This is a genomic window from Burkholderia sp. BCC1999 (assembly GCF_905339975.1).
GTDB lineage: Bacteria > Pseudomonadota > Gammaproteobacteria > Burkholderiales > Burkholderiaceae > Burkholderia.
In genome coordinates this window covers 1-114,144 of sequence record NZ_CAJPHP010000004.1, presented here as the reverse complement: position 1 = coordinate 114,144, position 114,144 = coordinate 1, and the positions used below count along the sequence as shown (strand labels likewise).

Sequence of the window (114,144 nt, the reverse complement as noted above, 5' to 3'; positions counted from 1 at the left end):
ACGCTCGCACCGTCTCGAAATTGACGCCGCCTGACACTTCGAGCACGGCCTTGCCGGCCGCCACGCGTACGGCTTCACGCATCATGTCGAGCGTGAAGTTGTCGAGCAGCACCGACTGCGCGCGATGCGCGAGCGCCGTGTCGAGCTGCGCGAGCGTCTCGACTTCGACCTGCACGGGCACGCCCGATTCCAGCGCGAATGCCGCATCGAGCGCTTCGCCGACACCGCCTGCCGCCGCGATGTGGTTCTCCTTGATCAGGATGCCGTCGTACAGCGCGAGACGCTGGTTCTCGCCGCCGCCGACGCGCACCGCATACTTCTGCGCGAGCCGCAGGCCCGGCAGCGTCTTGCGCGTATCGAGGATCTTCGTGCGCGTGCCTTCGACGCGATCGACGTAGCGGCGCGTCGCGGTAGCAACGCCGGACAGCAGTTGCAGGAAGTTCAGCCCGTTGCGCTCGGCCGTCAGCAGCGCTCGCGCCGGCCCGTCGAGTTCGCAGACGATCGAATCGGGCGTCATGCGCTCGCCTTCGCGATAGCGCCATTGCACGGTGATCGACGGATCGATCCGGGCGATCACGGCCTCGAACCAGGGCACGCCGCACAGCACGGCTTCTTCGCGCACGATAATGCGCGCGCGGCGGCGCCCGCCGGCCGGCACGAGCCGCCCGGTCTGGTCGCCGGCGCCGACGTCTTCCTCGATCGCGTCGGCCACGTTGCGCGCGATCGCGTCGTCGAACGCCGCGCCGTATTGCTCACGAACGATGTCGAACAGCGGGGATACTGCCTCGCTCATGCGGCCCCCACGTTCGCAAACAGTTGCTGGTCGCGCTGCAGATCGCCGCTCGCCTGCACGCGCTTCTTGTGCGCGGCCGCGAATTCGAGCATCCGGTCGATCGGCAAACGCGCACGCTGGCCGATCGCGGGATCGACGAAGATCTCGTTGTGACCGCGCTCGAGCACGTCGGCGAGGTTCGCGAGGCCGTTCATCGCCATCCACGGGCAGTGCGCGCAGCTCTTGCAGGTTGCGCTGTTGCCGGCCGTCGGCGCGGCGATGAAGGTCTTGCCGGGCGCCGCGAGCTGCATCTTGTGCAGGATGCCGAGATCGGTCGCCACGATGAAGTGCTTGGCATCGAACTTGACTGCCGCATCGATCAGTTGCGTGGTCGAGCCGACGACATCGGCCTGCGCGACGACGTTTTCCGGCGATTCGGGATGGACGAGCACCTTCGCGTCCGGGTATTCGGCGCGCAGCAGGTCGAGCTCGATGCCCTTGAACTCGTCGTGGACGAGGCACGAGCCTTGCCACAGCAACATGTCCGCGCCGGTTTTCTTCTGGATATAGCTGCCGAGATGGCGATCGGGCGCCCAGATGATCTTTTCGCCGCGTGCGTGCAGGTCGGCCACGATCTCGAGGCCGATCGACGACGTGACCATCCAGTCCGCGCGCGCCTTCACGGCCGCACTGGTGTTCGCGTAGACGACGACGGTGCGGTCCGGATGGGCATCGCAGAACGCCGAGAATTCGTCGACTGGGCAGCCGAGGTCGAGCGAGCAGGTCGCGTCGAGATCGGGCATCAGGATCCGTTTGTTCGGGCTCAGGATCTTCGCGGTTTCGCCCATGAAGCGCACGCCGGCGACGACCAGCGTCTGCGCGTCGTGATCGCGGCCGAAGCGTGCCATTTCGAGCGAATCGGCAACGCAGCCGCCCGTTTCGTCGGCCAGTTCCTGCAGTTCGGCATCCACGTAGTAGTGGGCGACCAGCACGGCCTTTTCACGGACGAGCAGCGCCTTGATGCGCGCCTTCAGTGCGGCGCGCTCCTCGGCGGACGGCGTGTCGGGCACCTTGGCCCATGCCTGCCCCACGCCGCACACGGTCCCTGCTGCGACGGGCCGGTCGTACTCGACGGGTTTGATCGTCGATTGCATCTCCATATCTCCTGTCGACCCGAGTTAGCGCTTTAGCGCTTACTCTGGTCCCATGCTTCGCGGTCGACCAGAGTTAGCGCTTTAGCACTGGCTCCAGCCCCATCTCCTCTGGTCATACAAATTCCGCCCTGCCGACGTCCATCAAAAACCGGCGGCCCAAATGAAAAAACCCCGCCAACGCGGGGTTTGTGACGTCCTGAGATTCTAATCGATTTCGAATCAGGCGTAGCGGCGCAGGCGCGTCGCGAATTCCTGCAACGCCTTGATGCCGCTTTGTTCTGCGCGATGGCACCAATCCTGCAATTGCGCGAGAAGCTGTTCGCGCGATGCGGTCGAACGATCCCAGATCGCGGCCAGATCCTGGCGCAGCTGGAAGTACGTATGCAGCTTCTGGCTGTTCGCGAAGATTTCCGGCAGCAGCTTCTTCTGCGGCTCGTCGAGACCGTCAGCGTCCTTGTGGAACCACTTGCGCGCGCCGCGCATCAGCTGGTACTTCTCGCTCGAGCCGAGTTCCTTCAGGTGCGCGAGCTCCTGCGCATACGCACGCTTCACGGCCTTGCCGTAGCGCGCCATCACTTCGTAGCGGTTCGACAGCACGGCCTGCAGCGTTTCCTGGTCGAGCACCGTCTTCGGCTTGTTCAGGCGCGGGGTCGGCGCGACCTTCTTCACCTTCGCAAGACCGAACGCCGACATGATGCGGATGTACATCCAGCCGATGTCGAACTCGTACCACTTGTTCGACAGCTTCGCCGACGTCGCGAACGTATGGTGGTTGTTGTGCAGCTCTTCGCCGCCGATCACGATGCCCCACGGGAACAGGTTCGTGCTCGCGTCGGCCGAGTTGAAGTTGCGATAACCCCAGAAGTGACCGAAGCCGTTGACGACGCCAGCCGCCCAGAACGGAATCCAGACCATCTGCACGGCCCACACGGTGAGGCCGAGCACGCCGAACAGCGCGACGTCGATCACCATCATGATGCTGATGCCGAGAATCGGGTACTTCGAATAGACATTGCGCTCAACCCAGTCGCTCGGCGTGCCGTGGCCGAACTTGCGCATCGTCTCTTCGTTCTTCGCTTCCGCGCGATACAGTTCCGCGCCTTCGAGGAACACCTTCCAGATGCCGCGCGTCTGCGGGCTGTGCGGATCTTCCTCGGTCTCGCACTTCGCATGGTGCTTGCGGTGAATCGCGGCCCACTGACCCGTCAGCATGCCGGTCGTCATCCACAGCCACAGGCGGAAGAAGTGGCTCGCGATCGGATGCAGTTCCAGCGCACGGTGCGCCTGGCAGCGGTGCAGATAGACCGTCACGCCGATGATCGTGACGTGCGTGACGGCGAGCGCGAACAGCGCGACCTGCCACCACGAAAAATGCAGGAGCCCGTGGGAAAGAAAATCGAGCAGGGAATTCAACAAGGCAGGTACCTGTGATGAGAGCGACACCGGCTCGCGCCGAGCGTCAGAAAAATGAAAGCATACCGCGTATAGACTTGAATTTTACTTCAACCGTTCCAAGTCTTTGTAAAAAATGAATATTTTCTTGCCCTGGCGCAACTGGAGCAGTCCACGGGCGGACTTGGAAAGGCCCGCGATCCGGTTCCGGTCGCGGGGTCAAACCATTTGACGGCCGGTGCGCGCTACGCAGCCGGTGCGCGCCCGTCCGCCGCACCGTTCACGGCCGCCGAATCGAGCCCGGCCGTGGCACCCGCAGCGGAAAAACCGTCCGGCAATCCGACCACACGCACCTCTCGCTGCGGGAACGGAATCGAAATCCCGTGCTCGCTGAACAGCCGCCAGATGTTGCGGTTCACGGTCGAACGCACGCCCGACGTGCCTTTCGCGGAATCCTCGATCCAGAAGCCAAGCTCCAGGTCGATCCCGTCCGCGCCGAAACTCACCAGATACGGCGTCGGCGCAGGCTCCGCCAGCACGCGTGGCACGCCCTTCGCCGCGTCGGCGAGCAGCGCAAGCGCGTGCTCGACGTCGCTCGTGTACGCGACCTGCACCGCGACCTTCGCATAACCGCGCGTCAGGTACGACGACTGGTTCTGCACGACGTCGGTGATCAGCTTCTCGTTCGGGATCAGCGTCTCGTTGCCGTCGAGCCCGCGCACGACCGTATAGCGCGTGCGGATCTGCGTGACGATGCCCTGCAGCCCGCCGACGCTGATCGCGTCGCCGAGCCGCAGCGAGCGGTCGAGCAGGATGATGAAGCCCGACACGTAGTTGCTCGCGATCTTCTGCAGCCCGAAACCGAGGCCGACACCCACCGCACCGCCGAACACGCCGAGCACCGTCACGTCGATGCCGACCAGCGACAGCCCGATCAGGATCGCCGCGAACACGAGCAGCGCGCGACCGACCCGCGACAGCACGACCTTCAGGTTCGCGTCGAGCGTGCTCGCGCGGGTGAGGCGATCCTCGAGCACCGAGCCGAGCCACATCGCGACCATCAGCGTCACGCACACCCACAGCGCGCCCGAGATCAGCGACAGCAGCGTGAGGTGCGCATTGGCGACGCGGAACTGCACGCTGTCGAGCCAGCCGAGCACGTCGCGCTGGATGCCGAGCACGGTCAGCACCATCGCGGCCCACACGACGGTCGACACGATCTTCTCGACGATCGACAGCCACGCATGCGTGTGGCCGTCGCGCGCGAACACGCGCCGCGCGAAGAAGAACAGCACGTAGATCAACCCGATGCCGAATAGCGGCACGAGCGCGAGCGACAGCAGCGACGTCGACATGAACGGGTCGAACGCGAGCTGCGCGGCGCCGACGAAGACGCTGCCGAACAACGGGAACAACGCGCGCTTCAGGCTTTGCGCCCCCGCACCGGGCGCGCGACCGGCTGCCCGGCGGCGCGCATCGATGCGGCCGTGCACGAAGCGCGCAGTCACCCATGCGAAACACAGCGCGCCGACCAGGATCGCCGCCTGCCAGATCATCACCGGCTGGTGGAAGTCACGAATGACCGATGCCAGCCGGTGCGACAGCAGGCGGCTCTGCAGATTTTCCATCGTCCGTCCGGGTCGCCGTTACTGCGCGGCGCGCCGTTCGAGCACCGCGGCGAAGAAGCCGTCGGTCGCGTGACGATGCGGCCACAGCGACAGGTAGTCGCCCATCTCGAGCTCGATGCGCTGCTCAGCCAGCACCTGCTGCGCCGGCACCAGCACGAACTCGGGATGATCGGCCAGGAACTGCTCGACGATCCGCTCGTTCTCGGCATCGAGCACGCTGCAGGTCGCGTAGACGAGCCGGCCGCCCTTCTTCACGAGGCGCGCGGCGCTCGCGAGGATCGACGCCTGCTTCGGCGTCAGCTCGTCGATCGCCGTACGCGTCTGACGCCACTTCAGGTCCGGATTGCGGCGCAGCGTGCCGAGGCCGCTGCACGGCGCATCGACCAGCACACGGTCGATCTTGCCGGCGAGCCGCTTGATCTTCGCATCATGCTCGCTGTCGATCAGCACCGGGTTCACGTTCGACAGCCCACTGCGCGCGAGGCGCGGCTTCAGCTTCGCGAGGCGCTTTTCCGACACGTCGAACGCATAGAGGCGCCCGGTCGAGCGCATCATCGCGCCCAGCGCGAGCGTCTTGCCGCCCGCGCCCGCACAGAAATCGACGATCATCTCGCCGCGGCGCGGCGCGACGAGCGAGCACAGCAGCTGGCTGCCTTCGTCCTGCACCTCGATCTGGCCTTCCTCGAACAGCTTCAGGCGCGTCAGCGCCGGCTTGCCGACGACACGTACGCCGAACGGCGCGAACGGCATCGCGCCCGCATCGATGCCGTTCGCACGCAGCGCGTCGATCACCTGGTCGCGGGTTGCCTTCTGCGCGTTGGCGCGCAGGTCGAGCGGCGCCGGGTAGTTCAGCGCGGCGGCGAGCTGCGCGAGTTCCTCGGCGTCGAAACGGGCCGACAGCGCCTGATGGATCCAGTCGGGCAGGTTCGTGCGCACGCGCACCGGCAGGCTCGCCGGATCGATTTTCGACACGTGTTCGAGCCACGCGGACTCGGTGTCGGACAAAAACGGCCTCAGCGCGTTGCGGCCGGCCGTCTGCATCAGGCCGAGCAGCGTGAGACGCCGCGCGGGCGTGCCCGTGCCGCTCTCGGCCAGGTGCGAAAACTCCATCTTGCGGCGCAGCACCGCGAAGACGGCCTCGGCGATCACGCCGCGCTCGGCATGCCCGAGCTTCGGGTGCGCGCGGAAGAACCGGCTCGTCGTCGCGTCGGCGGGGCCGGCGAACTTCAGCACCTCGGCCAGCAAGGTCTCGGTCTGGCCAATCAGGAATCCGTGCAGCTTCATACGCCCTCACTCGTTTCGGTATGCGGTTGATCCGCGAAAATCCAGCGTGCTTCTTCCGGCGCCACGACGGCACGGCCGTTCTCGAGGCGCAAGCGCCCCTCGACGAACCAGCGCACCGCGCGCGGATACAGCACATGCTCGACGCTCAGCACGCGCTGCGCGAGCGCGGCCGCGTCGTCGCCCGCGCGCACGGGCACCGCGCCCTGCGCGACGATCGCGCCGCTGTCGAGCTCGGGAATGACGAAATGCACGCTCGCGCCATGCAGCGCGACGCCCGCGTCGAGCGCCTGCTGATGCGTATGGATGCCCTTGAAGCTCGGCAACAGCGACGGATGGATGTTCAGCAGCCGGCCTTCGTATCGTCTGACGAATGCGGGTGTGAGGATGCGCATGAAGCCGGCGAGGACGACGAGATCGGGGGCGAAACGGTCGATCTCGGCGGCGAGCGCCGCGTCGAAGCTGTCGCGGCCGTCGAACGACCGGTGGTCGACCACCGCCGTCGCCACCCCGTGCGACGCGGCAAAAGCCAGCCCGGCCGCATCGGGCCGGTTGGCGATCACGGCGGCAATCTCGGCCGGCCAGCGTTCCTGCGCGCACGCGCGGACGATGGCCTCCATGTTGCTGCCGCGACCGGAAATCAGGATCACGAGTTTTTTCATCCGCGAATTTTACCATTCGCCCCCGCGTTTCCCGCCTTCTCGGCCGCCGACCCGTCCGAACGTTTATAATCTTCTGCTTTGCGGCATCCCACCGCCCATTCCCCCGACGCTGCATCCGCTATCGTGAAAGTCTTCCGCGGCCTGCCCAACGCCGAGAGCCGCGCCCCGTGCGCGCTGACGATCGGCAACTTCGACGGTGTCCATCGCGGCCACCAGGCCCTGCTCGCGCGCGTGCGCGCGGCAGCGGACGCACGCGGCCTGCCCGTGTGCGTGATGACGTTCGAGCCGCACCCGCGCGAATTCTTCAACCCGGCCGGCGCACCGCCGCGCATCGCGATGCTGCGCGACAAGCTCGAGGCGCTGCGCGATCACGGTGTCGACCGCGTCGTCGTCGAGCACTTCAACCATACGTTCGCGAGCCAGTCGCCGCAGGCGTTCGTCGAGCGCACGCTGGTGAACGGGCTGCACACGCGCTGGATGATGGTCGGCGACGATTTCTGCTACGGCGCGAAGCGCGCGGGCACCTTCGACACGTTGAAGGCCGCCGGCGAACAGCACGGCTTCGAAGTCGAGCAGATGGGCACGGTGGCCGGCAGCGATGGCACACGCATCTCCAGCTCGGGCGTGCGCGCCGCGCTTGCAGCCGGCGATCTCGATGCGGCCGCGCAGGCGCTCGGCCACGGCTATGCGATCAGCGGCCACGTCGCGCACGGGCTGAAGCTCGGCCGCGACCTCGGTTTCCCGACGCTGAACCTGCCGATTGCGCACAAACGACCGGCGCTCGCGGGCATCTTCGTCGTTCAGGTGCACGGCCTCGGCCCCGAGCCGCTGCCGGGCGTCGCGAGCCTCGGCCTGCGCCCGACCGTCGACGATTCGGGCCGCGTGCTGCTCGAAGTCCACCTGCTCGACTGGCATGGCGACGCGTACGGCAAGCTCATCCGCGTCGAATTCCTGAAGAAGCTGCGCGACGAGGCGAAATTCGACGATCTCGAGGCGCTGTCGCGCGCGATCGCACTGGACGTCGCGAATGCGCGCGCGTACTTCATCGAGCGCGACCGTGCGCCGGGCAGCCGCGCCACGGGCTTCTCGACGTCGGCCACCGACCGAATTAGCTGATCCGGACGGCGGCGCCTGGCGCCGCACCCTCGCGCCGCCCACTCGCGCGCATCCCCGATTCACGACACCCGAGCGTCTCCCGATTTAGATAGCGATCCCATCATGAGCAACAAGAAAGCCGATTCGAAACCGCAGGCCAAGTATCCGGTCAACCTGCTCGACACGCCGTTCCCGATGCGCGGCGACCTGCCCAAGCGCGAGCCGCAATGGGTCAAGGAATGGGAAGAGCGCGGCCTCTACGAGAAGATCCGCGCGGCCAGCAAGGGCCGGCCGAAGTTCATCCTGCACGACGGCCCGCCGTATGCGAACGGCGACATCCACCTCGGCCACGCGGTCAACAAGATCCTGAAGGACATCGTCGTCAAGTCGCGCAACATGGCCGGCTTCGACGCGCCGTACGTGCCGGGCTGGGATTGCCACGGGATGCCGATCGAAATCCAGATCGAGAAGCAATTCGGCAAGTCGCTGCCGGCGGCCGAAGTGATGAGCAAGGCGCGCGCGTACGCGACCGAGCAGATCGAGAAGCAGAAGGTCGGCTTCAAGCGCCTCGGCGTGCTCGGCGACTGGGCCAACCCGTACAAGACGATGAACTTCGTCAACGAGGCGGAAGAGATCCGCGCGCTCGGCAAGATCATCGAGAAGGGCTACGTGTACCGCGGGCTGAAGCCGGTGAACTGGTGCTTCGACTGCGGCTCGGCGCTCGCCGAAGCGGAAGTCGAATACAAGGACCGCACCGATCCGACGATCGACGTGATGTTCGCGTTCGCGGAACCGGAAAAGACGGCGCAGGCATTCGGCCTGGCGGCGCTGCCGCGCGCCGAAGGCGGCATCGTGATCTGGACCACCACGCCGTGGACGATCCCCGCGAACCAGGCGCTGAACCTCCATCCGGAAATCGTCTACGCGCTGGTCGACACCGAGCGCGGGCTGCTGATCATCGCGGAAGAACGCGTCGAAGCCTGCATGACCGACTTCAAGCTGACGGGCCGCGTCGTCGCGACCGCGCCGGGCGTGAAGCTCGCCAACCTGCGCTTCCACCACCCGCTCGCCTCTGCCCACCCCGGCTACAAGCGTACGGCGCCCGTCTACCTCGGCGACTACGTGACGACCGACACCGGTACCGGCGTCGTGCACTCGTCGCCCGCATACGGTATCGAAGACTTCATGTCGTGCAAGGCGCACGGGATGACCGATTCGGACTTCATCAACCCGGTGATGGGCGACGGCCGCTATATCGAATCGCTGCCGCTGTTCGGCGGCCTGTCGATCTGGGATGCCAATCCGAAGATCGTCGAGGCGCTGAACGCGGCCGGCTCGCTGCTGCGCAGCGAGAAGTACACACACAGCTACATGCACTGCTGGCGCCACAAGACGCCGATCATCTACCGCGCGACGTCGCAGTGGTTCGCCGGCATGGACGTGACGCCGCGCGACGGCGGCAAGACGCTGCGCGAAACGGCGCTCGAAGGCGTCGACGCAACTGCGTTCTACCCGTCGTGGGGCAAGCAGCGCCTGTTCAGCATGATCGCGAACCGTCCCGACTGGACGCTGTCGCGCCAGCGCCAGTGGGGCGTGCCGATGGCGTTCTTCGTGCACAAGGAAACCGGCGAGCTGCACCCGCGCACGCTGGAACTGCTCGAGGAAGTCGCGAAGCGCGTCGAGCAGTCGGGCATCGAGGCATGGCAGTCGCTCGACCCGCGCGAGCTGATCGGCGACGACGCGAACCTGTACGAAAAGAACCGCGACACGCTCGACGTGTGGTTCGACTCGGGCACGACGCACTGGCACGTGCTGCGCGGCTCGCACAAGGATCAGCTGCAGTTCCCGGCCGACCTGTACCTCGAAGGCTCGGACCAGCACCGCGGCTGGTTCCACTCGTCGCTGCTGACCGCGTCGATGATCGACGGCCGCGCGCCGTACAAGGGCCTGCTCACGCACGGCTTCACGGTCGACGGCGAAGGCCGCAAGATGAGCAAGTCGCTCGGCAACGGCATCGACCCGCATGAAGTCGCGAACCGCCTCGGCGCGGAAATCATCCGCCTGTGGATCGCATCGACCGACTACTCGGGCGAACTCGCGATCTCCGAGGAAATCCTGAAGCGCGTGACCGAAGGCTATCGCCGCATCCGCAACACGCTGCGCTTCCTGCTCGCGAACCTGTCGGATTTCGACTTCGCGCAGCACGCAGTGCCGGTCGAGGAATGGCTCGAGATCGACCGCTATGCGGTTGCGTTCTCGCAGCAGCTGCAGACGGAACTGCTCGGCCACTACGAGCGGTACGAATTCCACCCGGTCGTCGCGAAGCTGCAGACGTACTGCTCGGAAGATCTCGGCGGCTTCTACCTCGACGTGCTGAAGGACCGCCTGTACACGAGCGCGGCCGATTCGCGCGCACGCCGCTCCGCGCAGACCGCGCTGTACCACCTGACGCACGGCCTGCTGCGCGTGCTCGCGCCGTTCCTGTCGTTCACGGCCGAGGAAGCGTGGAAGGTGTTCCAGCCGGCCAGCGACACGATCTTCACGGAAACTTACTACGCGTACCCGGAAGTCGCCGGCTCGGCCGCGCTGATCGAGAAGTGGGCGCTGCTGCGCGATGTGCGCGGCAACGTGACGAAGGCGCTCGAGGAAGCGCGCACCGCGAACCGCATCGGTTCGTCGCTGCAGGCCGAAGTCGCCGTGCATGCGAGCGGCGCGCGTTACAACGCGCTCACGAGCCTCGGCGATGATCTCAAGTTCGTGCTGATCACGTCGGCCGCGACGGTCGTCAAGGTCGACGACGAAGCGCAGGAAAGCGTCGACGTGGCCGCGTCGAAGTACCAGAAGTGCGAACGCTGCTGGCACTACCGCGAAGATGTCGGCGCGCACGCCGATCATCCGACGCTGTGCGGCCGCTGCTTCTCCAACCTGTTCGAAAACGGCGAAATCCGGAGCGCTGCATAAATATGGCGAAGACCCTGTCGAAACCGGCCAGCGGCGCGCTTGCGCCCTGGCTCGGCATTTCGCTGATCGTGATCCTGTTCGACCAGCTGTCGAAGATCTCGATCCTGAAGACGTTCGCGTACGGCGCGCAGCACGAGCTGACGTCGTTCTTCAACCTCGTGCTGGTGTACAACCGCGGCGCGGCGTTCGGCTTCCTGTCGACCGCCGGCGGCTGGCAGCGCTGGGCGTTCACCGCGCTCGGCATCGCCGCGACGCTCGTGATCTGCTTCCTGCTGAAGCGCCACGGCCAGCAGCGGCTGTTCAGCCTGTCGCTCGCGCTGATCCTCGGCGGCGCGCTCGGCAACGTGATCGACCGGCTCGTCTACGGTCACGTGATCGACTTCCTCGATTTCCATCTCGGCGCCTGGCACTTCCCGGCGTTCAACCTCGCCGATTCCGCGATCACGGTCGGCGCGGTGCTGCTGATCTACGACGAGCTGCGTCGCGTGCGCGGCTCGCGCTAAGCGCGCATACTCGGCGTCGACGGCCGGCTTCGCGCCGGCCGTTCCGTTTGACCCTTGGAGGCCTGAGTTGGCACACGCAGAACTCGCAGGAAAACACCTCGTTCTCGGCCTGACGGGCGGCATCGCCTGCTACAAGATCGCCGAGCTCACGCGGCTGCTCGTGAAGGCCGGTGCGACCGTGCAGGTCGCGATGACCGAAGCGGCCACCCAGTTCATCACGCCCGTCACGATGCAGGCGCTGTCGGGCCGGCCCGTCTACACGAGCCAGTGGGACGCGCGCATCGACAACAACATGGCGCACATCGACCTGTCGCGTGAAGCCGACGCGATCGTGATCGCGCCCGCGTCGACGGACTTCCTCGCGAAGCTCGCGCACGGGTTCGCGGACGATCTGCTGTCGACGCTGTGCGTCGCACGCGACTGTCCGCTGCTCGTCGTCCCCGCAATGAACCGCCAGATGTGGCAGAACCCGGCCACGCAGCGCAACGCCGCGCAACTGCGCGCGGACGGCGTGTCGGTGCTCGGCCCGGATTCGGGCGCGCAGGCATGCGGCGAAGTTGGCGACGGCCGCATGCTCGAGCCCGAGGCGATCTATGAAGCGATCGTCGCGCACTTCGCGCCGAAGGTGCTCGCGCACCGGCGCGTGCTGATCACGGCCGGGCCGACGTTCGAACCGCTCGACCCCGTGCGTGGCCTCACGAACCGCTCGAGCGGCAAAATGGGCTTCGCGCTCGCGCGCGCCGCGCAACAGGCCGGCGCCGACGTGCATCTCGTCGCCGGGCCGGTCGCGCTCGATACGCCGTGGGGTGTCTATCGCCAGGACGTGCAGACCGCGCAGCAGATGTACGACGCGGTGATGCATGCGGTCGCCGATGCCGACATCTTCATCGCGGTGGCCGCGGTGGCAGACTGGCGCGTCGATCAGCCGGCCGAGCACAAGATGAAGAAGACGGCCGACCGCAAGGTGCCGACGCTCGCGTTCGTCGAGAACCCGGACATCCTCGCGTCGGTCGCGGCGCTGCCCGATCCGCCGTTCTGCGTCGGCTTCGCGGCCGAAAGTGGCGACCTCGACGTGCACGGCGACGAGAAGCGCAAGCGCAAGAACGTGCCGCTGCTGGTCGGCAACCTCGGCCCGCTGACGTTCGGCCGCGACGACAATGAAGTCGTGCTGTTCGAAGCGGCCGGCCTCACGCGCCTGCCGCGCGCACCGAAGGACGAACTCGCGCATGCGCTCGTCGCGGAAATCGCGAAGCGACTGCCCGACAACCGCCTGATCTGATCACCCGCGCGGCGGCGCTTGCCGCCGCGCCCTTCCCGACCGATTCCACGACCGCATGAAACTCGACCTGAAGATTCTCGACGCGCGCATGCGCGACTACCTGCCCGCCTACGCGACCACCGGCAGCGCGGGCCTCGACCTGCGCGCGTGCCTCGACGCGCCGGTCACGCTGCAACCGGGCGAAACGACGCTCGTGCCGACCGGCCTCGCGATCCACCTCGCCGATCCCGGCTATGCCGCGCTGATCCTGCCGCGCTCGGGCCTCGGCCACAAGCACGGCATCGTGCTCGGCAATCTCGTCGGCCTGATCGACTCCGACTACCAGGGTCAGCTGATGGTCTCGACGTGGAACCGCGGCCAGACCGAGTTCGTGCTGAACCCGTTCGAACGGCTCGCGCAGCTCGTGATCGTGCCGGTCGTGCAGGCGCAGTTCAACATCGTCGACGATTTCGCCGAGAGCGATCGCGGCGAAGGCGGCTTCGGCAGCACCGGCCGCCACTGAGCGGCACTGCATGAAAAAGGGGCCTCGCGGCCCCTTTCTCTTTTTCAGTCTGACGTCATTCGCCAACCGGCTGCGCGATCCGCGCGGGCACCGGTTCGCGTCGCCGCGCCTGCGCGATGCTCGCGTAGATCACCAGCGCGACCAGCACACCGAGCAGTACGGCCGACGACCCGACCGTGCCGAGCGCGAGGCCGCCCTTCGCGACCGGCTTCGTCAGCAGGTCGCCGACCGTCGCGCCGAACGGACGCGTGAGCACGAACGCGGCCCAGAACAACAGCACGCCGGAGATCCGCGTGAAGTAGTGCGCGAGCACGATCACCGCCAGCAGCCCGCCGATCAGCAGCGCGCCGCCGCCGAAGCCGAGCCCCGAGCTGTCCGCGAGGAAGTCGCCGAGTGCGGTGCCGAGCGTGTTCGAGAACAGGATCGCGATCCAGTACAGCAGCTCGACCTTACGCGTGCGGATCAGGTCGACCGACAGCGATTCGCCGCTCAGGCGCCAGACCGCGAAGATCGCCAGCAGGATCGCGACGAGGATCGACGAGCCGGCTGCGTAGCCGAGGCCGAGCGTGCGGTCCATGAAGTCGGACATCGTCGTGCCGGCCGTACTCGTCGCGACGATCACGGCCCAGTAAATCGCCGGGCGGTAGCGTGTCGTCCTGAGCTGTGCGCCCAGCGTCACGAGAAAGAAACCGAACAGCAGGATCGAGCTCACCGCGTAGCCGACGTTCAGCGTCATCGACAGCAGGTCGCCGCCGGTTTCGCCAAGCGTCGTCGCACAGATCTTCATGATCCAGAACGCGAGCGTAATTTCGGGAAGTTTGTTCATTCGAACCCCATTTGCAGGAAGCGGCGAGCCGGCGCGTGCCGACCCGCCTTGCGGACAGGATCGAATGTAGTCGCCGCCGGCTTAACGGAACCTTAGCGAGCGTGAAGAACGGTGCGGAGGACTCCGGCGCGGTCAGCGTGCGTGTTCGTGCCGGTAATGCAGCGCGTATGCAAGCGTCAGCAAGACGACGAACACGACGCCGACCACCATCGTCATCCGGAATTCGCGCGTGAACGCGGTCGTAAACAGGATCGCCGCGACGAGCGCTGCGCCGAGCAGGCTGCCGAACGGGTGCCCCCACATGCGGAACGCGAGCGCCGGGCCGCGGTAACGCGACCGGAAGCGCAGATGCGTGACGAAGATCATCAGCCACGTAAACAGCGCGCCGAACATCGCGATCGCCATCATCACGGTGAACGCGGTGTCGGGCGCCAGCGCGACCAGCACGGCCGCGACCGCGACGCCGCTGGTCGAAATCCACAGCGCCGCGCGCGGCACGCCGTTCGTGCCGAGCCGACCGAACACCGCGGGCGCGAGCCGCGCGCGCGACAGGCTGAACATCATCCGCGTCGTCACGTACAGCTGGCTGTTCATCGCCGACAGCGCCGCGATCAGCAACACGAAATTGATCACGCCCGCCGCGTACGGCACGTGCGTCGCGGCCATCACCTTCACGAACGGGCTTTCGTCGGTGCCGGCCGCGGTCCACGGCACGATCGCGAGCATCAGCGACAGCGTCAGCAGGTAGAACAGCACGAGCCGGAACACGGTCGAGCGGAACGCCCGCGTGACCGCGTGCTGCGGATCGCGCGCCTCGCCGGCCGCGATCGCGACGGCTTCGATGCTCATGTAGCTGAAGATCGCGACGATCACCGCGACCCAGGTGCCCCACGGCCCCTTGGGCATGAAGCCGCCGTGCGCGGTGTAGTTCGCAAAGCCGATGCCCGACGCGGCCGGCGCGGACCAGACCAGATACGCGCCGAGCACGATGAACACGACGATCGCCGCGATCTTCAGCAGCGAGAACGCATATTCGACCGTGCCGTACAGCGTGACGCTGGCCAGGTTCACGGCGATCAGCAGCGCGGAGAAGCCGATCACCCAGTACCAGCCGGGCACGGCCGGGAACCAGTACTTCATGAACACGGCGATCGCGCTGATCTCGGTACCGATCGCGAACACGACCGCGAACCAGTACGCATAGCGCACCAGGAAGCCCGCGAGCGGGCCGACGTAGTGCTCGGCATACGCGCCGAACGAGCCGGCCGTCGGGTGCGCGACGGTCATTTCCGCGAGCGCGCCCATCAACAGCAGCGCGATCAGCGCGCCGATCGCATAAGAAACGAGCACGCTCGGGCCTGCGAGCCCGATCGCGAACCCGCTGCCGAGGAACAGCCCCGTGCCGATCGCGCCGCCGATCGCGATCATCGCCATCTGCCCCGACGTCAGCGCATGGCGCAACCCTTGTTCGCGCGCGACGATATCGTCGAACGACCGTTGTTGTTGTGTCACTGCGTTACCACTCCCCTGCACCACCATTGCGCCGCCGGCGCCGGATAAAACGAAACGGCGCGGGAAACTTCCCGCGCCGTTCGCATGAACAACGAATTATCGCTTACTCGACTTCGACCGTCTCTTCGTTCGGCTTGTGCGGCGGATTCGCCAGCTTGTCGAACGACAACAGCACCTTGTCGTTTTCGTCGACGTCGACCGTCACGTGACCGCCGTTGACGAGCTTGCCGAACAGCAGTTCGTCGGCCAGCGCGCGCCGGATCGTGTCCTGGATCAGCCGCTGCATCGGCCGCGCGCCCATCAGCGGGTCGAAGCCGTGCTTCGCGAGATGCTTGCGCAACGCGTCGGTAAAGAGCGCGTCGACCTTCTTCTCGTGCAGCTGTTCCTCGAGCTGGATCAGGAACTTGTCGACCACGCGCATGATGATTTCCTCATCGAGCGAGCGGAAGCTGATGATCGAATCCAGGCGGTTGCGGAACTCCGGCGTGAACAGGCGCTTGATGTCGGTCATCTCGTCGCCCGTCTCGCGGCGCGTCGTGAAGCCGATCGTCGCCTTCTGCATCGACTCGGCGCCCGCGTTCGTCGTCATGATGATGATCACGTTGCGGAAATCCGCCTTGCGGCCGTTGTTGTCCGTCAGCGTGCCGTGGTCCATCACCTGCAGCAGCACGTTGTAGATGTCCGGATGCGCCTTCTCGATTTCGTCGAGCAGCAGCACGCAATGCGGCTTCTTCGTGACGGCTTCGGTCAGCAGCCCGCCCTGGTCGAACCCGACGTAGCCCGGCGGCGCGCCGATCAGCCGGCTCACCGCATGACGCTCCATGTATTCCGACATGTCGAAGCGGATCAGCTCGATGCCGAGCGTGAACGCGAGCTGGCGCGCCACTTCGGTCTTGCCGACGCCCGTCGGGCCGGAGAACAGGAACGCGCCGATCGGCTTGTCCATCTTGCCGAGGCCCGCGCGCGCCATCTTGATCGAGGCCGCCAGCGCGTCGATCGCCGGATCCTGGCCGAACACGACGCTCTTCAGGTCGCGGTCGAGCGTCTGCAGCTTGCTGCGATCGTCCTGCGACACGCTCTGCGGCGGCACACGCGCGATCTTCGAGATGATTTCCTCGATCTCGCTCTTGCCGATCGTCTTCTTCTGCTTCGACTTCGGCAGGATGCGCTGAGCGGCGCCCGCCTCGTCGATCACGTCGATCGCCTTGTCCGGCAGGTGACGGTCGGTGATGAAGCGCGCCGACAGTTCGGCCGCGGCCGACAGCGCACCCGACGAATACTTGACGCCGTGATGCTCCTCGAAGCGCGACTTCAGCCCGCGCAGGATCGCGACCGTCTGCTCGACGGTCGGCTCGCTCACGTCGACCTTCTGGAAGCGCCGCGACAGCGCCGCATCCTTCTCGAAGATGCCACGGTACTCGGTGAACGTGGTCGCGCCGATGCACTTGAGCGTGCCCGACGACAGCGCCGGCTTCAGCAGGTTCGACGCATCGAGCGTGCCGCCCGACGCAGCGCCCGCGCCGATCAGCGTGTGGATTTCGTCGATGAACAGGATCGCGTGCGGGCGCTCCTTCAGCTCCTTCAGCACCGTCTTCAGACGCTGCTCGAAATCGCCGCGATACTTGGTGCCCGCGAGCAGTGCGCCCATGTCGAGCGAATAGACCTGCGCGTTCGCGAGGATGTCCGGCACTTCGCCGCGCGTGATGCGATACGCGAGCCCTTCCGCGATCGCGGTCTTGCCCACGCCAGCCTCGCCGACGAGCAGCGGGTTGTTCTTGCGGCGACGGCACAGCACCTGCACGACGCGCTCGACCTCGGGCTCGCGCCCGATCAGCGGATCGATGCGGCCGTCCTTCGCCATCTGGTTCAGGTTCTGCGTGAACTGCGCGAGCGGCGTTTCCTTCTGCGCGTTCGCGTCTTCGCTTTCCGCGTTCGCGTCGGTCGACTTCGCGGCTTCGCCGTTGTTCGTCTTCGCGATGCCGTGCGAAATGAAGTTCACCACGTCGAGGCGCGTGACGCCCTGCTGCTGCAGGTAGTACACGGCATGCGAATCCTTCTCGCCGAAGATCGCGACCAGCACGTTCGCGCCGGTGACTTCCTTCTTGCCGTTCGACGTCGACTGGACGTGCATGATCGCGCGCTGGATCACGCGCTGGAAACCGAGCGTCGGCTGGGTATCGACATCGTCGGTACCCGGGACGGTAGGTGTGTTGTCGTGGATGAAATTGCGCAGGTTCTGACGCAAGTCCTCGATGTTTGCCGCGCACGCGCGCAACACCTCGGCTGCCGTCGGATTATCCAGCAGGGCCAGCAGCAGATGCTCGACCGTAATGAACTCATGGCGCGCCTGGCGTGCTTCCATGAACGCCATGTGCAGGCTGACTTCCAATTCCTGGGCAATCATGCTTCCTCCATCACGCACTGCAGCGGATGCCCGGCCTGCCGCGCATGGGTAACGACTTGCTCAACCTTGGTCGACGCGATGTCCCGCGTATAGACCCCACAAACCCCTCGCCCTTCGCGATGGACCTTCAGCATGATCTGCGTGGCCGTCTCGCGATCCTTCTTGAAATACTCCTGGACCACCATCACGACGAATTCCATCGGCGTGAAGTCGTCGTTCAGCAGCACCACCTTGTACATCGAAGGCGGCTTGAGCTTCTGCTGCTTGCGTTCCAGGACGGTACTGTCCTGCTTGTCCGGGATAATCGCCATACACCCATTCTAAACAACTCGGACAGGCCCGCAATCCTGCCATAACCCGACCGACCGGCCGGCGCCCTCCCCGGTATCCCGGAACACGCGATCTTCTTCGTGCCATACGAAAGCCGGCTGCGGTGCCGGCTTTCACGCGTGGCGCGGAACACGAACCGTCAGGGGGCAACTGCACCGGAACGTCGTGTCCGCATCCAGTATCCCACAAGCCGGGACGACTCGAACGCGTGTCACTCGAGCCTGGTATATGAGCCGATTATGCGGCTTTTCAAGGCCCCGCGCTTGGCGGCATGCTGCAAAGCAAAGCCGGAGAAACCCTGAAAATGGGTTCTTTACAACGACCCTCTAAACGTCTAAAAATTCCACTTGACACTCCAATAAAGAGCGCCAACAATCAAGCTGGCACTTTTTTCAATTTGCCAGTTGGCGAAATGAAAGAGGCCGAGGTGAGCTTGTGAGGGGGGAACGACTGCATTTTGCAGTCGTTTAGCTTTTCGAGCGTGCTCGTGGTAAGTAGCAGCGACTGTGTGACAGGGGAAGTAGGAAAATGGCAACTGGTATCGTTAAGTGGTTCAACGACGCGAAGGGCTTCGGTTTCATCACTCCCGACGAGGGCGGTGAGGATCTGTTTGCGCACTTCTCGGCTATCACCATGAATGGCTTCAAGACGCTGAAGGAAGGCCAGAAGGTGAGCTTTGACGTCGTTCAAGGACCGAAGGGCAAGCAAGCGTCGAACATCCAGGCCGCATAAAGGCATCGGATATCGGACGAAGAAACCCGGCGCATTGCGCCGGGTTTCTTTTTTTTGAGGCCGGCCAATCGATAATCGATTGGCCGGCCTTTTCGTTCAATCCCGATAATTGAACACACATTGTCTTGTCACACATGCAGATCGGATATCGGCTCTGCGCGTGAAACATATTCACCACGTCGTTACACGACCTTCAGCGTGCCCATCATGCCGAGATCCTCGTGTTCGAGAATGTGGCAATGAAACATGCGCTCTCCGGGCATGTCTTGCGTGACGAGAATCGACACCGTTTCGCCGCTGCGCACGTTCACGGTATCGCGCCATGCGCGGAACGGTTCGGTCGTGTGCGAACCGCCCGACGCGCGCTCGATCACCTGGAACTGCGTGCCGTGCAGGTGAAACGGGTGATCCATGTCGGTGGTATTGCGAATCTCCCAGCGTTCGACGTCGCCGCGGCGGCTCGTCAACGTCGCGCGGTGCGCCGCGTAGGTTTCGCCGTTGATCATGAAACGCATGCCGGCCGGACGGCCGTGCGCCGCGCCCTTCATCATCGCGTCCATGTCCATTTCCTCGCCGAACGCGACCGTCTTGTGCGCGACCGGCTCGCCCAGCGGCGGCACCGCGCGCAACGTGGCCGGCAACGCACGCGCGGCGGCGGGCGCAAACGCGACATCGGCCAGCGCCAGCGCCGGATCGGGCGGCAGGCTGCCGTGACCGTCATCGTGCGACATCGCCATCTTGCGGCGGTCGTACTCAGCCGCCTGCAGCACCGCGCGCGACGCACGGTCGCCAGCGCGCACCAGCAGTTCCGCGCGCTCGCCCGGCGCGATCAGCAGCGACGTCACGCGGCGCGGCGCATCGAACAGCCCGCCATCGGTGCCCGCATGCTCGAACGCACGGCCGTCGTCGAACGCGACGCGCAGGTAGCGCGCGCTGCACGCGTTCCACACGCGCCAGCGCTCGTCGCCCGTGACGTCGATGCGTGGCCGGCGCGCGCCGTTGACCAGCACGAACTGGCCTTCGCGGCCGTTCATCCAGTCCATCATGTCGTTCGGCGCAATCGTGCCGTCGCGCGCAAGCTTCAGGTCCGACACGAACAGGTTGCGCTCGGGCCAGCCGGCGAGTGGATCGTCCGCGGCACGCACGATGAACGGGCCGGCCAGCCCGCGAAACACCTGCTCGGCCGTCATCATGTGCGGATGCGGGTGGTACCAGTAGGTGCCTGCGCTGCCCTTCGGCAGCGTAAAGCGATACACGCGCGTTGCGCCGGGCGCGACGGGATCGGACGGGTTGCCGTCCTGGTCGGGCGGCACGGGCAGGCCGTGCCAGTGGATCGTCGACGGCTGCGGCAGCTTGTTCACGAACTTGATCTCGACCGTGTCGCCCTCGCGCACGTCGATCAGCGGGCCGACGACGGGGCCTTGCGCGCCCGCGCCGAATTGCCAGAACGTGGTCGGCCGCGCCCCGCGCAGCATCGGGCGCGCAACGGGCTGCGCGACCAGCGTGGCCCGGAACGTACCGCGATCGCGGCTTTCGTTCGCGAGCGTGCGCAACGCCGCGAGCGGCGCGCCGGCCGGCAGCGCGTCGGCGGCCGCGAGCGGGGCCGATGCGGGCTTGCCGTGCTGCGCGTGCCCGGACATTCCTGACATACCCGACATGCCGGGCATGTCGTCCATCGAATCCATGCCGGCCATACCCGCATGACCGGCCTGCTGCGCCCACGCGGTGCGCGCAAACAGCGACGCGGCCGCGACCCCGATGGCGTGCGACAGGAAGGTTCTCCGTATCATCAATCGATCCTCGTTATCCATGCAGCGTCGCGCGACTGCCGCGACGCGTGCGCCGGCCGGCCGGACCGCCGGTGCGCGACGCGAAACCTGATGCCCGCGTCATCATAACCGCAGGCCCCTATCGAATAGCGCCGCCACCGATCGGGCGGCGATACGCCGCAGCCCGCCTTTGCACCGCCGTTCTTCGGCCATCTCGCCCCGCCCCGGCCCCCGCCCGCCGCCGCATCCGGGCGCTCGTTTGGCGCCGGCTGTTCGCCACTACGCAGGCGCGCGCCGCCCTCCTTCCGCCAAACCACCGATTTTTCACGATGTGGAACAAGTCTCTGCGTTGTAAAAATTCGTGGTGCAGGGCACAAATTCCCCGTTTCGCGATGCCAAAAAACGTTCCGCAATACAAAACGTCGAAAATAATTCCTTGTTTTTAAAAGAGAATTTTTGTTTCGAGAAGCCGTTCTACATGCACCATCCGACCGGGCCGCGGACGTAGACTTTGTCCCATGCACTGACGCTTCGCCACGACGTTCGATACGGAACCCGGCGCAAGCAGCCAGTCGGGCCACAGCCGGCCGAGCCGGCAGGCGGCACACCAGAATCGCTTGTGATCAGAAAGGGAGAACGGAAATGAAGGGATTTCGCTTTGGTTCAGCGCTCGGGTCGTTCTACATCCTGCCGGGTAACGGCGGCTGGGAAGCGACGTTCGGCAACGCCCTGCTCGGCGCATTCTCGTGCCCCGAAGTGGCGGCCGACCACATCTCCCGCGGCGACTGCGAACAACTGTCCGAACTGGACACGGCTACGCTCGAAGTGCCGCACGAAATCGCCGAATGGGAAATCGTTCACGTCTGAATGACAAGCCTGCAACGAAAAACGCCCCGGGCGACCGGGGCGTTTTTATTGGGTGTCGGACGGCGAACGGCTAACCGTGCCGTTTCGACACACGCATTGGCTCGCGCGATGGCGCAGCCCGCGTCAGGCGACTGCGTCGACGATGCCGTTCAGCGTCGCGCTCGGGCGCATCGCCTGGCTCGTCAGCTCGACGTTCGGACGGTAGTAGCCGCCGATCGCCTGCGCCTTGCCCTGCGCGGCCCCCAGTTCTTCCAGGATGCGCGCTTCGCTGTCGGACAGCGCCTTCGCCACACCTTCGAACTGCGCCTTCAGCGCGGCGTCCTCGGTCTGCTCGGCCAGCGCCTGCGCCCAGTACAGGCACAGGTAGAAGTGGCTGCCGCGGTTGTCGAGGCCACCGACCTTGCGCGCCGGCGACTTGTTCTCGTCCAGGAACTTGCCGGTCGCCTGGTCGAGCGTCTTCGCGAGCACGACCGCCTTCGGGTTCTGGTACGCGTTGCCGAGGTGTTCGAGCGAAGCCGCCAGTGCGAGGAACTCGCCGAGCGAATCCCAGCGCAGGAAGCCTTCCTCGACGAACTGCTGCACGTGCTTCGGCGCCGAGCCGCCCGCGCCCGTTTCGAACATCCCGCCGCCGGCCATCAGCGGCACGATCGACAGCATCTTCGCGCTGGTGCCGAGTTCCATGATCGGGAACAGGTCGGTCAGGTAGTCGCGCAGCACGTTGCCGGTGACCGAGATCGTGTCCTTGCCCGCGCGGATGCGCTCGAGCGAGAAACGCGTCGCTTCGACCGGCGTCATCACGCGGATATCGAGACCGTTCGTGTCGTGATCCTTCAGGTAGCGTTCGACCTTCGCGATGATCTGCGCATCGTGTGCACGCGCCGGATCGAGCCAGAACACGGCCGGTGCGCCGGTCGCGCGCGCGCGGTTCACCGCGAGCTTGACCCAGTCCTGCACCGGTGCGTCCTTCGTCTGGCACATGCGCCAGATGTCGCCCGCTTCCACTGCATGCTCGAGCAGCACGTTGCCGGCTTCGTCGGTGACGCGCACGACGCCGTCCGCCGGGATCTGGAACGTCTTGTCGTGCGAACCGTATTCTTCAGCCGCCTGCGCCATCAGGCCGACGTTCGGCACGCTGCCCATCGTGACCGGATCGAATGCGCCGTGTTGCTTGCAGTCCTCGATCACGGCCTGGTAGACGCCTGCGTAGCAACGGTCCGGAATCACGGCCTTCGCGTCGTACAGTGCGCCGTCCGGGCCCCACATGCCGCCCGAATCGCGGATCATCGCCGGCATCGACGCGTCGACGATCACGTCGCTCGGCACGTGCAGGTTCGTGATGCCCTTGTCCGAGTTGACCATCGCGAGACGCGGGCGCACCGCGTATTCGGCCTTGATGTCGGCTTCGATCGCTTCGCGCGTGTCGGCCGGCAGGTCCTTCAGGCGCGCGTACAGGTCGCCGATCCCGTTGTTCGGGTTGAAGCCGGCCTGCGCCAGCACGTCCGCGTGCTTCGCGAGCGCGTCGCGGTAGAACACCGACACGAAGTGGCCGAACAGGATCGGGTCCGAGACCTTCATCATGGTCGCCTTCAGGTGCACCGAGAACAGCACGTCCTGCGCCTTCGCGTCGGCGATCTGCGCTTCGATGAAGCTGCGCAGCGCATTGCGGCTCATCACCGAGGAATCGATGACTTCACCGGCCTTCACGGCCGTCTTTTCCTTCAGCACCTTCTTCGCGCCGTCGGCCGTCGTGAGTTCGATCTTCACGCTGCCGGCATCGGCGATCAGCGCCGACTTCTCGCTGCCGTAGAAATCGCCTTCGCTCATGTGCGCGACGTGTGCCTTCGACGTGGCCTTCCACGCGCCCATCTTGTGCGGATGCTTGCGTGCGTAGTTCTTGACCGACAGCGGCGCGCGGCGGTCGGAGTTGCCTTCGCGCAGCACCGGGTTCACCGCGCTGCCCTTGATCTTGTCGTAGCGTGCCTTGACCGCCTTCTCTTCGTCCGTCGACGGATCTTCCGGGTAGGCCGGCAGCTTGAAGCCCTGCGCCTGCAGTTCGGCGATCGCGGCCTTCAGCTGCGGCACCGATGCGCTGATGTTCGGCAGCTTGATGATGTTCGCTTCCGGCTTCAGCGTGAGCTGGCCCAGCTCCGCCAGATCGTCGGAACCCTTCTGCTCCGGCGGCAGGACGTCTGCAAATGCCGCGATGATGCGCCCGGCGAGCGAGATGTCGCGCGTTTCGACGGCGACGCCGGACGAGCGCGTGAAGGCCTTGACGATCGGCAGCAGCGAATAGGTCGCGAGCGCGGGCGCTTCGTCGGTGAGGGTGTAGATGATCTTGGGCGAAGTGGACATGGTCGATGCGTTGCTACGTGAAAATTTTGGACTGAGGAGCGCCGGCGGTAACCGGCGGGGAGCGACCGGGTCGGTCGCGAAAGGGGCACGCCGGCTCAGCCGGGCGGTGGTGTTGCGAGGGCCGTCATGTTCTACCTTGCAGGGCCTCCGGGCCGCATCGCGGCGCCGCGGCCCGCATGCCGGACCGCCCTGCCAACAAACCTGCCATCCACGAAACGCTCCGGCGCCGGCAGTCAGCGCCGGGGCGGCCGGCAACCTGCCGGCCCACCCCGGAAGGGGTCTTACATGTTCTCGATCAGCACTTCGCCGAAGCCGGAGCACGACACCTGCGTCGCGCCTTCCATCAGGCGCGCGAAGTCGTACGTGACGCGCTTCTGCAGGATCGACTTCTCCATCGAGGCGATGATCGTGTCGGCCGCTTCCGTCCAGCCGAGGTGGCGCAGCATCATTTCCGCCGACAGGATCTCGGAACCGGGGTTCACGTAATCCTTGCCTGCGTACTTCGGTGCCGTGCCGTGCGTCGCCTCGAACATCGCGACCGAATCCGACAGGTTCGCGCCCGGCGCGATCCCGATGCCGCCGACCTGCGCGGCCAGTGCGTCGGAGATGTAGTCGCCGTTCAGGTTCAGCGTCGCGATCACGTCGTATTCGGCCGGGCGCAGCAGGATCTGCTGCAGGAATGCGTCGGCGATCGAATCCTTGATCACGATCTCGTTGCCCGTCTTCGGGTTCTTCACGCGCATCCACGGGCCGCCGTCGATCAGCTCGCCGCCGAATTCCTTCTGCGCGAGCGCGTAGCCGGCGTCACGGAACAGGCCTTCCGTGAACTTCATGATGTTGCCCTTGTGCACCAGCGTGACCGACTTGCGATCGTTGTCGATCGCGTACTGGATCGCCTTGCGCACGAGACGCTCGGTGCCTTCGGTCGACACGGGCTTGACGCCGATCCCCGAGGTTTCCGGGAAACGGATCTTCTTCACGCCCATCTCGTCCTGCAGGAACTTGATGACCTTCTTCGCCTGCTCGGAACCCGCGGCCCATTCGATGCCCGCGTAGATGTCTTCCGAGTTCTCGCGGAAGATCACCATGTCGATCTTCTGCGGCTCGCGCACCGGCGACGGCACGCCCTTGAAGTACTGGACCGGACGCAGGCACACGTACAGGTCGAGCTCCTGGCGCAGCGCGACGTTCAGCGAACGGATGCCGCCGCCGACCGGGGTCGTGAGCGGCCCCTTGATCGACACCACGTATTCCTTCAGCACCTGCAGCGTTTCTTCCGGGAGCCACACGTCCGGACCGTACACCTTCGTCGCCTTCTCGCCCGCGAAGATCTCCATCCAGTGGATCTTGCGCTTGCCCTTGTAGGCATGCGCGACCGCCGCGTCGACGACCTTGATCATGACCGGCGTGATATCGAAGCCCGTACCGTCGCCTTCGATATAGGGAATGATCGGCTGATCGGAAACGTTGAGCGAGAAGTCCTTGTTGACGGTGATCTTGTCACCGCCTTCCGGAACCTTGATGTGCTGATACGGCATGATCGACTCCAGTGACGTGGCTGAGCAGGTGATGCTGGTCGAAACTGCGCGCGCGGCGGGGGCGCGGCATGGCCACCCCGTGACGGCAACAGCGAGCCGCTATTCTAGCGCCCCAACCGGGCACTTCGGCATGAACCGCGGCACTGCGTATCAAGACCTCACTTATGTCTTATATAAGACAGAGGACTTGCCGTTCCGTATTATGCATTAAGATTCCGCCATTTGCCATAGACCGCCCGCCCCCGCCTCCCGCGGCAGGCCGGGCGGGCGCCCCGCCATGAACCTGATCGCCCTCAACAAGCCGTTCGGCACGATTTGCCAGTTTTCCGCGCACGAGACGCGCCCGTCGCTCGGCGACTGGGTAAAAACGCCCGGCGTCTATGCGGCCGGCCGGCTGGACGCGGACAGCGAAGGCTTGCTGCTGCTCACCGACGACGGCGCGCTGCAGGCGCGCATCGCGGAGCCGCGCCACAAGCTCGTGAAGCGCTACTGGGCGCAGGTCGAGGGCGCGCCCGGCCCGGCCGACCTGAAGGCGCTCGCGCGCGGCGTCGACCTGGGCGACTACGTGACGCGACCGTGCCGCGCCGAGTTCATCGAGCCGCCCGACACGCTGTGGCCGCGCAATCCGCCGATCCGCTACCGCGCCGCGATCCCGACCACGTGGATCGAACTCGCGATCACCGAAGGCAAGAATCGGCAGGTGCGCCGGATGACGGCCGCCGTCGGCTTCCCGACGTTGCGCCTGGTGCGCGTCGGCGTCGGTGCGCTGGATATATTTGCACTCGGCATTGCGCCGGGCGAAACAATCGCACTGCCGCCCCGCGCGCCATGGGACGGGTTCGCGCCCGCCGGATGACGAATTCGGGATACGCGAATTTTTCATCATCTTTTTCGTCAACCGGCTGCGAAGATCGCGCGTTAAACCACGCAGATGCCAACCTTAGCTATCCGGCATTGGCAGCCGAGCCCGTATTTGCGTCAAGAAAGCGACGTTTTTCTCGAATACGATTCGGCGCCCGCAGCGCAATGAGAAATTTCTCGAAGCGTCTGTCAACCGAAAGGTGGATGGCACCGTTAGACGACATGACTCCTATTGCCGGGTCATTTGGTTAATTAACTAAAGCTGAGGAACACAACATGAACAAACTGATCGCCGCTCTGGTCGCTGGCCTCTTCGCAACGGCTGCTTTCGCACAAGCTTCGGCTCCGGAAGCTGCTCCGGCAGCAGCAGAAGCTGCTTCGGCACCGGCTAAGCACGCTGCCAAGAAGCACCACGCTGCCAAGAAGCACCACAAGGCATCGAAGAAGGCTGCAGCAAGCGACGCAGCAGCACCGGCAGCTGCTTCGAACTAAGTAAGCAAGCTGTAATAACGCAGTCAAGAACACGCAGTCTTGCCGTTCTTACGGCGTTGAAAGGCAGATCACCGCAAGGCGATCTGCCTTTTTCTTTTTTGTGCCCGCCGGCGCGCATCGCGTACCATGCGGGTCTCGTTTTCCAGACAGGAGCCATGCTGTGCAATTCTCCCTGCGCTCGTCGCTCGGCCGCCTAGCGCGCGCCGCCGTCTTTCCCGCCGCGCTCGCCGTCCTCGCGTTCGGCATGCAGGCCGCCAGCGCGCAGATGCCGCCCGGCGCCAAGCAGCCGAGCGAGTTCCCGCGCGTGAAGCTGCGTGCCGGCATGTACGTGATCGACGCCGCCGTCGCCGCGAACGACGCCGACCGCGAACAGGGGCTGATGTACCGCTCGCAGCTTGCGCCGAACGAAGGCATGCTGTTCGTCTTCAACGAAAACGCCGTGCACTGCTTCTGGATGAAGAACACGCTGATCCCGCTGTCGATCGCGTTCATCCGCGCCGACGGCACGATCACCGACATCGACGAGATGCGGGCGGAGACGACCGACAACCACTGCCCGCGCAACAACGGCGTCTACGCGCTCGAAATGAGCAAGGGCTGGTTCGCGGCCAAGGGCATCAAGCCCGGCATGAAGCTCGACGGCCTGCCGAAGGCCCAGTAACGGCCCTTTCCGCGGCGTCGCGCCGCGCATCGACCGAAGCCGGCCGCCCGTTGCGCGCCGGCTTTTTTTTCGCCTGCCGGCGGCGCTGCCCGCCTTGATTCCGCCGGCGCTGGCCGCATCTGCAAAAGCCACGCGCAAGCGCTATGCTTTAAGTCTCGCTTGTTCCAGCCCGGGCCGGCCCAGCCGGCTCGCTTACGATCCGAACCTAAGGAGGTTCACGTGCCCCGCAAAACCCCCATCGAGCGCTATCGCAATATCGGGATCAGCGCTCACATCGATGCCGGCAAGACCACGACGACCGAGCGCATCCTGTTTTACACCGGCGTGAGCCACAAGATCGGTGAAGTGCACGACGGCGCGGCCACGATGGACTGGATGGAGCAGGAGCAGGAACGCGGCATCACGATCACGTCGGCGGCGACCACGGCCTTCTGGAAAGGCATGGCCGGCAACTATCCGGAACACCGCATCAACATCATCGACACGCCCGGGCACGTCGACTTCACGATCGAAGTCGAGCGCTCGATGCGCGTGCTCGACGGCGCGTGCATGGTCTACGACTCGGTCGGCGGCGTGCAGCCGCAGTCCGAAACCGTGTGGCGCCAGGCGAACAAGTACAAGGTGCCGCGCATCGCGTTCGTCAACAAGATGGACCGCATCGGCGCCGACTTCTTCCGCGTGCAGAAGCAGATCGGCGAGCGCCTGAAGGGCGTCGCCGTGCCGATCCAGATTCCGATCGGCGCGGAAGATCATTTCCAGGGCGTCGTCGATCTCGTGAAGATGAAGGCGATCGTGTGGGACGACGAAAGCCAGGGCGTGAAATTCACGTACGAGGAGATCCCCGCGAACCTCGTCGAGCTCGCGCGCGAATGGCGCGAGAAGATGGTCGAGGCTGCGGCCGAAGCGAGCGAGGAACTGCTCGAGAAGTACCTGCACGACCATGAATCGCTGACCGAGGACGAGATCAAGGCCGCGTTGCGCCAACGTACGGTCGCGAACGAGATCGTGCCGATGCTGTGCGGCAGCGCGTTCAAGAACAAGGGCGTGCAGGCGATGCTCGACGCGGTGATCGACTACCTGCCGTCGCCCGTCGACGTGCCCGCGATTCTCGGCCACGACTTCCACGACCCGGAAAAGCCGGCGGAACGTCATCCGAGCGACGACGAGCCGTTCTCGTCGCTCGCGTTCAAGATCATGACCGACCCGTTCGTCGGCCAGCTGATCTTCTTCCGCGTGTATTCGGGTGTCGTCGAATCGGGCGACACGGTGCTCAACGCGACGAAGGACAAGAAGGAACGGCTCGGCCGGATCCTGCAGATGCACGCGAACGAGCGCAAGGAAATCAAGGAAGTGCGCGCGGGCGACATCGCGGCGGCCGTCGGCCTGAAGGAAGCGACCACCGGCGACACGCTGTGCGATCCGGCGAAGCCGATCATCCTCGAGAAGATGGAATTCCCGGAGCCGGTGATCTCGCAGGCCGTCGAGCCGAAGACGAAGGCCGACCAGGAAAAGATGGGCCTCGCGCTGAACCGCCTCGCGCAGGAAGACCCGTCGTTCCGCGTGCAGACCGACGAAGAGTCCGGCCAGACGATCATTTCGGGGATGGGCGAGCTTCACCTCGAAATCCTGGTCGACCGGATGAAGCGCGAATTCGGCGTCGAAGCGACGGTCGGCAAGCCGCAGGTCGCGTATCGCGAGACGGTGCGCACGACGGCGGCCGACGTCGATGGCAAGTTCGTCAAGCAGTCGGGCGGCCGCGGCCAGTACGGCCATGCGGTGATCACGCTGGAGCCGAACCCGGGCAAGGGCTACGAGTTCCTCGACGAGATCAAGGGCGGCGTGATTCCGCGCGAATTCATCCCGGCCGTCGACAAGGGCATCACCGAAACGCTGAAGAGCGGCGTGCTCGCGGGCTACCCGGTCGTCGACGTGAAGGTGCACCTGACGTTCGGCTCGTACCACGACGTCGACTCGAACGAAAACGCGTTCCGGATGGCCGGCTCGATGGCCTTCAAGGAAGCGATGCGCCGTGCGAAGCCCGTGCTGCTCGAACCGATGATGGCCGTCGAGGTCGAGACGCCCGAGGAATTCATGGGCAACGTGATGGGCGACCTGTCGAGCCGTCGCGGCATCGTGCAGGGGATGGAAGACATCGCCGGCGGTGGCGGCAAGCTCGTGCGCGCCGAAGTGCCGCTCGCGGAGATGTTCGGCTATTCGACGTCGCTGCGTTCGGCGACGCAGGGCCGCGCGACCTACACCATGGAGTTCAAGCAGTACGCGGAAACGCCGGCCAACGTGTCGGAAGGCGTGATCAGCGCGAAGACGAAGTAAGCGCCGGGCGTTCACGCCCCGTCGCCTGCACGCAAGCCCGTCCGGTTCCGGACGGGCTTTTTTTCATCCGGCGCGCGCTGCGTTCGCGGTTTTTTGATCGGCACGCCAGGCATTTTTTTCGCATGCCACAATGGATCGCGATTCGTCAGATGGAACCCGCCCGATGCCACCCACCCCTGCCCTGCGCCGCCTGCTGATGCTCTACGCCGGCCTGATCGCCGCGAACGTCGCCGTGTGGCTGTGGGCGCTCGCGGTGCTGCGCGACCATCCGCTGCTGCTCGGCACCGCGGCGATCGCGTACGGGCTCGGGCTGCGTCACGCGGTCGACGCCGATCACATCGCCGCGATCGACGTCGCGACGCGCAAGCTGATGCAGGACGGCCAGCGTCCGGTGAGCGTCGGCCTGTTCTTCTCGCTCGGCCATTCGACGATCGTGATCGCGGCGACGCTCGGCATCGCGCTGACGGCGTTCGCACTGCGCGACCGGTTCGATGCGTTCCGCGAGATCGGCGGCACCATCGGCACGGCGGTATCGGCCACTTTCCTGCTCGTGCTCGCGTGCGTGAACCTGATGATCCTGCGCGACGTGTGGCGGCGTTATCGCCGCGCCCCCGGGCACGCACACGCGCATGACGACGCGCACGTGCATCGCCCGGCCGGGCTCGTTTCACGACTGCTGCGCCCGCTGTTCCGGTTCGTATCGAAGAGCTGGCACATGTATCCGGTCGGCGTGCTGTTCGGGCTAGGTTTCGATACTGCAACCGAAATCGGCCTGCTCGCGATCGCCGCCGCGCAAGCGAGCCAGGGATTGCCGGTCTATACGGTCATGCTGTTTCCCGCGCTGTTCACCGCCGGCATGACGCTGATCGACTCGACCGACAATGTGCTGATGATTCATGCATACGGCTGGGCGATGGACGACCCGCAGCGCAAGCTGCTCTACAACGCGAGCATCACGTTCGTGTCGGCGGCCGTTGCACTGGCGATCGGCGGGATCGAGGCGGCCGGCCTGCTGGCCGACAAGCTGTCGCTGACAGGCCCCGTGCGCGACGCGCTCGATGCGCTCGGCGAACGCTTCGGCTCGATCGGCTACGGCATCGTCGCACTGTTCCTCGTCTGCTGGATCGCGTCGATCCTGTTCCACCGCTGGCAACGCGCGGCCGATGCGCCGGCGCGCTGAGCCACGCGCGAACACTCAGACGTTTCATTCCGGAAACAATATTCCCCCCAAGACGTTGCATGCGCCCGTCGCGCACCCGCGCGCGCGTTGCGCGACGGGCACAAGCGGCCGATGGCACGAATCTCGCAGATAGGGATTCGCACGGCGGGCCCGCGTGCCGATCCGCGTTCGCGGCTGGCGTCATGCGCCGGCCCGAAGGCAATCGGCCGCCGACAGGACAACGAATCTTTACTGGCCCCCTGCATCACACGTAGATAGCCGCGCGGCAACGAGGCATCGCGCGCATGGGGAGGCCATGATGCATAAGACGAAACAACCGTCCCGCCCTGCGGGACGGCGCCCTCGTGCAACCTTGCTGGCCGCAGCCGCGTTTGCGTGCTGCTGCTCGTATGCCGTCGCACAAACCACCACGCCTGACTCCGGGCCCGACGCGAACACCAGCGCGGACACCATCATGATGGTGGTCGCAGACGCTTCGTCATGCGCAGCCAATCCGGCTGCGTGCGCGGTGCACGTCTATGCCGGTCGGGGTATCGGCGGGAACGGTGCCGGCCCGAGCGGCAGTGGCGGCGGTAGTCCCGGACCGGGTAACGGTAGTGGTAGCGGCAACGGTAGCGGTGGAAATAACGGCAACGGTGCCGTCGGACCTGCCGGTACCGGTGGCACGACAGGTGGAACATCCAGCGGGACGAGCGGAACGGGCCGCGGAGGCAATTCGTCCGGCAACGGTGGTAACGGTGGTTCAAGTGGTGGTACTTCGGGTGGTGGTACTTCGGGTGGCGGCACTTCGGGTGGCGGTACTTCGGGTGGCGGCACTTCAGGTGGCGGCACTTCAGGTGGCGGTACTTCGGGCGGCGGCACTTCAGGTGGCGGTACTTCGGGTGGCGGTACTTCGGGTGGCGGTACTTCGGGCGGCGGCACTTCAGGTGGCGGTACTTCGGGTGGCGGCACTTCGGGCGGCGGCACTTCGGGTGGTGGTACTTCAGGTGGTGGTACTTCAGGTGGCGGCACTTCAGGTGGCGGCACTTCAGGTGGCGGCACTTCAGGTGGCGGCACTTCAGGTGGCGGCACCTCAGGTGGCGGCACCTCAGGTGGTGGCACTTCGGGTAGCGGAGGCCATGGCGGACACGGAGGTGGCGGCGACGGTGACGGCGGTGGCCACGGCCACGGCGGCGGCCATGGCGATGGTGACGGCGGTGGTCACGGCAACGGCGGTGGCCATGGCAGCGGCGGTCACGGCAATGGTGACGGCGGCGGTCACGGCAATGGTGGTGGCCATGGCGATGGTGACGGCGGTGGTCACGGCAACGGCGGCGGCCATGGCAATGGTGACGGCGGTGGTCACGGCAACGGCGGTGGCCATGGCGATGGTGACGGCGGTGGTCACGGCAACGGCGGCGGCCATGGCAATGGTGACGGCGGTGGTCACGGCAACGGCGGTGGCCATGGCGATGGTGGCGGCCATGGCAACGGTGACGGCGGTGGTCACGGCAACGGCGGCGGCCATGGCAACGGTGGTCACGGCAATGGCGGTGGCAACGGCAATGGCAACGGCAGTGGTGGCGCTGGCAATGGTGGTGCCAATGGCGTTGGCAACGGCCGTGGTAATGGCAACGGCGGCTCAGGCAACGGTGGTGGCAACGGCAATGGCGCCGGCGGCAACGGCGGCCATGGTAACGGCAACGGCAATGGCGCCGGCGGCAACGGCGGCCATGGTAACGGCAACGGCGGCTCGGGCAACGCTGGCGGTAATGGCAATGGTGCCGGCGGCAACGGTGGCCAAGGCAACGGCAACGGTGGCCACGGCAACGGCGGCGGCAACGGCAATGGCAACGGCAGTGGTGGCGACGGCAATGGCGGCGCCAACGGTGTCGGCAATGGCCACGGTACCGGCAACGGCAATGGCGGCGGTCACGGCAACGGCGGATCGTCCGGCGGCAACCACTGACCGGAAGCGTTGCCCGGCCGGTTGCCGTCAGAGCATCTCGAGCGCGCGCTTGCTGCGTGGCGGACGGAAATACGCGTCAAGCTGCGCGCGCTCGTCATCGCTCAATTCGAAATCGAGCGCGGCGCGATTGTCGCGCACGTGCTCGATCCTCGATGCCTTCGGGATCGCGAATACGCCCGGCTGCGCGAGCACCCATGCCAGCGCGACGCGCATCACCGACACGCCGCGCAGCCGTGCGATCTCGTCGAGCGGCGAACGCTTCGGCAACCGCCCGTGATCGACGGGGCTGTACGCCATTGCCGGCATCCGGTGATCGGCGAGCCATGGCAGCAGGTCGAACTCCGGTCCGCGCCGCGCGATGTTGTAGAGGATCTGGTTGGTCGCGCAGGCACCGCCGCCCGCCTCGTCGACGAGCTCTTCCATATCGGCCGTATCGAAGTTGCTCACACCCCAGCGACGGATCTTGCCCGCGCGCCGCAGCGCCTCGAAACCTTCGACCGTCTCCTCGAGCGGCACCGAGCCGCGCCAGTGCAGCAGGTACAGGTCGAGGCGATCGGTGCGCAAGCGCTTGAGGCTCGCGTCGCACGCGGCGACGACGCCGCGCCGGCTCGCATGATGCGGATAGACCTTGCTGACGAGGAACACGTCGTCGCGCAGGCCCGCGAGTGCTTCGCCGACCAGTTCCTCGGTCGCGCCGTCGCCGTACATCTCGGCCGTATCGACCAGCGTCATCCCGAGTTCGATGCCTTCGCGCAGCGCGGCGATCTCGTCCGCCCGGCGGGCCGGCCGCTCGCCCATTTCCCAGGTGCCCTGTCCGAGCTTCGGAATCGTCTCGCCGTCCGGCAGGACGACCGTGGCGATCGTGTCTGTCATGCGTTCCTCGTTGCGGATTCGTGGCCGCGCGCCGCGGCCGATGCATGGAATACGACGCGTCAGTGTAGTCAATCGGCGCGCCGACGGCCTATTGCACGGCAAAAACCGGCTATAACGGCGCCGCATGATGACTTAGAATGGCCGCAACCTGATCGATACCCATTCCATGAAGTCACCCACGGACGACCGGTGGCAGGACCTGCGCCCCGACCCCGACAACGACACGCCGCTGTACCTGCAGCTCACCCGCAAGCTCGGCGACGCGATCCACGACAACCGCTGGACGGCCGGCGAGGCGCTGCCTTCGGAGCGCGTGCTGTCCGAAGCGCTCGGCGTATCGCGTATCACCGCGCGCAAGGCGATCGCGCTGCTCGTCGAGCAGGGCTTGATCCGCCGCACGCAGGGCGCGGGCAATTTCATCCAGCCGCGCTACGAGGATCCGCTGTCACGCCTGTCGAGCTTCAGCGAAATGCTCGAGCGCCGCGGCTTCAAGCCGAGTTCGCAATGGCTCGCGCGCGAAATTCAGCCGGCGAACCGCGACGAAGTGATCCAGCTCGGGCTATCTCCGGCCGCATCCGTTACACGCCTGAAACGCCTGCGTCTCGCCGACGGCATCGTGATGGCTGTCGAGAATTCGACGTTCCCCGCGACGCTGATTCCCGATCCGCAAGCAATCGGCGGGTCGCTGTACAGCTATCTCGAAGCGCGCGGCACGCCGATCGTGCGCGCGCTGCAGCATTTCCGCGCGGTCAACGCGACCGACGAGATCGCCGAACAGATGGGCATCGCGCCGCATGACGCGCTGCTGCTGATCACGCGGATCGGCTATACGTCGGACCAGCGCGCGATCGAGCTGACCGATACCTACTGCCGCAACGACTACTACGACTTCGTCGTCGAGCTGCGCAAGTAACGCCGGCCGCGCGGCCGGCGCTTACAGCCAGTACGCGTCGTCGGTGCCGGGCGGCACGGGCGGCCGCGCGAACGCCGGCGGCGTAGCCGACAACCGCTCGGCCGGCCGCACGGTATCGAGCATGCCGAACGGCGACGCGATGCGATCGATCCGGTCGCGCACGTCGTCGGCCACGAGATCGGGCACACCCAGGCCGCCCGGCACGTTGCCGAACGACTGCAGCCAGCGCCCCGTCTGTGCAAGCGACATCCGCACGTGCCAGCTTCCCCCTTCGCGCGCCCGCCGCGCGAGCGCGATCATCGCGCCGAATGCCGCGAGATACCCCGTCGCATGATCGAGCGCCTGGCACGGCAGATGGCGCGGCGCGTCCGCGTGCGCGGCGTGCTGCTCCTGCCATGCGATCCCGCTCGCCGACTGCACGAGACTGTCGAAGCCACGCCGCTTCGCCCACGGCCCCGCCTGTCCATACGCCGAGATCGACACGCACACGATGCCGGGTCGCCGCTCCGCCAGCGCCTGCGGCGCGAAACCGCGGGCCGCGAGCGCGCCGGGCCGGTACGCCTGCAGGAACACGTCCGCGTCGCGCACGAGCGCGTGCAGCGTGTCGACGCCCGCCCTATCGCGCAGGTCGATCCACGTCGAGCGCTTGCCGCGCCCGTTGTCGATCACGAGCGGTGCGATGTTCGGCAGGTGCGGCCCGTTGACGAGCAGCGTCTGCGCACCGTGCGACGCCAGCGTGCGGCCCGCGACCGGCCCCGCGATGATGCGCGTGAGATCGAGCACGCGCACGCCCGCGAGCGGCTGCCCGGATTCGCCGCGGCCGATCGGCTCGACCGGCGCGTCGCCGATCCGCTCGATCTCGAACAGCGGCAGCGCTGCGATCGCGTACGCCTGCTCGTGCGCCGCCCATTCGTCAGGGGTTCTGATCAATGCCGCGCACAGACCGGCCTCGGCCAGCGCGGTATCGAGCGCCGTGCCGTCCCATGTGCGGATCGCGGCAGCGACGTCGGCGCGCTGCGCACCGCAACCGAGCACGTCGAGGATCCCGCGCAGGTGATGCGGGAAGTTCGCATGCAGCTGGATCCAGCGTGCGTCACCCGTCTCGAAGAAGCCCGTCACCGGATGACGCAACTCCGGCGGCGGGCCGTCGTCCACACGCAGGTAGCGTTCGCTGCGGAACGCGACCAGCGCATCGCGCACCGACACGTCGACGGATTGCGCTGCGCCCGTGCGAAGCCGGTGGCATTCGGCCGCCGCAAGCCCGGCAGCCGCGATCGTCGCTGCCGCGAGCGTGCCGACATGAAACGTCGACGGCAGCGTCGGGTCCTGCCCCGTCACGGTCGCGCGGGCCAGCGCGCCGCGATCGCCGCGCGCGAGTTGCCACAGATGCGTCAATGCGAGTTCAGGCGTCATGGTGAACGGGGCGCGATGGAGGACACGAAATCGAGTCTAGAATTCGCGCCCGCCGCAATCAATCCGGATCGCGAGAATCCATGCGCGGGCGCGCTTCATGCGGCACGACCGGTGCGATCGGCACGACCTTCGCGGGCATCCGCCCTGTTCGGGCAAGCGCCCTCGTGCGCACATGCGCCCCGCGCACACTACGTCGGCAGCGACGCGGCCGCATGGCGCCGGCTATCGCGCCACGCGACGAGCGGCCGCCACCACGCGTGCGCAACACGCACCGCCGGCGCCGCGTGCGGCCCGAACGCGAACGTGGCGCCGCGCGGCCCCGCGCTGACCCACACGCGCACGCCGGGCTCGAACGTCAGCGAATCGCCAGCGCCCAGCCAGTAGTCGTCGAGCCTGCCCTCGACCGTCACCCACACGTCACCGTCCGCCACCTGCAGTGCGGTGCGATCGACGATCCGCCACCGCCCGGCCGGCTCGTCGCCGTCGATCACGTAAAGTCGCAGTTCGCGCATGGCAGCCTCCTGGTCGCACGGATTCGATGGCACCAGTATTTCGGACAGTGGCGGCATGCGGACAGATACGGCTGCAGACACTTTTGGCTGAACTGTACTGGTCGGGCGACGGGGACGGCATCCGAGCGCCGGAATTCGCGTCACACCATGCGCCGAACCTGCACGGCCCATCGGCTTTCCCTACAATGTCGGCTGTCCCGCGCCACCGCCCCGCCCTCATGTTCCAGCGTCCGCCTGCCGCCGCCCCCGGCGAAAAGAATCTCACCGTGATGCTCTGGCTCGTTGCGACGGGCTTCTTCATGCAGACGCTCGATTCGACGATCGTCAACACGGCGCTGCCGTCGATGGCCGCGAGCCTCGGCGAATCGCCGCTGCGCATGCAGTCGGTCGTGATCGCTTACTCGCTGACGATGGCGGTGATGATCCCCGTGTCAGGCTGGCTCGCCGACACCTTCGGCACGCGGCGCGTGTTCTTCAGCGCGATCCTGGTGTTCTCGCTCGGCTCGCTGCTGTGCGCGAATGCGCATACGCTCACCCAGCTCGTCGCGTTCCGCGTCGTGCAGGGCGTCGGCGGCGCGATGCTGCTGCCGGTCGGGCGGCTCGCGGTGCTGCGCACCTTTCCGGCCGAACGCTACCTGTCCGCGCTGTCGTTCGTCGCGATTCCCGGCCTGATCGGCCCGCTGATCGGGCCAACGCTCGGCGGCTGGCTCGTGAAGATCGCGTCGTGGCACTGGATCTTCCTGATCAACGTGCCGGTCGGCGTCGCGGGCTGCATCGCGACCTTCTACTCGATGCCCGATTCGCGCAACCCGGCCGTCGGCCGCTTCGACCTGAAGGGCTATCTGCTGCTGACGATCGGCATGATCGCGATCTCGTTGTCGCTCGACGGGCTCGCCGATCTCGGCATGCAGCACGCGGCCGTACTCGTGCTGCTCATCCTGAGCCTCGCGTGCTTCGTCGCATACGGGCTGTACGCGGTGCGCGCGCCGCAGCCGATCTTCTCGCTCGAACTGTTCAGGATCCACACCTTCAGCGTCGGGCTGCTCGGCAACCTGTTCGCGCGGATCGGCAGCGGCGCGATGCCGTACCTGATCCCGCTGCTGCTGCAGGTGAGCCTCGGCTACTCGGCGTTCGAGGCCGGGCTGATGATGCTGCCGGTCGCGGCGGCCGGGATGTTCTCGAAGCGCATCATCACGCGGCTGATCACGCAGCACGGCTACCGCAAGGTGCTGCTCGCGAACACGATCATGGTCGGCGTGATGATGGCGAGCTTCGCGCTGATGCACGACTCGGTGCCCGTGTGGGTGAAGGTCGTGCATCTCGCGCTGTTCGGCGGCTTCAACTCGATGCAGTTCACCGCGATGAACACGCTGACGCTGAAGGATCTCGGCACGGGCGGCGCGAGCAGCGGCAACAGCCTGTTCTCGCTCGTGCAGATGCTGTCGATGAGCCTCGGCGTCACGGTCGCGGGCGCGCTGCTCGCGACGTTTACGGGCATGCTGCGCACCGTGACGCCGAGCAATACGCTGCCGGCGTTCCACGCGACCTTCATCTGCGTCGGGATCATCACGGCCGCGTCGGCGTGGATCTTCGCGCAGCTCGCGCCCGAGATCCGCAGCACCGCGCGCAAGACCGACCCGTCCGAGCGCACGTAACGCGCGGCGCGCGCCGTTTCGGGGGCCGCGCCGCCGCCGAACGCACCACTACGGTGCAGATCGCCCCGGCGACGCGCGCATCGAGGCACCCTTTCCCGGCCGCGACGGGCGGCCGCACGCGGCGCGATGCCGTGCATGCTTCTTGCTCGCCTATTCTCTAGGTAAACTGGCAGTCTTCCATCGGCCGACATCATGAGCATGATCGAAATCGATCCCCCCGGCTTTCAGCCGCCCCGCCCCGTCGCCGGCGACGACGGGAACCGGCGCACCGTGCTGTACGGCGGCTACACCGTGTTCAGCGTGTTCCAGCCCGTTTTCTCGGTGTCGCACCGCCGCGCGATCGGCTATCACGCGTCGCTGCGCGCACACGACGAGGAAAGCCGCCAGGTGGCGTCGCACGAGGTGTTCACGCAGGCGGCGCGCCGCGGCGATCTGCTCGAGCTCGGCCGGCTCGCCGAATCGTTGCATCTCGGTAACTTCCACGCGTTCGACAGTCACGACGAATGGCTCTTCCTGAGCCTGCATCCGGCCGCGCTGATGGACACCATCTACGGCGACGCGCTGCTGGCGAACCTGAAGGCGCTCGGGCTGCCGCCGCACCGCGTGGTGCTCGAGGTGCCCGAGCAGGCCGGCGGCGAGACACCGCGCTACGCGGCGATCGTCGACGGGCTGCGCAAGGCCGGCTTCCTGATCGCGCTGGTCGGGTTCGGCGCGAAGCATTCGAACATCGACCGCGTGTGGCATCTGCATCCCGACATCGTCACGCTCGACCGCGGCATCCTCGCGCAAGCGAGCGAGCACTCGCACCTCGAGCGCGTGCTGCCGGGGCTCGTGTCGCTGCTGCACGAATCCGGCCAGCTCGTGCTGATGGGCGGCCTGTCGACCGAACGCGACGCGCTGATCGCGCTCGAATGCGACGTCGATTTCGTGCAGGGCCAGTATTTCGCGGGGCCGAGCGTCGATCCCGTGCAGCCGCAGGCCGCGGCGGGTTGCATGGATACGCTGTCGGCCGCGCTGCGGCTGCGCGTCGCGCAGCGCGAACGCACGCAGGCGGAACGGCTCGCGCCGTACGTCGCGGCGCTCGAGGAAGCGAGCCAGAAGCTCGTCGCGGGCGAATCGCTCACCGACGCGGCAGCGGCCGTGCTCGGGTTGCCCGAGACCGCGCGCTGCTTCCTGCTCGATGCATCGGGGCGCCAGATCGGCGACAACGTGCTCGCGCGCGGCAGCGTGTCGCAACGCGCGAAGCGCTTCCGGCCGCTGCTGCATTCCGAAGGGGCCAGTTGGGAACGTCGCCCGTACTTCATCGACGCCATGCGCGCGCCGGGCCGCGTGCACCTGACGCCGCCCTACCTGTCGATCAACGAAGCGCACCTGTGCGTGACGGCGTCGATCGCCGCACCGGCCGCGACCGGCATGCAGGTGCTCTGCGTCGACATCAACTGGGAAGCGGCGCTCAACCAGTAAGCGCGACCGCGCGCCGCCTTCACGCGGCGCCGGCCGCCTTGCGGACGATCAACCGGTGTACACGCTTGCCGGACGAGGCGCTGACGACCTCGTGCTCGTCGATCACGTGCACGCCGGCGCCGAGCGCCGCATGCATCCGCGTCGAATCCAGTGCCGTATAGAGGCGACCGCGCTCGTCGCGCAACGTGCCGTTTCCGGCCACCCGCCAGCTCAGGTACAACGTGCCGCCCGGCATCAGCAGATCGGCCAGCCGCGCGGCGGCGGCCGCCGCATCGGCCTGTTCGAGATGCATGACGACCGTTTCGCACAGCACGTTGCGAAACACGCCGGAGGGCACGCCGGCCAGCGCCGGCAGCGCGGCGAGTTCGAAGCTCAGGTCCGGATGGTGCTGCCGCGCCTCGGCGAGCAGCGCGGCGCTCGCGTCGTAGCCACGCACGTCGAAGCCGCGCGACGCAAGCCAGGCCGTATCGCGACCCGCACCGCAACCGACGTCCGCGGTCGGCCCCGGCAAGAAATGCTGTTCGAGCAGCGCGTACATGTCGTCGGGTGCGGCCTGATCGAGCCAGTCCTGCGCGTATTGCGCGGCATGGGCGTCGTACGCATCGAGCGTCGGGCGATCCACCATGGTGAGTGCTCCGCATAGGCGTCGTATGACGCACCCCGCATCTTAGCCGTTGCACCCGGCCTGTGGTGCCGCGCACGCGGCCCGCACCGGCGATCGTCCGAAGCCGGGCTACGCGGCCCGCACGTCGCCCGCGCGTGGCGCCTGCGCGGTCAGCTCGGCCCAAAGCGCGTCGCCGCGCCATGCCGGGCGCACGGCCGCGGCCTCGGCGTCGTGGACGAGCGCGCACAGTCGCGCGTTGACAGGCGCCGGTGCGCCGAAACGCGCGGCCAGCCGCACGATCTCACCGTTGATCCACTCGACTTCCGTTGCGCGGCGCGCCGCAAGATCGTCGGACATCGACGAGCGCGCCAGCGGGTCGATCGCAAGCATCCGGCCGCCGAGCACACGGAAAGCCGCATCGGGCAGGTCGAGCACGGCAGGGATCCAGCCGGCCGGCAACGGCGTCAGCCGCGCCGGGCGAATCGCGGCCCGCGCCAGCCAGTGCAGCGCCTCCCGCTGGGCCAGCGCGACGCAGCGGCGGTACGCGCGTTGCGCGAGTTCGTCGCGCAGCGGCAAGTTCGCAAGCGCGTTGACCGCGTTGTTCAGGTTGAGCAACAGCTTCGCCCACTGCACGGCCGGCATGTCGCGATGCAGCGCGAGCGGCAGCCCGGCGCGCGCGAATGCGCCGGCGAACGGCTGCAGCGCGCGCGACGCGTCGGCCGCGAGTGCGCCGGCCGAACCCTGGTGAAACGCGCCGGGACCGCGCTCGATCACGTTGAACGGCACCATGCCGGCCAGCACGGTCGCTTGCGGCAGCGCGTCGCGCAGCACGTCGGCATTGTGCAGGCCGTTCTGGAAGCTGATCACGACCGTGCCGGGCCGCAGCACGCCGGCCAGCTGCGCGGCCGTGTCCCGCGTCGCGGCCGACTTCACTGCGACGAGCACGAGCCGTGCGTCGGCCGCGGCGGCCGGATCGGTCGCGAACGCGACATCGGCCGGCGCGAGCGTCGCGCGGTAGCCGCGCTGGTCGGTCAGCGTGAGCCCGTGCAGGTGAATCGCATCGCCGATCCGCACGCGGCCGACGAGCGTCACGTGCGCGCCGCCCGCTGCGAGCCGGCCGCCGAGATAACAGCCGACGGCGCCTGCGCCGAACACGCAGGCCGGCGCGTCAGACATGCGAGTGCGCGCCGCCGTGCACGGGGCCGGCACGCCGCTCGACTTCGCGGCGCACGTCGCCGCGCAGCCCCGCGAAGAACGCGACTTCGGCGACGACGAACAGCGGCCCGACCATCAGCCCGACCAGATCGTCGACGAACGCGGGCTTGCGCCCTTCGAACCAGTGCCCGACGAACTGCACGATCCAGCCGACGACGAACGCGCCGATGCCGGTCGCGAGCCATTGCGCCGTCGGCAGCAACGCGAGCGACTGCGCGGCCCACAGGCCGAGCGCGAACAGCACGGTCATCACGAGCCCGAACCGCAGGTCGAGGCGCAGGTAGAACACGACGAACGCGACCGCGAGCAGCAGCGCCGGCGACAGCGCGATGCCGGCCAGCATCCCGAGCGCCGGCCGCGACAGCAGCACCTCGACCGCGAACACGATCATCGGGATGCCGACCAGGTGCGTCGCGATGTTGCGCGCGTCGCGGTGGTAGGCCGCATACTGCGAAAGATGGTCTTCGAGCGTCTTCATCGCGTCTCCTGGTCGGTTATTGAGCGCTATGATGCGCGACACGCCCGAGAACCTCTGTCAGCTACCCGACATCGCGTATCCATGCCTGCTCCGCTCGCCCCGTACCTGCCGCAGATCGAAGCGAACCCATGGTTCGCCGCGCTGCCGCCCGCGTTGCGCGCGGACCTGGTCGCCGGTGCGGTGCTGCGCCGCCTGCCGGCCGGCCACGCGCTGTTCCGTCGCGGCGACCCGCCGTGCGGGCTGTATGCGGTCCTGGCCGGTTCACTCACGATAGGTGCGGTCGACCCGCAGGGCAAGGAAGCGCTGCTGACGGTGGCCGAGCCCGTCACGTGGTTCGGCGAAATCGCGCTGTTCGACGGCCAGCCGCGCACCCACGACGCCATCGCGCTCGACGACGCGCTGCTGCTGCACGTCCCGCGGGCCGCGCTGCTCGCGATCCTCGACGCAACGCCGCAATACTGGCGGCAGTTCGCGCTGCTGATGGCGCAGAAGCTGCGCCTGAGCTTCCTGACCGTCGAGTCGATGAGCGTAATGCCGGCCGCGCAACGACTCGCCGCACGCTTGCTGATGATCGCCGACGGCTATGGCGGCATCAGCGCCGGGCGCACGCGCGTGCGGCTGTCGCAGGAAACGCTCGCGTCGATGCTGTCGATCACGCGACAGACCACCAACCAGTTGCTGAAGGCGCTGCAGGCCGACGGCGTCGTGCGGCTGCACGTCGGCGAAATCGAGCTCGTCGATATCGACGCGCTGCGCCGCGCGAGCGGGCTGGGGGACGGCACGCGCTGAGCGTCGCGCACCGCGCTGTCATACGTTGCCCTGCGGCCGCCGCGTTGCGCTATCGTGGCGGTTCGTCTCTTCTCCCCTCGCCCCGCCTTGAATCCATCGACCGACGCCGCCCCGTCCCGCCATCCGTGGCCCGTCTTCGTCGCGTTCCTGCGGCTCGGCCTCACGTCGTTCGGCGGCCCGGTCGCGCACCTCGGCTACTTCCGCGCGGAATTCGTCACGCGGCGCGGCTGGCTCACCGAACGCACGTATGCGGATCTCGTCGGGCTATGCCAGTTCCTGCCGGGGCCTGCGAGCAGCCAGGTCGGGATGGCGATCGGCCTCGCGCGCGCCGGCTATGCGGGCATGTTCGCCGCGTGGCTCGGCTTCACGCTGCCGTCGGCGCTGTTGATGATGCTGTTCGCGCTCGGCGTTCACGCGACGGGCGCGCCGATCGAAGCCGGCGCGCTGCACGGGCTGCGCATCGTGTCGGTCGCGGTGATCGCGCAGGCCGTCTGGGGGATGGCGCGCACGCTGTGCCCCGATGCGCGCCACGTCACGCTGATGGCCGCGGCCGCGTGCGTCGCATTGCTCGCGCCGGCCGCGTGGACGCAGATCGCGGTGATCGTCGCGGCCGGTGCGGCCGGCCTCGCACTGCTGCCGCAACCGGCACGCGACGCACACGAACCGTTGCCGCTGCACGTGTCGCATCGCGCGGGCCTGCTGTGGCTCGCGCTGTTCGCGGCGCTGCTCGTCTCGTTGCCGTTCGCGGCCCGCGCGCTCCACTCCGATACGCTCGCCGTCGTCGATGCGTTCTTCCGCACCGGCGCGCTCGTGTTCGGCGGCGGGCACGTGGTGCTGCCGCTGCTGCAGGCGGCCGTGGTCGCGCCCGGCTGGATCGGCGATTCGACGTTCCTCGCCGGGTACGGTGTCGCGCAGGCCGTGCCGGGGCCGCTGTTCACGTTTTCGGCGTTCCTCGGCGCGTCGCTGCGCGATGCGCCGAACGGCTGGCTCGGCGGCACGATCGCACTGGTCGCGATCTTCGCGCCGTCGTTCCTGCTCATTGCCGGCACCGCACCGTTCTGGGAGCGCCTGCGCCGCAGCACGCGCATGCAGGCCGCGCTCGCGGGCGTGAACGCAGCCGTCGTCGGACTGCTGCTCGCCGCGCTCTACCACCCGGTCTGGACCGACACGATCCTCGCACCGCGCGACCTGGCCGCCGCGCTCGTCGCGTACGTCGCGCTGGTGTTCTGGCGCGTGCCGCCCTGGGCCGTCGTGATCGTGAGCGCGGCACTCGGCTGGGCGCTCGGCCCGGCCGCCTGATCCGGCAAGCGCGCCGCTTTCCCGCACGATAAAAACAAAAAAGCCCTCGTTTCGAGGGCTTTTTGCTGGGTGCCGCGCGCCATGGCGGCGCGCAGGCGCCGGACTTACGCGAAGTTCTTCGCTGCGAAGTCCCAGTTCACGATGTTCCAGAACGCTTCGACGAACTTCGGACGTGCGTTGCGGTAGTCGATGTAGTACGCGTGTTCCCACACGTCGATCGTCAGCAGTGCCTTGTCGGCGGTCGTCAGCGGCGTGGCTGCGTTGCTCGTCGACACGATGTCGAGCGAACCGTCAGCCTTCTTCACGAGCCATGCCCAGCCCGAACCGAACGTGCCGACTGCGGCCTTCGTGAACGCTTCCTTGAATGCGTCGTACGAACCCCACTTCGCGTTGATCGCGTCGCCCAGCGCGCCCGTCGGTGCGCCGCCGCCGTTCGGCGACAGGCTGTTCCAGAAGAACGTGTGGTTCCAGATCTGCGCGGCGTTGTTGAAGATGCCGCCCGACGACTTCTTCACGATCTCTTCCAGCGACAGGTTTTCGAATTCCGTGCCCGGGATCAGATTGTTCAGGTTCGTCACATAAGCCTGATGGTGCTTGCCGTAGTGGTACTGGATCGTCTCGAGCGAGATGGTCGGCGCGAGTGCGTCTTCAGCGTACGGGAGCGGCGGGAGCGTATGAGCCATGGCGATTCCTTCGTTGAGTATGTAGGGAGGCTGTGTTGGATGCTGCCGAGCGTCCGATTGTAGGCGAGACCGAATAACCCCGCAAACTCACGGGCCATTTATCCGCAGTATGCGGAAAAGCGATGTATGCGGAAAAGCGATGTTCGCGCATCGTCCTGCCGGACGAACCGGACGATGCGCAGCCTCCGTTCCCGCGCGCGATGCGTCCGTTGCGGCAACCTTCGGTCCGCTTGCAACGGTTACGTCAGATCGTATCGGTCAGTCTCGGCTGCACGTCGGCGAGCGACACGTCGGCCGAGCCTTCGGCCAGATGCACGGTCAGGCGCCGCTGCGGCTTCAGCGCGCTCGGCGCACGCACCGCGCGGCCCGTCTGCGCATCGATCAGCGCCGCATAGCCGCGCTCGAGCGTGCGCTGCGGGCTCAGCACCTCGAGCCGTGCCGCACAGGCTGACACACGCGCCGTGTCGCGTTCGTGACGGCGCTGCAACGCAACCGTGAGACGTTGCGACAGCCCCGCGAGCGCCTGGCGTGCCTGCGACGGATCGGGCCGCGCGCGCTGCCAGCGCAGTTGCACGAGCGCGAAACGCGCACGCGCATCGCGCACCGGCCGTGACGCCGCCGACGCAAGCCGCACCGCGAGCTGCTCGACGTGCGTACGCTGCCGCTGCAGCCGCTCGGCCGGGCTCACGAGCCGGCGCGAAAGCCAGTCGAGCTGCTGCGCGCGCTGTTCGAGCCGGCGCGCCATGCCGCGCGCGAGCGCACGCTGGCGGTCGTCGACCTCGCGCAGCAGCAGCGCGCGCTGGGGGCTCGCGAGCTCGGCCGCGCCGGTGGGCGTGGGCGCGCGCAGGTCGGCCGCGAAGTCCGCGATCGTGAAATCGGTTTCGTGCCCGACACCGCTGACGACCGGCAATTCGCTCGCCGCGATCGCACGCGCCAGCGCTTCGTCGTTGAACGACCACAGATCCTCGATCGAGCCGCCGCCGCGGCAGACGAGCAGCACGTCGACCTCACGGCGCGCATTCGCGGCCTCGACGGCCGCGACGAGTTTCTCGGCGGAACCGGCGCCCTGCACGGGCGCCGGATAGACGATCACCGGAATGTGCGGCGCGCGGCGTGCGAGCGTGGTCAGCACGTCGCGCAGCGCGGCGGCCTGCAGCGACGTGACGATGCCGATCGCACGCGGGTGGGCAGGCAGCGGCCGCTTGCGCTCGGGGGCGAACAGGCCCTCTCCTTCGAGCTGCGCCTTCAGCCGCAGGAACGCTTCGTACAGGCGCCCCTGCCCGGTACGCCGTACGGCCTCGACGTTGAGCTGCACTTCGCCGCGCGGCTCGTACATCGTGACGACCGCTCGCACCTCGATCCGGTCGCCTTCACGCGGCGTGAATTCCGCGTACTGCGCCCGGCCGCGGAACATCACGCAGCGCATCTGCGCCTGCTGGTCCTTGATCGAGAAATACCAGTGGCCGCTCGCGGCACGCGTGAAATTCGACACTTCGCCCGAAATCCACAACAGCGGAAACGAACGCTCGAGCATCGTCGAAATCGCGCGATTGAGCGCCGAAACGGGAATCACTTCGTCGCCGCCGCGCGTCGCGCCGGGTGCGGAAAAAGAGGAGTCGGAAAGCATGGGCGGTCGGATGAATGCTGGCGGCGACACGATAGTCCGACACGCGCTCGACGTCCAGCGCCGGCCGCATTCGCGGTGGCACGCGGAAGGTGTCCACACTTTGGCAATCTTCCGCCTAAAACGCATGAAAACCGCTGAAAAAACCAGACAATTCACGATAACACATTGATTTTTATAGATTTTTAAACCTTTCGGAATGATTCTCATCCGATTCGAAGCCCACCCGGCGGGCGTTTGAGGTGATCGAGCAGGGAGTTTTTCACAGAGTTATCCACAGGCCGTCGCGATCCGGCCCCGCAGGCTGCGTCGGCCGGTCGCGCTTGCCGCGCCGGCGTGCGGCGCGCTAGAGTGCCGCCTTCCGCAGAACTCGCGGCATGTGCCGCCCAACGGAGAATCCGCCTTGACGAATCCGTCCCACGCCGCGGCGCACGACGCGCCGCGCCCGGCCCGATGAGCGCGCCCGGCGGCCTGCTCGCGCGGCTCGAAGCGCGCCTGACACGCGAATGGCAGCGGCGCGGCGCGCTCGCCTGGGCGCTCACGCCGTTCGCCTGCGTGTTCGGCCTTTGCGCAGCGCTGCGACGTACCGCCTACACGCAGGGGTGGAAACAGCCGGTCGACGTCGGCGTACCGGTCGTCGTGGTCGGCAACGTGACCGTCGGCGGCACCGGCAAGACGCCGACGGTGATCGCGCTCGTCGACGCATTGCGCGCGGCCGGCTTCACGCCCGGCGTCGTGTCGCGCGGCTATGGCGCGAACGTGAAGGCGCCGACCGCCGTCACGCCCGCGTCGCGCGCCGGCGTCGGCGGCGACGAACCGCTGCTGATCGCCCGCCGCACCGGCGCGCCCGTGTGGGTGTGCCCCGATCGTGTCGCGGCCGCGCAGGCGCTGCGCGCCGCGCATCCGGACGTCGACGTGATCGTCAGCGACGACGGCCTGCAGCACTACCGCCTCGCGCGCACGGTCGAACTCGTCGTGTTCGACCACCGGCTTGGCGGCAACGGCTTCCTGCTGCCGGCCGGGCCGCTGCGCGAGCCGCTGTCGCGGCACCGCGACGCGACGCTCGTCAACGATCCGTACAGCGGCGCGCTGCCGCCATGGCCCGACACTTACGCGCTCGCACTGAAGCCGGGCGCCGCGTGGCACCTCGACCAGCCCGCGCTGCGCCGTCCGCTGTCGCAGTTCGCGCACGAGCGCGTGCTCGCCGCAGCCGGCATCGGCGCGCCGGAACGCTTCTTCGCGACGCTGCGCGCGGCCGGTCTCGCGCCGGCGACGCGCGCGCTGCCCGACCACTACGCGTTCGCCGACAATCCGTTCGTCGACGATGCCGTCGACGCAATCCTGATCACCGAGAAGGATGCAGTAAAATTGGGCGCTTCCTGGCGCGACGCTCGACTGTGGGTGGTCCCCGTCGAAGCCGCGCTCGACCCTCGCCTCATTGCCCTCGTTGTGGAGAAACTCCGTGGACGCTCGCCTGCTTGAAATCATTGTGTGCCCTATCTGCAAAGGCCCGCTCCACTACGACCGCGCCGCGCAGGAGCTGATCTGCAACGCGGACAAGCTCGCCTACCCGATCCGTGACGGCATCCCCGTGATGCTCGTCGACGAAGCGCGCCAGACCGTCGAAGGCACGCCGGTCGATCCGGCCGGCCGCTAAATCGCCCGACAGCGCCCCGGCCCCGGCCGGGGTACCGAGCCCTGCCGGCCGACCGGCTCCGGACGCGCCGCCCGCCCCGCTCTCCTCACCGCTCATCCCCGATGACTCACCCGCAACCCTTCATCGCCGTCATTCCCGCCCGGCTCGCGTCGACGCGCCTTCCGAACAAGCCGCTCGCCGATCTCGGCGGCAAGCCGATGGTCGTGCGCGTCGCCGAGCGCGCACGCGAAGCAGGCGCGCAGCAGGTGCTCGTCGCCTCCGACGCGCAGAGCGTGCTCGACGCGGCGCGCGACCACGGCTTCGAAGCGGTGCTCACGCGTGCCGACCATCCGTCCGGCACCGACCGGCTCGCGGAAGTCGCGGCGGCCTTCGGATGGAGCGACGACACCGTCGTCGTCAACGTGCAGGGCGACGAGCCGCTGATCGACCCCGTGCTCGTGCGCGACGTGGCGTCGCACCTCGCCGCGCATCCGGCCTGCGCGATCGCGACCGCGGCCCACCCGATCCACGACGCGGCCGACGTGTTCAACCCGAACGTCGTGAAGGTCGCGCTCGACGCGCAGAGCGTCGCCCTGTACTTCTCGCGCGCGCCGATTCCGTGGAGCCGCGACGCGTACCAGCCGCACTGGCCGGACGTCGCGACCATGCCGGCACCGGCTTTCCCGGTCTACCGGCACATCGGGCTCTATGCGTATCGCGCGCGTTTCCTGCGCACCTATCCGTCGCTCGCGCAGGCGCCGATCGAGCAGGCCGAGCAGCTCGAACAGCTGCGCGCGCTGTGGCACGGTGAGCGCATCGCAGTGCTGATCACCGAGTCCGCGCCCGAAGCCGGGATCGACACGCCGGCCGATCTCGCGCGCGTGCAGGCCCTTTTTCAGCCGGGTTCAAAATAACCCGTGGCATAATCAGGCGATTGTGCGAGCCGTCCGCGACCAGCGCGTCCTCGCTTGACCCCGCCCGCGGCCCTGCCGGCAGCCGCGCGTCGCCCAACTCGACGCGCCGCATCAGACCGGCCCGCCGCGCGCCAGGCAAGCCCCGCGCCCGCTGTCGCCGACGCCTTTGAGGCTCGCCACACGAATCTACATACTTGGAGATATCACCATGCGTTTGATCCTGTTGGGCGCGCCCGGCGCGGGAAAGGGCACCCAGGCAAACTTCATCAAGGAAAAGTTCGGCATCCCGCAAATCTCGACGGGCGACATGCTGCGCGCGGCCGTGAAGGCCGGCACGCCGCTCGGCGTCGAGGCGAAGGGCTACATGGACGCCGGCAAGCTCGTGCCGGACGCGCTGATCATCGGCCTCGTCAAGGAGCGCCTGAAGGAATCCGACTGCGCGAACGGCTATCTGTTCGACGGTTTCCCGCGCACGATCGCGCAGGCTGACGCGATGAAGGAAGCCGGCGTCGCGATCGACTACGTGCTCGAGATCGACGTCCCGTTCTCGGAAATCATCGAGCGCATGAGCGGCCGCCGCACGCACCCGGCATCGGGCCGCACGTACCACGTCAAGTTCAACCCGCCGAAGGTCGAAGGCCACGACGACGTGACGGGCGAACCGCTGATCCAGCGCGACGACGACAAGGAAGAAACCGTCAATAAGCGCCTCGAAGTGTACGAAGCGCAGACCAAGCCGCTGATCACGTACTACGGCGACTGGGCGCAGCGCGGCGAGGAAAACGGCCTGAAGGCACCGCAGTATCGCAAGATCTCGGGCCTCGGCGCTGTCGAGGAAATCCGCGAGCGCGCGTTTGACGCACTGAAGTAAGCAGCGCGTCGCGCACCCGCAAGAGCCGCCCTTTTCGGGCGGCTTTTTTTGCCCGGTCGAGATTCGCACGAGCGTGCGTTTATCGCCTCCACGTGACGACGCCCCGTACAATCGCTTGAATGCGTGCCGCGTCCACTCGCGGCGCGCTGGCCTTTCAATGAATGCGCATCGGACAGAACAACCGCTTTGCATGGGATCGCCCCAAGCGCTAAAGCGCCAAGGGCGGTCGACGCTTTGCATGGGACCTCCCTAAGCGCTAAAGCGCCAAGGGCGGTCGACAGGAGACAGACATGGAAATTCGCGGCAACGTGTTTCTGATCACGGGCGGCGCATCGGGCCTCGGCGCCGGCACCGCACGGATGCTTGCCCAGGCCGGCGGTACGGTCGTGCTCGCCGATCTGAACGAAGCGGCAGGCACTGCGCTCGCGACCGAACTGGGCGGTGTATTCGTGCGCTGCGACGTGTCGAGCGAAACCGACGCACAGACGGCCGTCGACGCGGCAACGCACGCGGGCACGCTACGCGGCCTCGTGAACTGCGCGGGCATCGCGCCGGCCGCGAAAACCGTCGGCAAGGACGGCGCGCACCCGCTCGACGTATTCGCGAAGACGATCAACGTGAACCTGGTCGGCACGTTCAACATGATCCGGCTCGCGGCCGCCGCGATGGCCGCGACCGCGCCGACCGCGGAAGGCGAGCGCGGCGTGATCGTCAGCACCGCGTCGGTCGCCGCCTTCGACGGACAGATCGGCCAGGCCGCCTATGCGGCATCGAAGGCCGGTGTCGCAGGCATGACGCTGCCGATCGCGCGCGATCTGTCGCGCAGCGGCATCCGCGTGATGACGATCGCGCCCGGCCTGTTCGAAACGCCGATGCTGCTCGGCATGCCGCAGGACGTGCAGGACGCGCTCGGCGCGATGGTGCCGTTCCCGCCGCGGCTCGGCAAACCGGCCGAATACGCGATGCTGGTGCGCCAGATCGTCGAGAATCCGATGCTCAATGGCGAAGTGATCCGCCTCGACGGCGCGATCCGGATGCAGCCGAAGTAGGCGCCCATGAAAAACGCCCGCGATGCGGGCGTTTTTTTCTTGTTCCGGAAACGGCGCGATGGCGGCTCAGTCCTCGCCGTCGCGCTGCATGCGCTGCCGCAATTCGGTGACCTGCGATTCGACGACGGTCGCGTCGTCCGCCTCGGGCCGCTCGCCGAGATACTGCTCGAGATCCTCGAGCGCGGGACGCAGGTAGTCGAGCCGTGCATACGCAAAGCCGCGGTCGCGCACCTCGTCGAGCTGCTCGGGCAACAGGATCACAAGCCGCTGCTGCACCGCGAGCAGCCGCTGCCAGCGTTCCGTCTGCAGATAGATCGTCTTCAGGTTGCGCAGCATCCGCGCGATGATCTCGCGGCTCGTCGCCGGTTGCAGCAGTGCGCGCAACGCACTGTCGACCGCACCGGCCGCGCGCGCGACGTACGGCTCGAGCATCTCGACCATCTCGGCTTCGGACAGCGAATGACCGTTGGTCGGATCGATGATCAGGTCGCCGTCCGGCAGCGTGACGCGCAGCAGGAAATGGCCGGGGAACGACACGCCGCGCGCCGGCACGCCGATCTGCTCGGCGAGCTCCAGGTACAGCACCGACAGCGAGATCGGGATCCCGCGCCGCCGTTTCAGCACGGCATTCAAGTGGCTGTTATCGGGGTCGTAGTAATCGTTGTGATTGCACGAGAAGCCGAGTTCGCGGAAGAAGAAGTCGTTCAGCGCGGCGACGCGGCCCTTCAGGTCCGCATCGTCGGCGAACCGCCGGCGCAGCCGCGCCGCCAGCATGTCGAGTTCGGCCAGCGTACCCTGCAGGTCGAGGTCCGGATACGCGTCCTGCGCCAGCGACAGCGCGGTTTCCGTGACGGGCAGACTGTCGTCGTCCGCCACGAGCGTGCTGAAGTAGTCGAGGACGCGAGTCATTGCGGTCGTCACTTGGCGCGCCTTCTGAAGTAAGCGTATTTGAAGCCCATCACCCACAACATACCGAAATATAGTGCAGCGAACAGCACGAGGCACGCCGCCATCAGCGCGATGCGGTCGAGCGGCTGCGTGCGCATCCCCGTCCAGTCGAAACTGATCGCGCACCAGTGCATCAGGCCCGCGAGCACGAGCGTCGCGCCGACGAGCTGCACGAAGAAGCGCAGCCAGCCCGGCGACGGCTGGTAAATGCCGCGCTTGCGCAGCCCGAGGAACAGCAGCAGCGAATTCAGGCACGCGCCCACGCCGATGCTCAGCGTCAGGCCCGCGTGGCCGATCAGCGGCACGAACACGTAGTTCGAGATCTGCGTGACGATCAGCACGCCGATCGCGATCTTCACGGGCGTCTTGATGTCCTGCTTCGCATAGAAGCCCGGCGCGAGGATCTTGATCAGGATGATGCCGACGAGGCCGATCCCGTAGGTCGCGAGCGCGCGCGCGACCATCGTGACGGTATGCGCGTCGAACTTGCCGTAGTTGAACAGCGTCGCGGTGAGCGGCGTCGCGAAGAAGAACAGCGCGAGCGCGCTCGGCGCCGCGAGCAGGAACGTGACGCGCAGCCCCCAGTCGAGCAGCGCCGAATACTCATGCGAATCGGCGTCGACGTGCGCCTTCGACAGGCTCGGCAGCAGGATCGTGCCGAGCGCGACGCCGAGCAGCGCCGTCGGGAATTCCATCAGGCGGTCGGCGTAGTTGATCCACGACACGGCGCCCTGCCCGAGCCGCGACGCGATGTTGGTGTTGATGATCAGCGACAGCTGCGCGACCGACACCGCGAACGTCGCGGGCACCATCTTCGCGAGCACGCGCTTCACGCCCGGGTGGCGCAGTGCGCGCAGCGGGTTCAGGCCGATCAGCGGCACCATGTCGATCTTCTTCAGCCCCGGCATCTGCACGAGGAACTGCAGTACGCCGCCGACGATGACGGCCCACGCGAGCGCGTAGACCGGCACCTTCAGGTGCGGCGCGACGAACACGGCTGCGGCAATGAACGCGACGTTGAGCAGCACCGGCGCGAACGCGGGCAGCGAGAAGCTCTTGTACGTGTTGAGCACGCCGGACGCGAGCGTCGTCAGCGAGATGAACACGATGTACGGGAACATGATCTGCGTCATCGTGACCGCGAGCGGGAACGCCTGGCCATCGGTGTGCAGGCCGGACGCGACCGCGAACACGACCCACGACGCGCCGGCGATCCCGAGGACCGACAGCACGGCAAGCGCCCACGCGAGCACGGTGGACATCGCGTCGACGAGCGCCTTCGTCGCATCGTGCCCCTGCTGGTTCTTGAACTCGGCGAGGATCGGCACGAACGCCTGCGAGAACGCGCCTTCGGCGGACAGGCGGCGCAGCAGGTTCGGAATGCGGAAAGCGACGTAGAACGCGTCGGTATATTGACTGGCACCGAACGCACGGGCGATCAGCGTCTCGCGGGCCAGTCCGGTCACGCGCGACAGCAGCGTGAAGCCGCTGACCGTCAGCAGGGCTCTGAATAGATTCATGGGGCGCTTATTATACGGACGTTGCGCGACCCGGCCAGCGGCCGATGCCGAAAAGCGCGCACGCCGCCGGCGCCCCGTCCGGCGAATGTCACTTCGAACTTGCCACACGCTTGATTTTGTTGCTATAATCTCCGGTTTCTGGGCTCGTACATGCACGGCAACTGCCGTTTTCATGTCCTAGCCTCGGTTAAAATCACCGTTTTTTTATGCGCCCCTGGGCAATCGTTCTCAGGGGACGGATCGAAAAGCAGCGCTTGGCCGTCAGGCTCCAAGCTCTGGAAACAGGACAGGATAAGGAACCGTCATGGCTAACTCCGCACAAGCACGCAAGCGCGCCCGCCAGGCCGCGAAGGCAAACTCGCACAACTCGGCGCTGCGCTCGAAATTCCGTACCGCGATCAAGTCGGTTCGCAAGGCTGTTGACGCCGGCGACCAAGCAAAGGCTGCCGAGCTGTTCAAGGCTGCCGTGAAGACGATCGACACGATCGCCGACAAGAAGATCGTTCACAAGAACAAGGCCGCTCGCAGCAAGAGCCGCCTGGCCGCAGCCGTCAAGGGCCTGCAGGCAGCAGCGTAAACCTGGTGCGCCCGCTCCCGCGGGCGTTCCTGTTTCCTGCGATCGCAAAAAAGCCCGCCTAGGCGGGCTTTTTTGTCGTCTGCCGCCTGCGCGTCATCATGCGCGGCAGCGGCAGCACTTGCCGGGGCGGGCGCTGCACGCGCCCTCGCCCGTCGGCATCACTTCTTCGTGTTGTAATCCGGCAGTTCGCACGCCTCGGTGACGACGAGGTTGTTGTCCTTCGCGAAATTCAGCACGAAATCGAAAGCCATCGGTTCGATGTCGCGCAGCCGCGAATCGAGGATCACGCATTTCAGGTCGCCGAGCATCGTCGGACGCACGTACAGCGAATACTTGAGACGCGCATTCGGCCCGCTCGCCCCCGGCCCGAAGCAGGCCATCACACCGGCCAGACGTTCCGACCAGTCGCTCGGGCGAAACTTTTTCCCGTCTTTCGTGATGCCCTGGATGAAGAATTCGGTCGGAGGGGTTTCAGCCATGTGGTTACCCAAGTGACGGCCCGGCGATGTCCAGGCAACAGCGCCTGGAAACGCGAACACAAAGCTGGAATGGACGGCGGCACAAGCATTCCGGCATCCCGAAAACGGGACGTCGATGCGCGCCGCCGGTGGACTGCACCGGATTTGTGCAGCGCACGGCTTGTGTCCGGCAGAGCGCGAAAAGCCTTGCCTGCCGGGCTGGAGAAAACTTTCGAATTATACCGCAGCGCGCCATCGCGCGTCGTCCCGACGGCCGCCTTCCCGCGCCGTCCGCTGCGTGTCGCGATCGTGCCCCGCTTCGCTCCGCGGCTCGTCAAAGCACAGAAAATCCTTTATGCTGCTTTGAGTTATCCACACCCGACGGCGGCGCCGTCCGGCCTCGCTGCCGGGTGAAACCCGCCGTATTTCGCTTCATGACCGCCAAAACCATTCGTCACTACCTGCAGTTCAAGGATTTCTCGCTGGAAGACTACGAGTACGTGCTCGAACGCACGGGTATCCTGAAGCGCAAATTCAAGAACTACGAGACCTATCACCCGCTGCACGACCGCACGCTCGCGATGATCTTCGAGAAGAGCTCGACGCGTACGCGGCTGTCGTTCGAGGCCGGGATCTTCCAGCTCGGCGGCCACGCCGTCTTCATGAGCACGCGCGACACGCAGCTCGGCCGCGGCGAACCCGTCGAGGATTCCGCGCAGGTCATCTCGCGGATGGTCGACATCATCATGATCCGCACGTTCGAGCAGGAGGTCATCACGCGCTTCGCGGAAAACTCCCGCGTGCCGGTGATCAACGGCCTGACGAACGATTACCACCCGTGCCAGGTGCTCGCCGACATCTTCACGTACTACGAGCACCGCGGCCCGATCGCCGGCAAGACCGTCGCATGGGTCGGCGACGCGAACAACATGCTCTACACGTGGATCGAAGCCGCGCAGATCCTCGGCTTCAAGCTGCGCCTGTCCACGCCGCCCGGCTATGCGCTCGACATGAAGCTCGTGTCGCCCGGCAGCGCGCCGTTCTACGAGGTGTTCGACGATCCGAACGAAGCGTGCAAGGGCGCCGACCTCGTCACCACCGACGTGTGGACGAGCATGGGCTTCGAAGCCGAGAACGAAGCGCGCAAGCAGGCGTTTGCCGACTGGTGCGTCGACGAGGAAATGATGGGCCACGCGAACCCGGATGCGCTCTTCATGCACTGCCTGCCCGCGCACCGCGGCGAGGAAGTGACGGCCGGCGTGATCGATGGCCCGCAGAGCGTCGTCTGGGACGAGGCGGAAAACCGCCTGCACGTGCAGAAGGCACTGATGGAGTTCCTGCTGCTCGGCCGCCTCAAGCACTGACGCGCCGGAACGCACACGCGTAAAAAAAGCGCCGATCGACGATCGGCGCTTTTTGTTTGGGCGCGCGGAAAGCGGCGCGGAACCCGCGTTACAGGCAGACCGGCTCAGCTTCCAGCTCGACCCCGAATTGCGCACGCACGTCGGCCTGGATCGCCTGCGCCAGCGCGAGCACGTCGGCGCCCGTCGCACCGCCGCGATTGACGAGCACGAGCGCCTGGCGGTCGTGCACGGCCGCCGCACCGAGTGCCCGGCCCTTCCAGCCGCAGCGGTCGATCAGCCAGCCGGCCGCCAGCTTCACGTGCCCGTCCGGCTGCGGATACGACACGACCTCGGGTGCGCGGGCGCGCAGCGCCTCGAACTGCGCGGCGTCGATCACCGGATTCTTGAAGAAACTGCCCGCGTTGCCGAGCACGAGCGGATCGGGCAGCTTCGCGCGGCGGATCGCGACGACCGCGTCGAACACGTCGCTTGGCGTCGTCGCATCAGTCGCGATGCCGCGCGCGTCGAGCTCGCGCGTGACGTCCGCGTAGCCGAGCCGCGGCGCCCATTGCTTCGGCAGCCGGAACGTCACCGACACGATCGCGAACCGGCCGCGCCCTTCCCGCTTGAAGAAGCTGTCGCGGTAGCCGAACGCGCAGCGCGCGGCGTCGAAGCGCTCGCTGCGCCCCGTCGCCAGCTCGACCGCGACCAGCGAGTCGAAATATGCCTTCATTTCGAGGCCGTACGCGCCGATGTTCTGGATCGGCGCGGCGCCGACGGTGCCGGGAATCAGTGCGAGGTTCTCGAGGCCCGGCATCCCGTGCTCGAGCGTCCACGCGACGAATGCGTGCCAGTTCTCGCCGCCACCTGCCTCGACGTACCACGCGTCGTCGTCCTCGCGCACGACACGGCGGCCGCTGATCTCGTCGAACAGCACGACGCCGTCGAAATCGCGCGTGAACACGACGTTGCTGCCGCCGCCGAGCACGAACTGCGGCAGGTTCGCGACGCGCGGGTCGCGGTGCAGCGCCTCGAACTGCGACGCATGCGTGATGCGCGCGGCAAGGCGCGCGGTCGCGGCGATGCCGAACGTGTTGTGCGCGGCGAGCGGATGGTCGGGGAGCAGCGACAGGGCGGAATCGTCAGGAGGCATCGGCATTCGCGGTCACGTCGGCCCGGGCGGCACATGGCCGGCCTTGGGCAAACGGAGGGGCATCGGTAAAATGGCAAACAGTCCGCAATTATAGCGAGTGCCCGCGCGCGAGCCGGGTGCCCGCATCTCAAGGGAGAAAACCATGCCATCGTTCGACGTCGTTTCCGAAGCGAACATGATCGAAGTGAAGAACGCCATCGAGCAGTCGAACAAGGAAATTTCGACGCGCTTCGACTTCAAGGGCTCCGACGCACGCGTCGAGCAGAAGGAACGCGAGCTGACGCTGTTCGCCGACGACGATTTCAAGCTCGGCCAGGTCAAGGACGTGCTGATCGGCAAGCTGGCCAAGCGCAACGTCGACGTGCGCTTCCTCGACTACGGCAAGGTCGAGAAGATCGGCGGCGACAAGGTCAAGCAGATCGTCACCGTGAAGAAGGGCGTGACCGGCGATCTCGCGAAGAAGATCGTGCGGCTCGTGAAGGACAGCAAGATCAAGGTGCAGGCGAGCATCCAGGGCGATGCGGTGCGCATCTCGGGCACCAAGCGCGACGACCTGCAGAGCACGATCGCGATGCTGCGCAAGGACGTGACCGACACGCCGCTCGACTTCAACAACTTCCGCGACTGATCGCCAGCCGATCCGTCACGTCATCCCGCCGGGCCCCGCACACGCGGCGCGCCCGGCGCGCGGCAGGCGCCGCGCTTTCTCAGGCTTTCCCGCCGTCCTGCGCGCCGCCGTCCGCGGCCGCCTTCTTCTTGTCGCCGATCCGGCTTTCCTGCCCCGCGAGCAGCTTCGAGATGTTGCCGCGGTGACGCCACACGAGCAGCACGCTCATCGCGAGCACGGCCCACGCAACCGGGTTGTGGCCGGTGCCGAACAGGAACACGTCGAACACCGGCGCGAATACGGCCGCCACCAGCGCCGCGAGCGACGAGTAGCGGAAGAAGAACGCGACGATCAGCCAGGTCAGCGCCGTCGCGAGCCCGAGCACCGGGTGCACCGCGAGCAGCACGCCGGCCGCGGTCGCGACGCCCTTGCCGCCCTGGAAGCGGAAGAACACCGGATACAGGTGGCCGAGGAACACGGCGATCGCGACCCACGCGACGGCGACGTCGGGCAGGCCCAGGCGTCGTGCGAGCCAGACGGCAACCCAGCCCTTGAACGCGTCGCCGACGAGCGTCAGGATCGCGGCCTTCTTGTTGCCGCTGCGCAGCACATTGGTCGCGCCGGGATTCTTCGACCCGTACGAACGCGGGTCGGCCAGGCCCATCGCGGAACTGACGACGACGGCGAACGACACCGAACCGATCAGGTAGGCAACGAGGGCGGCGAGCAGGATCTGCATGCGGAGGACTCTTCTTTCAACGTATCGGTAAAGGGACGGCCGTGCACGGCGAGCCGGCAGGCCGAAACGGCGCCCATTCTACCGAACGGGCGCGGGGTGCCACGAAGGTGAAACCCTCAGTCGACACTCGCGCACTGCACCGGCTGCGCGCCGAGCAATGACACGAGTACCGCCGGCGCGAGGCTGACGAGGTAGCCGCGGCGGCCGCCGTTCAGGTAGATCGTCGGCAATTCGAGGATCGTCGCCTCGACGTAGACGGGCATCGTCTTGCGCGTGCCGAACGGCGACGTGCCGCCGACGAGATAGCCCGAATGGCGGTTCGCGACCTCGGGCTTGCACGGCTCGACGCGCTTCGCGCCGATCTGCCGCGCGAGGTTCTTCGTCGACACGGTGCGGTCGCCGTGCATCAGCACGATCAGCGGCTTCGCGTGCTCGTCTTCCATTACGAGCGTCTTCACGACGCAGTGCTCGTCCGCGCCGAGCTGGCGCGCCGATTCGCCGGTGCCGCCGTGCTCGACGTAGTCGTACGGATGCTCGCCGAACGTCACGCCATGGCGGCGCAACAGCTGGGTCGCGGGGGTTTCGGACACGTGTCTGGATTTGCTCATGGCGGCATTTTAATGGCGAACGACCGGCGGGCGGGCGGCGGCGTGCGCGGGCCGGCGTTATACTCGCGACCCGTTTTCCGCCGGACGGCCGCCCGCGCCGCCGCCACGATTCCGCCCATCATCATTGCGGACATCGCGAAGTGCTATTGCCCGATTGGCCGATTGTGGTGCATGCGCCGTCGTGGCACGATCGTTCGCAAACATCGTCAAGCCGCCGCCCGGCCCCTTTTCTGGAGACGCCATGCCCTCGCCCATCCGTTCATCCGAGTCGCTCGACGTCGACGCCCTGCTCGCCGCGCTGCCGCGCCGCATCGCCGACGTGCCCGCGCGCTGGGCCGCGCAGGCGCCCGCGCATCCGGCGCTGATCGAAGATGCGCGCCGCCTGTCGTACGGCGAGCTGGCGCAGGCCGTCGATGCGGCGGCCGCGCGGCTCGCGAGCCTCGGCGTGCAAGGCGGCGACCGCGTGATGATCGTCGCGGAAAACTGCGTCGCGCAGATCGTGCTGCTGTTCGCGGTCGCTCGTCTCGACGCGTGGGCGCTCGTGTCGAACGCACGGCTGTCGGCCGGCGAACTCGATGCGATTGCCGCGCACGCGCGCCCGAAGCTGGTCGCATTCGCGACGGACGCATCGCCCGATGCGCGCGCGCATGCCGCTCGGCTCGGCGCGACGCCCGCTGGCGCACTGCCGGTCGACATCGGCGCGTGGTCGTATCGCATCGACGCGAGCGCACCCACCGAACCGGTCGCGACCGACAGCGCCGCGCAATGTGCGGCGCTGATCTACACGACCGGCACGACCGGTACGCCGAAAGGCGTGATGCTGTCGCACCGCAACCTGCTGTTCATTGCCGCAACGTCGAGCACGCTGCGCCGTGTGTCGCCCGACGATGTCGTCTACACGGTGCTGCCCGTGTCGCACGTGTACGGGCTCGCGTCGGTCTGCCTCGGCAGCCTGTACGCCGGCGCGACGCTGCGGCTCGCGCCGCGCTTCTCGCCGGAAGCCGTGCGCGTCGCGCTCGCCGACGAAGGCGTGACGATTTTCCAGGGCGTGCCCGCGATGCACGCGAAGCTGCTCGAACACCTGCACACGCACGGCCACGCATGGCATGCGCCGCGCCTGCGCTTCGCGTATTCGGGCGGCTCGCCGCTCGACGCGAACCTGAAGGCGCGCGTCGAGCGCCAGTACGGCGTGCCGCTGCACAACGGCTACGGGATGACCGAAAGCAGCCCGACGATCACGCAGACGCCGCTCGACGCGCCGCGTGCCGACAGTTCGGTCGGCGTACCGATTCCGGGCGTCGAGATGCGGATCGTCGCGCCGGACGGCACCGACGTGCCACCGGGCGAAGTCGGCGAGATTCGCGTGCGCGGGCCGAACGTGATGCTCGGCTACTACCGCAACGCGGACGCGACGCGCGCGGCCGTGTCGCCGGACGGCTGGCTGAGCACCGGCGATCTCGCGCGACAGGAGGCCGATGGCGCGGTGACGATCGCGGGCCGCAGCAAGGAGCTGATCATCCGGTCGGGCTTCAACGTGTATCCGGTCGAAGTCGAGCAGGTGCTGAACGCGCATCCGGACGTCGTGCAGGCGGCCGTGATCGGCCGCGCGGTCGAAGGCAACGAGGAAGTGCTCGCGTTCGTCGAGCTGGCGCCCGGCGCGACTGCGGACGAAGCCGCACTGCACGCGTGGTGCGCGGAACGGCTCACGCCTTACAAGCGCCCTGCGCACATCCGCGTGCTCGACGCGCTGCCGGCTGCATCGACCGGCAAGGTGCTGAAGCACAAGCTGCGCGACCTGGCCTGACACCGGCCGGCGCGCACGGCGGCACGCACCGGGCGGACTAGCCGCGCGGATGGTGCTGCGCGTGCAGCGTCTTCAGCCGCTCGCGCGCGACGTGCGTGTAGATCTGCGTGGTCGAGATGTCGCTGTGACCGAGCAGCATCTGCACGACGCGCAGGTCGGCGCCGTGGTTCAGCAGGTGCGTCGCGAACGCATGCCGCAGCGTGTGCGGCGACAGGTGCGCGCGCACGTCGGCCTGCTGCGCGTGACGCTTGATGATGTTCCAGAACTGCTGGCGCGTCATCCCGTCGCCGCGCGCGGTCACGAACAGCGCATCGGCCGCGCGCGCACCGAGCAGCGCCGGCCGCGCATCGCGCAGGTAGCGCTCGATCCAGCCGTGCGCGACTTCGCCGAACGGCACGAGCCGCTCCTTCGAACCCTTGCCCATCACGCGCACGACGCCTTCGTTCAGGCCGACCTCGACCGTCTTCAGCGTCACGAGCTCGCTCACGCGCAGCCCGCTCGCATACATCAGTTCGAGCATCGTGCGATCACGCAGGCCGAGCGGCGTGCCGACGTCGGGCGCGCCGAGCAGCGCCTCGACCTGCGCCTCGGACAACGTCGACGGAAACCGCGCCGCCTGTTTCGCGGACGTGATCCGCAGCGTCGGGTCGGCGCTCACGCGATGCTCGCGCACGGCCCAGCCGTAATAGCGACGGAACACCGACAGCCGCCGGTTCGACGACGTCGCCTTGCCGTCGCTGCGCGCGGCGATGTAGCCCGTCACCATCGCCTCGTCGGCCACATCGAGCGGCGCGTCGTGCGTCTCGGCCAGCCATTGGGAAAACAGCACCAGATCGCGCCGGTATGCGTCGAGCGTGTTGCGCGCGAGCCCGTGCTCCAGCCACAGCGCATCGCAGAACACGTCGATCGACGCGCGGCTCGCGAGCAGCGCGGGCGAGGCCGCGGCGGCATCGCCGTCGGCTTCGGGGGTCATCAATGGTTCACTCATCAGTACGGCACGCCTTCGTGCGCCAGCAGCCAGCGCTTCACTTTCTGGTAATAGCCGTTGTCGTCGTGGTTCGCGAAGCCGCCGAGGCCGCCCGCCGCAACGACGCGATGGCATGGAATCACGAGCGGGAAATAGTTCGCGCCGCATGCCTGCCCAACCGCGCGCGGCGCACTCCCGATCCGCTTCGCGACCTGGCCGTAGGTCAGCACGGTGCCGGGCGGGATATCGCTGATCACGTCCCACACGCGGTGCTGGAACGCGCTGCCGACTTCGGCGAGAGGCAGGTCGAAGCGCGCCGACGCGCGCTCGAAATAACGTTCGATCTGCTTGACCGCGCGCTTCGCGAGCGGCGAATCCGGATCGACCGACTTCACCGATTCGGGCAGATAGACGATCTCGCGCACCACCGCGGCGTCCGTGCGGACGCCGACCTTGCCGAACGGCGCGTCGATGACTGCGTTGAACATTGTCTTCTCCTGACCGATGTATGCGTGCTCACTGCCGCGCTCCGACGACACTTTACGCCGCCTTCACGCGGCACGCAGCGCCCATTCGACATGCTCGCGCACGACCGGCGACGGATCGTCGGCCCGCGCGCGCAACGCGGCGACGATCGCGTCGCGCGCCGGCGGCGCGAGCCGGTCCGAATCCGCACGCAACGCATTGCCGAGCCCGACCGCGAGATTGCGCAGCCAGCTTTCATAGCCGATGCGCCGGATCGCGCTGCCCTGCATCCGCGTATCGAACGTGTCGGCGTCCCACGCGAACAGCTCGACGAGCGTCGCGCGGTCGAGGCCATGCCGCACGTCGAAATCGGCGACGGGGGCGGCCTGCGCGAACTTGTTCCACGGGCACACGAGCTGGCAGTCGTCGCAGCCGTACACGCGATTGCCGATCATCGGGCGCAATGCTTCGGGGATGCTGCCTTTCAGTTCGATCGTGAGGTACGAGATGCAGCGGCGCGCGTCGACGCGGTACGGCTCGACGATCGCGCCGGTCGGGCACGCGTCGATGCAGCGCGTGCAACTGCCGCAGTGCGCGCCCGGCGTCTCGGGTGCGGTATCGGGCGACGTGTGCGCGTCGGTCGGCAGCGGCAGGTCGACGTAGATCTCGCCGAGGAAGAACAGCGAGCCGGCATCGCGCTGCAACAGCAGCGTGTGCTTGCCGCGCCAGCCGACACCGGCCTTCTGCGCGAGCTCGACCTCGAGCACCGGCGCCGAATCGGTAAACACGCGGTAGCCGAACGCGCCGATCTCGCGCTCGATGCGCTCGGCGAGCGTCTGCAGCCGGTTGCGCAGCACCTTGTGATAGTCGCGGCCGCGTGCATAGATCGACACGACTGCCGCCTGCGGATCGTCAAGCCGCGCCCGTTCGCGCGCGCGCCAGTCGTGCGGTGCGAGCGCGCCGGGCTCGCCGCCGGGCGCGTCGCCAGCGACCGTCTGGGCCGGCAAATAGGCGAGCCGCACGGAAATCACACGTCGCGTACCGGCCACAAGTTCGGCCGGGCGCGCGCGTTTCATCCCATGTTTCGCCATATAATCCATTTCGCCGTGGTATCCGGCTTCCAGCCAGGCGGCGAGGCCTGCTTCGGCATCCGAGAGATCGGTATCGCTGATGCCGATCGCCCCGAAACCCAATTCGCGCCCCCACGCCCTGATGCGAGCGGCGAGCGCAGTCAACGCCGCATCATCGAGCGCGCACGGCGCCGCGCCTTCGGCATGAGTCGAAGGTCTGTCGGATGCGGCGAGTTCCGGTAATCGGTTCATCGCACTATTTTACGAGAATGCCAGCCACGTCCAGCCAATCGCCTCATGCCGCCATGCTGCCCGCCCCGTCCGCGGAGCGCGTGATCGCGCTCGCCGACGAAGCGGCGACCGAGGCCTTCGGCACCCGCTTCGCGCACGCGCTCGACGCGGCGCGCATCGAACTCACCCGCGCGCATGCGTTCGACGGGCTGCAGATCCAGCTGGTCGGCGATCTCGGCGCGGGCAAGACGTCCCTCGTGCGCGCGATCCTGCGCGGCCTCGGCCACCAGGGCCGCGTGCGCAGCCCGACCTATACGCTCGTCGAGCCGTACGCGCTCGAACGCAGCGATGGGGAACTCGAGGTCTATCACTTCGATCTGTATCGATTCAACGATCCGGCCGAATGGTCCGATGCAGGCTTTCGCGAATATTTCAATTCCAGCGCGATCTGCCTCGTCGAATGGCCGCAACAGGCGGGCGCCCTGCTCGGCGTGCCCGATCTGGTTTTCTCGCTCGACGTGGATGGCGACGGCCGCGCCCTCACCGTCCGGGCGTATAGCGCTTCAGGAAAGGCATGTCTCGAAAGATGTTGATCAAACCGTTCCGCTCGATCGAATCGGCGGCCACCGCGACGCACAACTGGCGGCGCCGCCAGATCCTGTGCGCGGGTGCGTCGACGCTGGTGCTCGGTCTCGTCGCACCGCGGCTCGCACACGCGTCGTCGGTGCTCGGCGTGCGCGTGTGGCCCGCGCGCGATTACACGCGCGTCACGATCGAATCCGACCAGCCGCTGCAGAATAGCCAACAGCTGCTGCAGGGTCCCGACCGTCTCGTCGTCGACCTGACCGGCCTCGATCTCGACCAGGCGCTGCGCGACCTCGTGTCGAAGATCGCGCCGAACGACCCGCAGATCCAGTCGGTGCGCGTCGGCCAATATCAGCCGCACGTCGTGCGGATGGTGTTCGACCTGAAAGGCTCGGTGAAGCCGCAGGTGTTCACGCTGCCGCCGGTCGGCACCTACAAGTACCGGCTCGTGTTCGACCTGTATCCGGCCGTCGCGCCCGATCCGCTGTCCGACCTGATCGCGCAGACGGAACGCAAGGAGCAGGCGCTCAACGATACGGCGCGCGCGCAGCAGATGCAGCCGCCGACCACGCTGGCCGGCCCGGGCACGCCCCCGGTGCCGCCGGCCGGCGGCGACAACAGCGACGCGTTCTTCCAGCGCTTCGCGCAGAACACGCCGGCCACGCCGCACACGCCGCCGGCCGCCGGCACGCCTTCGACGCCCGCGAAGCCGGCCGTCAAGCCGCCGCCCGTCATCGCGCGCCGCGACGACAGCGACGACGACGGCGACACCTACAAGTTCACCGCGCCGAAATCCGGCAAGGGCGGCACGGTACGCCTGCTGACGGTCGCGATCGATCCGGGCCACGGCGGCGAGGATCCGGGCGCGATCGGCGGCGGCGGCACGTACGAGAAGCACATCGCGCTCGACATCGCGAAGAAGCTGCGCGCGAAGATCGACGGCGCGCCGAACATGCGCGCGATGATGACGCGCGACGCCGACTTCTTCGTGCCGCTGAACGTACGCGTGCAGAAGGCGCGCCGCGTGGGCGCGGATCTGTTCGTATCGATTCACGCGGACGCGTTCACGACGCCGTCCGCGCGCGGCTCGTCGGTGTTCGCGCTGTCGGATCATGGCGCGACGAGCGCCGCAGCGCGCTGGATGGCGAACAAGGAGAATTCGTCGGACCTGATCGGCGGCATCAACATTAAGACGGCGGACGCGGCCGTGAACCGCGCGCTGTTCGACATGTCGACGACCGCGCAGATCCGCGATTCGCTGCGCTACGGCAACTACGTACTGAAGGAAGTCGGCGGCATCAACAAGCTGCACAAGGGCTCGGTCGAGCAGGCCGGGTTCGCGGTGCTGAAGGCGCCCGACATTCCGTCGATCCTCGTCGAGACCGCGTTCATCAGCAACCCGGAAGAAGAGAGCCGGCTGAACGACGACAGCTATCGCGACCAGATGGCCGACGCGATCTTCCGTGGCATCAAGCGCTACTTCGCCGCGAATCCGCCGCTCGCGAAGAACCGGATGGCCTGACGGCCAGCCCCGCCCCGCCGCCGGCACGCACCGCGTGCCGGCGCGTCACGATGCCGCGAAGCGGCTCAGCACTTTTCCGCCGAACACGTTCACCGCGAGCCCGCCCATCACGAGCGCCGTGCCGATCAGCTGCGTTTGCGTCAGGTGTTCGTCGAGCAGCAGCGCCGACGACGCGAGCCCGACGACCGGCACCAGCAGCGAGAACTGCGCGACCTGCGCGGCCGGGTAGCGCGACAGCAGGCGGCTCCACAGCCCGTAGCCGAGCAGCGTCGCGACGAACGCGAGATAGACGACCGCGAAGATCGACGCGCCGGTCAGCCCGGCGAGCGCGGTCGCAATCCGCTGCGGCCCTTCGAACCACAGCGACAGCAGGAAGAACGGCACGGGCGGCACGAGGCTCGCCCACACGACGAGCGACACGAGGTTCGCTTTCCCGACCTTCTTCGTGACGATATTGCCGAACGCCCACATCGCGGCCGAGCAGATCGTCAGCAGGAAGCCCGCGAGCGTCATCGCGCGACCGCCCTGTGCAGCGATCACGACGAGGCCGCCCGCGGCGATCGCGAGCCCGATCAGGTTCTGCACGCGCAGCCGCTCGCCGAGGAACAGCATCGCGAACACGAGCGTGAAAAATGCCTGCGACTGCAGCACGAGCGACGCGAGGCCGGCCGGCATGCCGACGTACATCCCGGTGAACAGGAACACGAACTGGCCGAGCTGGATCGTCGCGCCGTACAGCACCAGCAGGCGCCACGGAATCTGCGGCCGGCGCACGAAGAACACCGCGGGCACGGCTGCGAGCGTGAAGCGCAGCGCGCCGAGCAGCATCGGCGGCATCCCGTGCAGGCCGACCTTGATCACGACGAAGTTCACGCCCCACGCCAGGATCACGACCAGCGCGAGCAGCAAGTCCTTCGGGGCCATCATCGGTGTCTCCTCGATTCGAATCGTTTTTGCAAAGCCCACCCACCCTGTCGCTTCGCGCCAGGCCCCGCGGGGACGTCCTGCGGGGCGGAAAACCTTGGGGCGGCCCGGCGTTTTCCTGAGAAGCGCGTCAGTCTACCGGGTTTCGCCGTGCGCCCCGATACCCGCGCGGCGCGCATGGAATCGGCGGCGGGCGGCCAGTACAATGACCGGCATCCCCCGCCGCCGCTCTGGAGCCGCCATGACCGACTCGATCAAAGCCCTGCTGAAGCCGCACGTGCGCGACATCGGCAACCTGCAGGTGCGCCGCACGCTGCCCGCACTCGCCGCGCGCCTCGTCGGCCCGTTCATCTTCTTCGATCACATGGGTCCCGCCGTGCTGCCGGCCGGCACGGGGCTCGACGTGCGCCCGCATCCGCACATCGGGCTCGCAACCGTCACCTACCTGTTCGACGGCGCGATCCTGCACCGCGACAGCCTCGGCTCGCTGCAGGCAATCGTGCCGGGCGACGTGAACTGGATGACGGCCGGCCGCGGGATCGTCCACTCCGAACGCACGCCCGACGCGCAGCGCGCCAACGGTCACACCGTGCACGGGATCCAGACCTGGGTCGCGCTGCCGCAAGCGCACGAGACGATCGAGCCGTCGTTCGAGCACCATCCGGCCGACACGCTGCCGAAGCGCGACGAAGACGGCGTATCGCTGACGGTGATCGCCGGCGACGCGTTCGGGCTGCGCTCACCCGTCACGACGTTCTCGCGCACGCTGTACGTCGCGGCCGAATTCGCGGCCGGCGGCCGGATCGAACTCGACGCATCGCACGAGGAACGCGCGGTCTACGTGGTCGACGGCGAGCTCGCGATCGACGGCACGCCGGTGCCGGCCGAACGGATGGCCGTGCTCGCGCCGGGCGCAACGGTCACGCTGACGAGCGGCAGCGGCGCGCGCGCGATGCTGCTCGGCGGTGACAAGATCGACGGCGAACGCTTCATCGAATGGAATTTCGTCGCCAGCAGCCGCGAGGCGATCGAGCGCGCGAAAGCGGCGTGGACGCGCCAGGAAATGGGCAAGGTGCCGGGCGAGACCGAGTGGATTCCGCTGCCCGAGTCGAAGCCGCGTTGAAAAAAGGGCGCGCCGCCCTCATCCTGACGATATTCGAACCGAAGAGAACGACATGGACACCACGCTTGCCACTTTCGAGAACGACGTCATCGAGGCGTCGCTGGACACGCCCGTGCTGGTCGACTTCTGGGCGCCGTGGTGCGGCCCCTGCAAGACGCTCGGCCCGTTGCTGGAAAAGCTCGAAGCCGACTACGCAGGCCGCTGGAAGCTCGTGAAGGTCAACGTCGACGAGAACCAGGAGCTGGCCGCGCACTTCCAGACGCGCAGCATCCCGCACGTGATCGCGTTCGCCGACGGCCGCCCGGTCGACCAGTTCGTCGGCGTGCTGCCCGAAGGCCAGTTGCGCGCGTTCCTCGACCGGCTGCTGCCGGCCCCCGAGGAAGCCGAGCGCCGCGCCGCGCAATACGCGATAGCCGAACAGCGCTACGACGATGCGCTTACGCACCTCGAAGCAGCGCTCGCGCTGAACCCCGGTTTCGACGACGCACGCCTCGACCTGATCGAACTGCTGCTCGCGAGCAACCAGGTCGACGCCGCGCGCGCCGAGACCGAACGCCTGTCGCCGCAGACCGTGCAGAACGGCGACCCGCGCTACCAGGCGATCAAGACCCGTTTCGACGCACTCGAAGCCACGGCCGACCTGCCGCCGACCGACGCGCTCGAAGCACGCATCGCGGCGAACCCGGCCGATCTCGACGCGCGCTTCGACCTCGCGCAGAGCCTGATCGCGCGGCGCGCGTACGAAGGCGCGGTGGAGCAGTTGCTGGAAATCGTCACGCGCGACCGCGCGTACGGCGATGATCTCGGCCGCCGCACGTTGATCTCGGTGTTCGAGCTGGCGGGCGATCGCCCCGACCTCGTCGCCGGGTGGCGACGCAAGCTGAGCATGGCGCTCAACTGACGCACGGCATGCCGGGCCGCAACGGCCCGGCCGGATCGCCGTCTCGCTCGCGGCGCACTACGCGCGCCGCGGCATCATCCCTTTGCGCCCGCGCGTCGCGGGCTCAGCCGGCAGCCTGCGCCGCGATCGCGCGCAGCGCATGCGCGGCGGCCGCGAACCCGAAGCTCGCGGTCACACACACGCTCGAACCGAATCCCGCACAGTTGAGCCCCGCGACATGCGCGGCCGCGGACGGCTCCGCACCGTCCTCGATGTCGCACGCGGCGGCTTCCGGATAGATCAGCGGCTCGTCCGAATACACGGCGCTGACCTTGAAACGCGCCTTCGGCCCGCGCGGAAAGCCGTGCTGCTTGCGCAACTGCGCGCGCACCTTCGACAGCAGCGGATCCTGGATCGTCAGCGCGAGATCGTCGATGCGGATGCGCGTGGGATCGAGCTGCCCGCCCGCGCCGCCGACGACGATCAGCGGCTGCCGCTTCGCGACGCACCACGCGATCAGCGCGACCTTCGTGCGCACGCTGTCGATCGCGTCGATCACGTAGTCGAAGCCGCCGCCGAGCAGCGCGTCGAAGTTGTCGGGCTCGACGAAATCCTCGATCCGGTTCACCCGGCATGCGGGATCGATCAGCGCGATCCGCTCGGCCATCGCATCGACCTTCGGCTTGCCGTAATTGCCGTCGAGCGCATGGATCTGGCGGTTCGTATTGCTTTCCGCGACGTTGTCGAGATCGATCAGCGTGAGCGTGCCGACCGCATTGCGCGCGAGCGCCTCGGCCACCCACGACCCGACGCCGCCGATCCCGATCACCGCGACGTGCGCACGCTCGAACGCGGCGGCGGCCGGCGCGCCGTACAGGCGCGCGACGCCGCCGAAACGCCGCGCTCGATCCACGTCAAGCTGGATTTCCGGGGTCGGGGTAAGATCAGAGGAACTGGGCGGGGCGGTGTCGGCGGCGGACATGGCAGCAAGGAAATCGTAAGTCGTGCAGCCCTCTATTTTGCCTGAACTCCCCCGCTCGCACGCGCCACTGTGCACCCACGTTTCTCACGCGTTGGCTACAATGGTTCCAGATTGAAGCGTTTGCATAACATGACGACTCTCGCCGATCTCCGCATCAACTATTCACGTGCTTCGCTCGACGAAGCCGATGTCGCTCACGACCCCCTCGCCCAGTTCGATCGCTGGTTCAAGGAGGCGCTCGCCGCCAAACTGCCCGAGCCGAACACGATGACGCTCGCGACCGTCGGCGACGACGGCCGGCCGTCGGCACGCATCGTGCTCATCAAGGGCGTCGACGAACGCGGGTTCGTCTTCTTCACCAATTACGAAAGCCGCAAGGGGCACGATCTCGCCGTGCATCCGCAAGCCGCGCTGCTGTTCTACTGGATCGAGCTCGAGCGCCAGGTGCGCATCGAAGGCCGGATCGAGAAAACCAGCGCCGAGGAAAGCGACCGCTATTTCGCGTCGCGCCCGCTCGGCTCGCGCATCGGCGCGTGGGCGTCGGACCAGAGCGCCGTGATCGACAGCCGCGCGACGCTCGAGGCGCGCGAAAAGGCCATCAGCGAACGCTACGGCGACAACCCGCCGCGCCCGCCGCACTGGGGCGGCTACCGCCTCGTGCCCGACTCGATCGAGTTCTGGCAAGGGCGCCCGTCGCGGCTGCACGACCGCCTGCTCTACACGCGCGACGCCACAGCGTCGCCGGGCTGGACGATCTCGCGCCTGTCGCCGTAAGCGCGGCGCCGGCGCACGCCGGTCGTGTCTCGTGTTGCATCCGGGCGCCCGCCTCGCAAGCGGCGGGCGCCGGTCAAGATACTTGGCTGTATTCGATTCAACGAACAAACGGAGAATCCAAATGTTCTGGGAAAAGAAGCTGGCACAGTGGGCGGACGAAGTACGGGCGAAAGCGAACATACCGGCGCGCCTCGTTCTGTGGAACGGCGATCAACTCGATTTCGGCACCTTCAGCGCACCGCAGGTCACGCTGAAGGTGAACAGCGCGTCGGCGCTGCCGCTCTTGCTCGAACCGAGCCTCGACAATCTCGGCGAGGCGTACGTGAAGGGCAAGATCGACATCGAGGGCAAGCTGTCGGACATCATCAACATCGGCTACTCGCTCGCCCGCAGCACCGTGACGAGCGCGAGCAAGCTCGCGCGCGTGAAGCGCTACTTCAATCACTCGAAGAGCACCGACAAGAAGGCGATCCAGTATCACTACGACGTCTCGAACGAGTTCTACCGGCTGTGGCTCGACGAGAACATGGTGTACTCGTGTGCGTACTTCGAGAACGGCGACGAGGATCTCGCCACCGCGCAGATCAAGAAGATCGATCACATCCTGACGAAGATCCAGCTCGAGCCCGGCCAGCGCCTGCTCGACATCGGCTGCGGCTGGGGTGCGCTCGTGCTGCGCGCCGCGCAGAAGTTCGGCGCGACGTGCCTCGGCGTGACGCTGTCGCAAAACCAGTTCGACCTCGCGACCGCGCGCGTGAAGGCCGCGGGGCTCGAGGACAGGATCGAGATCCGCCTGCAGGACTACCGCGAGATCGATGGCCAGTTCGACCGCATCACGAGCGTCGGGATGTTCGAGCACGTCGGCCGCAAGAACCTGCCGCTCTACTTCTCGCGCGTGCGTGACCTGCTCGCCGACGACGGCATCGCGATGAACCACGGAATCACGTCGACCGACGCCGAAAGCGGCGAGACGGCGCTCGGCGGCGGCGAATTCATCGACCGCTACGTGTTCCCGGACGGCGAGCTGCCGCACATCAGCCTCGCGCTCGAAGCGGCGCAGCGCGGCGGACTCGAGGCGGTTGACGTCGAAAGCCTGCGGCGGCACTATGCGCGCACGCTCGAGATCTGGACGGAAAACTTCGAGGCCAAGGCCGACCAGGCCAAAGCCCTCGTCGACGACGAAAAATTCCGCATCTGGCGCGTGTATCTTGCCGGCTGCGCGTATGCATTCGAGCACGACGACGTGTCGATCTTCCAGATCGTGTGCCGCAAGGCCGGACGCAGCGCGAAAACGCTGCCGTGGTCGCGGCGCTATATTTACGAACACGCGCTGCCGCGCTAGGCGGCGCCTCACGCTGGGCATGCATGGGTGACGGCAGGACGCGGCGCAAGGCGCCGCCGGAACGACAGCAGCGCGACGACGCGGACCCGTCGCACGCCGACGGGCAATTCGACCTGTTCGGCGTGCCGGCGGACGCTGCACGCGCGTCGCCTGCTCCGGCGGACGACGGCCGCCCCGCCAGCACCGATGAACACGTGACGCCGCACGCGCCGGATGGCGCGCCGCCGGCACTGCCCGCCCCTATCCCCTCCCGCGCTGCCGACGACGATCCGGCGCCTTCCTCGGGCCTGCTGTGGGACGAACCGTCGCCGCCTGCCACGCCGCCGAAAAAAGGCCGGCGCAAGCGCGGCGTGCTGCCTGCGCCGATTGCAGCCGACGTCGCCGACGCCGCGGCCGGCCTGCCGCCGAACGTCCGGCTCGGCACGTCGTCGTGGTATTTCCCCGGCTGGAACGGCATCGTCTACGACGGCGATTTCGCGCAGACGAAGCTGTCGCGCGAAGGGCTCGAGGCGTACGGCGCGCATCCGCTCCTGAAGAGCGTGAGCCTCGACCGGTCGTTCTACGGCCCGCTGTCGGTTGCCGACTACCTGCGCTACGCGCAGCAGGTGCCCGACGATTTCCGCTTCGTCGTGAAGGCGCCGGCCTCCGTGACCGATGCGGTGATCCGCGGCCGGCGCGGCGAGCCGTCTGGGCCGAACGCGACCTTCCTCGACGCGCAGCTCGCGACCCGCGAATTCGTGCAGCCGTGCCTCGAAGGGCTCGGCCGGAAAGCCGGCGTGCTCGTGTTCCAGTTCTCGCCGCTGCCCGACCCGTTGCTAGCCGAGCCGGCCGCGCTGATCGACCGGCTGACCGCGTTCTTCGCGGCACTGCCGCCGCTCGCGCCCGACGCCGACGGCACGCGCTACGCGATCGAGATCCGCGACGCGAGCCTGCTCACGCCGCGCTTCATCCGCGCACTCGCGGCGCTCGGAGTGCGCTACTGCGTCGGGCTGCATGCGCGAATGCCCGACCCGCTGCGCCAGGCCGCCGCGCTCGCGCTGCTCGACGGCGACGCACCGGGCCCGCTGATCGTGCGCTGGAGCCTGCACGGCGGCTTCAAGTACGAACAGGCGAAAGCGAAATACGAGCCGTTCGACAAGCTCGTCGACGAGGATCCAGCCACGCGCTCGGCGCTCGCCGAGCTGGCCGCGCGCTACGCGCTGGCCGGACAGCCGGTGATCATCACGATCAACAACAAGGCGGAAGGCTCCGCGCCGCTGTCGTGCATCGCGCTCGCGCGCGAAATCGCCGCCGCGTGCGCGCAATGGCGCAACGAGGCGGCCTGACGCCTGTTTCCGCCGGCTTGCGCCGGGCGCGCGCTTACGCGCCGCGCAGCGATTTCAGCCGGTGCGAGAACTTCTGCCGGAATTTCGCGAGCTTCGGCCCGATCACGACCGAGCAGTAGCCCTGCCCGGGGTTCCGCGCGTAATAGTTCTGGTGATAGTCCTCGGCCGGCCAGTAGTTGCCGTCGAGCGGCACGACCTGCGTGACGATCGGCTGCCCGAACACCTGCTCGCGCTCAAGCTCGCGGATCACGTCGAGCGCCGTGTCGCGCTGCGCATCCGAATGCGTGAACACGACCGACCGGTACTGCGTGCCGACGTCGTTGCCCTGCCGGTTCAACTGGGTCGGATCGTGCGTCGCGAAGAAGATCTCGAGGATCTCGCGATAACCGATGCGCGCCGGATCGAACGTCACGTTGACGACTTCCGCGTGGCCGGTGTCGCCTTCGCAAATGTCGCGGTAGCCGGGATTGCGCGTATGGCCGCCCGCATAGCCCGACTGGACGGCCGTCACGCCGTCGACGTCGAGAAACACGGCCTCCGTGCACCAGAAACACCCGCCTCCCAAAGTCGCGGTTTCAAGCATCTCGTTCCCCATGAATTCTGACCCTCGTTGATGACGGCAGCGACACTCCGGTGCCGCCTGCCATCGTTCCATCCCGCCGCTGCGCGCCCGTGGTACGGGACGCAGCGGCACTCCGGCAAGTATCTCACTCGCGCGCGAACCTGGCAGATTGCACAGGTGCCGCGTGCGACTCGCCGCGCGTTTCTCGTCTACACTTAGGCACGCGCAAGCGGCGGCAAACCCGTCGCCGTGCGCACCGCGTCCGAAGCATGCCCGACCCCGATGCAAACATCATCTGCCGGAACATCGCTATGCATGCCTTAACAGAATTCGCCCGCGTCACCTGCCCGGCCGCTGCCGCCTCGCGGCTCGCCGCTTCAGCTGCTTCATCACGTTGCCGCGCATCCGCCCCGCCCCTGGCGCGGCGATCCGGCCCATCGCCTTTACCCGCCTCCCCCGTTTTCACGATCTGATGCACGACGCCGCGCGTGGCACCGACACGTGCGTCCGCCTGCCGATCGCACCCGCCGGCACGATACGCGCCGCGCGGCCATCCCGACCCGCACGCCCGCAACGAACGGCCGTGCGTTCACGATCCAAACCCATCGAGAGGGCATCACCATGAGCATGCGGCCTGACCCGACGTTTCACGCTTCACCCGAGCTTGCGATGCAGGCGCCGGCGGAAGAGTTTGCCTATACGTTGTTGCTGAGCCCCGATTTTTCCAGACCCGACGCGCTCGCCGTGATCGACGTGAAGCCCGGTTCGCCGACCTACGGAAAAATCGTGCATACGGTGACGATGCCGAACACCGGCGACGAGTTCCACCACTTCGGCTGGAATGCGTGCTCGTCGTCGCTGTCGCCGCTGACCGGCCATGCGTTCCTCGAACGCCGCTTCCTGATCATCCCCGGCCTGCGCTCGTCGCGCATCTACGTGATCGACACGAAGCCGCACCCGACGCAGGCGCGCATCCACAAGATCATCGAACCCGACGAGATCTTCGCGAAGACCGGCTATTCGCGCCCGCACACCGTGCACTGCGGCCCCGAGGGCATCTACGTGAGCACGCTCGGCGGCGCGGGCAAGGACGGCACCGACGGCGCGCCCGGCATCTTCATCATGGATTGCGAGACGTTCGACGTGCTCGGCCGCTGGGAGATCGACCGCGGCTCGCAGGACAAGCACTACGACTTCTGGTGGAACCTGCCGCGCGACTACATGGTGTCGAGCGAATGGGCGCTGCCGCCGCAATTCGAGAACGGCATCGTCCCCGAGGACCTGCTCGCGAACAAGTACGGGCACCGGCTGCATTTCTGGGACCTGCGCGCGCGGCGCAACGTGCAGACGATCGATCTCGGTGCGCAACACCAGATGGCGCTCGAGGTGCGGCCCGCGCATGACCCGGCGCGCGAATACGGGTTCGTCGGCGTCGTGGTCGACACGACGAATCTCGAAGGCTCGATCTGGACCTGGTGGCGCGAAGACGGCAAGTTCCATGTGAAGAAGACCGCGACGATCCCGCCCGAACCGGCCGCGGCCGACGAGCTGCCGCCGCTGCTGAAAGGGTTCGGCGCGGTGCCGCCGCTCGTGACCGACATCGACCTGTCGCTCGACGACCGCTTCCTCTACGTGTCGTGCTGGGGCACCGGCGAGATGCGCCAGTACGACGTGTCGGATCCGATGAATCCGGTGCTCGCGGGGTCGGTCCGCATCGGCGGCATCGTGCGCCGTGCGCCGCACTCGAACGGCCGCGCATTCGCGGGCGGCCCGCAGATGGTCGAGATCAGCCGCGACGGCCGGCGCGTGTACTGGACCAACTCGCTGTATTCGACGTGGGACGACCAGTTCTATCCGGATGGCGTGCCGGGCGCGCAGGTGCTCGCGCATGCGGGGCCGGAAGGCGGGCTGACGCTCGCAGACGATTACTGGGTCGAGTTCCCCGACGGCTATCGCGCGCACCAGATCCGGCTCGAAGGCGGCGACTGCTCGACCGACTCGTTCTGCTATCCGTCGGTCAGGCGTTGAGCACCGGCCTGCACGCGCAGGCTGCCCTGTGGGCGGCCGTGCTCGCGAGCGGCGTCTATCACGGGCTCAATCCCGCGATGGGCTGGCCGCTCGCGGTGTCGAACGCGCTGATGACGCGCCGCGGCGCGGCGCTCGTCACGGCGCTCGGCTATCTCGCGCTCGGCCATGCGCTCGCGGTGTTCGCCGTGATGCTGCCGTTCGGGCTGCTCGCCGCGCTGCTCGCGTGGCAGTCGGCGATCCGGATCGGCGCGAGCGCACTCGTGATCGGCTTCGGCGCCGTGCTGCTGATCCGGCGCCGGCATCCACGTGCGCTCGCGCGGATCCCGCCGGCGCGGCTCGGCCTGTGGTCGTTCGCGGTCGCGATCGCGCACGGCGCGGGGCTGATGCTGGTGCCGGTCTACCTCGGGCTGTGCGGGCTCGACCGCGACGCCGGCCACCGCGCGGCGGCCATGCTCGTCGATGCGCATCTCGGGATGGCGCTCGTCGTCGCAGCCGTGCACGCGGCCGCGATGATCGCCGCCGGCGGCGGGCTCGCGTGGCTCGTGTACCGCTATCTCGGGCTGAAGTTCGTGTCGCGGAGCTGGTTCAATCTCGATGCGGTGTGGGCATCGAGCCTGATCGTGACGGGCGCGTTGTCGCTCGGGCTGGCGGCGGCGCGATAGCCGTGGAGTTTCAATAGCAAGCCAAGGACGAAGCGAGTGCTTTCATTGGCGGTCGGCAACCCTGGCAGACCAAGAATTTCCTTCGCTAGCCCCCAAAGACAACTGAATTGGCACCCCGGCCTCGACAACTGCGGGGCCAACCGTCCTAACCACCACAGTAGGACAGGTAACATCAATCTCAAAAGGCCCGAAATCGCGGCCGAACACCGTAATATTTAGTTGCGGTTGATTGAGACGCATCGCTACTGGTCGTTGATTCGCAATAATCTCGCGTAGCTCCTCAGCCGGTTCAGTTGGCACAAGGTTAATCTCAATCGTCGGGTCTTCAGCCTTGCCGATGTCAATTATCGCAAGTAACTGCGAGATATCGCCCTGGTCCCGTAGTACGTCGCCAAGGTCCGCAGGCATTGAAAGATTAAGGTCAAAGAAACCATCCAGCTTCCTGAGATTCGAAACCTCGTCCATGAAGGCACGCAATACACGGAACTGCTCGCTCCCATCAATGACACCAGAGCTGAAATCTGATTCAATTCCCTCGTAAGTGCATTGGACTTCTACAGGAACAGCCTTGCTCATCATTTCAAGAATCTGCTGCAGGCGAGAAAAATGTGGAAGCTGCCTAACTGGCTTTTTCCCCCATGCCTCAAGGTTGAAATTCAGCTTGAAATCTGGGCTCTTCATTGAATAATCGGCCGCCACAGTTAATGTCAGCATTCCCCCCATTGTTGAACCAATGAAGCGAAAGCCTTTGCCGCCATGTGTCACCTGCCCAGAGAACTCAAGGTACAACGGCATTTCGGCTGCTGCATTCAGAACCACGGTCATCATGAGCGTCCGAGGATGACTCGAAGCATGCAGACGGGTCGTAACAACATCGCCCGACAGAAAGAGCGGCGAACCTTCCATCCGCACTTCCAATCCTTCGAGGACCAAGTTGCCGCCGTAGTCCATGAACTCGCGCAGCTCGTCAAATTCTCGGCGGTGGCCGCCTGTGCGGATCACGAGCCGAGCATCGACTGGCTCCTTCGGCCGCAATTCGTACACAGGCCCAGTCGCGCCCATACTCACCGCGACATCGAAGCGTGGATCCAGCCGCTCTTGCCGCACTGCTTCCTGGCTGCAGAAAAGCGATATCGCTCGTTGGATTGCTGATGGAGTTTGCAGTGCCGGCACATGGCTGCCGGGAGGCCGACCAGCGCGTGCGCTGGCCTGCCATTCAGCATCCGCCTTGATGCGCAACAGTTCAGCAGGCTCATATGAGTCAGGGTCTCGGTCAATGAGGTCGGCACAAGTTGCGCAAGCCCAGATCCCGTTTTCGATAGCGGAGCGTTCGCCAGGTGTCTGGTTCTCGTCGTAGCGTGGACCACCACGTGCAGCAGCTTTAATGTGTGCGGCCTTGCCTAACGAAAACCTCTTGTCTGCCGTTCCCTTCTTCGGACCGAGTGTCGGAGCGTCGCATAGCGAACAATGATAATTGACTCGTTCCGCAAGTGCCTGCTTTACCTTGGGACTGAAGTCATCCCTCGTTTTTCCGGTAGTAGTCCCCATTCTATCCTGCTGTTTCCTCATAGTTATCGTCGACATTTTACCTACAGACCTTGAACACTTCCACGAACGCGTCACCGCTCTGCGAGCAGGCGAAGCGCCTCATCGCGGTTCGCGCTCCTACGGCGCGCTCATCCGATAGATAAGCCTGCGACATTTGAATACAAACCATCTACTCTCAAGTACGTTGTAACATCGTCAAACAACGACGACTACCAACAAGGAAATCATGATCGAACCGATTACGGCTCTAACCGTCGGCCGTTACGTTGCCGAAAAGGCCAGCGATAAGCTTGTCGACTCTGGAATAGAGTGGCTTGAAAAGAACGTCACTTCTCGATGGAATAAACATCGAGGGAGGAGATTTCTCGCCCAGCTGGTCGAAGAGCTGCGAAAGCAAGGAGAGGTCAGATATGAGTCAGCGACGTTAAATGAGCTGCTGGCAAAAATCATAAAAAGCGACAAAGAGACTTCCGAGCTATTCGATGCGTATCGGCGTGTAGCACTGTGTGCGAGTAAAGATATCGGCCCGATGGTAATCGCGGTATTTGTCGCCGGTCTTTGGGAGAGAAACGTCGAAGCGGGTGACGAAGAAGAGCAACTTTTTATGGCCGCCGAAGCATTGAACGACCGCGATTTCGTCGAATTCATTCGATGGTTCACGGAAAAAAGCACAGAGGCCATGGCTCCGAAACATGAGAATCTGAAGTTGCCAGATGTCCCCGGGTTGAAGGTCCTTGAGCGAGTTACAGCAAAAGCAACGAGAAATACATTTCACAATGGTGAAACGCCAATCAATCTCTTCACCGACGTAGGTGCTTTTGCCCCGAAGTTACAAAATCTGGGCGTGCTCGTACACTTCACCCGACCTGCGAGAGGCTCTGACCCGCACCGCGTAGACCACTTCGTTGGAGTTACCGGCGCCGCATTGCGGCTGTATCTCGTGGCAAATCGAGTCGCGACGGCAAAGCACGCTTCAATATGACCCAGCATTGGCAACCCTCGCCGGCGCGCAACTACAACCGCTCCACGTCGCTCCAATCTTCATTCTCTGGTGTGGAGCAAGTTGTGGACAACATGTGTACCGTACTCGATACGAGGTGCGTGCCTACGTATTCGAGTACATCGAGCCTTTTTACAATTCGCCCCATCGCAGTGTTCGCTACGCCACCCTGCCCCCGCAATGCGCCGTCCGGCCGGGCTCGACCGCCCCGATTCCGCTAAAATCGGGCCATGCGCACCCCTTCCCAATCGACCGCCTTGTCGCCTTTCGTCCGCCGTGCCCGCCTCACCCGCGTCGCGCCGCGCCTGCCCGTCTCGTTCCGGATGGTGGCCCGATGAGCCGCGCCAACCCGCCGGATTTCGACGCGGCCGCCTTCCGGCAAGCACTCGGCCAGTTCGCGACGGGCGTAACGGTGATCACGACGCGCGCGCCGTCCGGGCAGCTGATCGGCATCACCGCCAGCTCGTTCAACTCGGTTTCGCTCGACCCGCCGCTCGTGCTGTGGAGCCTCGCGCACAAATCGGCGTCGACGCCCGTGTTCCGCGGCAACAGCCACTACGTGGTGAACGTGCTCGCGGCCTCGCAGCTCGACCTGTGCAAGCGCTTCTCGACCTTCAAGGGCGACCGCTTCGAAGGGATCGCGCATGCGGCCGGCAACTCCGGGATGCCCGTACTCGACGGCGCGCTCGCGTGGTTCGAATGCCACAACCGCAGCCGCTACGATGAAGGCGACCACGTGATCTTCGTCGGCGAAGTCGAACGCTGCGGCGTGCGCGCGGTATCGGACACGGCCCCGCCGCTCGTCTTCCACGGCGGCGGCTTCCACGGCCTTACACCGCTTTGATCGCCCCCGTGCGCGCCAGCCCGACCGGCGCGCCGGCTTCATCCTTCAGCGTCTGCAGCACGATGTTCGAACGGATGTCCATCACGCCCGGCGCCTTGTAGAGCCGGTTCAGCACGAAATCCGAATAGTGCTTGAGGTTGTGCGCGAGCACGCGCAGCAGATAGTGGCTCTCGCCCGTCACGACGAACGCGCCGACCACCTCCGGCCATTCGCGCAGCGCTTCCGCGAAGCGCTCGTGCCATTGATTCTCTTCGTTGCGCATCGACACCTGCACGAATGCCTCGAGCTCGAAGCCGAGCTTCTCGCGGCTCAGGCAAGCGCGATAGTGCTCGATCACGCCTTGCTCCTCGAGCAGGCGCATGCGGCGCAGGCAGGCGGATGGCGAAAGCGAAATCCGTTCCGCCAGGTCGAGATTGCTGATTCTGCCCTCCTCCTGCAGTACCGCCAGAATCCGGCAGTCGGTGGCATCGAGCGTGATCGCGTGCATTTATGGTCCCCGTTTTCCCTCTGAGTCGAATTATCTGCCAATCCGGTGGATTGTCCATGTTTATTTCGCAAGCACTTTCTGCGAGCGTCCACCTATCATTCGAAGGATCGACTCACCGATTCGTCATGCCATGGACACACTCTGGGACATCTCGCCGCCTGTCAGCCCCGCCACCCCCGTGTGGCCGGGCGATACGCCGGTTTCCGTCGAACGCGTGTGGCGGATGGAGGCCGGCTCGCCGGTCAACGTCGCGCGCCTGACGCTGTCGCCGCACACCGGCGCGCACTGCGACGCGCCGCTGCATTACGACGCCGACGGTGCGCCGATCGGCGCCGTGCCGCTCGATACCTATCTCGGCCCGTGCCGCGTGATCCATTGCATTGGCGCATCGCCCGTCGTGCAGCCGGCCGACATCGCGGCCGCGCTCGACGGCGTGCCGCCGCGTGTGCTGCTGCGCACCTATGCGCGCGCCAGCGTCGAGCAGTGGGACAGCCATTTCTGCGCGGTCGCGCCCGAGACCGTCGACCTGCTCGCCGCCCGCGGCGTGAAGCTGATCGGCATCGATACGCCGTCGCTCGACCCGCAGGAATCGAAGACGATGGATGCGCATCACCGCGTGCGCGCGCACCGGATGGCGATCCTCGAAGGCATCGTGCTCGACGACGTGCCACCCGGCGACTACGAACTGATCGCACTGCCGCTGAAGTTCGCGACGCTCGACGCGAGCCCCGTGCGCGCGGTGCTGCGCGCGCTGCCCGCGCGTGCTTCCTGATTACCCCGACCAACGACCCCACATCATGATCAAGACCCGTGAAGACGCGCTCGCACTCGACCGCGACGACCCGCTTGCCCCGCTGCGCGACCAGTTCTCGCTGCCCGACGGCGTGATCTACCTCGACGGCAACTCGCTCGGCGCGCAGCCGAGCGCATCGGCCGCGCGCGCGCAGCAGGTGATCGGCGCCGAATGGGGCGAAGGCCTGATCCGCAGCTGGAACACGGCCGGCTGGTTCGCACTGCCGCGCCGCCTCGGCGACAAGCTCGCGACGCTGATCGGCGGCGCGCCCGGCGAAACGGTCGTCACCGATACCATCTCGATCAACCTGTTCAAGCTGCTGTCGGCGATGCTGCGCCACCAGGCCGAGCGCGCACCGGAGCGCCGCGTGATCGTGTCGGAACGCTCGAATTTCCCGACCGACCTGTATATCGCGCAAGGGCTGATCGAACAGCTCGGCGGCGACTACGAGTTGCGCCTGATCGACGATCCGGCCGACCTGCCGGCCGCGCTCGGCGCGGACACGGCCGTCGCGATGATCACGCACGTGAACTACCGCACCGGCTACATGCACGACATGCCGGCCGTCACGCAGCTCGTGCACGACTCGGGCGCGCTGATGCTGTGGGATCTCGCGCACTCGGCCGGCGCGGTGCCGGTCGACCTGAACGGCGCGCGCGCCGACGGCGCGGTCGGCTGCACGTACAAGTACCTGAACGGCGGCCCCGGCTCGCCCGCGTTCGTGTGGGTGCCGCAGCGCCATCTCGCACATTTCTCGCAGCCGCTGTCGGGCTGGTGGGGCCACCGCGCGCCGTTCGCGATGCAGCCGGCCTTCGCGCCCGATCCGGGCATCGCGCGCTTCCTGTGCGGCACGCAGCCGATCGTGTCGATGTCGATGGTCGAATGCGGGCTCGACGTGTTCCTGCAGACCGACATGCACGCGATCCGCCGCAAGTCGCTCGCGCTGACCGATGCGTTCATCGCACTCGTCGAAGCGCGCTGCGCAGGCTTGTCGCTGAAGCTCGTCACGCCGCGCGCGCATCACCAGCGCGGCTCGCAGGCGAGCTTCGAGCATCCGCACGGCTACGAAGTGATGCAGGCGCTGATCGCGCGCGGCGTGATCGGCGACTACCGTGAGCCGTACGTGCTGCGCTTCGGCTTCACGCCGCTTTATACGCGCTTCGCCGACGTGTGGGATGCCGTCGAGACGCTGCGCGACATCCTCGCCACCGACGCGTGGAAGGCGCCCGAGTTCGCCGAACGCGGCGCGGTGACCTGACCGGCCCTGCCCGGCGCGCGCCGCGGTCACGCGGATCGCGCGCCGCGCCCCGTCATTCAAATCTGGAGATAGTCGTGAATTCTGGTCATATGCAGCCACCCGGCGGCGACGCGCCGGCGGGCTGCCCGTTCTCGGGCGCACGCGCCGCACAACCGGCGCAGGCCGCGCACGAAGCGCCGCACGTGCCCGGCGATGCCGGCTGGCACAACGCGCAACTCGATTTCTCGAAGTCGATGAGCTACGGCGACTACCTGTCGCTGAATTCGATCCTCGACGCGCAGCATCCGCTGTCGCCCGATCACAACGAGATGCTGTTCATCATCCAGCATCAGACGAGCGAGCTGTGGATGAAGCTCGCGCTGTTCGAACTGCGCGGCGCACTCGAGGCGGTGCGCACCGACGCGCTGCCGCCCGCATTCAAGATGCTCGCGCGCGTGTCGCGCATCCTCGAGCAGCTGGTGCAGGCGTGGAGCGTGCTGTCGACGATGACGCCGTCCGAATACTCGGCGATGCGCCCGTATCTCGGCCAGTCGTCGGGCTTTCAGTCGTACCAGTATCGTCAGCTCGAATTCCTGCTCGGCAACAAGAACGTGCAGATGCTGCAGCCGCACGCGCACCGGCCCGACATCCTCGAACAGGTGCGCGCGACGCTCGAGGCGCCGTCGTTCTACGACGAAGTCGTGCGTCTGCTCGCGCGGCGCGGGTTCCCGATCGCGCCGGAACGGCTCGATCGCGACTGGACGCAGCCGACGCGACACGACGAGACGGTCGAAGCCGCGTGGCTCGAAGTGTATCGCCACCCGCAGCAGCACTGGGAGCTGTACGAGATGGCCGAGGAACTCGTCGACCTCGAAGACGCATTCCGCCAGTGGCGCTTCCGTCACGTGACGACCGTCGAGCGCATCATCGGCTTCAAGCAGGGCACCGGCGGCACGAGCGGTGCGCCGTACCTGCGCAAGATGCTCGACGTCGTGCTGTTCCCCGAGCTCTGGCACGTGCGCACCACGCTGTAACGCACGTCATGCGCCCGCCGTCACGACGACGTGCGGGCCAGCTCCTCTCCTTCGCGCGGCTGCGCTGCCGCACGTGAAAGCCGCGGGATATGCCGTCGCACGACGAGCAGCGCGACGCAGACAACGCCCATCGCGATCGCCAGCATCGTCAGATAGGCCGTGGCGCCGCCCGTCGTGATCACGATCGCGCCCGCGAACGCGCTGAGGATCGCGCCGAGCCGGCCGAACGCGAGCGCGCTCGCGGTGCCCGTCGCGCGCACGGCGGTCGGATAGATGTAGGCGCAGAGCGCATACATGGTTGACTGAACCGCGTTGACGAACAGCCCGTGCAGGCCGAGCCCGACGATCAGCCAGCTCGTATGGCGGCTGGCATCGACGCCCATCAGCCACACCGCACTCACCGCGCCGCCGATGCTGCACAGCGCGAGCGGCCAGCGCGACCCGGCATGCGCGATCGCCCATGCGCACAGCAGCGCGCCGATCACGCCGCCGAGGTTGTACGCGGTAAGCCCCGCCCCCGCGACCGACACGCTCAACCCGCTCGCCGCGAGCATCGTCGGCAGCCAGCTGAACGCCGCATACACGGCCAGCAGGCACATGAAGAACGCGCACCACAGCGCGATCGTGTCGCGCGCCTGACCGCGCTCGAACAGCGCGCCGAAGCCGCCGCGGCCACCTGCCGCGCGTGCATCCTTCATGTCGGTAAATGCCGTGCCCGGCGCGACGGGCCGCTCCATCCGCGCGAGCAGCGCGCCGAGTTCAGGCCAGCGCGCGGGGCGCCGCGCAAGATAGCGCGGCGATTCCGGCAGCGCGCGCACGAGCAAGAAGCCGAGCACGAGCGGCAGCGCACCGCCCGCGAAGAACAGCCCGCGCCAGCCGTAACGCGGCAGCACCTCGTGCGCGAACAGGCCGGCCAGCATCCCGCCGAGCGGCACGCAGACGATCGTCGCCGTCACCATCATCGTGCGGCGCCGCGCCGGCGTGTATTCGGCCGTCATCGTGGTGGCCGTCGGCAGCGCGCCGCCGATCCCGAGCCCCGCGAAAAAGCGCAGTATCGCGATCGCCGCGACATCGGGCGCGAAGCCGATCGCGCAGGTCGCGATACCGAACAGGAACACGCTGCCGATCACGGCCTGGCGGCGGCCGAAGCGGTCCGCGACGATTCCCGCGCACGCGCTGCCGATGCCCATGCCGATCAGCCCGGCCGCGACGGCCGGCGCAAACGCGCCGCGCGTGATGCCCCATTCGCGGATCAGCACCGGAATCGCGAAACCGATCAACTGGCCGTCGAAGCCGTCGAGCACGATCGCGAGCGCGGCGAGCAGCACCACATAGCGCTGCATCGTCGTGAACGGCCCGTCGTCGAGCGTCGTGCCGATGTCGACCGACGGCGGCGGCACTCCGTCGCGCGAGCTCATGCGGCCTCCCGTGCGCCGCGCGGCGGCGGCAACGTGCGCGAGCGGCGCGCGGCATGACAACTGCATTCGTTGGCTTTCATGGCGTCTCCAGTTGTCCGGGCTGGTGCGCAAGCGCGTGCCCGGATCGCTTGATGCGCGGCCGCCGGCGTCGATGCGCCGGTGCCCGCACGGTGTCCCCTCCGTGACGATCCGGCGCCATCGCCCGTCCGTCGTGCGCGCGTCTCGTCATGCGGCGCCAGCCGGCCGCCGGCCTGATGCTCAGTCCTTCCGCGCGTCGATCAGCCGGACGAGCGCGAGCATCGTCTCGGTATGCGGAACCGCGACGCCCGTTTCGCGCGCAGCCGCCACGACCTTGCCGCTGATCGCGTCGATTTCCGTGCGGCGGCCCGCCAGCACATCCTGCAGCATCGACGGACGATGGCCGCGATGTTCGCGGATCGCATGCTCGACGTTGCGCGCGATGCGTTCTCCATCGACCGCGATGCCCTTCGCGCGGGCGACGGCGGCCGTCTCGGCAGCAATCGCGAGCGCGAGCTGCGGCCCGTCGTGATGATTGCCGAGCTGGTCGACCGAGCAGCCGGTCGCCGCGCACAGCGTGTTGAGCGCCGCGTTGAACGCGACCTTTTCCCATATCGCGGCCCACACGTCGGCATCGAGCGTGCACGCGAGCCCCGCGTGCGACAGCGCGTCGGCCACGGCAGTCGCGAACGGGCGCGCCGCGCCGTCGGCCGTCATCATGCGGATCGTGCCCGCACCGTGCGAGCACACGTGCGCAGGCCCGGCCGCATCGGCCGGCCACGTCGTCACGCCGACCAGGATGCGCTCGAGCGGCACGAACGCATTCAGCGCCTCGACATTGCCGAGCCCGTTCTGCAGCGTCAGCACGCAGGTGTTCGGTGACAGCAGCGCACGCACACCGTCGAGCGCGGTACGCGTATGCAGCGACTTCGTGAAAACGATCAGCAGATCGAACGGTGTATCGGGCAAGGCAAGCGCATCCGCACTCGCCACTTCCGGCCGCACGGCCTGCAACGCGCGGATGCGCCGTTCGCCGCGGTCGTCGTCGATGCGCAGCCCGTCGCGGCGAATCGCGTCGAGATGCGCGTCGTTCACGTCGATCAGCGTGACGGCTTCGCCGCTTTCGGCGAGTAGCCCGCCGAACAGCGAGCCCATCGCGCCCGCTCCCAGAATCGCGATCCTCATCGTCGATGGCCTCGTCAGAACGGGTAGTGGCGCGGTGCGGTCTGCACGGTGATCCAGCGCAAGTCCGTGAACGCAGCGATGCCGGCCTTTCCGCCGAAGTGGCCGAAGCCGCTGTCCTTCACGCCGCCGAACGGCATCTGCGCCTCGTCGTGCACGGTGGGGCCATTCACGTGGCAGATGCCCGATTCGACGCGAGACGCGACGCGCAGCGCACGCGCGACGTCACGGCTGAACACGGCCGACGACAGCCCGAACGCGTTGTCGTTCGCGCAGCGGATCGCGGCTTCTTCGCCATCGACGCGTACGATGCCCTTCACCGGGCCGAACGATTCTTCCGCGTAAATGCGCATCGCCGGCGTCACATGGTCGAGCAGCGTCGCCGGAAACAGCGTGCTGTCGGCCTTGCCGCCGCACAGCAGCGTTGCGCCGTGCGCGAGTGCATCGTCGATCAACGCGTTGCAGCGCTCGACGGCTTTCATGTCGATCAGCGAACCGAGCACGACGGGCCCGTTGCGCGGGTCGCCGAGCGGCAGCGACGCGGCCTTGTCGGCGAGCTTCGCGGCGAATGCATCGGCAATCGATGCGTCGACAATGATGCGCTCGGTCGACATGCAGATCTGCCCGGAATTCGCGAACGCGCCGAACGCGGCCGCCGCGACGGCCGCGTCGAGATCGGCGTCGTCGAGCACGACGAACGGCGCCTTGCCGCCGAGCTCCAGCACCGACGGCTTCAGGTGGCGCGCGCACACTTCCGCGACGATCCGGCCGACCCGCGTCGAGCCCGTGAAATTCACCCGGCGCACGGCCGGATGCGCGATCAGTGCATCGACGACGGCGCCCGCATCCTCCGGCGCATTGGTCACGAAGTTGACGACGCCCGGCGGCAGCCCGGCCTCCTGCAGCGCCTCGACGATCAGCCCGTGCGTGACCGGGCACAGCTCCGAGCCCTTCAGCACGACCGTGTTGCCGCACGCGAGCGGCAGCGCGAGCGCGCGTGTCGCGAGGATCACCGGCGCATTCCACGGCGCGATGCCGAGCACGACGCCGGCCGGCTGCCGCACGCCCATCGCGAGCGAGCCCGGCACGTCGGACGGAATCAGTTCGCCGCCGACCTGCGTGGTCAGCGACGCGGCCTCGACGAGCCCACTCGCGGCAAGGTGCACGTTGAAGCCGGCCCATAGCGCGGATGCGCCCGTCTCGGCCGCCATCGCCGCGACGAACTGCTCGTGTTTCGCTTCGAGCGCGGCAGCCGCCTTCAGCAGCAGCGCGCGGCGCGCGCCGGGGCCGAGCGCGGCCCACTCGGGGAACGCGCGGGCGGCCGCATCGGCTGCGGCTCGCGCATCGTCGACGCTACACGCGGGCGCTTCGGACGCAATTTCGCCGTCGAGCGGGTTACGGCGCACGAAGGTCGCGCCGCTGGACGAATGGCGGCGTTCGCCGCCGATCAGCATCGATACGGTTTGCATGGATTCTCCGGAAAGACGCGCACCGCGCGTCAGGCAATCTCGACTTCGACGACGACCGGCGTCGCCGCACGCAGCGCGTCGGTCAATGTATCGCGCAGCTGCGCCGCATCGGCAACGCGTACGCCGCGACAGCCCATCCCTTGCGCGAGCGCGACGAAATCGAGGTCGGGCAGATCGGTGCCCTGCACGGGGTCGTCGGGGCCGAAGCCGAACACGGGCGCGAAATCCTGCAGCGCCGCGTAACGGCGATTGTTCAGGATCACGAACGTGATCGGCAGCTTCAACTGCGCGGCGCTCCACAGTGCCTGGATCGAATACAGGCTCGAGCCGTCGCCGATCAGCGCGATCACGCGCCGCTCAGGGTGCGCAAGCGCGACGCCGACGGTGGCCGGCATTCCGTAGCCGAGCCCGCCGCTGTCCATCGTGTAGAACGTGCCGCTGCGCGTGAACGGCAGGTGTTCCTGCATCACCGGTCGCGCGCTCGGCGCCTCCTCGACGACGATGTCGTGCGCATCGCGCACGTCGGCAAGCGTCTGCAGTGCGAATGCGACCGACATGCGCTCACCGGCGGCCGGCGCGTCGACGCGTGCACGCGGTGCGCGCGGCGCGGGCATCGGCCGCTCGGGCGGCGCCGGGCGCGCCAGCAGGTCGCGCGCGGCAAGCCTCAGGTTACCGACGACCGCGTCGCCGGACGGCGTCCACGCGGCAATGCCCGGATCGTCGACGAGCTGCACCAGCGTCGCGCCCGGCGGCACGTGCGGGCCGAAGCCTTCGATGTGATAGGTGAACGCGGGCGCACCGTACGCGAACACGAGGTCGTGCCCGTCGAGCCGCGCGACGATCTTCTCGCGGATCGCGGGCAGGAATCCCGCGAACAGCGGATGGTCTTCGGGGAAGCTGCAGCGCCCCGACATCGGCGCGACGTACACGCGCGCACGGTGCCGCTCGGCGAGCCGCACGACGTCGTCCCACGCGCCCGCGCGATCGACGGCCGCGCCGACCACGAACGCGGGACGCCGCGCGGCGTCGAGCGCGTCGCCAAGTCGCGCGAGCGCATCGGGATCGGGCCGCACGACGCTGCTGACCTCGCGCCGCGGCAACAGTTCGGCCGGCTGATCCCAGTCGTCGACCGGAATCGACACGAACACGGGGCCGCGCGGCTCCTGCATCGCGATGCGGTACGCACGCGCGATCGCGGCCGGCACGTCCTGCGCGCGCGCCGGTTCGATGCTCCATTTCACGTACGGTTTCGGCAGTTCGGCAGCCTGCGTCGCGCCGAGGAACGGATCGAACGGCAAAATCGCCCGCGCCTGCTGGCCCGCGGTGACGATCAGCGGCGTGCGGTTCTTGAATGCGGTGAAGAGATTGCCCATCGCATTGCCGACGCCCGCCGCCGAATGCAGGTTGACGACCGCCGCGTTGCCGGTGGCCTGCGCATGGCCGTCGGCCATCCCGACCACGACGGCCTCTTGCAGGCCGAGCACGTAACGAAAATCGTCCGGGAAATCGCGGAACATCGGCAGCTCGGTCGATCCGGGATTGCCGAACACGCGGTCGATGCCGAACTGGCGGAACAGGTCGATCACGGCGTCACGAACGGTGACCGGTGCGGCGGATGGGGGCGGGTGGCCGGACATGCTCGGGTGTCTCCTCGATGGCTTGGCGATTTCCACAGTATCGAAGCGCAAGCCATTCTCTGATACTGTATTTTTTGAGATAAGCCATTACATTCCGGCATGACTTTCGATCTCCGACAATTGCGCGCCTTCACGACGATCGTCGCGTGCGGCAGCCTCGGCCGCGCCGCCGACGCGCTGCATGTGACGCAGCCGGCGCTGAGCCGGATCCTGAAGCGGCTCGAGGATCAGGTCGGCGCGCCCTTGTTCGAGCGCCACTCGAAAGGCGTGCAGCTCACCGCGTTCGGCGAGGCGCTGCTGCCGCACGCGACGCTGCTGCAGCACGAGGCCGAGCACGCGCGCGAGGAACTCGACGCGATGCGCGGGTTCGCGAAGGGCACGATCAAGGTCGGCACGGTGGGCAGCATCGCGAGCCTCGTGCTGCCGGTCGCGGTCGGTCGCGTGCTCGACCGTTGGCCGAACCTGCGCGTCGAGATCATCGAAGGCGTGTGGGACCGGCTCGCGGAAGGGCTGAACAAGCACGAGATCGATCTCGCGTTGTCCGCGCACGGACCCGACACCGACGAGATCGTCGCGATTCCCGAGTGCCGCTGGGAAGATCGCAGTCATATCGTTGCGGCGCCGCAGCATCCGCTGCGCGCGCTCGGCCGCGCGCCGACGCTCGCCGATACGCTGCACGCGCGCTGGGCGATTCCGCCGCGCGGCACCGCGCCGTTCGACCACATGCGTGCGACCTTCGACGCGCACGGGCTCGCGCTGCCCGACATCGCGGTCGAGACGCGTTCGGTCACGACGCTGAAGAGCCTCGTCGCGCATGCCGGCTTCCTGAGCTGGATGGCCGAGCCGATGTACGGCGCCGAGCAGCGCGCCGGCACGATCGACACGTTGCCGGTGCGCGAAGTCGTCGCGGTGCGCACGCTCACCGCGTTCCGGCGCCGCCACGGCATCCTGCCGGGGCCGGCCGGCAAGCTGCTCGAGGAACTCGTCGCGTTGACGCGCGAGGGGCGCTGACGGCGCTACCCGGCCGGCGGCTCATCCATCCCCTCCGCCCTTCCTGCCCTTCCTGCCCTTCCTGCCCATCTAGCCCTTCCGGCCTTCCCGCCCGCCGCAGCGCACCATCGAAATGCCGTTTCCCCGCCTTGACTTTCGCTCGCCCGAATACGATCATTCGCTCACATAAAGAGCAAATGATCGTATTCGACTGGAAAGACTGGCACGAACAGGAGACACCGGATGAGCGCATCGCCCTCCGCCCGCGCGCCCGTGCTGCTGCACATCGGCGCGGGCTCGTTTCACCGCGCGCACCAGGCGTGGTATCTGCATCGCGTGAACGCGGCCGTGCCGGCCGACGAACGCTGGTCGCTGACCGTCGGCAACATCCGCGACGACATGCGCGCGACGATGGACGCGCTCGCCGCGCAGCACGGCGCCTACACGCTCGAAACCGTCACGCCGCAAGGCGAGCGCGCGTACGAGACGATCCGCGCGATCACGCGCGTGCTGCCGTGGTCGATCGACCTCGCCGCGCTGATCGACGCCGGCGCCGATCCGGCATGCCGGATCGTGTCGTTCACCGTCACCGAAGGCGGCTACTACCTCGACGAACACAACCGGCTCGACATCGCAAACGCCGATCTCGCCGCCGACCTGCAGGGCGCGCGCACGACGCTGTACGGCGCGCTCGCGGCGCTGCTCGCCGAACGCATGAAGCGCGGCGCGGGCCCGCTCACGCTGCAGAGCTGCGACAACCTGCGCAACAACGGCGCGCGCTTTCGCGCGGGGATGCGCGAATTCCTCGAACGGCGCGGTGAAACCGCCCTCCTCGCGTGGTTCGACGCGAACGTCGCGACGCCGAGCGCGATGGTCGACCGCATCACGCCACGCCCGACCGCCGACGTGCGCGAGCGCGTACTCGCGGCCACCGGTATCGACGACGCGTGCCCGGTGATGGGCGAATCGTTCATCCAGTGGGTGATCGAGGACCGCTTCGCGGCCGGCCGGCCGCGCTGGGAGCTGGCCGGCGCCGAACTCGTCGACGACGTGCATCCGTACGAGGAAGCGAAGATCCGCATTCTCAACGCGACGCACAGCTGCATCGCGTGGGCCGGCACGCTCGCGGGCCATACCTACATCCACGAAGGCACGCACGACGCGGCGATCCGGCGCTTCGCGCACGATTACGTGACGCAGGACGTGATCCCGTGCCTGACGCCGAGCCCGCTCGATCTCGCGCGCTATCGCGACGTCGTGCTCGAACGCTTCGGCAACCCGTACGTGCTCGACACGAACCAGCGCGTGGCGGCCGACGGCTTCTCGAAGATCCCCGGCTTCATCGCACCGACGCTCGTCGAATCGTTCGCGCGCGGCGCGGCGCCGGTCGCCACCGCCGTGCTGCCCGCGTTGTTCCTGCGCTTTCTCGAACGCTGGGCGCGCGGCCTGCTGCCGTATGCATACCAGGACGGCGTGATGGATGAAAGTGCCGCGCGGGCGATCGTCGACGCCGACGATCCGGTCGTCGCGCTGTGCGCGAGCCGCGCGCTGTGGGGCTCGCTCGCCGGCAACGCGGCGCTGTTCGAGGCGCTGCGCGGCGCGCTCGCGCGGGTCGACGCATGGCTGGCACAACGCTGACGCGCATCCGGGCGAACCTGCCTTGGCATGTGCGCTGTCGCGCGGCTAAAGTAGCGACTCCCCACTGACGGAACGAATCGCTCATGTATCTCGGCATCGACCTCGGCACCTCGGAAGTGAAGGTATTGCTGCTGGCCCCCGACGGCACGGTCGTCGGCACGGCCGGCACGCCGTTCACCGTGTCGCGGCCGCATCCGCGCTGGGCAGAACAGCATCCGGACGACTGGTGGCGAGGCACGCTCGCCGCGCTCGCAACGTTGCGTGAGCGGCACCCGCACGCGTTCGCGCAGGTGCGCGGCATCGGCCTGTCGGGACAGATGCACGGCGCCGTGCTGCTCGGCCGCGACGACCGCGTGCTGCGCCCCGCGATCCTGTGGAACGACATGCGCAGCGCCGACGAATGCGCGCTGCTCACCGAACGCGCGCCCGATCTCCATGCGCTGGCCGGCAATCTCGCGATGCCGGGCTTTACCGCGCCGAAACTGCTGTGGGTCGCGAAGCATGAACCCGACGTGTTCGCCGCCACCGCCTGCGTGCTGATGCCGAAGGACTACCTGCGGTTCCGGCTGACCGGCGCGAAAGTCTCCGACCCGTCGGACGCGGCTGGCACGCTGTGGCTCGACGTCGCGCGCCGCGACTGGTCCGACGCGCTGCTCGCTGCGTGCGACATGACCCGCGACCAGATGCCCCGCATCGTCGAGGGCAACGCGCCGTCCGGCACGCTGCGCGCGGACGTCGCGCGCGAGCTCGGGCTGTCGGAGGCCGTCGTGGTCGCGGGCGGCGGCGGCGACAACGCGACGAGCGCGCTCGGCATCGGCGCGATCCACGCGGGCGACGGCTTCGTGTCGCTCGGCACGTCGGGCGTGCTGAGCGTGGTCGGCGACCGCTTCATGCCGAACCCCGCATCGGCCGTGCATGCGTTCTGCCACGCCATCCCCGATCGCTGGCAACTGATGAGCGTCGTGCTGTCGGCCGCGAGCTGCCTGCGCTGGGTCTGCAAGCTGACGGGCACCGACGAGCCCGCACTGCTCGCCGAAGTCGAAGCGCTCGACGCCGACGCGCTCGCGACGGCGCCGCTGTTCCTGCCCTACCTGTCCGGCGAGCGCACGCCGCACAACGATCCGTACGCACAAGGCGTGTTCTTCGGGATGACGCACGCGACCGAGCGCGCGCATCTCGGCTACGCGGTACTCGAAGGCGTGACGCTCGGCCTCGCCGACGGCCTCGACGCGCTGCATGCGGCCGGCGTCGAAACCGACCAGTTGTCGCTGATCGGCGGCGGCGCGCGCAGCGCGTTCTGGGCGCAACTGATCGCCGACGCGCTGAACGTGCGCACGCGCCAGATCGGCGGCGGCGAGACGGGCGCGGCGCTTGGCGCGGCACGGCTCGGCTGGCTGGCCGTCGGCGGCGACCCGCACGCGGTGCTGACCAAGCCGCCGGTGCGCGCCGAATACGCGCCGGACGCCGCCCGCCATGCGCGGCTGCGCGAACGCCTCGACGCGTTCCGCTCGCTGTACCGTCACGTCCAGCCGCTGTACGAACCGTCGCGCACGCGGCTCGCGTAGGCCTGATTGCGGGGCAGCCCGCACGACATGCGTTACAGTGGACGCCGTCGTGCGGCCTGCCGGCCGGCCCGCGGGGCAGCCCCCTGATCCGAACCGAATCGCTATCGTGTCCAAGTCCTCAGAAAAACTCGATCTCGCCACGCGTGCCGCGTGGCTCTACTACGTCGCGGGCGACACGCAGAACGAAATCGCCGAGAAGCTGCAGGTCTCGCGCCCGGTCGCGCAGCGCCTCGTCGCGTTCGCGGTCGAGAAGAACCTGATCCGCGTGCGCGTCGATCACCAGCTCGCCGACTGCCTCGATCTCGGCGCGCAGCTGTCGAAACGCTACGGCCTCGCGATGTGCGAAGTCGTGCCCGTCGATGCCGATGCGCCCGACGCGATCGACCGCAAGCTCGCGGTCGCCGGCGCGCAGGTGATGGAGCGCTATCTGAACGAAACGCGGCCGATGGTGATCGCGGTCAGCAGCGGCCGGACGCTGAAGGCTGCGGTCGCGCAGATCGCGCAAATCGAGCGCCCGCAGCACCGGCTCGTGTCGATGGTCGGCGCGATCGCGGCCGACGGGTCGTCGAACCGCTACGACGTCGCGCAGTACATCTCCGAGAAAACCGGCAGCAAGCACTTCCTGCTACCCGCGCCGCTGTTCGCCGACAGCAACGCCGAGCGCGCGCAGTGGTGCAATCACCGGCTGTACCGGATCGTCGAGGCACTGTCGGGCCAGGCCGACGTCGCGTTCGTCGGGATCGGCAACATCGGCCCGCACTGCCCGCTCTACGAAGACGGCTTCATCACCGAACGGGAGCGCGACGAGATGACCGCGCTCGGCGCGGTGGCCGAACTGCTCGGCGTGCCGATCGACGCGCAAGGCAAGCTGATCGACGTGTCGACCAGCGCACGCGTGACGAGCGTGGCGCTCGCGTCGCCGCCGAAGCTGCCGACGATCGCGTTCGCCGGCGGCCCGAAGAAACACGACGCGGTGATCGCCGCGCTGCGTGGCGGCTGGCTGTCGGGGCTCGTCACCGACGAAACCTGCGCGCGTGCCGCGCTCGCCGCGAAGGCGGCCTGACACCGCCGACGGGCACGCCCGCTCAGGCCGCGCGCGGCGCGGGGAACGCATGCCGGCGCGCGCGCCACGCGCCGAGCCACGCGGCCGCCAGCAGGGCGACCAGCACCCACGGAATCGCGCCGGCGCCCGTCGCATCGAGCAGCATCCCGCCCGCGATGCCGCCACCGGCGATCGCCAGATTCCACACCGTCACGAGCATCGACTGCGCGACGTCGGCCGACTCGCCCGCCGCGTTCGCGGCAGCCGTCTGGAACAGCGTCGGCGCGCCGCCAAACGCGAGCCCCCACAGCGCAACGCCCGCGTAGACGATCGCCATCCCGGAACCGGCGCCGAGCATCAGCGCCGCGAGCGCGAACAGCGCGATGCTGGCGAGCGTCAGCCGCCGTTGCGCGGCGCCGATCCATGCGCCCGTCAGCGCGATGCCGGCCAGCGACGCGATACCGAACACGAACAGCACCACATCGACCTGCGCGCCCATCCGCACGCCTGCCAGGAACGGCGCGACATACGTGTACAGCATGTTGTGCGCGAGCACGTACGCGAACATCACGGTCAGCACCGGCCGCACGCCGGGCAGCGTCATCACGCCGAGCACCGGCTCGCGCGCGCCGGCGGACTGCCCCGCGTAATCGGGCACGCGCAGGCGGATCCAGCCGATCAGCGCGAGCGCCGCCAGCGTGATCAGCGCGAACGCGACGCGCCAGCCAAGCGCGGCACCGAGCGCGGTGCCGGCCGGAATGCCGATCGACATCGCGACCGGCGCGCCGAGCATCGCCACCGCGATCGCCCGGCCGCGCAGCGAAGCGTCGACCATCCGGCTCGCATAGCCGGCCAGCAACGCCCACAGCAGCCCGGCCGCCATGCCGGCGACGAAGCGCGCGACGAGCGTGAGCGCGTAGTACGGCGACACGGCCGTCAGCGCGTTCGACACGACGAAGCCGGCGAGCGCCGCGAGCAGCAGGCGGCGCCGGCGCATCGCCCGCGTCGCGGCGACGAGCGGAATCGCCGCGACGATCGAGCCGAGCGCATAGACGGTCACGAGCTGGCCGATCAGCGCCTCGGGCACGCGCAGGTCGGCGCTCATCAGCGGCAGCAGGCCGGCCGGCAACGCTTCGGTGAGGATCGTGATGAAGGCGGCCGTCGCGAGCGCCAGCAGGTTCGCGACCGGCAGGCGTTCGGCCGCCTGCGCCGGCTGGCCGGCAACGCGGCCGTCCATCGACGGGCAATCGCTCATGATGCGCTCCCGGCTTCGACGCGACGGGCGGTGACAGGCAGGAATGACATGGCGTGACCTCGAACAGTGAAGGAACGCCCATCGTAGGGAGCCGGCGCGAGAAGAAAAACCGGGGTAGAGTTCCGGACACTCCGGACGCCGGTGTCCGCAATCGGGATCTCGCATGGAAAATCTGGGCGGTTTCGTCGTGTTCGTTCAGGTCGCTGAAACCCGCAGCTTCGTCGCGGCCGGCCGCGCGCTCGGGCTGTCGGCTTCGGCGATCGGCAAGCGCATCGCGCGGCTCGAGGCGCGCCTGAACGTGCGGTTGTTTCACCGCAGCACGCGCAGCATCACGCTGACGGCCGAAGGCACGCGCTTTCTCGAACGATGCCGGCGCGTGATCGCCGAGATCGAGGCGGCCGAACGGGAATTGACGCACAGCACCGAAGCGCCGCGCGGCCGGCTGCGCGTGAGCCTGCCGACGATCGGCACGCTGCTGCTGCCGGTGCTCGCCGATTTCATGGCCGCGTATCCGGAGATCGAGCTCGACATCGATTTCAGCGACCGGCTCGTCGACGTCGTCGACGAAGGGTTCGACGCGGTGTTGCGCACCGGCCAGCCTTCAGATTCACGGCTGTCGTCGCGGCTGCTCGGCCATTTCCGCCAGCACCTCGTCGCGTCGCCCGCGTATCTCGACCGGCACGGCACACCACGCACGCCAGCCGATCTCGCACGGCATCGCTGCCTGCACTATCGCTTCCCGACCAGCGGCAAGCTCGAAACCTGGCCGCTGCGCGTGCCGCGCACCGGTACGCCGCCGGAGGTACCGGTCGCGATGGTCAGCAACAGCGCGGAAGCGCGCCTGTGCTTCGCGCTGCGCGGGCTCGGCATCGCGTGCCTGCCCATTTTCTTCGTGCGCGACGCGCTCGAGGACGGCACGCTGCGCGCGGTGCTCGACGAACACGTCGCGAGCTGCGCGCCGATCCACGTCCTGTGGCCGTCAGGCCGGCACCCGACGCCGAAGCTGCGCGCATTCGTCGACTACATGGCCGAACACCTGCGCATCCGAGCAGCGCAGGCGCCGGTCGTCACGCAGCCTTCGCATGCGCGCTCAGCCGGCGGAACGCCTGGCCGTGCTCGTCGAACAGATGGCAGTGCTCGGCCTGCGCATGCACGCGCAACGCCTCGCCGGTGCGGTACGTGTCGAGCGGCGGAATCCGCGCGATCAACCCGTCGGACGCCGCGGCCGACTCCGCATACAGATAAGCCGAATCGCCGAGCGACTCGACGGCCATCGTCCGTGCGGCAACCCCCGTCGCGCCCGCGTCGACCAGCAGGTGTTCGGGCCGCACGCCGACGGTCACCGCGGCGCCGCGTTGCAGCCCGGACGCGTCCACCGCGACACGCTGCGTCTCGCCGCTGTCGAAACGCACGAGCACGCCGAGCGCATCGACCGATTCGACCGTACCCTTCAGGAAGTTCATCTTCGGCGAGCCGATGAAGCCCGCGACGAACTGGTTCGCCGGCGCGTGATACAGCTCGTTCGGCGTGCCGACCTGCTGCACCGCGCCGCCCGACAGCACGACGATCTTGTCCGCGAGCGTCATCGCTTCGACCTGGTCGTGCGTCACGTAGATCATCGTCGTCTTCAGCTCGTCGTGCAGCCGCGCGAATTCCAGCCGCATCTTCACGCGCAGCGCGGCGTCGAGGTTCGACAACGGTTCGTCGAACAGGAACACCTTCGGCTTGCGCGTGATCGCGCGGCCGATCGCGACGCGCTGCCGCTGGCCGCCCGACAGCTGCTTCGGCTTGCGGTCGAGCAGGTGATCGATGTGCAGGATCTTCGCGGCCTGCTTCACGGCCTGGTCGATCTCGGGCTTCTTCGCGCCCGCGAGCTTCAGGCCGAACGCCATGTTGTCGTACAGCGTCATGTGCGGGTACAGCGCATACGACTGGAACACCATCGCGATGCCGCGCTTCGCGCTCGGCACCTCGTTGACCTTCGCTCCGTCGATCAGCAGGTCGCCGTTCGAAATATCCTCGAGGCCCGCGATCATCCGCATCAGCGTGGATTTGCCGCAGCCGCTCGGCCCGACGAACACGACGAATTCACCGTCGGCGATATCGAGGTTCACGTTGCGCAGCACGTCGGTGTCGTCGTAGCGCTTCGCGATGTTGCGCAGGAGCACGCTTGCCATGATCTGTCTCCGTTCGTTCGTGATGCGCCGCCTTCGGGCGGCGCGCAATCGTTGCTAGTTCGGCAGCACCGCGCCCGTCGCCTGCCAGCGCGCGACGTAACCGGGCAGCTCGTGCATGTCGTCGAATACATGACGCGCGCCGATCCCGCGCAGCGCGTCGATTTGCGCGGCCGACGCATGCCCGCCGCCGACGAAGCCGAGCACGGTCATGCCGGCCGCCGCCGCCGCGGTGATGCCGGTCACGCTGTCCTCGACGACGAGGCAGTGGGCAGGCGCCGCGCCGAGCGTGCGCGCGGCCGCGAGATACACGTCGGGCGCCGGCTTCGGCCGCGCGACGGCATCCGCGCAGAACAGCCGGTCGCCGAAGAAGCGCGCGAGACCCGTGCGGGCGAGCGCCGCCTCGACGTACGCACGGTAGCTGTTGCTCGCGCAGGCCGTCGTCAGTTGAATCGCGGCCAGCGCCGTGTCGATGCCTTCGACCATCGGCGCATTGACGGCCGCTGCTTCGACCGCGCGGCGGATCGCCTCGACGTCGGCGGCCGACAGCGTGCGGCCGACGGCCTCGCCGGCACCGGCCAGCACGCGCTCGATGCGCAGCCCGAGCAGCGGCATCACGGCCGGCCGCGCATCGACGCCCGGCCAGCGCGTATCGAGTTCGCACACGATCACGTCGGCGGCCACGGCCTCGCTGTCGATCAGCACGCCGTCGCAATCGCAGATCAGGACGTTCGCTGTCATTTGACGGCCCCGAACGTGAGCCCGCGCACGAGCTGCTTCTGCGACAGCCAGCCGACGATCAGGATCGGCGCGACGGCCAGCAGGGAGGCGGCGGACAGCTTCGCCCAGAACAATCCTTCGGGGCTCGAGTACGACGCGATGAACACAGTCAGCGGCGCCGCGTTCGAACTCGACAGGTTGATGCTCCAGAACGCCTCGTTCCACGACAGGATGACGAGCAGCAGCGCGGTGGACGCAAGCCCCGGCAGCGCCATCGGCATCAGCAGGTAGACGATCTCCTGCCACGTCGACGCGCCGTCGATGCGCCCCGCTTCGAGGATGTCCTTCGGAATTTCGTTGAAGTACGTGAAGGTCATCCATACCGCGATCGGCAGGTTGATCAGCGTGTAGACGATCACGAGCCCCGACACGGTATCGAGCAGCCCGGCGTTCTTCCACAGCAGATAGATCGGCACGAGCACGCCGACCGACGGCATCATCTTCGTCGACAGCATCCACAGCAGCACCTTCTGCGTGCGATGGTTCGGGAAGAACGCCATCGCGTACGCGGCCGGCACCGCGAACAGCAACGAGATCACCGTGACGCCGGCCGAGATCAGCACCGAGTTCCACGCGAACGCGAAGTAGTTGCTGCGCGCAAACACCTCGCGGAAGCTGTCGAGCGTCGGCATGAAGAACAGCGTCGACGCATACGCCTGCTGCTCGGTCTTGAACGCGGTGATCGCCATCCAGAAGATCGGGAAGAACAGCAGCAGCGCGATCAGCCACGCGAGCGTGCCGGGCAGCGCGCGCCGCACGAGGTCGAACACGGCCGGCACGCGCCGGCCTTCGAAGGTCAGGTCGCTCATTTCTCGTACTCTCCCTTCAGGTTGCGCGCGAGCATCCGCACGAGGAAGAACGACACGACGTTCGCGACCACCACGGCGATGATGCCGCCCGCGGACGCGAGGCCGACGTCGAACTGCTGCAGGCCGAGCGCGTAGATCAGGTAGGACAGGTTGGTCGTCGCGTCGCCGGGGCCGCCGCCGGTCGTCGTGTAGATCTCCGCGAAGATCGACAGCAGGAAGATCGTCTCCATCATCACGACCACGGCGATCGCGCGCTTCAGGTGCGGCAGCGTGATGTAGAAGAACATCGCGATCGGGCCGGCGCCGTCGATGCGCGCGGCTTCCTTCTGCTCCTGGTCGAGCGACTGGATCGCGGTGAACAGGATCAGGAACGCGAACGGCAGCCACTGCCACGCGACGATGATGATCACCGCGGTGAGCGGGTAATCGGCGAACCAGTCGATCGGCGTCATGCCGAGCGCGCGCATCGCGTTCGCGACCAGGCCGTATACCGGGTGCAGGATCATGTTCTTCCAGATCAGCGCGGATACCGTCGGCATCACGAAGAACGGCGCGATCGCGAGCAGGCGCGCGACGCCCTGCCCGTAGAACTTGCGGTCGAACAGCACGGCCATCAGCACGCCGCCGACCACCGTGATCGCGAGCACCGCGCCGATCAGCACGAGCGTATGCCAGATCGCGGGCAGGAACGACGGATCGGTCGCGAGGAAGCGGTAGTTGTCGAAGCCCGCGAAACCCTTCACGTCCGGGTTCAGCAGGTTGTAGCGCGAGAACGAATACCAGATCGTCATCGCGAGCGGGATCGACATCCACAGCAGCAGCACCGCGACGGACGGCGACACGAGCCAGCTCGCGCCGCCGCGCGCACGGCGCGGCGCGCCCGGCGGCGACGACGCGTCGCCGACCGGCGACGCATGGCTCAGGGGAAGACGTAAATGACGCATGATCGGAGTCCCTCCGGTTGATGCGCGGGCGAAACCGGCCTGCCCGCCTTTCAGCTTCGCCGGCCCGCACCGTGCACGACGGCGCGCGGTGCGGGCTGCACGGCGTCCTGCGCGTTACTTCTTGTAGCCGGCCTGCCGCACCGCGCGGTCGGCGGCGGCCTGCCCGGCAGCGAGCGCCTGGTCTACCGTCATCTGGCCCGCGACCGCACCGGCGATCGACTGGCCGACCACCGTGCCGAACGACTGGAATTCAGGAATCCCGACGTACTGCACGCCCGTGTACGGCACCTTCTTCAGCGACGGATCGTTCGGGTCGGCCGTCTCGATCGCCTTCAGCACGAAGTCCGAGAACGGCGCGGCGGCCTTGTACTCGGGGCGCTGATACGTCGACGTGCGCGTGCCCGGCGGCACCGACGCCCAGCCCTCGTCCTTGCCGACCATCTCGATGTACTGCTTCGACGTCGCCCACGCGATGAACTTGCGCGCGGCGTCCTGCTGCTTCGACGTCTTCGGCACGGCCAGCGCCCACGCCCACAGCCAGTGCGAACCCTTCGGCGTGGCGGCGACCGGCGCGGCCGCGAAGCCGATCTTGTCGGCCACCTGCGACTGCTGCTTGTTGTAGAGCATGCCGGCCGCGACCGTCGCGTCGATCCACATCGCGCACTTGCCCGATGCGGTGAGCGTCAGGTTCTCGTTGAAGCCGTTCGAGCTCGCTCCCGGCGGGCCGTCTTTCTTCAGCAGGTTCACGTAGAACGTGATCGCCTTCTTCCATTCCGGCGACGTGAGCTGCGCGTTCCAGTTCTCGTCGAACCAGCGCCCGCCGAACGTGTTCACGACCGTCGACACGAACGCCATGTTCTCGCCCCAGCCGGCCTTGCCGCGCAGGCAGATGCCATAGGTGCCCTTCGACTTGTCGGTGAGCTTGTCCGCGAATTCGGCGATCTGGTCGTAGGTCGGCTGGTCGGGCATCTTCAGCCCCTTCGCCGCGAACAGGTCCTTGCGGTAGAACGTCATCGAGCTTTCGACGTAAAACGGCAGCGCGTAGAGCTGGCCGTTGTACGACAGGCTGTCGCGCGCGGTCTTCACGATGTCGTTCAGGTCGTAGTCGGCCGGCAGGCCCGTCATCGGCGCGAGCCAGCCGCGCTTGCCCCACTGCGGCGTCTCGTAGGTGCCGATCGCCATCACGTCGAACTGGCCGCTGCCGGTCGTGATGTCGGTCGTCGCGCGCTGGCGCAGCACGTTTTCCTCGAGGATCACCCAGTTCAGCTTGATGTCGGGGTTCGCCTTCTCGAACGCCGGCGACAGCTTCTTCAACTCGATCATGTCGGGGTTGTTCAGCGTCGCGATCGTCAGCGTGCCGGCGGACGCGGCGCAGGCCGCCGTCGCGAGCGCGGCTCCGGCGAAGCAGCGTGCGGCGGCGTCGAGCATCTTTCGTTGCATGGCATGTCTCCTGTGTTTGTTCGAAGTGTCATCGGTATTGCGATTTACTTCGCGGCCCGTCACGCCGGCCGCTGCATTCCGCACGCGCGCGCATAGTGCGCGATCACGTCGCGTATCCGGTGGCGCACCCACGCGCGCGGCTCCCTCGCGAGCCCGCCTGCGCGGCACGCCGCGTAGACATCCGGCAGCCACTGCGCGACGAGCGTCTCCGGCACCGGCTGCCGCGCGAGGTTGTCGAACAACTGCTCGACCGCGGCCGCGACGGCCGGCTGCAGCCAGTAGTAGCGGATCCGGTCGCTGTAGCTGAACTGGCGCGCGAGCCGCTGCTCGGTCTCGTCGCCGCGGTAGTACGGCGCCCAGTGTTCGGGCTGCGCGCGCATCGCGGCATCGACCACATCGCGCAGGCGCGAACGCTGTGCGACGTCACCGATCAGCGCATCCTCGATGAACGTCAGTGCGAACAGCGCCTCGCGCAGCGCGAACGTCAGCGCCGGGCCGACCTTCAGCACCGCGAAATGGTCGCGCACGAGCGCGGCGAGCGCGCCTTCGGTCTGGTAATCCGTCGAGTGCGCCTCGAACACGAGGTGCGGTGTCTGCAGGATACTCGCGCCGAGCGACGCCGCCTTCGCACTGTCGTAGTCGAGCACGTGACGATCGTCGAAGTCGACGCCCGGCTGCGCGACGACCGCGACGACACGCGCCCAGGCGTCGCCGAGCCCGGCTGCCGCGAACGCACGACGATGTGCATCGAGCGTCGCCGCGATGCTGTCGCTGCGCGTGACCGCGATCCGCGCGATCGCCGCATCGTCCCCTTCGTTCGCGCCGCCGCTCACTTCGCCGCCCGGCGTCGGCACTTCGGTGCCGATCACGTAGACGGGCGCGATACCGGCGCGCCGGGCCGCGTCTTCCGCCGCGCGGCATAGCTCTGCCGCGCGTGCGGCGATCGTGCGGTCGTCGAGCCGCACCGGATCGTCCGCGCACGCCATACTCGCATCGAGATGGATCTTCTCGAAGCCGGCCTCGACGTACGCGGCGACCATCGCGACGGCCTCGCGCATCGCGTCGGCCGCGCGGCGGTGCCGCCACGGGTTCGGGCCGAGATGGTCGCCGCCGAGCACGAGCGCCGACGGCGCGAGCCCGCAACGCGCGGCGATCGCATCGACGTCACGGCGGAAATCGGCGGGCGTCATGCCCGTATAGCCGCCGAGATGGTTCACCTGGTTGCAGGTCGCCTCGATCAGGAGCGGCGAGCCGTCCGCGCGTGCGGCTTCGCACGCGGCTTCCAGCACGAGCCGGTGCGCGCTGCAGATCGAATAGATGCCGCGCTGTGCGTCGGCGCGGTTCGCGTCGAAGATCATCCGCAGCACCGCGTCCGCATGGGCGGTGCGCGGGCGTTCGGCGAAGGTCGTCAGGCCGGACATGCGATACCTCGTTCGGTCAGGAAGCGGTCGATCTCGGCCGCGCTGCTGTTGCCTTCCATCGGGCCACGCCGCGTGACCGCGATCGCGCCGGCCGCGTTCGCGCGGCGCAAGGCGGCATCGATCGGCACACCCGCGACCAGGCTCGCAACGAGCGTGCCGCCGAAGCAGTCGCCGGCGCCGGTCGGGTCGACTTCGTCGACCGGAAAGGCCGATGCGTCGACACGGTTCGCACGATCGAACGCGACGCTGCCTTGCGCGCCGCGCTTCAGCACGACACGCTCCAGCAGCGGATGCGTCGCGAGCAGGCCCGCGATCGCGCGCTCGGCCGGCTGCGGCCCGCAGAAGAACGGCAGGTCGGCCTCGCTCGGCATGAACAGGTGGCACGCGGCGAGCATCTCGTCGAGCGCCGCGCGCATCGGGCGAAAGCTCAGCATCTCGGGGCGCACGTTCGGATCGAACGACACCTTCGCGCCGGCGCGCGCGGCCTCGATCACGCCGCGCTGCACGGCCGCGATCGCCGATTCGCTCGTCAGCGACGAGCCCATCACGTGGAAATAGCGGCAGCCGTCGAACATCGCGGGATCGACGTCCGATGCATCGACGCACGCGGCCGCGCTGGTGGACAGCGTGAAGACGAAGCTGCGCGAACCGTCGTCGCGATACGCGACGAACGCGGTGCCGGTCGGACGTGAGACGCGGCGGATGCGCGCCACCTCGACGCCGTCGCATTCGAGCCGCGCGACGATCGCGTCGCCGAACGCGTCGCGGCCGACGCAGCCCGCATACGCGACGCGTGCACCGAGCCGGGCGGCCTGGTCGGCGAAGATCGCCGGCGCGCCGCTCGGGAACGGCCCCGCGAACAGGCCCGGCGTCTCGAAACCCTGGCCGCGCTCGGCGGCGACGAATTCGGCGAGCAGTTCGCCGGCGACGACGATCTCGGCCATCAGGCGTGCCCTCCCCGTTCGACGGCGGCCGAGTCGTCGCGGACCGGCCGGCAGGTTGCGCGTGCGAGCAGCTCCACGTCAGCTCATCCAGTTGCCGCCGTCGACATTCAGCGTCTGGGCGGTGATGTAGTCGGCGTCGGCCGACGAAAGGAACAGCGCGGCGCCCGTCAGGTCGCCCGGCACGCCCATGCGGCCGAGCGGCACGGCTTCGCCGACGAGCCGCTTCTTCTCGCCGAGCGGCCGGTTCTCGTAGCGCGCGAAGAGGGCATCGACCTGCTCCCACATCGGCGTGTCGACGACGCCCGGCGCAATCCCGTTCACGTTGATCCGGTGCGGCGCGAGCGCGAGCGCGGCCGACTGCGTATAGCTGATCACCGCGGCCTTGGTCGCGCAGTAGTGCGAAACGAGCGCTTCGCCACGACGGCCGGCCTGCGACGACATGTTGACGATCTTGCCGCCGCGCCCCTGCTCGACCATCCGCTGCGCGACGGCCTGCATCAGGAAGAACAACCCCTTCACGTTGACCGCGAACAGCCGGTCGAACACGTCCCACGATTCGTCGAGGATCGGGCGCATGTCGAACAGCGCCGCGTTGTTGAACAGGATGTCGACGCCGCCGAAGCGCTCGACCGCCGTGGCGACGATCCGCTCGATGTCGTCGCGGCGCGTGACGTCCGCGGTGACAGCCACCGCGCGGCCGGGGTTCGCCTCGATCAGCCGCGCGAGCGAGCCGCTGGCGGGCTTCAGGTCGACGAGCACGCAGCGTGCGCCCTCGTCCAGATAGCGTTGCGCGACCGCCTCGCCGATGCCGCTTGCGGCGCCCGTCAGGATCGCGACCTTGTCTTCCAGTCTCACTGGCTGTCTCCGGTTGGTTCTGCTGTACGACGGCCACGAGGTGAGCGAACGCTCGCCGACCGATCAATTGCTCTGTTAGTGATCGAATGATCGGATACGCGATTCGCGCTGTCAAGGCGACGCGACGGCTTTCTATGACGCGCTGCGGCACAACGGCGCATGACGACGGCCCGTCGCGCACGCCCGGCAAGGCGTGCGCCGTGCGGTGCGGCGCAGTGGGACGGACGGTGAAGGGGACGGAGCGAGGCGAGAAAGGGGAATTCGCGCTGCACGGCGCGACGATACGTTATATCATCGCCATACTTTGTTTCATCGCCCTGCTTCACGCCATGGCTACCTCATCGTCCATTGACGCCCGGCTGTCCCGGGCCGACGCATTCGCCGCCGAGCACGGGCTCGCGTGGACGCCGCTGCGCCGTCAGGTCTACGAACGCGTGCTGGCCGCGCAGCGCCCGATCGGCGCGTACGACCTGCTCGCCGAACTCGAACCGCAGCGCGGCCGCGTGCCGCCGACGACCGTCTATCGCGCGCTGGATTTCCTCGTCGAGCACGGCTTCATCCACCGGATCGAATCGAAGAACGCGTTCTTCGCGTGCTGCGAGATCGGCGTGCCGCACGAAGGCCAGTTCCTGATCTGCGATTCGTGCGGCGACACCGTCGAGATTCCCGGCGGCGACCTCGCGAAGCAGTTGTCCGCGAGCGAGCCCGCGCACGGCTTCGAAGTCCACCACCAGGTCGTCGAGCTGAGCGGCCTGTGCGGGCACTGCAAGCGCAAGCCCGCGCAACGCTGACGCCGAATCGCGCGGCCACGCGCCGCCCCTTCCAACGAGGAGTTCCATGTCCATTGCCCTGAAGCGCGCGCCGCGGCGTGCCCTGTCGCCTGTCCGCTGGCTCGCCGCCGCCGTTGCCGCGCTGTCGCTCGCGGCGCCCGCGTTCGCGCAGGCCGCGACCGTCAACGTCGTCGCCGCCGAGAATTTCTACGGCGACGTCGCGACGCAGATCGGCGGCAGCCACGTTGCAGTCACGAGCATTCTCAGCAACCCCGACCAGGATCCGCACCTGTTCGAAGCGAGCCCGAAGACGGCCCGCGCGCTCCAGCACGCGCAGGTCGTGATCTACAACGGCGCCGACTACGATCCGTGGATGGGCAAGCTGCTCGGCGCGTCGAAGCAGGCGAAGCGCGCGACGATCGTCGTCGCCGATCTGGTCGGCAAGAAGGCGGGCGACAACCCGCACCTGTGGTACGACCCGGCGACGATGCCGGCCGCCGCGCGCGCGATCGCGGCCGAGCTCGGCCGCGCCGACCCGGCGAACAAGGCCGAGTACGATGCGAACCTGCAGAAGTTCGTCGCATCGCTGAAGCCTGTCGACGACAAGGTCGCCGCGCTGCGCGCGAAGTACAAGGGCGTGCCGGTGACGGCCACCGAGCCCGTATTCGGCTACATGTCCGACGCGATCGGCCTCGACATGCGCAACCAGCGCTTCCAGCTCGCGACGATGAACGACACCGAAGCCAGCGCGCAGGACGTCGCCGCATTCGAGAACGACCTGCGCAAGAAGCAGGTGCGCGTGCTGATCTACAACAGCCAGGCCGAAGAACCGATGACCAAGCGCATGCTGAAGATCGCGCGCGACGGCGGCGTGCCGACCGTCAGCGTCACCGAGACGCAGCCGGCCGGCAAGACCTTCCAGCAATGGATGGCCGGCCAGCTCGACGCGCTCGGCAATGCGCTTTCAGCCGGCAAGTAATCGACAACCGTAACGACATGACCGCCACTCCCCACGCACTCGCCGTCGATCGCGTCACGCTCGAACTGGGCGGACGCACGATCCTGCGCGATGTCAGCTTCTCGATCGAACCCGGCGAATTCGTCGGCGTGCTCGGGCCGAACGGCGCGGGCAAGACGACACTGATGCGCGCGGTGCTCGGCCTCGTGCCCGTGTCGGCCGGCTCGCTGTCCGTCGGCGGCGTGCCGGTCGTGCGCGGCAACCCGTCGATCGGCTATATGCCGCAGATTCGCAGCGGCCTCGCGAACCGCCGGATGCGCGGCTACGATTTCGTCGCGATGGCCGCCGACGGCCACCGCTGGGGGCTGCCGCACACGAACGCGGCCACGCGCCGCGACGTCGAGCGCGTGCTCGATCTCGTCGGCGGCCCGACCCTCGCGCGCCGGCCGCTGTCCGAACTGTCGGGCGGCGAACGCCAGCGCCTGCTGCTCGCGCAATGCCTGCTCGGCAATCCGAAGCTGCTGCTGCTCGACGAGCCGCTGATCAGCCTCGACCCGAACCACCAGCGTGGCGTCGTCGAACTCGTGCGCAACGTGCAGCGCGAGCTCGGCATCACCGTGCTGTTCTCCGCGCACGAACTGAATCCGCTGCTGAACGCGCTCGACCGCGTGCTGTATCTCGGCAACGGCGTCGCGGCGCTCGGCACCGTCGACGAGGTGATCACGAAGCCCGTGCTGTCGCGGCTCTACGGATCGCCGATCGACGTGATGCGCGTGAACGGCAAGATCTTCGTGATGTCGGGCGACGTCGAGATCGAGAAGCACGACCACGAACACGAGGACGACGACGGCCACTCGCACGGCGGCGGCGGCGGCGGCGGCCACGGCCATCATCACCACGGACACGCTCATCCCGGGCATTCGCACGATGTTTGAATACGACTTCATGATCAACGCCTTCGCGGCGTCGGGGATCGTCGCGGTGCTCGCGGGCATCGTCGGCTACTTCCTGGTGCTGCGCGGGCAGACCTTCGCCGGCCACGCGCTGTCGCACGTCGGCTTCACCGGCGCGACGGGCGCGGTGCTGCTCGGCATCTCGCCGATCTGGGGCATGGTCGGCTTCACGCTCGCGGCCGGGATCGGGATGGGCGCGCTCGGCGAAAAGCTCGCGGGCCGCGACGTCGCGATCGGCGTGATCCTGTCGGGCGCGCTCGGCTTCGGCCTGCTGTTCCTGCATTTCTATACGTCGTTCGCGACGCAGGTCACCGCGCTGCTGTTCGGCAACGTGCTCGCGGTGAGTCACGACACGCTCGCGGTGCTCGCGGGCATCGGCGCGGTGAGCCTCGCCGCGCTCGCGCTGATCGCGCGGCCGCTGCTGTTCGCGTCGCTGCAGCCCGAACTGGCTGAAGCGAAGGGTGTGTCGCTGCGCGCGGTGTCGATGCTGTTCCTCGCGGTGTGCGCGCTCGCGGTGGCCGCGGCGACGCAGATCGTCGGCGTGCTGCTCGTGTTCACGCTGCTGGTCGGGCCGGCTGCGGCCGCGCAGAACGTGACGACGCGGCTGTCGACCGGCGTGCTGCTCGCCGCGCTGTTCGCGCTGTTCGAGGCGTGGGCCGGCATCGTGCTCGCGTATCACACCGACTGGCCGACGAGCTTCTGGATCACCGCGCTGTCGGCGCTCGTGTACGGCGCAAGCCTGTTGCGGCGCAACTGAGCGCCGCCCGATGAAAATAAAAAACGCCGGCGTGCCCGAGGGCAGCGCCGGCGCTTTTTTATGCGTCCGCGATCGTGCGGCGCGCCGTTTGCGTTACGTGCTTCCCTTCCCGCTCATCGTGCAAGCACGCGCGCGTGATGCGCGAGGTGATCGGCGATGAACGTCGAGATGAAGTAGTACCCGTGGTCGTAGCCCGGATGCCGACGCAGCGTCAGCGGCTGGCCGGCCTTCGCGCATGCGGCCTCGAACACGTCGGGGTTCAGTTGGTTCGCGAGGAATTGATCGGCGAGACCCTGATCGACGAGGATGCCGTCCGCGAACTTCGGCGCATCGGCGCGCGCGACGAGCTCGCTCGCGTCGTGTGCCTTCCATGCGTCGCGATCGTCGCCGAGGTAGCCCGAGAACGCCTTCTCGCCCCACGGGCAGCGCGTGGGCGCGGCGATCGGCGCAAACGCCGACACCGACCGGTACAGGCCCGGATGGCGCAGCGCGAGCGTCAGCGCGCCATGCCCGCCCATCGAGTGACCGAAGATCCCGAGCCGCGCCCCGTCGATCGGCAGCTCGGCCGCGACGAGCTCGCGCAGCTCGCCCGTCACGTACGACTCCATCCGGTAATGCGTGGACCACGGCGCCCGTGTCGCATCGACATAGAAGCCCGCGCCGACGCCGACATCCCACGCATCGGTCTCGCCCGGCACGCCCGCGCCGCGCGGGCTCGTGTCGGGCATCACGAGCGCGATGCCGTGCTGCGCCGCGTATTGCTGCGCGCCGCCCTTGATCGCGAACGTCTCGTCGGTGCACGTGAGCCCTGCAAGATAGAACAACGCCGGCACGCGGCCGTGCGCCGCCTGCGGCGGCAGGTACACCGAGAACTTCATCGGCAGGCCGATGGCCGCCGAATCGTGACGGTAGAAGCGCTGCTCGCCACCGTGGCACGCATGCGAGGAAACGAGTTCGAGCATGACGGTGCGCTCCCGGTCAGTACAGCACGACCGAACGGATCGACTCGCCGGCCTTCATCAGGTCGAAGCCTTCGTTGATCCGCTCGAGCGGCAGCGTGTGCGTGATCAGGTCGTCGATGTTGATCTTGCCTTCCATGTACCAGTCGACGATCTTCGGCACGTCGGTACGGCCGCGTGCGCCGCCGAACGCCGAGCCCTTCCACTCGCGGCCCGTCACCAGCTGGAACGGACGCGTGCTGATTTCCTCGCCCGCTGCCGCCACGCCGATGATGAACGACTGGCCCCAGCCCTTGTGCGTGCACTCGAGCGCCTGACGCATCAGCTTCACGTTGCCGACGCATTCGAACGAGTAGTCGGCGCCGCCGTCGGTCAGCTGCACGATGTGGTCGACGACGTTCTCGACTTCGTTCGGGTTGATGAAGTGCGTCATCCCGAACTTCTTCGCAAGCTCGACGCGCTTCGGGTTGATGTCGACGCCGATGATCTTGTCCGCGCCGACCATCTTCGCGCCCTGGATCACGTTCAGGCCGATGCCGCCGAGGCCGAACACGACGACGTTCGCGCCCGCCTCGACCTTCGCCGAGTACACGACCGCGCCGACGCCCGTCGTCACGCCGCAGCCGATGTAGCAGATCTTGTCGAACGGCGCGTCCTCGCGCACCTTCGCCACCGCGATTTCCGGCACGACGATGTAGTTCGAGAACGTCGACGTACCCATGTAGTGGAACAGCGGCTTGCCGTCGAGCGAGAAGCGCGACGTCGCATCGGGCATCAGACCCTTGCCCTGCGTCGCGCGGATCTTCTGGCACAGGTTGGTCTTGCGCGACAGGCAGAACTTGCATTCGCGGCATTCGGGCGTGTAGAGCGGAATCACGTGATCGCCCTTGCGCAAGGTGCCGACGCCGGGACCGACGTCGACCACCACGCCCGCGCCTTCGTGGCCGAGGATCGCCGGGAAGATCCCTTCCGGATCGGCGCCCGACAGCGTGTAGTAGTCGGTGTGGCAGATGCCCGTCGCCTTCACTTCGATCAGCACTTCGCCTGCGCGCGGCCCTTCGAGATCGACTTCCTCGATCGTCAGCGGCGCACCCGCCTTCCATGCAATCGCGGCTTTCGTTTTCATCGTGTCACTCCTGTGTGTCTGTGAGGTCAGCCGGCGCGCGCTTCAGCGCCCGCCGGGTTCCATGCAAAGCGGTTGAAGCCGTGCCGCGCGGCGTCGCGCGCGACACGCAGAAAGCATCCCGTGCTCGCCATGATGGCCGGTCCCGCCACGCACCGCGTGCGGGAAACGGTCGCAGGCTTGCCACGATGCGTCATCGCTGACGCAAAAGAACAAGTGTTCGAGTTTAAACACCCGTCGTAAACCACGCATCCGTGCGTGCGTACAGATCGATGAAGCGCGCATGGCGCGCGGCCAGCAGGTGGTCGTCGCGCGGCGCAGCGACCGGCGACGCGGCCGGCGCCAGCGCGCGCAACGCGTCTTCCCGCCAGTGCCCGATCGCGACGCCCGCGAGCAGCGCGGCGCCGCGCGTCGCGGCATTCGGGCAGTCGATCGCGTGCAGCGACGCGCCGAGCGCATCGGCGAGCAACTGGCGCCAGCGTGGATCGACCGAGCCGCCGCCGGCGAGACGCAACGTCGTCACCGGGTCGCGACGATCGGCATCGCGGATCGCATCGAGCCCCGCGCGCAGCGCGAACGCGACGCCTTCGAACGCCGCGCGCATCATTGCGCCGCGCGTATCGCCGAGCCCGAGGCCGAGCCAGCCGCCGCGCGCATCGGGGTTCATCCACGGCGAGCGCTCGCCCGTCAGGTACGGCAGGAAGCACAGCCGGTCGGACGCCGGCTGCGCGAACGCATCGTCATACGCATCGGCCCATCCCGCATAGCCCAGCCAGCCGCGCACGGCTTCGAGCGCGAGCCCGACGTTCTGCATCGCGGCCATCGTGTAGTAGCCGCCGCCAGCCGCCGTGCGATAGCGATGCAGCCCGCGCCGCGCGGGCGGCAGCGCATCCGCGAGCACGACGATCTGGCCGCCGCTGCCGGTCGTCAGCAGTGCGTCGCCCGCGGCAACCAGCCCGCTGCCGAGCGCCGCGCAAGCGGTGTCGGCCGCGCCCGTCGCGAGCGGCACGCCGGCAGGCAGCCCGAGCGCGGTGGCCGCCTGCGCGCCGAGCGTGCCGCAGCGCGCGGTCGACGCAAGCACCGGCGCGAAGCAGTCGGCCGGCAAGCCAAGCGCGTCGATCAACGTGAAATCCCACGCGCCGTCGGGTGTCGCCAGCGCGGTCGCGCACGCGTCGCTCGGATCGGCCGCGACGTCGCCGCCGAGCGCGACGCGCAGCCAGTCCTTCGGCTGCACGGCCCAACGCGCGGCACGCAGCGTATCGGGTTCGTGCGCGGCCAGCCAGCGCAGCAGCGGGCCGGCCATGCCCGGCGCGACGGGGTTCGGGGCGACGGGCAAGCCGGCGGCGGGTAAGCCGGCGACGGTCCATCCGGCCGCGTCCGCTTCGCGCACGGCGCGCGTGTCGGGCCACAGCAGCGCGGGCCGCACCGGCTGCCCGGCCGCGTCGATCAGCACGACGCCGTGCATCTGGCCCGAGAAACCGATCGCTGCGACCTGCGCGCGTTCGCCGGCCGGCAGCCGCGCGGCCGCACGCACGAGCGCCTGCCACCACGTCTCGGGAGCAATCTCGGCCCAGCCGGGATGCGGCGACGACAGCGCATAAGGTTCGCTCGCGACTGCCCGCTCGACGCCATCGGCATCGAGCGTGACGAGTTTGACGGAGCCGGTGCCGAGGTCGATTCCGAGCAGGCGCATGACGGGGCGATGAATTCGTATGAACGGATGCCGATGATAACGGGATAGCGATGTACGCCCCGGCTTTTGCGGTCAGGACGATGCAAAACGAAGCAGCGAAGCCGCGATCGGCGACCCGGTTTCACCCGGCTGCACCTTGCGTACAAAAGAGACCGTTCGCGGGTTAACCCGGCACGAATTTTCACCGGTCCTTTTTGCCACTATGCGCGCTACCCGATACACACCATAAAGCGGCCTATATTTGACATGGGGGCCTGCACTATTTTGAAGGGCTATAAAACCGGGGAACCTCACTCCTGCGGCCGTTTCCCGATGATCGACACCCTGTTCCATGCCGAATTGGCATATCGAACCAGCAAAGAACGGAATAGTACCCAGCGCTCTTGTTGCGTGGATTCATTCCGCATAACTTCGTATCACCCCGAAAACAAGATCATGGAGTGAGACAGATGCAATCGAACACGGTCCATCCGTGCGATGAGGTGCTGCCGACCGGCAAGCTGGTAACGCTTGGCCTGCAACACGTCCTCGTCATGTACGCCGGCGCTGTCGCCGTGCCACTTATCGTTGGCGCCGCACTCAAGCTGCCGAAAGACCAGATCGCGTTCCTGATCAGCGCCGATCTGTTTTCGTGCGGCATCGCCACGCTGATTCAGACGCTGGGCCTGTGGATCTTCGGGATCCGCCTGCCCGTCATCATGGGCTGCACGTTCGCGGCGGTCGGCCCGATGATCGCGATCGGCACGAACCCCGGCCTCGGCATTCTCGACATCTTCGGCTCGACGATCGCGGCCGGCATCATCGGCATCGTGCTCGCGCCGATGATCGGCAAGCTGCTGCGGTTCTTCCCGCCCGTGGTCGTCGGCACCGTGATCGCGGTGATCGGGTTGTCGCTGATGGAAGTCGGCATCAACTGGGCAGCCGGCGGCGTCGGCAACCCCGAGTACGGCAGCCCCGTCTATCTCGGCCTGTCGCTGCTCGTGCTGACGCTGATCCTGCTGATCAACAAGTTCGGCCGCGGCTTCATCGCGAACATCTCGGTGCTGCTCGGCATCGTCGCCGGCTTCGCGATCGCGTTCGCGATCGGCCGCGTGAATACCGACGGCGTCGCGCACGCACCGTGGGTCGGCATCGTGATGCCGTTCCACTTCGGCCTGCCGCACTTCGACCCGCTGTCGATCGTGACGATGGTCACGGTGATGTTCGTCACGTTCATCGAATCGACCGGCATGTTTCTCGCGGTCGGCGACATGGTCGATCGTCCGGTCAACCAGGAGCGCCTGGTGCGCGGCCTGCGCGTCGACGGCCTCGGCACACTGATCGGCGGCATCTTCAACTCGTTCCCGCATACGTCGTTCTCGCAGAACGTCGGCCTGATCGGCGTGACGGGCGTGAAGAGCCGGTTCGTGTGTGCGACGGGCGGCGTGATCCTCGTGCTGCTCGGCCTGTTCCCGAAGATGGCACAGGTGGTCGCATCGGTGCCGCCGTTCGTGCTCGGCGGTGCAGGCATCGTGATGTTCGGGATGGTGGCCGCGAACGGCATCAAGGTGCTGTCGAAGGTCGACTTCGTGAACAACTCGCACAACCTGTTCATCGTCGCCGTGAGCGTCGGCATGGGCCTCGTGCCGGTCGTGTCGCCGCACTTCTTCTCGAAGCTGCCGCCCGCGCTCGCCCCGATCCTGCACAGCGGCATCCTGCTGGCATCGGCCACGGCCGTGATCCTGAACATCGTGTTCAACGGCGTGAAAGGCGAAAAGGATGCGCGCTGCGACATCCGCCGCGCCGGACACGACTTCGACGGGCGTCCCGCCGACGTGCACCACTGATCGCCCCGCGCCGGACGACGGCGCGCAGCGGTAACGCAAAACGCCACGGCAAGCCGTGGCGTTTTGCTTTGGGGGTGCCGGAGCAGATCGAGCGTTCAGGGCGAACACGCGTCGCACCTCGAGGCGGGCCGGCGCAGGCGCTGCGCGGCGCGGCGCGGGCCACCCAGGGTGGCAACACGGCCCGCGTGATCGAGGTCACCTGAGCCCGATGCAGCCGTCGTCACGCCAACCGTCTTCGCACCATGCGATTCGACTGCGCAAAAGAAAACGCCACGGACCTTCGTCCGTGGCGTTTCCGTTTCCGCGACCAGCCGGTTGGAAGGACAAGCGCGCTAAACCGCCCCTGCCCTTCCGTTGC

At 67.5% G+C, this 114,144-nt stretch carries 103 protein-coding genes and 1 pseudogene (1 of these 104 only partly in view); 51 read left to right on the top strand and 53 right to left on the bottom strand.

Features of this window, described 5'->3' with window-relative positions; genetic code table 11:
* From nadC to purN, 6 genes are all read right to left on the bottom strand, one after another.
* Positions 1-793, bottom strand: the 5' portion of a protein-coding gene (gene nadC, locus U5809_RS06970) for a carboxylating nicotinate-nucleotide diphosphorylase (protein WP_322085974.1). 89 nt of this gene lie to the left of the window's left edge; the window shows 793 of its 882 coding nt (coding positions 1-793); it begins with the start codon at positions 791-793; its stop codon lies beyond the left edge, outside the window.
* Positions 790-1,926: a quinolinate synthase NadA gene (gene nadA / locus U5809_RS06965; protein WP_322085973.1), complete on the bottom strand. Its 1,137-nt coding sequence runs from the start codon at positions 1,924-1,926 to the stop codon at positions 790-792. The genes nadC and nadA overlap by 4 nt, the downstream gene beginning before the upstream one ends.
* Before the next feature lie 219 nt (positions 1,927-2,145).
* Positions 2,146-3,342: an acyl-CoA desaturase gene (locus tag U5809_RS06960; RefSeq protein ID WP_176050685.1), complete on the bottom strand. Its 1,197-nt coding sequence runs from the start codon at positions 3,340-3,342 to the stop codon at positions 2,146-2,148.
* Between the two features lie 221 nt (positions 3,343-3,563).
* Positions 3,564-4,946 (bottom strand): mechanosensitive ion channel family protein, encoded by a 1,383-nt coding sequence (locus U5809_RS06955; protein ID WP_322085972.1) that lies wholly within the window; start codon positions 4,944-4,946, stop codon positions 3,564-3,566.
* Between the two features lie 18 nt (positions 4,947-4,964).
* Positions 4,965-6,230 (bottom strand): RsmB/NOP family class I SAM-dependent RNA methyltransferase, encoded by a 1,266-nt coding sequence (locus U5809_RS06950; protein WP_282505810.1) that lies wholly within the window; start codon positions 6,228-6,230, stop codon positions 4,965-4,967.
* Complete coding sequence (gene purN / locus U5809_RS06945) at positions 6,227-6,889, bottom strand: phosphoribosylglycinamide formyltransferase (protein ID WP_322085971.1); 663 nt, start codon at positions 6,887-6,889, stop codon at positions 6,227-6,229. The genes U5809_RS06950 and purN overlap by 4 nt, the downstream gene beginning before the upstream one ends.
* Positions 6,890-7,012: 123 nt before the next feature.
* Here purN and U5809_RS06940 point away from each other — a divergent pair, with 123 nt between their 5' ends.
* From U5809_RS06940 to dut, 5 genes are all read left to right on the top strand, one after another.
* Complete coding sequence (locus tag U5809_RS06940) at positions 7,013-8,005, top strand: bifunctional riboflavin kinase/FAD synthetase (protein ID WP_059233405.1); 993 nt, start codon at positions 7,013-7,015, stop codon at positions 8,003-8,005.
* Positions 8,006-8,107: 102 nt separating this feature from the next.
* Positions 8,108-10,945, top strand: a complete 2,838-nt coding sequence (ileS, locus tag U5809_RS06935) for an isoleucine--tRNA ligase (RefSeq protein ID WP_282505812.1) — start codon at positions 8,108-8,110, stop codon at positions 10,943-10,945.
* Positions 10,946-10,947: 2 nt separating this feature from the next.
* Entirely contained in the window at positions 10,948-11,448 is a 501-nt protein-coding gene (gene lspA / locus U5809_RS06930; protein ID WP_282505813.1) for a signal peptidase II, read from the top strand.
* A gap of 67 nt (positions 11,449-11,515) precedes the next feature.
* Positions 11,516-12,727, top strand: coding sequence for a bifunctional phosphopantothenoylcysteine decarboxylase/phosphopantothenate--cysteine ligase CoaBC (coaBC, locus tag U5809_RS06925; protein ID WP_282505814.1), 1,212 nt, complete (start codon positions 11,516-11,518; stop codon positions 12,725-12,727).
* 55 nt (positions 12,728-12,782) lie between these two features.
* Positions 12,783-13,229, top strand: a complete 447-nt coding sequence (gene dut, locus U5809_RS06920; RefSeq protein ID WP_021160741.1) for a dUTP diphosphatase — start codon at positions 12,783-12,785, stop codon at positions 13,227-13,229.
* Positions 13,230-13,284: 55 nt separating this feature from the next.
* Here dut and U5809_RS06915 read toward each other — a convergent pair whose 3' ends face one another.
* The 4 genes from U5809_RS06915 to clpS form a co-directional block, all read right to left on the bottom strand.
* Positions 13,285-14,055, bottom strand: a complete 771-nt coding sequence (locus tag U5809_RS06915; protein WP_322085970.1) for a hypothetical protein — start codon at positions 14,053-14,055, stop codon at positions 13,285-13,287.
* Positions 14,056-14,187: 132 nt separating this feature from the next.
* Positions 14,188-15,567 carry an amino acid permease gene (locus U5809_RS06910; protein ID WP_282505815.1) on the bottom strand — a complete coding sequence of 460 codons (1,380 nt, stop codon included), beginning with the start codon at positions 15,565-15,567 and terminating at the stop codon, positions 14,188-14,190.
* Positions 15,568-15,670: 103 nt separating this feature from the next.
* Complete coding sequence (gene clpA / locus U5809_RS06905; RefSeq protein ID WP_175846211.1) at positions 15,671-17,971, bottom strand: ATP-dependent Clp protease ATP-binding subunit ClpA; 2,301 nt, start codon at positions 17,969-17,971, stop codon at positions 15,671-15,673.
* Complete coding sequence (gene clpS, locus U5809_RS06900) at positions 17,968-18,282, bottom strand: ATP-dependent Clp protease adapter ClpS (protein WP_006398529.1); 315 nt, start codon at positions 18,280-18,282, stop codon at positions 17,968-17,970. The genes clpA and clpS overlap by 4 nt, the downstream gene beginning before the upstream one ends.
* 290 nt (positions 18,283-18,572) lie before the next feature.
* Between clpS and U5809_RS06895 the strand changes: the two genes are divergently transcribed.
* Complete coding sequence (locus U5809_RS06895) at positions 18,573-18,740, top strand: hypothetical protein (protein WP_322085969.1); 168 nt, start codon at positions 18,573-18,575, stop codon at positions 18,738-18,740.
* Between the two features lie 89 nt (positions 18,741-18,829).
* Positions 18,830-19,033 carry a cold-shock protein gene (locus U5809_RS06890; RefSeq protein ID WP_006478030.1) on the top strand — a complete coding sequence of 68 codons (204 nt, stop codon included), beginning with the start codon at positions 18,830-18,832 and terminating at the stop codon, positions 19,031-19,033.
* A gap of 182 nt (positions 19,034-19,215) precedes the next feature.
* On the opposite strand, the gene U5809_RS06885 is transcribed toward U5809_RS06890, so the two are convergent.
* Entirely contained in the window at positions 19,216-20,823 is a 1,608-nt protein-coding gene (locus tag U5809_RS06885; RefSeq protein ID WP_322085968.1) for a multicopper oxidase family protein, read from the bottom strand.
* 621 nt (positions 20,824-21,444) lie between these two features.
* On the opposite strand from U5809_RS06885, the gene U5809_RS06880 reads away from it, so the two are divergent.
* On the top strand, positions 21,445-21,669 hold the full coding sequence (locus U5809_RS06880) for a hypothetical protein (RefSeq protein WP_006490888.1): 225 nt from the start codon (positions 21,445-21,447) through the stop codon (positions 21,667-21,669).
* A gap of 123 nt (positions 21,670-21,792) precedes the next feature.
* Here U5809_RS06880 and U5809_RS06875 read toward each other — a convergent pair whose 3' ends face one another.
* Together U5809_RS06875 and icd are read right to left on the bottom strand one after the other, a co-directional pair.
* Positions 21,793-24,021, bottom strand: coding sequence for an NADP-dependent isocitrate dehydrogenase (locus U5809_RS06875; RefSeq protein WP_322085967.1), 2,229 nt, complete (start codon positions 24,019-24,021; stop codon positions 21,793-21,795).
* Positions 24,022-24,302: 281 nt separating this feature from the next.
* Positions 24,303-25,559, bottom strand: a complete 1,257-nt coding sequence (gene icd, locus U5809_RS06870; RefSeq protein WP_059233397.1) for an NADP-dependent isocitrate dehydrogenase — start codon at positions 25,557-25,559, stop codon at positions 24,303-24,305.
* Between the two features lie 277 nt (positions 25,560-25,836).
* Here icd and U5809_RS06865 point away from each other — a divergent pair, with 277 nt between their 5' ends.
* From U5809_RS06865 to U5809_RS06845, 5 genes are all read left to right on the top strand, one after another.
* Positions 25,837-26,415: a pseudouridine synthase gene (locus U5809_RS06865; protein ID WP_043190023.1), complete on the top strand. Its 579-nt coding sequence runs from the start codon at positions 25,837-25,839 to the stop codon at positions 26,413-26,415.
* Positions 26,416-26,696: 281 nt separating this feature from the next.
* The gene (locus U5809_RS06860) at positions 26,697-26,912 is read left to right on the top strand and encodes a hypothetical protein (protein ID WP_011352970.1); all 216 of its coding nucleotides are present in this window, start codon (positions 26,697-26,699) and stop codon (positions 26,910-26,912) included.
* Between the two features lie 160 nt (positions 26,913-27,072).
* Positions 27,073-27,573, top strand: a complete 501-nt coding sequence (locus U5809_RS06855) for a DUF192 domain-containing protein (RefSeq protein ID WP_176050698.1) — start codon at positions 27,073-27,075, stop codon at positions 27,571-27,573.
* A gap of 219 nt (positions 27,574-27,792) precedes the next feature.
* Positions 27,793-29,904, top strand: coding sequence for an elongation factor G (gene fusA / locus U5809_RS06850; protein ID WP_322085966.1), 2,112 nt, complete (start codon positions 27,793-27,795; stop codon positions 29,902-29,904).
* A gap of 163 nt (positions 29,905-30,067) precedes the next feature.
* Positions 30,068-31,084 carry a HoxN/HupN/NixA family nickel/cobalt transporter gene (locus tag U5809_RS06845; RefSeq protein WP_176050700.1) on the top strand — a complete coding sequence of 339 codons (1,017 nt, stop codon included), beginning with the start codon at positions 30,068-30,070 and terminating at the stop codon, positions 31,082-31,084.
* A gap of 1,087 nt (positions 31,085-32,171) precedes the next feature.
* On the opposite strand, the gene U5809_RS06840 is transcribed toward U5809_RS06845, so the two are convergent.
* The 3 genes from U5809_RS06840 to U5809_RS06830 form a co-directional block, all read right to left on the bottom strand.
* Positions 32,172-32,606, bottom strand: a complete 435-nt coding sequence (locus U5809_RS06840) for a hypothetical protein (protein WP_322085965.1) — start codon at positions 32,604-32,606, stop codon at positions 32,172-32,174.
* Between the two features lie 99 nt (positions 32,607-32,705).
* Entirely contained in the window at positions 32,706-32,999 is a 294-nt protein-coding gene (locus tag U5809_RS06835; protein WP_322085964.1) for a hypothetical protein, read from the bottom strand.
* Between the two features lie 60 nt (positions 33,000-33,059).
* Positions 33,060-33,905, bottom strand: a complete 846-nt coding sequence (locus tag U5809_RS06830) for an aldo/keto reductase (RefSeq protein ID WP_322085963.1) — start codon at positions 33,903-33,905, stop codon at positions 33,060-33,062.
* Positions 33,906-34,071: 166 nt separating this feature from the next.
* Here U5809_RS06830 and U5809_RS06825 point away from each other — a divergent pair, with 166 nt between their 5' ends.
* Positions 34,072-34,818, top strand: coding sequence for a GntR family transcriptional regulator (locus U5809_RS06825; protein ID WP_282505821.1), 747 nt, complete (start codon positions 34,072-34,074; stop codon positions 34,816-34,818).
* A 21-nt stretch (positions 34,819-34,839) separates the two neighbouring features.
* Here the strand turns inward: U5809_RS06825 and U5809_RS06820 are convergent, their stop codons facing one another.
* Together U5809_RS06820 and U5809_RS06815 are read right to left on the bottom strand one after the other, a co-directional pair.
* Complete coding sequence (locus U5809_RS06820) at positions 34,840-36,231, bottom strand: CoA transferase (protein WP_322085962.1); 1,392 nt, start codon at positions 36,229-36,231, stop codon at positions 34,840-34,842.
* A 188-nt stretch (positions 36,232-36,419) separates the two neighbouring features.
* On the bottom strand, positions 36,420-36,743 hold the full coding sequence (locus U5809_RS06815; protein ID WP_322085961.1) for a DUF2917 domain-containing protein: 324 nt from the start codon (positions 36,741-36,743) through the stop codon (positions 36,420-36,422).
* A gap of 218 nt (positions 36,744-36,961) precedes the next feature.
* Here U5809_RS06815 and mdtD point away from each other — a divergent pair, with 218 nt between their 5' ends.
* Together mdtD and U5809_RS06805 are read left to right on the top strand one after the other, a co-directional pair.
* Complete coding sequence (mdtD, locus tag U5809_RS06810) at positions 36,962-38,398, top strand: multidrug transporter subunit MdtD (RefSeq protein WP_282505824.1); 1,437 nt, start codon at positions 36,962-36,964, stop codon at positions 38,396-38,398.
* 192 nt (positions 38,399-38,590) lie between these two features.
* Positions 38,591-39,862, top strand: coding sequence for an EAL domain-containing protein (locus U5809_RS06805; protein ID WP_322085960.1), 1,272 nt, complete (start codon positions 38,591-38,593; stop codon positions 39,860-39,862).
* Between the two features lie 19 nt (positions 39,863-39,881).
* Here U5809_RS06805 and U5809_RS06800 read toward each other — a convergent pair whose 3' ends face one another.
* The 3 genes from U5809_RS06800 to U5809_RS06790 all read right to left on the bottom strand — a co-directional run bounded on the left by U5809_RS06800 (position 39,882) and on the right by U5809_RS06790 (position 42,159).
* The gene (locus tag U5809_RS06800; protein WP_322085959.1) at positions 39,882-40,487 is read right to left on the bottom strand and encodes a class I SAM-dependent methyltransferase; all 606 of its coding nucleotides are present in this window, start codon (positions 40,485-40,487) and stop codon (positions 39,882-39,884) included.
* 108 nt (positions 40,488-40,595) lie between these two features.
* Positions 40,596-41,642, bottom strand: coding sequence for a 2-dehydropantoate 2-reductase (locus tag U5809_RS06795; RefSeq protein ID WP_322085958.1), 1,047 nt, complete (start codon positions 41,640-41,642; stop codon positions 40,596-40,598).
* Complete coding sequence (locus tag U5809_RS06790; protein WP_176050710.1) at positions 41,635-42,159, bottom strand: DUF962 domain-containing protein; 525 nt, start codon at positions 42,157-42,159, stop codon at positions 41,635-41,637. The genes U5809_RS06795 and U5809_RS06790 overlap by 8 nt, the downstream gene beginning before the upstream one ends.
* An 81-nt stretch (positions 42,160-42,240) precedes the next feature.
* Here U5809_RS06790 and U5809_RS06785 point away from each other — a divergent pair, with 81 nt between their 5' ends.
* On the top strand, positions 42,241-42,948 hold the full coding sequence (locus U5809_RS06785) for a Crp/Fnr family transcriptional regulator (RefSeq protein WP_322085957.1): 708 nt from the start codon (positions 42,241-42,243) through the stop codon (positions 42,946-42,948).
* A gap of 87 nt (positions 42,949-43,035) precedes the next feature.
* Positions 43,036-44,247: a chromate efflux transporter gene (gene chrA / locus U5809_RS06780; protein WP_322085956.1), complete on the top strand. Its 1,212-nt coding sequence runs from the start codon at positions 43,036-43,038 to the stop codon at positions 44,245-44,247.
* Between the two features lie 104 nt (positions 44,248-44,351).
* Here the strand turns inward: chrA and sodB are convergent, their stop codons facing one another.
* Positions 44,352-44,930: a superoxide dismutase [Fe] gene (sodB, locus tag U5809_RS06775; protein ID WP_011352986.1), complete on the bottom strand. Its 579-nt coding sequence runs from the start codon at positions 44,928-44,930 to the stop codon at positions 44,352-44,354.
* A gap of 244 nt (positions 44,931-45,174) precedes the next feature.
* A complete protein-coding gene (xseA, locus tag U5809_RS06770) occupies positions 45,175-46,557 on the bottom strand; it encodes an exodeoxyribonuclease VII large subunit (protein ID WP_282505830.1) in 1,383 nt (460 codons plus the stop codon).
* 450 nt (positions 46,558-47,007) lie between these two features.
* On the opposite strand from xseA, the gene lpxK reads away from it, so the two are divergent.
* The 5 genes from lpxK to U5809_RS06745 all read left to right on the top strand — a co-directional run bounded on the left by lpxK (position 47,008) and on the right by U5809_RS06745 (position 51,024).
* Positions 47,008-48,036 carry a tetraacyldisaccharide 4'-kinase gene (lpxK, locus tag U5809_RS06765; protein ID WP_322085955.1) on the top strand — a complete coding sequence of 343 codons (1,029 nt, stop codon included), beginning with the start codon at positions 47,008-47,010 and terminating at the stop codon, positions 48,034-48,036.
* Entirely contained in the window at positions 48,017-48,211 is a 195-nt protein-coding gene (locus tag U5809_RS06760; RefSeq protein ID WP_006482216.1) for a Trm112 family protein, read from the top strand. The genes lpxK and U5809_RS06760 overlap by 20 nt, the downstream gene beginning before the upstream one ends.
* Before the next feature lie 101 nt (positions 48,212-48,312).
* Entirely contained in the window at positions 48,313-49,104 is a 792-nt protein-coding gene (kdsB, locus tag U5809_RS06755) for a 3-deoxy-manno-octulosonate cytidylyltransferase (RefSeq protein WP_322085954.1), read from the top strand.
* Positions 49,105-49,312: 208 nt separating this feature from the next.
* Entirely contained in the window at positions 49,313-49,975 is a 663-nt protein-coding gene (adk, locus tag U5809_RS06750; protein WP_322085953.1) for an adenylate kinase, read from the top strand.
* A 290-nt stretch (positions 49,976-50,265) separates the two neighbouring features.
* Positions 50,266-51,024, top strand: a complete 759-nt coding sequence (locus U5809_RS06745; RefSeq protein WP_322085952.1) for an SDR family NAD(P)-dependent oxidoreductase — start codon at positions 50,266-50,268, stop codon at positions 51,022-51,024.
* A gap of 66 nt (positions 51,025-51,090) precedes the next feature.
* Here U5809_RS06745 and U5809_RS06740 read toward each other — a convergent pair whose 3' ends face one another.
* Together U5809_RS06740 and murJ are read right to left on the bottom strand one after the other, a co-directional pair.
* Positions 51,091-51,933, bottom strand: a complete 843-nt coding sequence (locus U5809_RS06740) for a SirB1 family protein (RefSeq protein WP_282505834.1) — start codon at positions 51,931-51,933, stop codon at positions 51,091-51,093.
* An 8-nt stretch (positions 51,934-51,941) separates the two neighbouring features.
* Positions 51,942-53,492, bottom strand: coding sequence for a murein biosynthesis integral membrane protein MurJ (gene murJ, locus U5809_RS06735; RefSeq protein WP_244137831.1), 1,551 nt, complete (start codon positions 53,490-53,492; stop codon positions 51,942-51,944).
* A 304-nt stretch (positions 53,493-53,796) separates the two neighbouring features.
* On the opposite strand from murJ, the gene rpsT reads away from it, so the two are divergent.
* Positions 53,797-54,069 carry a 30S ribosomal protein S20 gene (gene rpsT, locus U5809_RS06730; RefSeq protein ID WP_059233374.1) on the top strand — a complete coding sequence of 91 codons (273 nt, stop codon included), beginning with the start codon at positions 53,797-53,799 and terminating at the stop codon, positions 54,067-54,069.
* 158 nt (positions 54,070-54,227) lie between these two features.
* On the opposite strand, the gene U5809_RS06725 is transcribed toward rpsT, so the two are convergent.
* The gene (locus tag U5809_RS06725) at positions 54,228-54,548 is read right to left on the bottom strand and encodes a DUF3579 domain-containing protein (protein ID WP_011546046.1); all 321 of its coding nucleotides are present in this window, start codon (positions 54,546-54,548) and stop codon (positions 54,228-54,230) included.
* Between the two features lie 413 nt (positions 54,549-54,961).
* On the opposite strand from U5809_RS06725, the gene argF reads away from it, so the two are divergent.
* Positions 54,962-55,891, top strand: coding sequence for an ornithine carbamoyltransferase (gene argF, locus U5809_RS06720; RefSeq protein ID WP_176051660.1), 930 nt, complete (start codon positions 54,962-54,964; stop codon positions 55,889-55,891).
* 88 nt (positions 55,892-55,979) lie between these two features.
* Here argF and murB read toward each other — a convergent pair whose 3' ends face one another.
* Positions 55,980-57,029, bottom strand: coding sequence for a UDP-N-acetylmuramate dehydrogenase (gene murB, locus U5809_RS06715; RefSeq protein WP_322085951.1), 1,050 nt, complete (start codon positions 57,027-57,029; stop codon positions 55,980-55,982).
* 136 nt (positions 57,030-57,165) lie between these two features.
* Here murB and U5809_RS06710 point away from each other — a divergent pair, with 136 nt between their 5' ends.
* Entirely contained in the window at positions 57,166-57,651 is a 486-nt protein-coding gene (locus U5809_RS06710; protein WP_006482217.1) for a YajQ family cyclic di-GMP-binding protein, read from the top strand.
* A gap of 79 nt (positions 57,652-57,730) precedes the next feature.
* Here U5809_RS06710 and plsY read toward each other — a convergent pair whose 3' ends face one another.
* Both plsY and ybaK read right to left on the bottom strand, forming a co-directional pair.
* Positions 57,731-58,369: a glycerol-3-phosphate 1-O-acyltransferase PlsY gene (plsY, locus tag U5809_RS06705; RefSeq protein WP_282505839.1), complete on the bottom strand. Its 639-nt coding sequence runs from the start codon at positions 58,367-58,369 to the stop codon at positions 57,731-57,733.
* Between the two features lie 116 nt (positions 58,370-58,485).
* A complete protein-coding gene (gene ybaK / locus U5809_RS06700) occupies positions 58,486-58,977 on the bottom strand; it encodes a Cys-tRNA(Pro) deacylase (RefSeq protein WP_124456378.1) in 492 nt (163 codons plus the stop codon).
* A 241-nt stretch (positions 58,978-59,218) separates the two neighbouring features.
* On the opposite strand from ybaK, the gene U5809_RS06695 reads away from it, so the two are divergent.
* On the top strand, positions 59,219-60,781 hold the full coding sequence (locus U5809_RS06695; RefSeq protein ID WP_322085950.1) for a class I adenylate-forming enzyme family protein: 1,563 nt from the start codon (positions 59,219-59,221) through the stop codon (positions 60,779-60,781).
* 37 nt (positions 60,782-60,818) lie between these two features.
* Here U5809_RS06695 and xerD read toward each other — a convergent pair whose 3' ends face one another.
* The 3 genes from xerD to queG all read right to left on the bottom strand — a co-directional run bounded on the left by xerD (position 60,819) and on the right by queG (position 63,535).
* Complete coding sequence (xerD, locus tag U5809_RS06690; RefSeq protein ID WP_282505841.1) at positions 60,819-61,769, bottom strand: site-specific tyrosine recombinase XerD; 951 nt, start codon at positions 61,767-61,769, stop codon at positions 60,819-60,821.
* Complete coding sequence (locus tag U5809_RS06685; RefSeq protein ID WP_176051655.1) at positions 61,769-62,236, bottom strand: methylated-DNA--[protein]-cysteine S-methyltransferase; 468 nt, start codon at positions 62,234-62,236, stop codon at positions 61,769-61,771. Before U5809_RS06685 ends, xerD begins: the two co-directional genes overlap by 1 nt.
* Before the next feature lie 63 nt (positions 62,237-62,299).
* A complete protein-coding gene (gene queG, locus U5809_RS06680; protein WP_322085949.1) occupies positions 62,300-63,535 on the bottom strand; it encodes a tRNA epoxyqueuosine(34) reductase QueG in 1,236 nt (411 codons plus the stop codon).
* Between the two features lie 17 nt (positions 63,536-63,552).
* Here queG and tsaE point away from each other — a divergent pair, with 17 nt between their 5' ends.
* Positions 63,553-64,107: a tRNA (adenosine(37)-N6)-threonylcarbamoyltransferase complex ATPase subunit type 1 TsaE gene (gene tsaE, locus U5809_RS06675; protein ID WP_176051653.1), complete on the top strand. Its 555-nt coding sequence runs from the start codon at positions 63,553-63,555 to the stop codon at positions 64,105-64,107.
* Positions 64,089-65,621, top strand: a complete 1,533-nt coding sequence (locus U5809_RS06670; RefSeq protein ID WP_282505843.1) for an N-acetylmuramoyl-L-alanine amidase — start codon at positions 64,089-64,091, stop codon at positions 65,619-65,621. The genes tsaE and U5809_RS06670 overlap by 19 nt, the downstream gene beginning before the upstream one ends.
* 45 nt (positions 65,622-65,666) lie before the next feature.
* On the opposite strand, the gene U5809_RS06665 is transcribed toward U5809_RS06670, so the two are convergent.
* Entirely contained in the window at positions 65,667-66,545 is an 879-nt protein-coding gene (locus U5809_RS06665) for an EamA family transporter (protein ID WP_322086112.1), read from the bottom strand.
* Positions 66,546-66,786: 241 nt separating this feature from the next.
* On the opposite strand from U5809_RS06665, the gene U5809_RS06660 reads away from it, so the two are divergent.
* Both U5809_RS06660 and trxA read left to right on the top strand, forming a co-directional pair.
* Positions 66,787-67,668 (top strand): pirin family protein, encoded by an 882-nt coding sequence (locus U5809_RS06660; RefSeq protein WP_322085948.1) that lies wholly within the window; start codon positions 66,787-66,789, stop codon positions 67,666-67,668.
* 52 nt (positions 67,669-67,720) lie between these two features.
* Entirely contained in the window at positions 67,721-68,569 is an 849-nt protein-coding gene (gene trxA / locus U5809_RS06655; RefSeq protein ID WP_322085947.1) for a thioredoxin, read from the top strand.
* Between the two features lie 103 nt (positions 68,570-68,672).
* Here the strand turns inward: trxA and U5809_RS06650 are convergent, their stop codons facing one another.
* Entirely contained in the window at positions 68,673-69,530 is an 858-nt protein-coding gene (locus U5809_RS06650; RefSeq protein ID WP_176051649.1) for a ThiF family adenylyltransferase, read from the bottom strand.
* A gap of 129 nt (positions 69,531-69,659) precedes the next feature.
* Here U5809_RS06650 and pdxH point away from each other — a divergent pair, with 129 nt between their 5' ends.
* The 3 genes from pdxH (at position 69,660) to U5809_RS06635 (ending at position 72,971) form a co-directional block, all read left to right on the top strand.
* Positions 69,660-70,304 carry a pyridoxamine 5'-phosphate oxidase gene (gene pdxH / locus U5809_RS06645; RefSeq protein ID WP_176051648.1) on the top strand — a complete coding sequence of 215 codons (645 nt, stop codon included), beginning with the start codon at positions 69,660-69,662 and terminating at the stop codon, positions 70,302-70,304.
* 121 nt (positions 70,305-70,425) lie between these two features.
* The gene (locus U5809_RS06640; RefSeq protein ID WP_322085946.1) at positions 70,426-71,646 is read left to right on the top strand and encodes a cyclopropane-fatty-acyl-phospholipid synthase family protein; all 1,221 of its coding nucleotides are present in this window, start codon (positions 70,426-70,428) and stop codon (positions 71,644-71,646) included.
* Positions 71,647-71,669: 23 nt separating this feature from the next.
* Positions 71,670-72,971: a DUF72 domain-containing protein gene (locus U5809_RS06635; RefSeq protein ID WP_322085945.1), complete on the top strand. Its 1,302-nt coding sequence runs from the start codon at positions 71,670-71,672 to the stop codon at positions 72,969-72,971.
* A gap of 34 nt (positions 72,972-73,005) precedes the next feature.
* Here the strand turns inward: U5809_RS06635 and msrA are convergent, their stop codons facing one another.
* The gene (gene msrA, locus U5809_RS06630; protein WP_059578436.1) at positions 73,006-73,566 is read right to left on the bottom strand and encodes a peptide-methionine (S)-S-oxide reductase MsrA; all 561 of its coding nucleotides are present in this window, start codon (positions 73,564-73,566) and stop codon (positions 73,006-73,008) included.
* Between the two features lie 588 nt (positions 73,567-74,154).
* Here msrA and U5809_RS06625 point away from each other — a divergent pair.
* The gene (locus U5809_RS06625; protein WP_322085944.1) at positions 74,155-75,561 is read left to right on the top strand and encodes a selenium-binding protein SBP56-related protein; all 1,407 of its coding nucleotides are present in this window, start codon (positions 74,155-74,157) and stop codon (positions 75,559-75,561) included.
* Positions 75,558-76,223 (top strand): hypothetical protein, encoded by a 666-nt coding sequence (locus U5809_RS06620; protein WP_322085943.1) that lies wholly within the window; start codon positions 75,558-75,560, stop codon positions 76,221-76,223. Before U5809_RS06625 ends, U5809_RS06620 begins: the two co-directional genes overlap by 4 nt.
* A gap of 42 nt (positions 76,224-76,265) precedes the next feature.
* Here the strand turns inward: U5809_RS06620 and U5809_RS06615 are convergent, their stop codons facing one another.
* Positions 76,266-77,771: a hypothetical protein gene (locus U5809_RS06615; RefSeq protein WP_322085942.1), complete on the bottom strand. Its 1,506-nt coding sequence runs from the start codon at positions 77,769-77,771 to the stop codon at positions 76,266-76,268.
* 226 nt (positions 77,772-77,997) lie between these two features.
* On the opposite strand from U5809_RS06615, the gene U5809_RS06610 reads away from it, so the two are divergent.
* Complete coding sequence (locus U5809_RS06610) at positions 77,998-78,753, top strand: hypothetical protein (protein WP_322085941.1); 756 nt, start codon at positions 77,998-78,000, stop codon at positions 78,751-78,753.
* Positions 78,754-79,105: 352 nt separating this feature from the next.
* Entirely contained in the window at positions 79,106-79,615 is a 510-nt protein-coding gene (locus tag U5809_RS06605) for a flavin reductase family protein (protein ID WP_282505851.1), read from the top strand.
* Here U5809_RS06605 and U5809_RS06600 read toward each other — a convergent pair.
* Positions 79,602-80,102 (bottom strand): Lrp/AsnC family transcriptional regulator, encoded by a 501-nt coding sequence (locus U5809_RS06600; protein WP_006477992.1) that lies wholly within the window; start codon positions 80,100-80,102, stop codon positions 79,602-79,604. The two genes, U5809_RS06605 and U5809_RS06600, sit on opposite strands and share 14 nt — an antisense overlap.
* A gap of 130 nt (positions 80,103-80,232) precedes the next feature.
* Between U5809_RS06600 and kynB the strand changes: the two genes are divergently transcribed.
* The 3 genes from kynB to kynA all read left to right on the top strand — a co-directional run bounded on the left by kynB (position 80,233) and on the right by kynA (position 83,166).
* On the top strand, positions 80,233-80,874 hold the full coding sequence (kynB, locus tag U5809_RS06595) for an arylformamidase (RefSeq protein WP_322085940.1): 642 nt from the start codon (positions 80,233-80,235) through the stop codon (positions 80,872-80,874).
* 25 nt (positions 80,875-80,899) lie between these two features.
* Positions 80,900-82,153 (top strand): kynureninase, encoded by a 1,254-nt coding sequence (gene kynU / locus U5809_RS06590; RefSeq protein ID WP_415877930.1) that lies wholly within the window; start codon positions 80,900-80,902, stop codon positions 82,151-82,153.
* 89 nt (positions 82,154-82,242) lie between these two features.
* Positions 82,243-83,166: a tryptophan 2,3-dioxygenase gene (kynA, locus tag U5809_RS06585; RefSeq protein ID WP_322086111.1), complete on the top strand. Its 924-nt coding sequence runs from the start codon at positions 82,243-82,245 to the stop codon at positions 83,164-83,166.
* Between the two features lie 20 nt (positions 83,167-83,186).
* Here the strand turns inward: kynA and U5809_RS06580 are convergent, their stop codons facing one another.
* From U5809_RS06580 to mdlC, 4 genes are all read right to left on the bottom strand, one after another.
* Positions 83,187-84,584 carry an MFS transporter gene (locus U5809_RS06580; protein WP_322085939.1) on the bottom strand — a complete coding sequence of 466 codons (1,398 nt, stop codon included), beginning with the start codon at positions 84,582-84,584 and terminating at the stop codon, positions 83,187-83,189.
* A gap of 258 nt (positions 84,585-84,842) precedes the next feature.
* Positions 84,843-85,787 (bottom strand): 2-dehydropantoate 2-reductase, encoded by a 945-nt coding sequence (locus U5809_RS06575; RefSeq protein ID WP_322085938.1) that lies wholly within the window; start codon positions 85,785-85,787, stop codon positions 84,843-84,845.
* Positions 85,788-85,801: 14 nt separating this feature from the next.
* Complete coding sequence (locus U5809_RS06570) at positions 85,802-87,253, bottom strand: aldehyde dehydrogenase (protein ID WP_322085937.1); 1,452 nt, start codon at positions 87,251-87,253, stop codon at positions 85,802-85,804.
* A gap of 29 nt (positions 87,254-87,282) precedes the next feature.
* Entirely contained in the window at positions 87,283-88,890 is a 1,608-nt protein-coding gene (gene mdlC / locus U5809_RS06565; RefSeq protein WP_322085936.1) for a benzoylformate decarboxylase, read from the bottom strand.
* 99 nt (positions 88,891-88,989) lie between these two features.
* On the opposite strand from mdlC, the gene U5809_RS06560 reads away from it, so the two are divergent.
* From U5809_RS06560 to U5809_RS06545, 4 genes are all read left to right on the top strand, one after another.
* Positions 88,990-89,901 (top strand): LysR family transcriptional regulator, encoded by a 912-nt coding sequence (locus U5809_RS06560; protein ID WP_282505857.1) that lies wholly within the window; start codon positions 88,990-88,992, stop codon positions 89,899-89,901.
* 222 nt (positions 89,902-90,123) lie between these two features.
* On the top strand, positions 90,124-91,518 hold the full coding sequence (dalD, locus tag U5809_RS06555; protein ID WP_322085935.1) for a D-arabinitol 4-dehydrogenase: 1,395 nt from the start codon (positions 90,124-90,126) through the stop codon (positions 91,516-91,518).
* Positions 91,519-91,601: 83 nt separating this feature from the next.
* The gene (gene xylB, locus U5809_RS06550) at positions 91,602-93,083 is read left to right on the top strand and encodes a xylulokinase (RefSeq protein WP_176051636.1); all 1,482 of its coding nucleotides are present in this window, start codon (positions 91,602-91,604) and stop codon (positions 93,081-93,083) included.
* 49 nt (positions 93,084-93,132) lie between these two features.
* Complete coding sequence (locus U5809_RS06545; RefSeq protein WP_322086110.1) at positions 93,133-94,146, top strand: sugar-binding transcriptional regulator; 1,014 nt, start codon at positions 93,133-93,135, stop codon at positions 94,144-94,146.
* Between the two features lie 22 nt (positions 94,147-94,168).
* Here the strand turns inward: U5809_RS06545 and U5809_RS06540 are convergent, their stop codons facing one another.
* On the bottom strand, positions 94,169-95,380 hold the full coding sequence (locus tag U5809_RS06540; RefSeq protein ID WP_322085934.1) for an MFS transporter: 1,212 nt from the start codon (positions 95,378-95,380) through the stop codon (positions 94,169-94,171).
* A 163-nt stretch (positions 95,381-95,543) separates the two neighbouring features.
* Here U5809_RS06540 and U5809_RS06535 point away from each other — a divergent pair.
* Positions 95,544-96,425 (top strand): annotated as a pseudogene (locus tag U5809_RS06535) (LysR family transcriptional regulator); the annotation flags it as partial.
* Between the two features lie 22 nt (positions 96,426-96,447).
* On the opposite strand, the gene U5809_RS06530 reads toward U5809_RS06535, so the two are convergent.
* From U5809_RS06530 to U5809_RS06495, 8 genes are all read right to left on the bottom strand, one after another.
* Entirely contained in the window at positions 96,448-97,557 is a 1,110-nt protein-coding gene (locus U5809_RS06530) for a sn-glycerol-3-phosphate ABC transporter ATP-binding protein UgpC (RefSeq protein WP_322085933.1), read from the bottom strand.
* 54 nt (positions 97,558-97,611) lie between these two features.
* On the bottom strand, positions 97,612-98,295 hold the full coding sequence (locus U5809_RS06525; RefSeq protein ID WP_322085932.1) for an HAD family phosphatase: 684 nt from the start codon (positions 98,293-98,295) through the stop codon (positions 97,612-97,614).
* Positions 98,292-99,143 carry a carbohydrate ABC transporter permease gene (locus U5809_RS06520; RefSeq protein ID WP_048245223.1) on the bottom strand — a complete coding sequence of 284 codons (852 nt, stop codon included), beginning with the start codon at positions 99,141-99,143 and terminating at the stop codon, positions 98,292-98,294. The genes U5809_RS06525 and U5809_RS06520 overlap by 4 nt, the downstream gene beginning before the upstream one ends.
* The gene (locus U5809_RS06515) at positions 99,140-100,087 is read right to left on the bottom strand and encodes a carbohydrate ABC transporter permease (protein ID WP_282505863.1); all 948 of its coding nucleotides are present in this window, start codon (positions 100,085-100,087) and stop codon (positions 99,140-99,142) included. The genes U5809_RS06520 and U5809_RS06515 overlap by 4 nt, the downstream gene beginning before the upstream one ends.
* A gap of 114 nt (positions 100,088-100,201) precedes the next feature.
* On the bottom strand, positions 100,202-101,527 hold the full coding sequence (locus U5809_RS06510) for a sugar ABC transporter substrate-binding protein (RefSeq protein ID WP_309290210.1): 1,326 nt from the start codon (positions 101,525-101,527) through the stop codon (positions 100,202-100,204).
* Positions 101,528-101,586: 59 nt separating this feature from the next.
* Positions 101,587-102,948: a D-tagatose-bisphosphate aldolase, class II, non-catalytic subunit gene (locus U5809_RS06505; protein WP_322085931.1), complete on the bottom strand. Its 1,362-nt coding sequence runs from the start codon at positions 102,946-102,948 to the stop codon at positions 101,587-101,589.
* Positions 102,936-103,892: a sugar kinase gene (locus U5809_RS06500; protein WP_322085930.1), complete on the bottom strand. Its 957-nt coding sequence runs from the start codon at positions 103,890-103,892 to the stop codon at positions 102,936-102,938. The genes U5809_RS06505 and U5809_RS06500 overlap by 13 nt, the downstream gene beginning before the upstream one ends.
* A 78-nt stretch (positions 103,893-103,970) precedes the next feature.
* On the bottom strand, positions 103,971-104,747 hold the full coding sequence (locus tag U5809_RS06495) for an L-iditol 2-dehydrogenase (RefSeq protein WP_176051627.1): 777 nt from the start codon (positions 104,745-104,747) through the stop codon (positions 103,971-103,973).
* A 329-nt stretch (positions 104,748-105,076) separates the two neighbouring features.
* On the opposite strand from U5809_RS06495, the gene U5809_RS06490 reads away from it, so the two are divergent.
* From U5809_RS06490 to U5809_RS06475, 4 genes are read left to right on the top strand one after another with little or no spacing between them, the layout of a single operon-like run.
* Complete coding sequence (locus U5809_RS06490) at positions 105,077-105,538, top strand: Fur family transcriptional regulator (RefSeq protein ID WP_011546084.1); 462 nt, start codon at positions 105,077-105,079, stop codon at positions 105,536-105,538.
* A 46-nt stretch (positions 105,539-105,584) separates the two neighbouring features.
* Entirely contained in the window at positions 105,585-106,496 is a 912-nt protein-coding gene (locus tag U5809_RS06485; RefSeq protein ID WP_282505867.1) for a metal ABC transporter solute-binding protein, read from the top strand.
* A 17-nt stretch (positions 106,497-106,513) separates the two neighbouring features.
* A complete protein-coding gene (locus tag U5809_RS06480) occupies positions 106,514-107,410 on the top strand; it encodes an ABC transporter ATP-binding protein (RefSeq protein WP_322085929.1) in 897 nt (298 codons plus the stop codon).
* Positions 107,403-108,185: a metal ABC transporter permease gene (locus U5809_RS06475; RefSeq protein WP_176051624.1), complete on the top strand. Its 783-nt coding sequence runs from the start codon at positions 107,403-107,405 to the stop codon at positions 108,183-108,185. Before U5809_RS06480 ends, U5809_RS06475 begins: the two co-directional genes overlap by 8 nt.
* Before the next feature lie 113 nt (positions 108,186-108,298).
* On the opposite strand, the gene fghA is transcribed toward U5809_RS06475, so the two are convergent.
* The 3 genes from fghA to U5809_RS06460 form a co-directional block, all read right to left on the bottom strand.
* A complete protein-coding gene (fghA, locus tag U5809_RS06470) occupies positions 108,299-109,147 on the bottom strand; it encodes an S-formylglutathione hydrolase (RefSeq protein WP_322085928.1) in 849 nt (282 codons plus the stop codon).
* Positions 109,148-109,163: 16 nt separating this feature from the next.
* The gene (locus tag U5809_RS06465; RefSeq protein ID WP_011353045.1) at positions 109,164-110,270 is read right to left on the bottom strand and encodes an S-(hydroxymethyl)glutathione dehydrogenase/class III alcohol dehydrogenase; all 1,107 of its coding nucleotides are present in this window, start codon (positions 110,268-110,270) and stop codon (positions 109,164-109,166) included.
* Between the two features lie 223 nt (positions 110,271-110,493).
* A complete protein-coding gene (locus U5809_RS06460) occupies positions 110,494-111,960 on the bottom strand; it encodes a xylulokinase (protein WP_322085927.1) in 1,467 nt (488 codons plus the stop codon).
* A gap of 449 nt (positions 111,961-112,409) precedes the next feature.
* Between U5809_RS06460 and U5809_RS06455 the strand changes: the two genes are divergently transcribed.
* Positions 112,410-113,786 (top strand): nucleobase:cation symporter-2 family protein, encoded by a 1,377-nt coding sequence (locus U5809_RS06455; RefSeq protein WP_176051621.1) that lies wholly within the window; start codon positions 112,410-112,412, stop codon positions 113,784-113,786.
* Positions 113,787-114,144 lie beyond the last annotated feature (358 nt).

Bases quoted from the DNA above. Each gene is read 5' to 3' on its own strand.
- nadA (WP_322085973.1), bottom strand. From the start codon at position 1,926: ATGCAATCGACGATCAAACCCGTCGAGTACGACCGGCCCGTCGCAGCA.
- U5809_RS06955 (WP_322085972.1), bottom strand. From the start codon at position 4,946: ATGGAAAATCTGCAGAGCCGCCTGCTGTCGCACCGGCTGGCATCGGTC.
- U5809_RS06950 (WP_282505810.1), bottom strand. From the start codon at position 6,230: ATGAAGCTGCACGGATTCCTGATTGGCCAGACCGAGACCTTGCTGGCC.
- purN (WP_322085971.1), bottom strand. From the start codon at position 6,889: ATGAAAAAACTCGTGATCCTGATTTCCGGTCGCGGCAGCAACATGGAG.
- ileS (WP_282505812.1), top strand. From the start codon at position 8,108: ATGAGCAACAAGAAAGCCGATTCGAAACCGCAGGCCAAGTATCCGGTC.
- lspA (WP_282505813.1), top strand. From the start codon at position 10,948: ATGGCGAAGACCCTGTCGAAACCGGCCAGCGGCGCGCTTGCGCCCTGG.
- dut (WP_021160741.1), top strand. From the start codon at position 12,783: ATGAAACTCGACCTGAAGATTCTCGACGCGCGCATGCGCGACTACCTG.
- U5809_RS06915 (WP_322085970.1), bottom strand. From the start codon at position 14,055: ATGAACAAACTTCCCGAAATTACGCTCGCGTTCTGGATCATGAAGATC.
- clpA (WP_175846211.1), bottom strand. From the start codon at position 17,971: ATGATTGCCCAGGAATTGGAAGTCAGCCTGCACATGGCGTTCATGGAA.
- clpS (WP_006398529.1), bottom strand. From the start codon at position 18,282: ATGGCGATTATCCCGGACAAGCAGGACAGTACCGTCCTGGAACGCAAG.
- U5809_RS06895 (WP_322085969.1), top strand. From the start codon at position 18,573: ATGCTGCAAAGCAAAGCCGGAGAAACCCTGAAAATGGGTTCTTTACAA.
- U5809_RS06890 (WP_006478030.1), top strand. From the start codon at position 18,830: ATGGCAACTGGTATCGTTAAGTGGTTCAACGACGCGAAGGGCTTCGGT.
- U5809_RS06885 (WP_322085968.1), bottom strand. From the start codon at position 20,823: ATGATACGGAGAACCTTCCTGTCGCACGCCATCGGGGTCGCGGCCGCG.
- U5809_RS06880 (WP_006490888.1), top strand. From the start codon at position 21,445: ATGAAGGGATTTCGCTTTGGTTCAGCGCTCGGGTCGTTCTACATCCTG.
- U5809_RS06875 (WP_322085967.1), bottom strand. From the start codon at position 24,021: ATGTCCACTTCGCCCAAGATCATCTACACCCTCACCGACGAAGCGCCC.
- icd (WP_059233397.1), bottom strand. From the start codon at position 25,559: ATGCCGTATCAGCACATCAAGGTTCCGGAAGGCGGTGACAAGATCACC.
- U5809_RS06865 (WP_043190023.1), top strand. From the start codon at position 25,837: ATGAACCTGATCGCCCTCAACAAGCCGTTCGGCACGATTTGCCAGTTT.
- U5809_RS06860 (WP_011352970.1), top strand. From the start codon at position 26,697: ATGAACAAACTGATCGCCGCTCTGGTCGCTGGCCTCTTCGCAACGGCT.
- U5809_RS06845 (WP_176050700.1), top strand. From the start codon at position 30,068: ATGCCACCCACCCCTGCCCTGCGCCGCCTGCTGATGCTCTACGCCGGC.
- U5809_RS06830 (WP_322085963.1), bottom strand. From the start codon at position 33,905: ATGACAGACACGATCGCCACGGTCGTCCTGCCGGACGGCGAGACGATT.
- U5809_RS06825 (WP_282505821.1), top strand. From the start codon at position 34,072: ATGAAGTCACCCACGGACGACCGGTGGCAGGACCTGCGCCCCGACCCC.
- U5809_RS06820 (WP_322085962.1), bottom strand. From the start codon at position 36,231: ATGACGCCTGAACTCGCATTGACGCATCTGTGGCAACTCGCGCGCGGC.
- U5809_RS06815 (WP_322085961.1), bottom strand. From the start codon at position 36,743: ATGCGCGAACTGCGACTTTACGTGATCGACGGCGACGAGCCGGCCGGG.
- mdtD (WP_282505824.1), top strand. From the start codon at position 36,962: ATGTTCCAGCGTCCGCCTGCCGCCGCCCCCGGCGAAAAGAATCTCACC.
- U5809_RS06805 (WP_322085960.1), top strand. From the start codon at position 38,591: ATGAGCATGATCGAAATCGATCCCCCCGGCTTTCAGCCGCCCCGCCCC.
- U5809_RS06800 (WP_322085959.1), bottom strand. From the start codon at position 40,487: ATGGTGGATCGCCCGACGCTCGATGCGTACGACGCCCATGCCGCGCAA.
- U5809_RS06795 (WP_322085958.1), bottom strand. From the start codon at position 41,642: ATGTCTGACGCGCCGGCCTGCGTGTTCGGCGCAGGCGCCGTCGGCTGT.
- U5809_RS06790 (WP_176050710.1), bottom strand. From the start codon at position 42,159: ATGAAGACGCTCGAAGACCATCTTTCGCAGTATGCGGCCTACCACCGC.
- U5809_RS06785 (WP_322085957.1), top strand. From the start codon at position 42,241: ATGCCTGCTCCGCTCGCCCCGTACCTGCCGCAGATCGAAGCGAACCCA.
- sodB (WP_011352986.1), bottom strand. From the start codon at position 44,930: ATGGCTCATACGCTCCCGCCGCTCCCGTACGCTGAAGACGCACTCGCG.
- xseA (WP_282505830.1), bottom strand. From the start codon at position 46,557: ATGCTTTCCGACTCCTCTTTTTCCGCACCCGGCGCGACGCGCGGCGGC.
- lpxK (WP_322085955.1), top strand. From the start codon at position 47,008: ATGAGCGCGCCCGGCGGCCTGCTCGCGCGGCTCGAAGCGCGCCTGACA.
- kdsB (WP_322085954.1), top strand. From the start codon at position 48,313: ATGACTCACCCGCAACCCTTCATCGCCGTCATTCCCGCCCGGCTCGCG.
- adk (WP_322085953.1), top strand. From the start codon at position 49,313: ATGCGTTTGATCCTGTTGGGCGCGCCCGGCGCGGGAAAGGGCACCCAG.
- U5809_RS06745 (WP_322085952.1), top strand. From the start codon at position 50,266: ATGGAAATTCGCGGCAACGTGTTTCTGATCACGGGCGGCGCATCGGGC.
- U5809_RS06740 (WP_282505834.1), bottom strand. From the start codon at position 51,933: ATGACTCGCGTCCTCGACTACTTCAGCACGCTCGTGGCGGACGACGAC.
- murJ (WP_244137831.1), bottom strand. From the start codon at position 53,492: ATGAATCTATTCAGAGCCCTGCTGACGGTCAGCGGCTTCACGCTGCTG.
- rpsT (WP_059233374.1), top strand. From the start codon at position 53,797: ATGGCTAACTCCGCACAAGCACGCAAGCGCGCCCGCCAGGCCGCGAAG.
- U5809_RS06725 (WP_011546046.1), bottom strand. From the start codon at position 54,548: ATGGCTGAAACCCCTCCGACCGAATTCTTCATCCAGGGCATCACGAAA.
- argF (WP_176051660.1), top strand. From the start codon at position 54,962: ATGACCGCCAAAACCATTCGTCACTACCTGCAGTTCAAGGATTTCTCG.
- murB (WP_322085951.1), bottom strand. From the start codon at position 57,029: ATGCCGATGCCTCCTGACGATTCCGCCCTGTCGCTGCTCCCCGACCAT.
- U5809_RS06710 (WP_006482217.1), top strand. From the start codon at position 57,166: ATGCCATCGTTCGACGTCGTTTCCGAAGCGAACATGATCGAAGTGAAG.
- plsY (WP_282505839.1), bottom strand. From the start codon at position 58,369: ATGCAGATCCTGCTCGCCGCCCTCGTTGCCTACCTGATCGGTTCGGTG.
- ybaK (WP_124456378.1), bottom strand. From the start codon at position 58,977: ATGAGCAAATCCAGACACGTGTCCGAAACCCCCGCGACCCAGCTGTTG.
- U5809_RS06695 (WP_322085950.1), top strand. From the start codon at position 59,219: ATGCCCTCGCCCATCCGTTCATCCGAGTCGCTCGACGTCGACGCCCTG.
- xerD (WP_282505841.1), bottom strand. From the start codon at position 61,769: ATGAGTGAACCATTGATGACCCCCGAAGCCGACGGCGATGCCGCCGCG.
- U5809_RS06685 (WP_176051655.1), bottom strand. From the start codon at position 62,236: ATGTTCAACGCAGTCATCGACGCGCCGTTCGGCAAGGTCGGCGTCCGC.
- queG (WP_322085949.1), bottom strand. From the start codon at position 63,535: ATGAACCGATTACCGGAACTCGCCGCATCCGACAGACCTTCGACTCAT.
- tsaE (WP_176051653.1), top strand. From the start codon at position 63,553: ATGCCAGCCACGTCCAGCCAATCGCCTCATGCCGCCATGCTGCCCGCC.
- U5809_RS06670 (WP_282505843.1), top strand. From the start codon at position 64,089: ATGTCTCGAAAGATGTTGATCAAACCGTTCCGCTCGATCGAATCGGCG.
- U5809_RS06665 (WP_322086112.1), bottom strand. From the start codon at position 66,545: ATGGCCCCGAAGGACTTGCTGCTCGCGCTGGTCGTGATCCTGGCGTGG.
- U5809_RS06660 (WP_322085948.1), top strand. From the start codon at position 66,787: ATGACCGACTCGATCAAAGCCCTGCTGAAGCCGCACGTGCGCGACATC.
- trxA (WP_322085947.1), top strand. From the start codon at position 67,721: ATGGACACCACGCTTGCCACTTTCGAGAACGACGTCATCGAGGCGTCG.
- U5809_RS06650 (WP_176051649.1), bottom strand. From the start codon at position 69,530: ATGTCCGCCGCCGACACCGCCCCGCCCAGTTCCTCTGATCTTACCCCG.
- pdxH (WP_176051648.1), top strand. From the start codon at position 69,660: ATGACGACTCTCGCCGATCTCCGCATCAACTATTCACGTGCTTCGCTC.
- U5809_RS06640 (WP_322085946.1), top strand. From the start codon at position 70,426: ATGTTCTGGGAAAAGAAGCTGGCACAGTGGGCGGACGAAGTACGGGCG.
- U5809_RS06635 (WP_322085945.1), top strand. From the start codon at position 71,670: ATGGGTGACGGCAGGACGCGGCGCAAGGCGCCGCCGGAACGACAGCAG.
- msrA (WP_059578436.1), bottom strand. From the start codon at position 73,566: ATGGGGAACGAGATGCTTGAAACCGCGACTTTGGGAGGCGGGTGTTTC.
- U5809_RS06625 (WP_322085944.1), top strand. From the start codon at position 74,155: ATGAGCATGCGGCCTGACCCGACGTTTCACGCTTCACCCGAGCTTGCG.
- U5809_RS06615 (WP_322085942.1), bottom strand. From the start codon at position 77,771: ATGGGGACTACTACCGGAAAAACGAGGGATGACTTCAGTCCCAAGGTA.
- U5809_RS06610 (WP_322085941.1), top strand. From the start codon at position 77,998: ATGATCGAACCGATTACGGCTCTAACCGTCGGCCGTTACGTTGCCGAA.
- U5809_RS06605 (WP_282505851.1), top strand. From the start codon at position 79,106: ATGAGCCGCGCCAACCCGCCGGATTTCGACGCGGCCGCCTTCCGGCAA.
- U5809_RS06600 (WP_006477992.1), bottom strand. From the start codon at position 80,102: ATGCACGCGATCACGCTCGATGCCACCGACTGCCGGATTCTGGCGGTA.
- kynB (WP_322085940.1), top strand. From the start codon at position 80,233: ATGGACACACTCTGGGACATCTCGCCGCCTGTCAGCCCCGCCACCCCC.
- kynU (WP_415877930.1), top strand. From the start codon at position 80,900: ATGATCAAGACCCGTGAAGACGCGCTCGCACTCGACCGCGACGACCCG.
- kynA (WP_322086111.1), top strand. From the start codon at position 82,243: ATGCAGCCACCCGGCGGCGACGCGCCGGCGGGCTGCCCGTTCTCGGGC.
- U5809_RS06580 (WP_322085939.1), bottom strand. From the start codon at position 84,584: ATGAGCTCGCGCGACGGAGTGCCGCCGCCGTCGGTCGACATCGGCACG.
- U5809_RS06575 (WP_322085938.1), bottom strand. From the start codon at position 85,787: ATGAGGATCGCGATTCTGGGAGCGGGCGCGATGGGCTCGCTGTTCGGC.
- U5809_RS06570 (WP_322085937.1), bottom strand. From the start codon at position 87,253: ATGCAAACCGTATCGATGCTGATCGGCGGCGAACGCCGCCATTCGTCC.
- mdlC (WP_322085936.1), bottom strand. From the start codon at position 88,890: ATGTCCGGCCACCCGCCCCCATCCGCCGCACCGGTCACCGTTCGTGAC.
- U5809_RS06560 (WP_282505857.1), top strand. From the start codon at position 88,990: ATGACTTTCGATCTCCGACAATTGCGCGCCTTCACGACGATCGTCGCG.
- dalD (WP_322085935.1), top strand. From the start codon at position 90,124: ATGAGCGCATCGCCCTCCGCCCGCGCGCCCGTGCTGCTGCACATCGGC.
- xylB (WP_176051636.1), top strand. From the start codon at position 91,602: ATGTATCTCGGCATCGACCTCGGCACCTCGGAAGTGAAGGTATTGCTG.
- U5809_RS06540 (WP_322085934.1), bottom strand. From the start codon at position 95,380: ATGAGCGATTGCCCGTCGATGGACGGCCGCGTTGCCGGCCAGCCGGCG.
- U5809_RS06530 (WP_322085933.1), bottom strand. From the start codon at position 97,557: ATGGCAAGCGTGCTCCTGCGCAACATCGCGAAGCGCTACGACGACACC.
- U5809_RS06525 (WP_322085932.1), bottom strand. From the start codon at position 98,295: ATGACAGCGAACGTCCTGATCTGCGATTGCGACGGCGTGCTGATCGAC.
- U5809_RS06520 (WP_048245223.1), bottom strand. From the start codon at position 99,143: ATGAGCGACCTGACCTTCGAAGGCCGGCGCGTGCCGGCCGTGTTCGAC.
- U5809_RS06515 (WP_282505863.1), bottom strand. From the start codon at position 100,087: ATGCGTCATTTACGTCTTCCCCTGAGCCATGCGTCGCCGGTCGGCGAC.
- U5809_RS06510 (WP_309290210.1), bottom strand. From the start codon at position 101,527: ATGCAACGAAAGATGCTCGACGCCGCCGCACGCTGCTTCGCCGGAGCC.
- U5809_RS06505 (WP_322085931.1), bottom strand. From the start codon at position 102,948: ATGTCCGGCCTGACGACCTTCGCCGAACGCCCGCGCACCGCCCATGCG.
- U5809_RS06500 (WP_322085930.1), bottom strand. From the start codon at position 103,892: ATGGCCGAGATCGTCGTCGCCGGCGAACTGCTCGCCGAATTCGTCGCC.
- U5809_RS06490 (WP_011546084.1), top strand. From the start codon at position 105,077: ATGGCTACCTCATCGTCCATTGACGCCCGGCTGTCCCGGGCCGACGCA.
- U5809_RS06485 (WP_282505867.1), top strand. From the start codon at position 105,585: ATGTCCATTGCCCTGAAGCGCGCGCCGCGGCGTGCCCTGTCGCCTGTC.
- U5809_RS06480 (WP_322085929.1), top strand. From the start codon at position 106,514: ATGACCGCCACTCCCCACGCACTCGCCGTCGATCGCGTCACGCTCGAA.
- U5809_RS06475 (WP_176051624.1), top strand. From the start codon at position 107,403: ATGTTTGAATACGACTTCATGATCAACGCCTTCGCGGCGTCGGGGATC.
- fghA (WP_322085928.1), bottom strand. From the start codon at position 109,147: ATGCTCGAACTCGTTTCCTCGCATGCGTGCCACGGTGGCGAGCAGCGC.
- U5809_RS06465 (WP_011353045.1), bottom strand. From the start codon at position 110,270: ATGAAAACGAAAGCCGCGATTGCATGGAAGGCGGGTGCGCCGCTGACG.
- U5809_RS06460 (WP_322085927.1), bottom strand. From the start codon at position 111,960: ATGCGCCTGCTCGGAATCGACCTCGGCACCGGCTCCGTCAAACTCGTC.
- U5809_RS06455 (WP_176051621.1), top strand. From the start codon at position 112,410: ATGCAATCGAACACGGTCCATCCGTGCGATGAGGTGCTGCCGACCGGC.